The 111,537-nt window shown below is 71.4% G+C and carries 111 protein-coding genes and 1 pseudogene (2 of these 112 only partly in view); 49 read left to right on the forward strand and 63 right to left on the reverse strand.

The features are described 5' to 3' along the window. The 4 genes from tatA to ABD817_RS27305 all read left to right on the forward strand — a co-directional run. Positions 1 to 94 carry the 3' portion of a Sec-independent protein translocase subunit TatA gene (gene tatA, locus ABD817_RS27290; RefSeq protein ID WP_344921019.1) on the forward strand. 242 nt of this gene lie to the left of the window's left edge, so the window shows 94 of its 336 coding nt (coding positions 243–336); the start codon falls outside the window, past its left edge; it ends in the stop codon at positions 92 to 94. A gap of 58 nt (positions 95 to 152) precedes the next feature. Continuing rightward, entirely contained in the window at positions 153 to 1,091 is a 939-nt protein-coding gene (gene tatC, locus ABD817_RS27295; protein ID WP_344921020.1) for a twin-arginine translocase subunit TatC, read from the forward strand. Between the two features lie 17 nt (positions 1,092 to 1,108). Further along, positions 1,109 to 1,984, forward strand: a complete 876-nt coding sequence (locus ABD817_RS27300) for a diacylglycerol/lipid kinase family protein (RefSeq protein ID WP_344921021.1) — start codon at positions 1,109 to 1,111, stop codon at positions 1,982 to 1,984. Positions 1,985 to 2,088: 104 nt separating this feature from the next. Next, positions 2,089 to 4,818, forward strand: a complete 2,730-nt coding sequence (locus ABD817_RS27305) for a DEAD/DEAH box helicase (RefSeq protein ID WP_344921022.1) — start codon at positions 2,089 to 2,091, stop codon at positions 4,816 to 4,818. 56 nt (positions 4,819 to 4,874) lie between these two features. Here the strand turns inward: ABD817_RS27305 and ABD817_RS27310 are convergent, their stop codons facing one another. The 3 genes from ABD817_RS27310 to ABD817_RS27320 all read right to left on the reverse strand — a co-directional run bounded on the left by ABD817_RS27310 (position 4,875) and on the right by ABD817_RS27320 (position 8,507). Further along, positions 4,875 to 6,302: an RNB domain-containing ribonuclease gene (locus ABD817_RS27310; protein ID WP_344921023.1), complete on the reverse strand. Its 1,428-nt coding sequence runs from the start codon at positions 6,300 to 6,302 to the stop codon at positions 4,875 to 4,877. Positions 6,303 to 6,438: 136 nt separating this feature from the next. Next, on the reverse strand, positions 6,439 to 7,329 hold the full coding sequence (locus tag ABD817_RS27315; RefSeq protein WP_344921024.1) for a 5'-3' exonuclease: 891 nt from the start codon (positions 7,327 to 7,329) through the stop codon (positions 6,439 to 6,441). A 29-nt stretch (positions 7,330 to 7,358) separates the two neighbouring features. Next, positions 7,359 to 8,507, reverse strand: a complete 1,149-nt coding sequence (locus ABD817_RS27320; protein ID WP_344921025.1) for a PP2C family protein-serine/threonine phosphatase — start codon at positions 8,505 to 8,507, stop codon at positions 7,359 to 7,361. 323 nt (positions 8,508 to 8,830) lie between these two features. Between ABD817_RS27320 and ABD817_RS27325 the strand changes: the two genes are divergently transcribed. Then, positions 8,831 to 9,916: a M24 family metallopeptidase gene (locus ABD817_RS27325; RefSeq protein ID WP_344921026.1), complete on the forward strand. Its 1,086-nt coding sequence runs from the start codon at positions 8,831 to 8,833 to the stop codon at positions 9,914 to 9,916. A gap of 372 nt (positions 9,917 to 10,288) precedes the next feature. Further along, a complete protein-coding gene (locus ABD817_RS27330; protein WP_344921027.1) occupies positions 10,289 to 11,452 on the forward strand; it encodes an acyl-CoA dehydrogenase family protein in 1,164 nt (387 codons plus the stop codon). Between the two features lie 171 nt (positions 11,453 to 11,623). On the opposite strand, the gene ABD817_RS27335 is transcribed toward ABD817_RS27330, so the two are convergent. The 9 genes from ABD817_RS27335 to ABD817_RS27375 form a co-directional block, all read right to left on the reverse strand. Next, positions 11,624 to 13,033: a dihydrolipoyl dehydrogenase family protein gene (locus ABD817_RS27335; RefSeq protein ID WP_344921028.1), complete on the reverse strand. Its 1,410-nt coding sequence runs from the start codon at positions 13,031 to 13,033 to the stop codon at positions 11,624 to 11,626. A 232-nt stretch (positions 13,034 to 13,265) separates the two neighbouring features. Then, a complete protein-coding gene (locus tag ABD817_RS27340; RefSeq protein WP_344921029.1) occupies positions 13,266 to 14,036 on the reverse strand; it encodes a DUF427 domain-containing protein in 771 nt (256 codons plus the stop codon). A gap of 3 nt (positions 14,037 to 14,039) precedes the next feature. Then, positions 14,040 to 15,062 (reverse strand): 2-oxoglutarate and iron-dependent oxygenase domain-containing protein, encoded by a 1,023-nt coding sequence (locus tag ABD817_RS27345; protein WP_344921030.1) that lies wholly within the window; start codon positions 15,060 to 15,062, stop codon positions 14,040 to 14,042. Then, positions 15,059 to 15,943 (reverse strand): alpha/beta fold hydrolase, encoded by an 885-nt coding sequence (locus tag ABD817_RS27350; RefSeq protein ID WP_344921031.1) that lies wholly within the window; start codon positions 15,941 to 15,943, stop codon positions 15,059 to 15,061. The genes ABD817_RS27345 and ABD817_RS27350 overlap by 4 nt, the downstream gene beginning before the upstream one ends. Before the next feature lie 166 nt (positions 15,944 to 16,109). Then, positions 16,110 to 18,479, reverse strand: a complete 2,370-nt coding sequence (locus ABD817_RS27355) for a dipeptide ABC transporter ATP-binding protein (protein WP_344921032.1) — start codon at positions 18,477 to 18,479, stop codon at positions 16,110 to 16,112. Further along, the gene (locus ABD817_RS27360; protein WP_344921033.1) at positions 18,476 to 19,330 is read right to left on the reverse strand and encodes an ABC transporter permease; all 855 of its coding nucleotides are present in this window, start codon (positions 19,328 to 19,330) and stop codon (positions 18,476 to 18,478) included. Before ABD817_RS27360 ends, ABD817_RS27355 begins: the two co-directional genes overlap by 4 nt. A gap of 190 nt (positions 19,331 to 19,520) precedes the next feature. Then, positions 19,521 to 20,477, reverse strand: a complete 957-nt coding sequence (locus tag ABD817_RS27365; protein ID WP_344921034.1) for an ABC transporter permease — start codon at positions 20,475 to 20,477, stop codon at positions 19,521 to 19,523. Between the two features lie 6 nt (positions 20,478 to 20,483). Then, complete coding sequence (locus ABD817_RS27370) at positions 20,484 to 22,160, reverse strand: ABC transporter substrate-binding protein (RefSeq protein ID WP_344921035.1); 1,677 nt, start codon at positions 22,158 to 22,160, stop codon at positions 20,484 to 20,486. A gap of 238 nt (positions 22,161 to 22,398) precedes the next feature. Further along, on the reverse strand, positions 22,399 to 23,352 hold the full coding sequence (locus ABD817_RS27375; protein WP_344921036.1) for a pirin family protein: 954 nt from the start codon (positions 23,350 to 23,352) through the stop codon (positions 22,399 to 22,401). A gap of 161 nt (positions 23,353 to 23,513) precedes the next feature. On the opposite strand from ABD817_RS27375, the gene ABD817_RS27380 reads away from it, so the two are divergent. From ABD817_RS27380 to ABD817_RS27390, 3 genes are all read left to right on the forward strand, one after another. Beyond that, positions 23,514 to 25,103, forward strand: a complete 1,590-nt coding sequence (locus tag ABD817_RS27380; protein WP_344921037.1) for a sensor histidine kinase — start codon at positions 23,514 to 23,516, stop codon at positions 25,101 to 25,103. Between the two features lie 376 nt (positions 25,104 to 25,479). Further along, the gene (locus ABD817_RS27385) at positions 25,480 to 26,160 is read left to right on the forward strand and encodes a ribonuclease FAU-1 family protein (protein ID WP_344921038.1); all 681 of its coding nucleotides are present in this window, start codon (positions 25,480 to 25,482) and stop codon (positions 26,158 to 26,160) included. Then, the gene (locus tag ABD817_RS27390; RefSeq protein WP_344921039.1) at positions 26,157 to 26,867 is read left to right on the forward strand and encodes a PIG-L deacetylase family protein; all 711 of its coding nucleotides are present in this window, start codon (positions 26,157 to 26,159) and stop codon (positions 26,865 to 26,867) included. Before ABD817_RS27385 ends, ABD817_RS27390 begins: the two co-directional genes overlap by 4 nt. A 10-nt stretch (positions 26,868 to 26,877) precedes the next feature. Here ABD817_RS27390 and ABD817_RS27395 read toward each other — a convergent pair whose 3' ends face one another. From ABD817_RS27395 to ABD817_RS27420, 6 genes are all read right to left on the reverse strand, one after another. Continuing rightward, entirely contained in the window at positions 26,878 to 27,816 is a 939-nt protein-coding gene (locus tag ABD817_RS27395) for an NAD-dependent epimerase/dehydratase family protein (RefSeq protein WP_344921040.1), read from the reverse strand. Between the two features lie 41 nt (positions 27,817 to 27,857). Continuing rightward, positions 27,858 to 28,748: a formylglycine-generating enzyme family protein gene (locus ABD817_RS27400; RefSeq protein WP_344921041.1), complete on the reverse strand. Its 891-nt coding sequence runs from the start codon at positions 28,746 to 28,748 to the stop codon at positions 27,858 to 27,860. Positions 28,749 to 28,750: 2 nt separating this feature from the next. Further along, entirely contained in the window at positions 28,751 to 29,014 is a 264-nt protein-coding gene (locus tag ABD817_RS27405; protein ID WP_344921042.1) for a MoaD/ThiS family protein, read from the reverse strand. An 18-nt stretch (positions 29,015 to 29,032) separates the two neighbouring features. Further along, positions 29,033 to 29,968 (reverse strand): NAD-dependent epimerase/dehydratase family protein, encoded by a 936-nt coding sequence (locus tag ABD817_RS27410; protein WP_344921043.1) that lies wholly within the window; start codon positions 29,966 to 29,968, stop codon positions 29,033 to 29,035. Between the two features lie 29 nt (positions 29,969 to 29,997). Next, positions 29,998 to 30,258: a hypothetical protein gene (locus ABD817_RS27415; RefSeq protein WP_344921044.1), complete on the reverse strand. Its 261-nt coding sequence runs from the start codon at positions 30,256 to 30,258 to the stop codon at positions 29,998 to 30,000. A 169-nt stretch (positions 30,259 to 30,427) separates the two neighbouring features. Next, positions 30,428 to 30,811 carry a hypothetical protein gene (locus tag ABD817_RS27420; RefSeq protein ID WP_344921045.1) on the reverse strand — a complete coding sequence of 128 codons (384 nt, stop codon included), beginning with the start codon at positions 30,809 to 30,811 and terminating at the stop codon, positions 30,428 to 30,430. A 222-nt stretch (positions 30,812 to 31,033) separates the two neighbouring features. Here ABD817_RS27420 and ABD817_RS27425 point away from each other — a divergent pair, with 222 nt between their 5' ends. From ABD817_RS27425 to ABD817_RS27445, 5 genes and pseudogenes are all read left to right on the forward strand, one after another. Continuing rightward, on the forward strand, positions 31,034 to 32,356 hold the full coding sequence (locus tag ABD817_RS27425) for a helix-turn-helix domain-containing protein (protein ID WP_344921046.1): 1,323 nt from the start codon (positions 31,034 to 31,036) through the stop codon (positions 32,354 to 32,356). Then, entirely contained in the window at positions 32,353 to 32,889 is a 537-nt protein-coding gene (locus ABD817_RS27430; RefSeq protein WP_344921047.1) for a GNAT family N-acetyltransferase, read from the forward strand. Before ABD817_RS27425 ends, ABD817_RS27430 begins: the two co-directional genes overlap by 4 nt. A gap of 137 nt (positions 32,890 to 33,026) precedes the next feature. Beyond that, a pseudogene (locus tag ABD817_RS27435) lies at positions 33,027 to 33,272 on the forward strand (ATP-binding protein); the annotation flags it as partial. Positions 33,273 to 33,319: 47 nt separating this feature from the next. Then, positions 33,320 to 33,796: an Lrp/AsnC family transcriptional regulator gene (locus ABD817_RS27440; RefSeq protein WP_344921048.1), complete on the forward strand. Its 477-nt coding sequence runs from the start codon at positions 33,320 to 33,322 to the stop codon at positions 33,794 to 33,796. Between the two features lie 237 nt (positions 33,797 to 34,033). Continuing rightward, complete coding sequence (locus ABD817_RS27445) at positions 34,034 to 34,969, forward strand: nucleoside hydrolase (RefSeq protein WP_344921049.1); 936 nt, start codon at positions 34,034 to 34,036, stop codon at positions 34,967 to 34,969. Positions 34,970 to 34,994: 25 nt separating this feature from the next. Here ABD817_RS27445 and ABD817_RS27450 read toward each other — a convergent pair whose 3' ends face one another. Beyond that, the gene (locus ABD817_RS27450) at positions 34,995 to 36,053 is read right to left on the reverse strand and encodes an SDR family oxidoreductase (RefSeq protein WP_344921050.1); all 1,059 of its coding nucleotides are present in this window, start codon (positions 36,051 to 36,053) and stop codon (positions 34,995 to 34,997) included. Positions 36,054 to 36,264: 211 nt separating this feature from the next. Between ABD817_RS27450 and ABD817_RS27455 the strand changes: the two genes are divergently transcribed. Next, on the forward strand, positions 36,265 to 37,179 hold the full coding sequence (locus tag ABD817_RS27455; protein ID WP_344921051.1) for a LysR family transcriptional regulator: 915 nt from the start codon (positions 36,265 to 36,267) through the stop codon (positions 37,177 to 37,179). Positions 37,180 to 37,281: 102 nt separating this feature from the next. Here ABD817_RS27455 and ABD817_RS27460 read toward each other — a convergent pair whose 3' ends face one another. The 6 genes from ABD817_RS27460 to ABD817_RS27485 form a co-directional block, all read right to left on the reverse strand. Continuing rightward, positions 37,282 to 38,253, reverse strand: a complete 972-nt coding sequence (locus tag ABD817_RS27460) for an N-acetylglucosamine kinase (protein ID WP_344921052.1) — start codon at positions 38,251 to 38,253, stop codon at positions 37,282 to 37,284. Beyond that, positions 38,250 to 39,509, reverse strand: coding sequence for a 6-phospho-beta-glucosidase (locus ABD817_RS27465; protein WP_344921053.1), 1,260 nt, complete (start codon positions 39,507 to 39,509; stop codon positions 38,250 to 38,252). The genes ABD817_RS27460 and ABD817_RS27465 overlap by 4 nt, the downstream gene beginning before the upstream one ends. Then, positions 39,506 to 40,405 carry a carbohydrate ABC transporter permease gene (locus tag ABD817_RS27470; protein WP_344921054.1) on the reverse strand — a complete coding sequence of 300 codons (900 nt, stop codon included), beginning with the start codon at positions 40,403 to 40,405 and terminating at the stop codon, positions 39,506 to 39,508. Before ABD817_RS27470 ends, ABD817_RS27465 begins: the two co-directional genes overlap by 4 nt. Next, positions 40,402 to 41,343, reverse strand: a complete 942-nt coding sequence (locus tag ABD817_RS27475) for a carbohydrate ABC transporter permease (RefSeq protein WP_344921055.1) — start codon at positions 41,341 to 41,343, stop codon at positions 40,402 to 40,404. The genes ABD817_RS27470 and ABD817_RS27475 overlap by 4 nt, the downstream gene beginning before the upstream one ends. A 6-nt stretch (positions 41,344 to 41,349) precedes the next feature. Then, positions 41,350 to 42,693, reverse strand: coding sequence for an ABC transporter substrate-binding protein (locus ABD817_RS27480; RefSeq protein ID WP_344921056.1), 1,344 nt, complete (start codon positions 42,691 to 42,693; stop codon positions 41,350 to 41,352). Between the two features lie 78 nt (positions 42,694 to 42,771). Beyond that, positions 42,772 to 43,968: an ROK family transcriptional regulator gene (locus ABD817_RS27485; protein WP_344921057.1), complete on the reverse strand. Its 1,197-nt coding sequence runs from the start codon at positions 43,966 to 43,968 to the stop codon at positions 42,772 to 42,774. Between the two features lie 172 nt (positions 43,969 to 44,140). Here ABD817_RS27485 and ABD817_RS27490 point away from each other — a divergent pair, with 172 nt between their 5' ends. The 4 genes from ABD817_RS27490 (at position 44,141) to ABD817_RS27505 (ending at position 50,298) form a co-directional block, all read left to right on the forward strand. Further along, positions 44,141 to 46,489, forward strand: coding sequence for a HelD family protein (locus ABD817_RS27490; RefSeq protein WP_344921058.1), 2,349 nt, complete (start codon positions 44,141 to 44,143; stop codon positions 46,487 to 46,489). A gap of 602 nt (positions 46,490 to 47,091) precedes the next feature. After that, complete coding sequence (gene lnt / locus ABD817_RS27495; RefSeq protein WP_344921060.1) at positions 47,092 to 48,801, forward strand: apolipoprotein N-acyltransferase; 1,710 nt, start codon at positions 47,092 to 47,094, stop codon at positions 48,799 to 48,801. Continuing rightward, a complete protein-coding gene (locus ABD817_RS27500; protein WP_344921061.1) occupies positions 48,801 to 49,553 on the forward strand; it encodes a polyprenol monophosphomannose synthase in 753 nt (250 codons plus the stop codon). Before lnt ends, ABD817_RS27500 begins: the two co-directional genes overlap by 1 nt. 178 nt (positions 49,554 to 49,731) lie before the next feature. Continuing rightward, positions 49,732 to 50,298 (forward strand): FxsA family protein, encoded by a 567-nt coding sequence (locus ABD817_RS27505; protein WP_344921062.1) that lies wholly within the window; start codon positions 49,732 to 49,734, stop codon positions 50,296 to 50,298. Between the two features lie 93 nt (positions 50,299 to 50,391). Here the strand turns inward: ABD817_RS27505 and ABD817_RS27510 are convergent, their stop codons facing one another. Further along, complete coding sequence (locus ABD817_RS27510) at positions 50,392 to 50,835, reverse strand: SRPBCC family protein (RefSeq protein ID WP_344921063.1); 444 nt, start codon at positions 50,833 to 50,835, stop codon at positions 50,392 to 50,394. A 190-nt stretch (positions 50,836 to 51,025) separates the two neighbouring features. Between ABD817_RS27510 and ABD817_RS27515 the strand changes: the two genes are divergently transcribed. Then, a complete protein-coding gene (locus tag ABD817_RS27515; protein ID WP_344921064.1) occupies positions 51,026 to 51,517 on the forward strand; it encodes a GNAT family N-acetyltransferase in 492 nt (163 codons plus the stop codon). A 137-nt stretch (positions 51,518 to 51,654) separates the two neighbouring features. Here ABD817_RS27515 and ABD817_RS27520 read toward each other — a convergent pair whose 3' ends face one another. Together ABD817_RS27520 and ABD817_RS27525 are read right to left on the reverse strand one after the other, a co-directional pair. Continuing rightward, positions 51,655 to 52,227 carry a snapalysin family zinc-dependent metalloprotease gene (locus tag ABD817_RS27520; protein ID WP_344921065.1) on the reverse strand — a complete coding sequence of 191 codons (573 nt, stop codon included), beginning with the start codon at positions 52,225 to 52,227 and terminating at the stop codon, positions 51,655 to 51,657. A 64-nt stretch (positions 52,228 to 52,291) separates the two neighbouring features. Next, positions 52,292 to 53,413, reverse strand: coding sequence for a S1 family peptidase (locus tag ABD817_RS27525; protein ID WP_344921066.1), 1,122 nt, complete (start codon positions 53,411 to 53,413; stop codon positions 52,292 to 52,294). A gap of 514 nt (positions 53,414 to 53,927) precedes the next feature. Here ABD817_RS27525 and ABD817_RS27530 point away from each other — a divergent pair. Beyond that, on the forward strand, positions 53,928 to 54,113 hold the full coding sequence (locus ABD817_RS27530) for a hypothetical protein (protein WP_344921067.1): 186 nt from the start codon (positions 53,928 to 53,930) through the stop codon (positions 54,111 to 54,113). Between the two features lie 66 nt (positions 54,114 to 54,179). Here ABD817_RS27530 and ABD817_RS27535 read toward each other — a convergent pair whose 3' ends face one another. After that, positions 54,180 to 55,481: a phosphotransferase gene (locus ABD817_RS27535; protein ID WP_344921068.1), complete on the reverse strand. Its 1,302-nt coding sequence runs from the start codon at positions 55,479 to 55,481 to the stop codon at positions 54,180 to 54,182. Positions 55,482 to 55,801: 320 nt separating this feature from the next. On the opposite strand from ABD817_RS27535, the gene ABD817_RS27540 reads away from it, so the two are divergent. Continuing rightward, the gene (locus ABD817_RS27540) at positions 55,802 to 56,062 is read left to right on the forward strand and encodes a hypothetical protein (RefSeq protein WP_344921069.1); all 261 of its coding nucleotides are present in this window, start codon (positions 55,802 to 55,804) and stop codon (positions 56,060 to 56,062) included. A 217-nt stretch (positions 56,063 to 56,279) separates the two neighbouring features. Further along, entirely contained in the window at positions 56,280 to 57,482 is a 1,203-nt protein-coding gene (locus tag ABD817_RS27545; protein WP_344921070.1) for a PP2C family protein-serine/threonine phosphatase, read from the forward strand. A 23-nt stretch (positions 57,483 to 57,505) separates the two neighbouring features. Here the strand turns inward: ABD817_RS27545 and ABD817_RS27550 are convergent, their stop codons facing one another. From ABD817_RS27550 to ABD817_RS27565, 4 genes are all read right to left on the reverse strand, one after another. Continuing rightward, the gene (locus tag ABD817_RS27550) at positions 57,506 to 58,351 is read right to left on the reverse strand and encodes an isocitrate lyase/PEP mutase family protein (protein WP_344921072.1); all 846 of its coding nucleotides are present in this window, start codon (positions 58,349 to 58,351) and stop codon (positions 57,506 to 57,508) included. 194 nt (positions 58,352 to 58,545) lie between these two features. Beyond that, entirely contained in the window at positions 58,546 to 58,890 is a 345-nt protein-coding gene (locus ABD817_RS27555) for an RNA polymerase-binding protein RbpA (protein ID WP_089205581.1), read from the reverse strand. Between the two features lie 148 nt (positions 58,891 to 59,038). After that, positions 59,039 to 60,394: an MFS transporter gene (locus tag ABD817_RS27560; protein WP_344921073.1), complete on the reverse strand. Its 1,356-nt coding sequence runs from the start codon at positions 60,392 to 60,394 to the stop codon at positions 59,039 to 59,041. A 55-nt stretch (positions 60,395 to 60,449) separates the two neighbouring features. After that, a complete protein-coding gene (locus tag ABD817_RS27565; protein WP_344921075.1) occupies positions 60,450 to 61,247 on the reverse strand; it encodes a glycerophosphodiester phosphodiesterase family protein in 798 nt (265 codons plus the stop codon). A gap of 303 nt (positions 61,248 to 61,550) precedes the next feature. Between ABD817_RS27565 and qcrB the strand changes: the two genes are divergently transcribed. Next, a complete protein-coding gene (gene qcrB, locus ABD817_RS27570; RefSeq protein ID WP_344921076.1) occupies positions 61,551 to 63,221 on the forward strand; it encodes a cytochrome bc1 complex cytochrome b subunit in 1,671 nt (556 codons plus the stop codon). Between the two features lie 13 nt (positions 63,222 to 63,234). Here the strand turns inward: qcrB and ABD817_RS27575 are convergent, their stop codons facing one another. The 5 genes from ABD817_RS27575 to ABD817_RS27595 form a co-directional block, all read right to left on the reverse strand. Beyond that, positions 63,235 to 63,795 carry a TrmH family RNA methyltransferase gene (locus ABD817_RS27575; RefSeq protein ID WP_344921078.1) on the reverse strand — a complete coding sequence of 187 codons (561 nt, stop codon included), beginning with the start codon at positions 63,793 to 63,795 and terminating at the stop codon, positions 63,235 to 63,237. Positions 63,796 to 63,891: 96 nt separating this feature from the next. Next, positions 63,892 to 64,506 (reverse strand): class I SAM-dependent methyltransferase, encoded by a 615-nt coding sequence (locus ABD817_RS27580; RefSeq protein ID WP_344921079.1) that lies wholly within the window; start codon positions 64,504 to 64,506, stop codon positions 63,892 to 63,894. A gap of 32 nt (positions 64,507 to 64,538) precedes the next feature. Continuing rightward, positions 64,539 to 65,486, reverse strand: a complete 948-nt coding sequence (locus tag ABD817_RS27585) for a VWA domain-containing protein (RefSeq protein WP_344921081.1) — start codon at positions 65,484 to 65,486, stop codon at positions 64,539 to 64,541. After that, positions 65,483 to 66,463, reverse strand: a complete 981-nt coding sequence (locus ABD817_RS27590; RefSeq protein ID WP_344921083.1) for a DUF58 domain-containing protein — start codon at positions 66,461 to 66,463, stop codon at positions 65,483 to 65,485. The genes ABD817_RS27585 and ABD817_RS27590 overlap by 4 nt, the downstream gene beginning before the upstream one ends. Next, positions 66,460 to 67,464 (reverse strand): AAA family ATPase, encoded by a 1,005-nt coding sequence (locus ABD817_RS27595; protein ID WP_344921084.1) that lies wholly within the window; start codon positions 67,462 to 67,464, stop codon positions 66,460 to 66,462. The genes ABD817_RS27590 and ABD817_RS27595 overlap by 4 nt, the downstream gene beginning before the upstream one ends. Positions 67,465 to 67,747: 283 nt before the next feature. Here ABD817_RS27595 and ABD817_RS27600 point away from each other — a divergent pair, with 283 nt between their 5' ends. From ABD817_RS27600 to ABD817_RS27620, 5 genes are all read left to right on the forward strand, one after another. Further along, on the forward strand, positions 67,748 to 68,512 hold the full coding sequence (locus tag ABD817_RS27600; RefSeq protein WP_344921085.1) for a hypothetical protein: 765 nt from the start codon (positions 67,748 to 67,750) through the stop codon (positions 68,510 to 68,512). Positions 68,513 to 68,776: 264 nt separating this feature from the next. Next, complete coding sequence (locus tag ABD817_RS27605; protein ID WP_344921086.1) at positions 68,777 to 69,388, forward strand: PadR family transcriptional regulator; 612 nt, start codon at positions 68,777 to 68,779, stop codon at positions 69,386 to 69,388. Between the two features lies 1 nt (position 69,389). Then, positions 69,390 to 70,838: an FAD-dependent oxidoreductase gene (locus tag ABD817_RS27610; RefSeq protein WP_344921088.1), complete on the forward strand. Its 1,449-nt coding sequence runs from the start codon at positions 69,390 to 69,392 to the stop codon at positions 70,836 to 70,838. A 423-nt stretch (positions 70,839 to 71,261) separates the two neighbouring features. Continuing rightward, positions 71,262 to 72,920: a catalase gene (locus ABD817_RS27615; protein WP_344921089.1), complete on the forward strand. Its 1,659-nt coding sequence runs from the start codon at positions 71,262 to 71,264 to the stop codon at positions 72,918 to 72,920. Positions 72,921 to 73,196: 276 nt separating this feature from the next. Next, positions 73,197 to 73,469: a WhiB family transcriptional regulator gene (locus ABD817_RS27620; RefSeq protein ID WP_329079449.1), complete on the forward strand. Its 273-nt coding sequence runs from the start codon at positions 73,197 to 73,199 to the stop codon at positions 73,467 to 73,469. A 121-nt stretch (positions 73,470 to 73,590) separates the two neighbouring features. On the opposite strand, the gene ABD817_RS27625 is transcribed toward ABD817_RS27620, so the two are convergent. The 14 genes from ABD817_RS27625 to ABD817_RS27690 form a co-directional block, all read right to left on the reverse strand. Continuing rightward, complete coding sequence (locus ABD817_RS27625; protein ID WP_344921090.1) at positions 73,591 to 74,520, reverse strand: DUF72 domain-containing protein; 930 nt, start codon at positions 74,518 to 74,520, stop codon at positions 73,591 to 73,593. A gap of 381 nt (positions 74,521 to 74,901) precedes the next feature. Further along, entirely contained in the window at positions 74,902 to 75,708 is an 807-nt protein-coding gene (locus tag ABD817_RS27630) for a DUF3152 domain-containing protein (RefSeq protein WP_344921091.1), read from the reverse strand. Between the two features lie 321 nt (positions 75,709 to 76,029). After that, entirely contained in the window at positions 76,030 to 77,700 is a 1,671-nt protein-coding gene (gene ptsP / locus ABD817_RS27635) for a phosphoenolpyruvate--protein phosphotransferase (RefSeq protein ID WP_344921092.1), read from the reverse strand. Continuing rightward, positions 77,693 to 77,977 (reverse strand): HPr family phosphocarrier protein, encoded by a 285-nt coding sequence (locus tag ABD817_RS27640; RefSeq protein ID WP_344921093.1) that lies wholly within the window; start codon positions 77,975 to 77,977, stop codon positions 77,693 to 77,695. Before ABD817_RS27640 ends, ptsP begins: the two co-directional genes overlap by 8 nt. A 258-nt stretch (positions 77,978 to 78,235) precedes the next feature. After that, the gene (locus tag ABD817_RS27645; RefSeq protein WP_344921094.1) at positions 78,236 to 79,267 is read right to left on the reverse strand and encodes a zinc-dependent dehydrogenase; all 1,032 of its coding nucleotides are present in this window, start codon (positions 79,265 to 79,267) and stop codon (positions 78,236 to 78,238) included. Continuing rightward, a complete protein-coding gene (locus tag ABD817_RS27650; protein WP_344921095.1) occupies positions 79,264 to 79,722 on the reverse strand; it encodes a PTS mannitol transporter subunit IIA in 459 nt (152 codons plus the stop codon). Before ABD817_RS27650 ends, ABD817_RS27645 begins: the two co-directional genes overlap by 4 nt. Further along, positions 79,715 to 80,023, reverse strand: coding sequence for a PTS lactose transporter subunit IIB (locus ABD817_RS27655; RefSeq protein ID WP_344921096.1), 309 nt, complete (start codon positions 80,021 to 80,023; stop codon positions 79,715 to 79,717). Before ABD817_RS27655 ends, ABD817_RS27650 begins: the two co-directional genes overlap by 8 nt. Positions 80,024 to 80,026: 3 nt before the next feature. Beyond that, positions 80,027 to 81,154 carry a mannitol-specific PTS transporter subunit IIC gene (mtlA, locus tag ABD817_RS27660; protein WP_344921097.1) on the reverse strand — a complete coding sequence of 376 codons (1,128 nt, stop codon included), beginning with the start codon at positions 81,152 to 81,154 and terminating at the stop codon, positions 80,027 to 80,029. Between the two features lie 66 nt (positions 81,155 to 81,220). Then, positions 81,221 to 82,162, reverse strand: a complete 942-nt coding sequence (gene pfkB, locus ABD817_RS27665) for a 1-phosphofructokinase (RefSeq protein ID WP_344921098.1) — start codon at positions 82,160 to 82,162, stop codon at positions 81,221 to 81,223. A 55-nt stretch (positions 82,163 to 82,217) separates the two neighbouring features. After that, complete coding sequence (locus ABD817_RS27670) at positions 82,218 to 82,979, reverse strand: DeoR/GlpR family DNA-binding transcription regulator (RefSeq protein ID WP_344921099.1); 762 nt, start codon at positions 82,977 to 82,979, stop codon at positions 82,218 to 82,220. 470 nt (positions 82,980 to 83,449) lie between these two features. After that, a complete protein-coding gene (locus ABD817_RS27675; RefSeq protein WP_344921100.1) occupies positions 83,450 to 83,593 on the reverse strand; it encodes an RNA 2'-phosphotransferase family protein in 144 nt (47 codons plus the stop codon). 49 nt (positions 83,594 to 83,642) lie between these two features. Then, positions 83,643 to 84,083, reverse strand: a complete 441-nt coding sequence (locus ABD817_RS27680) for a type II toxin-antitoxin system PemK/MazF family toxin (RefSeq protein ID WP_344921102.1) — start codon at positions 84,081 to 84,083, stop codon at positions 83,643 to 83,645. Positions 84,084 to 84,349: 266 nt separating this feature from the next. Beyond that, positions 84,350 to 84,553: a DUF5302 domain-containing protein gene (locus tag ABD817_RS27685; RefSeq protein WP_344921103.1), complete on the reverse strand. Its 204-nt coding sequence runs from the start codon at positions 84,551 to 84,553 to the stop codon at positions 84,350 to 84,352. 141 nt (positions 84,554 to 84,694) lie between these two features. Beyond that, a complete protein-coding gene (locus tag ABD817_RS27690; protein ID WP_344921104.1) occupies positions 84,695 to 84,877 on the reverse strand; it encodes a hypothetical protein in 183 nt (60 codons plus the stop codon). A 90-nt stretch (positions 84,878 to 84,967) separates the two neighbouring features. Between ABD817_RS27690 and ABD817_RS27695 the strand changes: the two genes are divergently transcribed. Continuing rightward, entirely contained in the window at positions 84,968 to 85,405 is a 438-nt protein-coding gene (locus tag ABD817_RS27695; RefSeq protein WP_425583416.1) for a MarR family winged helix-turn-helix transcriptional regulator, read from the forward strand. Between the two features lie 37 nt (positions 85,406 to 85,442). Next, on the forward strand, positions 85,443 to 85,670 hold the full coding sequence (locus ABD817_RS27700; protein ID WP_329079483.1) for an HGxxPAAW family protein: 228 nt from the start codon (positions 85,443 to 85,445) through the stop codon (positions 85,668 to 85,670). On the opposite strand, the gene ABD817_RS27705 is transcribed toward ABD817_RS27700, so the two are convergent. From ABD817_RS27705 to ABD817_RS27715, 3 genes are all read right to left on the reverse strand, one after another. After that, entirely contained in the window at positions 85,671 to 86,012 is a 342-nt protein-coding gene (locus ABD817_RS27705) for an STAS domain-containing protein (protein ID WP_344921106.1), read from the reverse strand. Positions 86,013 to 86,093: 81 nt separating this feature from the next. After that, complete coding sequence (locus ABD817_RS27710; RefSeq protein ID WP_344921107.1) at positions 86,094 to 86,765, reverse strand: response regulator; 672 nt, start codon at positions 86,763 to 86,765, stop codon at positions 86,094 to 86,096. Then, a complete protein-coding gene (locus ABD817_RS27715) occupies positions 86,762 to 88,564 on the reverse strand; it encodes a sensor histidine kinase (RefSeq protein ID WP_344921109.1) in 1,803 nt (600 codons plus the stop codon). The genes ABD817_RS27710 and ABD817_RS27715 overlap by 4 nt, the downstream gene beginning before the upstream one ends. An 87-nt stretch (positions 88,565 to 88,651) precedes the next feature. Here ABD817_RS27715 and ABD817_RS27720 point away from each other — a divergent pair, with 87 nt between their 5' ends. After that, entirely contained in the window at positions 88,652 to 90,007 is a 1,356-nt protein-coding gene (locus ABD817_RS27720; protein ID WP_344921110.1) for a cation:dicarboxylate symporter family transporter, read from the forward strand. Positions 90,008 to 90,362: 355 nt separating this feature from the next. After that, positions 90,363 to 91,205 carry an amidohydrolase family protein gene (locus tag ABD817_RS27725; RefSeq protein ID WP_344921111.1) on the forward strand — a complete coding sequence of 281 codons (843 nt, stop codon included), beginning with the start codon at positions 90,363 to 90,365 and terminating at the stop codon, positions 91,203 to 91,205. A 27-nt stretch (positions 91,206 to 91,232) separates the two neighbouring features. Here the strand turns inward: ABD817_RS27725 and ABD817_RS27730 are convergent, their stop codons facing one another. Both ABD817_RS27730 and ABD817_RS27735 read right to left on the reverse strand, forming a co-directional pair. Further along, a complete protein-coding gene (locus ABD817_RS27730) occupies positions 91,233 to 91,784 on the reverse strand; it encodes a hypothetical protein (RefSeq protein WP_344921112.1) in 552 nt (183 codons plus the stop codon). 2 nt (positions 91,785 to 91,786) lie between these two features. Further along, positions 91,787 to 92,014 (reverse strand): helix-turn-helix domain-containing protein, encoded by a 228-nt coding sequence (locus ABD817_RS27735; protein WP_344921113.1) that lies wholly within the window; start codon positions 92,012 to 92,014, stop codon positions 91,787 to 91,789. Between the two features lie 98 nt (positions 92,015 to 92,112). On the opposite strand from ABD817_RS27735, the gene ABD817_RS27740 reads away from it, so the two are divergent. Then, the gene (locus tag ABD817_RS27740) at positions 92,113 to 92,475 is read left to right on the forward strand and encodes a DUF2203 domain-containing protein (RefSeq protein WP_344921114.1); all 363 of its coding nucleotides are present in this window, start codon (positions 92,113 to 92,115) and stop codon (positions 92,473 to 92,475) included. Between the two features lie 40 nt (positions 92,476 to 92,515). Here ABD817_RS27740 and ABD817_RS27745 read toward each other — a convergent pair whose 3' ends face one another. Beyond that, positions 92,516 to 92,926: an organic hydroperoxide resistance protein gene (locus tag ABD817_RS27745; protein WP_344921115.1), complete on the reverse strand. Its 411-nt coding sequence runs from the start codon at positions 92,924 to 92,926 to the stop codon at positions 92,516 to 92,518. Between the two features lie 79 nt (positions 92,927 to 93,005). Here ABD817_RS27745 and ABD817_RS27750 point away from each other — a divergent pair, with 79 nt between their 5' ends. Then, complete coding sequence (locus tag ABD817_RS27750) at positions 93,006 to 93,437, forward strand: MarR family winged helix-turn-helix transcriptional regulator (protein WP_344921116.1); 432 nt, start codon at positions 93,006 to 93,008, stop codon at positions 93,435 to 93,437. After that, complete coding sequence (locus ABD817_RS27755) at positions 93,434 to 93,796, forward strand: MmcQ/YjbR family DNA-binding protein (RefSeq protein WP_344921117.1); 363 nt, start codon at positions 93,434 to 93,436, stop codon at positions 93,794 to 93,796. The genes ABD817_RS27750 and ABD817_RS27755 overlap by 4 nt, the downstream gene beginning before the upstream one ends. Here the strand turns inward: ABD817_RS27755 and ABD817_RS27760 are convergent. Next, positions 93,780 to 94,787 (reverse strand): hypothetical protein, encoded by a 1,008-nt coding sequence (locus tag ABD817_RS27760; RefSeq protein ID WP_344921118.1) that lies wholly within the window; start codon positions 94,785 to 94,787, stop codon positions 93,780 to 93,782. The genes ABD817_RS27755 and ABD817_RS27760 overlap by 17 nt on opposite strands. Positions 94,788 to 94,887: 100 nt before the next feature. On the opposite strand from ABD817_RS27760, the gene ABD817_RS27765 reads away from it, so the two are divergent. From ABD817_RS27765 to ABD817_RS27795, 7 genes are all read left to right on the forward strand, one after another. Next, positions 94,888 to 96,096: an LLM class flavin-dependent oxidoreductase gene (locus ABD817_RS27765; RefSeq protein WP_344921119.1), complete on the forward strand. Its 1,209-nt coding sequence runs from the start codon at positions 94,888 to 94,890 to the stop codon at positions 96,094 to 96,096. Further along, positions 96,093 to 97,418: an NtaA/DmoA family FMN-dependent monooxygenase gene (locus tag ABD817_RS27770; RefSeq protein WP_344921120.1), complete on the forward strand. Its 1,326-nt coding sequence runs from the start codon at positions 96,093 to 96,095 to the stop codon at positions 97,416 to 97,418. Before ABD817_RS27765 ends, ABD817_RS27770 begins: the two co-directional genes overlap by 4 nt. Further along, positions 97,415 to 98,539: an LLM class flavin-dependent oxidoreductase gene (locus ABD817_RS27775; RefSeq protein ID WP_344921121.1), complete on the forward strand. Its 1,125-nt coding sequence runs from the start codon at positions 97,415 to 97,417 to the stop codon at positions 98,537 to 98,539. Before ABD817_RS27770 ends, ABD817_RS27775 begins: the two co-directional genes overlap by 4 nt. After that, positions 98,536 to 99,669 (forward strand): MsnO8 family LLM class oxidoreductase, encoded by a 1,134-nt coding sequence (locus ABD817_RS27780; protein ID WP_344921122.1) that lies wholly within the window; start codon positions 98,536 to 98,538, stop codon positions 99,667 to 99,669. Before ABD817_RS27775 ends, ABD817_RS27780 begins: the two co-directional genes overlap by 4 nt. A gap of 472 nt (positions 99,670 to 100,141) precedes the next feature. Next, positions 100,142 to 100,489 carry a hypothetical protein gene (locus ABD817_RS27785; protein WP_344921124.1) on the forward strand — a complete coding sequence of 116 codons (348 nt, stop codon included), beginning with the start codon at positions 100,142 to 100,144 and terminating at the stop codon, positions 100,487 to 100,489. 231 nt (positions 100,490 to 100,720) lie between these two features. Then, positions 100,721 to 101,092: a VOC family protein gene (locus ABD817_RS27790; RefSeq protein WP_344921125.1), complete on the forward strand. Its 372-nt coding sequence runs from the start codon at positions 100,721 to 100,723 to the stop codon at positions 101,090 to 101,092. 36 nt (positions 101,093 to 101,128) lie between these two features. After that, positions 101,129 to 101,500 (forward strand): VOC family protein, encoded by a 372-nt coding sequence (locus ABD817_RS27795; protein WP_344921126.1) that lies wholly within the window; start codon positions 101,129 to 101,131, stop codon positions 101,498 to 101,500. A gap of 56 nt (positions 101,501 to 101,556) precedes the next feature. Here ABD817_RS27795 and ABD817_RS27800 read toward each other — a convergent pair whose 3' ends face one another. Next, the gene (locus tag ABD817_RS27800) at positions 101,557 to 102,636 is read right to left on the reverse strand and encodes a cation:proton antiporter (protein ID WP_425583413.1); all 1,080 of its coding nucleotides are present in this window, start codon (positions 102,634 to 102,636) and stop codon (positions 101,557 to 101,559) included. Between the two features lie 86 nt (positions 102,637 to 102,722). Next, positions 102,723 to 103,205 (reverse strand): cation:proton antiporter regulatory subunit, encoded by a 483-nt coding sequence (locus ABD817_RS27805; protein ID WP_344921128.1) that lies wholly within the window; start codon positions 103,203 to 103,205, stop codon positions 102,723 to 102,725. A gap of 167 nt (positions 103,206 to 103,372) precedes the next feature. On the opposite strand from ABD817_RS27805, the gene ABD817_RS27810 reads away from it, so the two are divergent. The 4 genes from ABD817_RS27810 (at position 103,373) to ABD817_RS27825 (ending at position 107,244) form a co-directional block, all read left to right on the forward strand. Further along, a complete protein-coding gene (locus tag ABD817_RS27810; RefSeq protein ID WP_344921129.1) occupies positions 103,373 to 104,203 on the forward strand; it encodes an ABC transporter permease in 831 nt (276 codons plus the stop codon). A 194-nt stretch (positions 104,204 to 104,397) separates the two neighbouring features. Further along, positions 104,398 to 105,087, forward strand: a complete 690-nt coding sequence (locus tag ABD817_RS27815; RefSeq protein WP_344921130.1) for an ABC transporter ATP-binding protein — start codon at positions 104,398 to 104,400, stop codon at positions 105,085 to 105,087. Continuing rightward, positions 105,084 to 106,082 carry an ABC transporter substrate-binding protein gene (locus ABD817_RS27820; RefSeq protein WP_344921131.1) on the forward strand — a complete coding sequence of 333 codons (999 nt, stop codon included), beginning with the start codon at positions 105,084 to 105,086 and terminating at the stop codon, positions 106,080 to 106,082. Before ABD817_RS27815 ends, ABD817_RS27820 begins: the two co-directional genes overlap by 4 nt. A 52-nt stretch (positions 106,083 to 106,134) precedes the next feature. Next, on the forward strand, positions 106,135 to 107,244 hold the full coding sequence (locus ABD817_RS27825; RefSeq protein WP_344921132.1) for an LLM class flavin-dependent oxidoreductase: 1,110 nt from the start codon (positions 106,135 to 106,137) through the stop codon (positions 107,242 to 107,244). Between the two features lie 149 nt (positions 107,245 to 107,393). On the opposite strand, the gene ABD817_RS27830 is transcribed toward ABD817_RS27825, so the two are convergent. After that, positions 107,394 to 108,443: a TetR/AcrR family transcriptional regulator gene (locus ABD817_RS27830; RefSeq protein WP_344921133.1), complete on the reverse strand. Its 1,050-nt coding sequence runs from the start codon at positions 108,441 to 108,443 to the stop codon at positions 107,394 to 107,396. Between the two features lie 85 nt (positions 108,444 to 108,528). Here ABD817_RS27830 and ABD817_RS27835 point away from each other — a divergent pair, with 85 nt between their 5' ends. Together ABD817_RS27835 and ABD817_RS27840 are read left to right on the forward strand one after the other, a co-directional pair. Beyond that, complete coding sequence (locus ABD817_RS27835) at positions 108,529 to 110,241, forward strand: right-handed parallel beta-helix repeat-containing protein (RefSeq protein ID WP_344921135.1); 1,713 nt, start codon at positions 108,529 to 108,531, stop codon at positions 110,239 to 110,241. A 432-nt stretch (positions 110,242 to 110,673) separates the two neighbouring features. Further along, a complete protein-coding gene (locus ABD817_RS27840; protein ID WP_344921136.1) occupies positions 110,674 to 110,958 on the forward strand; it encodes a DUF1540 domain-containing protein in 285 nt (94 codons plus the stop codon). Between the two features lie 240 nt (positions 110,959 to 111,198). Here the strand turns inward: ABD817_RS27840 and ABD817_RS27845 are convergent, their stop codons facing one another. Further along, positions 111,199 to 111,537, reverse strand: partial view of an MFS transporter gene (locus ABD817_RS27845; protein ID WP_344921137.1) — the final stretch only. 1,113 nt of this gene lie beyond the right edge of the window; only the last 339 of its 1,452 coding nucleotides appear in the window; its start codon lies beyond the right edge, outside the window; the stop codon is at positions 111,199 to 111,201.

Below are 111,537 nucleotides of genomic sequence, written 5' to 3' on the forward strand. Positions count from 1 at the left end.
GGCCCCCGCGCCGAGTGCCGAGGAGGAGGCCCGCAGGCTGGAGGAGCAGGCCGCCCGGTTGCGCGCCCAGGCCGGAGCGCCCAAGTCGCAGTGATCGGCGGTAGCCTGAAGATCTACCCCGATCATCCGACTCGTCACCCCAGGATTCGCGAATGGCGCTGCTGAAGTGGCCCAAACCGGGCCGGAACGGGGCGGCATCGCCGCCCGCCGACTCGGCCGACGGCCGGATGCCGCTCATGGAGCACCTGCGCGAGCTGCGCAATCGGCTCGTCATCGCCCTGCTCGGTCTGATCGCCGGCACCATCGTTGGCTTCATCTTCTTCGCCCCGATCTGGGAGTTCGTGTCGGCGCCCTACTGCGGGCTCCCGCAGGCGCAGGAGCTGCGCTCCGGGCAGTGCACGATGCTGATCCTCGGCGTCTTCGACTCCTTCTTCGTGAACCTCAAGGTCGCGGCGATGTTCGGCCTCGTGGCCTCCTCGCCGATCTGGCTGTGGCAGATCTGGGGCTTCGTCACCCCGGGCCTGTACCGCAACGAGAAGCGCTACTCGATCCTGTTCATCATGCTGGCCGTCCCGCTGTTCGTCGCGGGCGCGGCGCTGGCCTACTTCGTGATGGACACGGGCCTGTCGATCCTGCTGGGCTTCGCCCCGCCGGGGACGGTGGTCGGCCTCACGATCGACGAGTACCTCAGCTACGCGCTGATCATGATCATCGTGTTCGGCATCTCCTTCGAGCTGCCGCTGCTCATGGTGTTCCTGAACATCATCGGGGTGCTGCCGCACGCGCTGGTGGCCAAGCACCGCCGCATGGTCATCTTCGTCATGTTCGTCTTCGGCGCGGTCGCCACCCCCGGCGGCGACCCGTTCACGATGATCGCGCTCGCCCTGCCGATGGTGGTGCTCTTCGCCCTGGCCGAGGCGTTCATGTACCTCAGGGAGAGAAGGCTTCCCAAGGGCGACGACTTCTCCCACCTGTCCGACGACGAGGCCTCCTCGCTCGACGACGACGCCTCGCCCCTGGGCGACGTGACCCCCGTCGGCGACGCGGCTCCTATCGATTCGAGAACGACCGACACCGATCCCAGCAGATAGGGGATAAGTTCCGGTCTGTGCCCGCAGAGATCGCAGTCCTCGTCAACCCCGCCGCCCGCGGCGGCCGTTCGCGGGGGCTGCTCTCCCCGGTGCTCGACCGCCTGCGGCAGGGCGGCCGCGAGGTCTCGGTGATCCTCGGAGACTCCGCCTCCGACGCCCTGGAACGCGCCTGCACGGCCGTCGCCGAGCAGCCGGAGGCGCTGGTCGCCTTCGGCGGCGACGGCCTGGTCCACCTGGCCCTCCAGGCGGTCGCGGGCAGCGGCGTGCCGCTGGGCGTCATCCCGGTGGGCACCGGCAACGACATCGCCGCCGCGCTCGGCATCCCTCTGAAGGCGCCGCTGGCCGCCGCCGACACCGTGCTGCGCGGGCGGGTGCGCACGGTCGACGCCGCCAAGGCGGGCCTGGACGAGTGGTTCGCCGGGGTGCTGGCCTGCGGTTTCGACTCCCGGGTCAACGAGCGGGCCAACACGATGACCTGGCCGCCCGGGATGGCCAGATACCTGGTCGCCCTCGCCGAGGAGCTGCGCTCCTTCCGGCCCATCCCCTTCAGGATCGACCTGGACGGTGAGATCGTCGAACGTGAGGCGATGCTGGTCGCGGTCGGCAACACCTCCTCCTACGGCGCCGGTATGCGCGTGTGCCCCGGTGCCGTCCCGGACGACGGCCTGCTGGACGTGACGATCCTCGGCGCCGTCCCCAGGGGGGAGTTCCTGCGTACCTTCCCCCGCGTCTACCGGGGCTCCCACGGCGTGCACCCCGCCGTCACCATGCGCCGCGCCCGCCGGGTGACCGTGGAGGCGCCGGGAGTGATCGCCTACGCCGACGGTGAGCGGGTCGGTCCAACCCCGCTGACGTGCGAGATCGTCCCCGGCGCGCTGGCGGTCCTTGTCTAGGTCCGCCGGGGCCGCCCGGCGAGCCTAGACGGGCTCGGGGCCGCCCGCGCGACCCGGGGAGAAGGGGGGACGGACCGGAATCCCGATATCGGTAGGCTGGACGCATGACGACCCCAGCGGAACGATACGCTGCCTTCCGTCAGAGCCAGGCTGAGAGTGGCCCAGCGCTGACCTCGTTCCGCGGTCTGTACGACTTCGAGCTGGACGACTTCCAGCTCGACGCCTGCCGGGCGTTGGAGGCGGGCGACGGGGTCCTCGTGGCGGCCCCCACCGGCTCGGGCAAGACCGTGGTGGGTGAGTTCGCGGTGCACGTGGCCCTGCGCGAGGGCCGCAAGTGCTTCTACACCACCCCGATCAAGGCGCTGTCCAACCAGAAGTACAACGACCTGGTCAAGCGGTACGGCACCGACAAGGTGGGCCTGCTCACCGGCGACAACAGCGTCAACGGCGAGGCCCCCATAGTCGTCATGACGACCGAGGTGCTGCGCAACATGCTCTACGCCGGGTCCTCCACCCTGGCGGGGCTCGGTTTCGTCGTGATGGACGAGGTCCACTACCTCGCCGACCGGTTCCGCGGCGCGGTCTGGGAAGAAGTGATCATCCACCTGCCCGAGTCGGTGCGCCTGGTCGCCCTGTCGGCCACGGTCAGCAACGCCGAGGAGTTCGGCGAGTGGATGGGCGAGGTCCGCGGCGACACCAGCGTCATCGTCGACGAGCACCGCCCGGTCCCGCTCTGGCAGCACATGCTCGTCGGCAGCCGCATCTACGACCTGTTCGTCACCGGCGACGAGGACCGGCGCCCGCAGATCAACCCCAATCTCCTGCGCATCGCCAGGGACGAGGAGCGCCAGGCGTACGGCAGGGGGCGCCGGGGTTACTCGCGGCCCCGCAGGAACGGCCCGCCGGACCGGGCGGCGGCCATCGAGCGCCTGGACGCCGACGCCCTGCTGCCCGCGATCACGTTCATCTTCTCCAGGGCCGGTTGCGACGCCGCCGTCATGCAGTGCCTGCACGACGGGATCCGGCTCACCACCGACGCCGAGCGGCACGAGATCCGGCAGATCGTCGACGAGCGCACCGCGCACCTGCCCGACGAGGACCTGGGCGTGCTCGGTTACCTGGAGTGGCGCGACGCCCTGGAGCGCGGCCTGGCCGCCCACCACGCGGGCATGCTCCCGACCTTCAAGGAGGTCGTCGAGGAGCTGTTCACCCGGGGCCTGGTCAAGGCCGTGTTCGCCACCGAGACCCTCGCGCTGGGCATCAACATGCCCGCCCGCTCCGTGGTGATCGAGAAGCTCGACAAGTGGAACGGCGAGACCCACGCCGACCTCACCCCCGGCGAGTACACCCAGCTCACCGGGCGGGCCGGACGCCGCGGCATCGACGTGGAGGGCCACGCGGTCGTCCAGTGGCAGCCCGGCACCGACCCGCTCCAGGTCGCCGGCCTGGCCAGCACCCGCACCTACCCGCTGCGCTCCAGCTTCCGCCCCTCGTACAACATGGCGGTCAACCTCGTCGGCCAGGTGGGCAGGGAGCGGGCCAGGACCCTCCTGGAGTCCTCGTTCGCGCAGTTCCAGGCCGACCGGGCCGTGGTGGGCATCGCCAAGCAGGTGCGCCGCGCGGAGGAGGCCCTGGAGGGCTACCGCCAGGCGATGACCTGCCACCTGGGCGACTTCGAGGAGTACGCCGCGATGCGCAGGGCCCTGTCCGACAGGGAGGCCGAGCTGTCGCGCCAGCGCGGCGCGGCCCGCAGGACGCAGGCGCTGCGCTCGCTGGAGGCGCTCAAGCCCGGCGACATCATCAGGGTTCCCGGCGGGCGCCGCGCCGGTCTGGCCGTCGTCCTCGACCCCGGCCTCAACTCCCGGGGAGAGGGGCCGTCCCCGCTGGTGCTCACCATCGGCAAGCAGGTCAAGAAGCTGTCACCGGCCGACTTCCCCGTCCCGGTGGAGCCGGTCGAGCGCCTGCGCATCCCGAAGAACTTCAACGCCCGATCGCCCAAGGAGCGGGCCAACCTGGTCTCCTCCGTGCACGCCAAGATCGGCGACCGTGACTTCGGCAAGCCCGTCAGGGCGCGCGACCACGCCGCGGAGGACGACGAGATCAACCGCCTGCGCCGGGAGATCCGCCAGCACCCCTGCCACGGGTGCGACGAGCGCGAGGACCACGCCCGCTGGGCCGAGCGCTACTACAAGCTGCTCCGCGAGACCGAGGGCCTGCGCCGCCGGGTCGAGGGCCGCTCCCACGTCATCGCCCGTACCTTCGACAAGGTCTGCGGCGTGCTCGACCAGCTCGGCTACCTCGACGGCGAGAGCGTCACCGCCGAGGGCCGCCGCCTGGCCCAGCTCTACACCGAGCTGGACCTGCTGACCGCCGAGTGCCTGCGCGCGGGGCTCTGGGACGGCCTGGACCCGGCCGAGCTGGCCGCGTGCGTGTCGTCACTGGTCTTCGAGTCGCGGCAGGCCGACGACGCCCGCCAGCCCAGGATCCCCGCGGGCGCGGCCCAGAAGACGCTGGCGGACATGGTGCGCCTCTGGGGTGAGCTGGAGTCGATCGAGGGCGACCACGGCCTGTCGTTCATCAGGGAGCCCGACTTCGGCTTCGCCTGGGCGGCCTTCCGCTGGGCCAAGGGCCACACCCTGGACGCCGTGCTCCGCGACGGTGTCGCCGGTGCGGAGCTGGCCGCCGGAGACTTCGTCCGCTGGACCAAGCAGCTGCTCGACCTCCTCGGCCAGATCTCCGACGCCGCCCCGTCGGGGAGCAAGGTCAAGCAGACCGCGGGCAAGTCGATGGACGCCCTGCGGCGCGGGGTGGTGGCCTACTCGTCCGTGACCTGAGCCTGCGTTCACCTGAGCCCTCGCAGGGGCTCGGACCGGTGCCGAGGCCTCAGGCTTCACGCCAGGCTGAAGCGGACCTCGCGGGTGGTCGGGTCGGCGCGCGTCAGCCGCACGCGTACGGTCTCCCCGAGCGGCAGCCCCTCGCCGTCGCAGCGGGCCACCACCGCCGGGTCGGTGACCTGCACCTGGCCCCACGGCCGGTCCTCGGCCACGTCGATCACCACGGCGTCGAACGTCTGGCCCACCCGCTCGCGCAGGACGAAGGCCTCCACCAGGTCCACGCACGCCCGCTCGACGCCGCCCGCCCGGCGGCCGGTGGCGTGCATGATCTCCGGCAGCTCGCCCATGGCCCGCTGGACGTCCTGGGGCACCGGCTCGCCCGCCGCGATGGCCAGGCAGATCTCCGTGGCGTAGCGATCGATGAGGCGGCGCAGCGGGGCGGTCACGTGCGCGTACGGCGCCCCGACGGCGGCGTGCTCCGCCTGCGCGGGCGGCTCGCCGTTGAAGGCGACGTATCCGGCGCCGCGCAGCAGCACGGTCGACTCCTGTAGGAACGCGGCCTGCTCGGGGATCTTCGGGTCGAGGGAGTGCACGACATCGCCGTACCCGGCGCTTTCGGGCCAGGGCACGCCGAGCGCGGCGGCCACCCGGCGGACCTGGGCGATCCTCTCGGCCGGGGCGGGCGGCAGCACCCGCAGCAGGCCGATCTCGGCGTCCAGCATCATGGCGGCGGCGGCCATGCCCGTCAGCAGCGAGATCTGCGCGTTCCACGCCTCGGCGTCCAGCGGGGCACGCAACTCCACCCGGTAGCCGTCACCGTCGGGGACGACCTCCTGGTCGGGGGTGGGCAGCGTCACGCCGCCCCTGGCCCGCTCCTGGGCGAGCCTGAGCCGGCCGATCTCGGCCAGCAGCCGCAGCGTGCCGTCGGCGGTGCCGGTGTCGATCGCGGCCTGCGCGTAGTCGTAGTCGAGCCGCTCGCGGCTGCGTACCAGCGCCCTGGTCACGTCGGCGCCCACGATCCGGCCCTCGGCGTCCAGGTCGACGCACCACAGCGCGGCGGGCCGGGTCACGCCGGGCAGCAGGCTCGCGGCGCCCTCGGACAGGACGGGCGGGTGCAGCGGCACGCGCCCGTCGGGCATGTAGACCGTCTCGCCGCGGACGCGGGCCTCGGCGTCGATCGCGCCGCCGGGCTTGACGAACGCCCCGACGTCGGCGATGGCGTACCAGACGCGGTAGCCGCCGGGCTGCTCCTCCAGGTGCACGGCCTGGTCGAGGTCCATCGCCCCCGGAGGGTCGATGGTGATCAGGGGCAGGTCGGTCCGGTCGAGCCGGGGCAGGGCGGGCACCTCGGCGACCCACTCGGCCTCGTCGACCACCGCCCGGGGGAATCCCTCGGGCAGTTTCATCTCATGGCGGATCCGCTGGAAACCGTCGTCGAGCCGCGGATGGGACTCTCCGGGCACCCGGATGCTCTTGTGAGGCACAGGGAGCAACCTACCGGCTCTCGGTGGCCCCCTCACCGGCCGGTCGAAGGGATGGTGACCGACGCGGCCGGGGAGCAGGTCGGAGCCCGGACACCGGGAGGCCGGACAGTGGAGTGGGTGGGGGCGGGTGGCGGGGTCAGAGCGCGGAGGTCAGGCGCTCCAGCGGGCCGGAGAGGCCGTAGCGCTCGCTCAGGGCCGCCAGGGCCTCCGGGTCGCGAGGCTTGGCGGGAAGCGCGATGCCGACCTCGGGAAGGGGGGCGTCGCGGGCGACCTGGACCACCCCGGGGGCCACCCGCAGGTAGTCGCGGGCCGCCGACAGCTTGGCGCGCTGCCCGGCGGTCAGGTCACCGCTTCCCCCACCCCCGTCGACGGCTCGCAGAAGTGCCTCCAGCGAGCCGAACCGGGTGATCAGTGCCGCCGCGGTCTTGTCGCCCACCCCCGGCACGCCCGGCAGCCCGTCACTGGGGTCGCCGCGCAGGGTGGCGAAGTCGGCGTAGGAGCGGCCGGGGACGCCGTACTTCTCGGTGACGGCGGCCTCGTCGACCAGCTGGAGGTTCTTGACCCCCCTGGCGGTGTAGAGGATCCGGACCGGCCGGGAGTCGTCGACCAGCTGGAACAGGTCGCGGTCGCCGGTGACGACGTCGACCTGGCCGCTCGCCCGCGCGGTGAACGTGCCCATCACGTCGTCGGCCTCGTAGCCGGGCACGCCGACGAGGGCGATGCCCACCGCGTCGAGCACCCGCTCGATCACCGGCACCTGCGGGGCGAGCGTGTCGGGGGTCTCCTCGGCGCCGCCCTCGGCGACCCGGTGGGTCTTGTACGTCGGGATGGCCGCCACCCGGAAGGCCGGGCGCCAGTCGGCGTCCATGCAGGCGACGAGCTCGGCGGGGGAGTGCCGCCGGACCAGCATGGCGATCATGTCGATGACGCCGCGCACCGCGTTGACGGGCATCCCGTCGGGCGCGGTCATCGACTCGGGGATGCCGTAGAAGGCGCGGTAGTACAGCGAGGGGGTGTCAAGAAGCATCAGGCCGGGCATGGCGACCATTTAACCAATCAGCCGAGCACCCCGATCGCCAGAACGCAGGTGTCGTCCTCGGGGTTGGGCCCGCCGATCACCTCGATGAGCCGGTCGAGCCCGTCGTTCAGATCCCCTTTCAGCAGGGCCGCGGCCTCCATGGTCAGCGCGAGGCCCTCGTCGATGTCGCGGGTGCGCCGCTCCACCAGCCCGTCGGTGAACAGCAGCAGGAGGTCGCCCTCCCGCAGCTCGACCCCGGCCAGCCCGTACGGTTCGTCGGGGGTGGCGCCCAGCAGCACCCCGGCGGGCGGGTCGAGCTGGGTGGCCGTCCCCTCGCGGACCAGGATCGGCGCCGGGTGCCCCGCCTGTCCCCAGGTGAACCTCCTCGTGGCCGGGTCGAGGTGGCCGACGACCGCGGTCGCCGTCGTCTCGGGCATCCGGTGCAGCACCAGGTCGTTGAGCCAGGCGAGCAGCCTGTCGGGGGACCGGCCCGTCATCGCGAGGCCGATCAGGGCGTGGCGCAGCTGGGCCATCTGCGAGATCGCGGGCATCCCGTGCCCGGACACGTCGCCGATGGCGAGCAGCACCCTGCCGTCGGCCAGGGGAACGGCGTCGTACCAGTCGCCGCCCAGGCCGGGCTTGACCCCCGCCGCCACGTAGCGGACCGCGATCCGCGCGTGCGGCAGGTCGATGGTGTCGCCCAGGCCCGGCATGATCGCCTCGCGCAGCGCCACGCTCATGTCGTGCTCCTCCGCGGCCTGCTCGCGGACCCGCATCAGCTTGCTGCGCGACTCCGACATGATCCGCTCGGCGCGGCGGCGGCAGGTGATGTCCTGGACGACGCCGTGCACGGTGAGATGCCCGCCGTCCGCGACGGGGTCGAGCGCGGCGCGCAGGTGGCGCAGCTCACCGTTACGGCGGATGCGGAACTCCGCCTCCCCGGCCTCGGCCCGGTGCACGACGGACCACAGCAGCCGGTCGAGGTCGGGCCGGTCGGCCGCCTCGGCGTGACCGGCCAGGTCGCGCAGCGGGATCGGGCCGTCGCCGGGGGCGCGGCCGAATATGGTGTACGCCTGGTCGGACCAGGTGGACTCTCCGGTCTGGAGATCCCACACGGTCCAGCCCATCTCGCCCAGGCGCTCCGCGTGCGCCAGGCGTGCGGTGAGGAGTTGTCGCTCCACGGCCATGTGCTCGTCCGGCTCACCGCGTGACCGCCGCGCCGTCCCAGCGGCGGTCGACGGGGCCGGATCGGTCACCTGGTCGTTTCGTGGGTGGAGGGGTGGCTGGTGGCCGCCCACTACGCCGACCATGTAGCTCGCTCTCGAAATGTATGGCTTTACGGATATTTTGCCAACAAAATGTGATCGTACTTCAACAGATTGTAGTGGCGGGGGTGCCTTCGTGCCTTCCTTTCCCTGACTTTCGGTTCCCGGGCCGGGCCGGACGCATCGTCTTTCCCACCGGGATTAGATTGGTCGGCGTGACGACGGAGTCCTCTGACCTTTATCCCGTGACCCGCCTGGCCGCCGCCCGCGAGGCGACCGCCGCCGCCGGGCTCGACGCGCTGCTGCTCACGCCCGGTCCCGACCTTCGCTACGTGACCGGGTACGAGGCGCTGCCGCTGGAGCGGCTCACCTGCCTGGTGCTCCCGGCCAGGGGCGAGGCGTTCCTGATGGTGCCCCGCCTGGAGCTGCCGGCGGCCGAGCGCTCACCGGCGGCGCGCCTCGGTGTCGAGTTCGTCCCCTGGGACGAGACCGACGACCCGTACGCGGTCGTCGGCAGGCGTCTAGGCGCGGTCCGCAAGGTCGGCCTCGCCGACCGGATGTGGGCGATGCAGTCGCTGCGCCTGCGCGACGCGATCCCCGGCGCGGAACAGGTGCTCGCCGGGACCGTCCTGCGCGGGCTGCGGATGCGCAAGAGCCCGGCGGAGGTGGCGGCGCTGCGCGAGGCGGGGGCCGCGATCGACGCCGTCCACGCCCAGGTGCCAGGCTTCCTGCGGGCCGGCAGGACCGAGCGCGAGATCGGCAGGGACATCGCCGAGGCGATCATCGCGGCCGGTCACGCCACCGTCGACTTCGTCATCGTCGGCTCCGGGCCCAACGGCGCCAGCCCGCACCACGAGCTGTCGGACCGCGTCGTCCAGGAGCGCGAGCCGATCGTGGTCGACATCGGCGGCCAGATGCCCGGCGGCTACTGCTCCGACTCCACGCGCGTCTACGCCATCGGCGAGCCTCCGGCGGGCTTCCTGAAGTACTACGAGGTGCTCAGGCGCGCCCAGCAGGCCGCCTGCGACGCCGTGCGCCCCGGGGTGCCGTGCGAGGCGGTCGACGCCGCCGCCCGGGACGTGATCGCGGCCGAGGGGTACGGCGACTACTTCATCCACCGCACCGGCCACGGCATCGGCCTGGAGACCCACGAGGAGCCCTACATCGTCGCGGGCAACGCCGAGCCGCTGGCGCCCGGCTTCGCCTTCTCCGTCGAACCCGGCATCTACCTGCCCGGGGCCCACGGCGCCCGCATCGAGGACATCCTCGTCTGCACCGACGAGGGCGGCGAGCGGGTCAACCACCGCCCTCGCGAGCTGGTGGTCGTCTGACGGCTCCCGGACGACCGCGCCCGGCCGTGGTCCGCCCCGTCGTGGTCCGCCCGGTCCCGGGGCGGATCGTATGGGCGCGGCCGGGTCGTACGGCCGGTTCTCGTACGGGCGCGTTCCTGCGGTCGTCGGCACGGGTGGGGGCACGGGTGGGGGCACGGGTGGGGGCACGGGTGGGGGCACGGGTGGGGGCACGGTCGCGTGGCCGCGCTCGTGCGGCGGGTGCCAGAATCGGGGTGGCCGGTGATCCCGGCCGCCCTCTCGTCGTCCGCGCCAGGGCTCCGCGCCGTGACTCCGTGCCGGGGACCTGGAGCACGCGGGCGCGCCCCCTCCCCGTGAACCCTGGGGCGGGGTCTCCACGTTGGAAGGACCCAGATGACCGTTGAGCGCGTTCTGCCGACCGGCGACGCCCATGACCTGCTGGACCTGGTCCGCGACCTGATCGGCAAGGAGGTCGCGCCCCGGGCCTCGGCCGACGAGTCCGCCGGGCGCTTCCCCCGGGAGGTGTTCACCACGCTCGGCCGCGCGGGGCTGCTCGGCCTGCCCTACCCCGAGGAGCACGGCGGGGCGGCGCAGCCGTACGAGGTCTACCTGCAAATGGTCGAGGAGCTCGCGGCCGGCTGGCTGGCCGTCGGTCTCGGCCTGTCGGTCCACACGCTGTCGTGCTTCCCGGTGGCCGCCTACGGCACCGCCGAACAGCGCGCCGCGCTGCTTCCCGAGATGCTGGGCGGCGAGTGGCTGGGCGCGTACTGCCTGTCGGAGCCGCAGTCGGGGTCCGACGCCGCCGCGCTGACGACCCGGGCGGTTCCCGGGGACGGCGGTTACACCGTCGACGGCGTGAAGGCCTGGATCACCCACGGCGGCGTCGCCGACTTCTACACGCTGATGGCCCGCACCTCGGCCGACGGCGCGCGCGGCATCTCCTGTTTCCACGTGCCCGCCGGTACGGAGGGGCTGTCGTTCGGCGCCCCCGAGCGGAAGATGGGGATGAGGTCCTCGCCGACCGCGCAGGTCCGCTTCGACGGGGTGCGGCTGGCGCCGGATGCCCTGCTGGGCTCGGAGGGGGAGGGCTTCCGGATCGCGATGGCCGCCCTGGACGGCGGCAGGCTCGGCATCGCCGCCTGCGCCGTGGGCGTGGCCCAGGCCGCCTTCGAGACCGCCACCGCGTACGCCGCCGAGCGCCACCAGTTCGGCTCGCGGATCATCGACTTCCAGGGCGTCGGCTTCATGCTCGCCGACATGGCCACCCAGATCGCCGCCGCCCGCGCCCTCTACCTGGACGCCGCCCGGCTGCGCGACGCGGGACGGCCGTACGGCACGCGGGCCGCGATGGCGAAGCTCTTCGCCACCGACATGTGCATGAAGGTCACCACCGACGCGGTCCAGGTCCTCGGCGGCTACGGGTACGTGGAGGACTTCCCGGTCGAGCGCCACATGCGGGAGGCCAAGGTCCTGCAGATCGTCGAGGGCACCAACCAGGTCCAGCGCCTGGTCATCGGCCGCGCCCTCGCCAAGGAGGCGGGGAAGGCCGGGCTGTGACGCCCACGGACGTCCACGGACCGCTCACAGACGCCCATGGGCATCCATGGACGCCTGTGGACGTCACCGGATATCCATGGACGTCCCTGGATATCCGGTGTCCATCCGCCCCGTGATCGTCGCGCGGTCCGGGCCGCGGGGACGCGTCGCCCCTCCGGCCCGGACGCCGTGTCAGAGCCCGTACGCCTCCAGCAGCCGCAGCCAGATCTCGCTGACCGTGGGGAAGGACGGCACGGCGTGCCAGAGCCGGTCGAGGGGCACCTCGGCGACGACCGCGATCGTCGCCGAGTGCAGCATCTCGCCCACCGCGGGACCGGCGAAGGTCACCCCCAGCAGCACGCGGCGCCGCTCGTCCACGACGGCCTTGGCCCTGCCCCGCCAGCCATCGCCCTGCAGATAGGCTCCCGTCACCCTGCCCAGGTCGTACTCGACCACGCGGACGTCGAACCCGTCGGCGCGCGCCTGCGCCTCGGTCCGGCCGACCGAGCACACCTGCGGGTCGGTGAAGACCACCTGCGGCGCGCCGTACGCGTCCGCCACGTCGCGCAGGCCCGGCAGGTCGTCGGCCTCGCCCTTGGCCCGTGCCGCGATGACGTCGCCGCACACCCGCGCCTGGTACTTGCCCATGTGGGTGAGCAGGGCGCGGCCGTTGGTGTCGCCCACCGCGTACAGCCAGTCGCCGGAGACGCCGGTCGCGCGCATGCTGTCGTCGACCTCCACCGTGCGCCCGGCCTCCAGGCCGACGGTCTCCAGACCGAGGTCGCCGGTCGCGGGACGCCTGCCGGTGGCCACCAGCAGCTCGTCGGCCTCGACAGGTGGGCCCTCGGACAGGTGGACCGTCACCGGACCCCCGGGCGCGGGCCGCTCGACCCGTGTCACCTGTACGCCCGTGCGCACCGTGATGCCCGCCTCGGCGAACGACTCGGCCACCAGCTCCGCGGCGAACGGCTCCATCCTGCCGAGCAGTCCGCCGCGCGCCAGCACGGTCGTCTCCCGGGCGCCGAGGCCGTGCATGGCCTGGGCCATCTCGCAGGCCACCACGCCGCCACCCAGCACGGCCAGCCGCGCGGGCACGCTCTTCGCCGCCGTCACCTCGTGGCTCGTCCACGGCGACGCCTCCGCCAGGCCGGGGATCGGCGGGACGGCCGCGTCGCTGCCGGTGGCCAGCACGACCGCCCGCCGGGCGGTCAGCGTGCGGACCGAACCGTCCTTCGCGGTCACCACGACCCGTTTGGGACCGTCCAGCCTTCCGTGCCCCCGGACGAACTCCGCGGGCACGCTGCCGATCCACTCGACCTGGCCGCCGTCGTCGAAGTGGGACACCGTCTCGTCGCGCCGGGCGAGCACGGCGGCGGTGTCGATCGGACCCACCGTCAGGCCGGGCACCCGGGAGACCTCGGCGGCCAGCTCCACCGGGCGTAGCAGCGCCTTGCTGGGGACGCAGGCCCAGTAGGCGCACTCGCCGCCCGCCAGGTTGCTCTCGACGATCGCGGCGGTCAGCCCGCCCCTGACCGCGCGGTCGGCGACGTTCTCGCCCGCGGGGCCCGCGCCCACAACCACCACGTCGAACTCGTCCGACACGACTTACCTCCCACAGAGAACCGGCCATCGGCCACGCGCCGCCCCCGGCGACGCCGGTCGTACCAGCTTCGCATCCTCCGGACGGAACCGGAGCCGCGCCCCGCCAGCGCGTGGGAAGCGCGGGCGGGGCCGGGAGGTGCGGTCGGGGGCCGGACCGGGTGCCGGTTCGGGCCCGGTCCCGGGTGGGGGAGGGAACGCGCGCGCCCGCACGTCCCCCGTCCCGCCGCACGCCTCACGCCTCCGACAGGCGCTCGCTGAAGAGCGTCACCGGCCTTTCGAGCCTCACGCCGTCCACGACGATGTCGACGACCTCGTTGTAGAAGGCGACGTGATCCCGGATCCTCTCGGCGGCCGGGATCGGGTCGGGGTAGGCCCACGCCACGTCGGCCGGGACCGACCCGCCCTCGCGGACGGACCAGTAGGAGGCGACCCCCTTGTACGGGCAGCGGGTGCTGCTCGTCGTCGGCTCGAACAACGTGAGGTTCACGTCCTCCGGGGGGATGTAGTAGCGGGTGGGCAGGCCCGTCTCGAACAGCAGCACCGGGCGCCGGGTCTCCGCGACGACCCTGCCGTCGATCTCGACCCTGACGTGCCGCGAGCTGGGCACCGGATCGACCCGCTTGTACGGGTCACGGGGATGGACGAAGATCTCCTCCTCCTCTTCGTACCAGTGTTCGAGGACCTCGCCGTCGTGCTGGAACCACTCGAACGCGATGTGATCGGGCAGGGCCGGATAGCGCCACGCGGCGTTCGCGACGGTCTTGCCGTCGATCACCAGGTCGTAGAGGACCGTGGCCCCCTCGTGGACGCCGGTCGCCGGGTCGGCGGCCGGGCGCAGCAGGTCGGAGCGGACCTCGCTCCCGGGGAACGCGTAGCGGGGCACCGGGTGCGAGGACTCCCAGACCAGCACCGGGTTACGGCTGTCGACGACGGTGACGTCGCCCCTGGTCCCGCGGACCCAGCGCTCGCTGGGCTCCCAGTTGAACGTTCCTGACGCGGGCACGGCCTACGCCTCCGCGAGTTCGGCGACGTACGGCCTGCGCTCACGCCAGGCCGCGATCTGGTCGGGCCGCCCGAAGACCCGCAGGTACTCCTCGACCTGTCCACCGGCCTGGTCCCACAGCAGCTCCGGCTCGAAGTCGCTGCCCTCGGGGCCGACGAACGGCTCCAGCGGTTCGATCACCGTGTCGAGGCTGGGGTGCCAGAAGACGCCCGTGGAGCGCCGGGTGACCGTGCCGCCCGCCACGACGCGGTGCCGTCCGGGGCGGAGCCGACCGTTCGTCCACTTGGTGAGGATGTGGCCGGAGAAGACCTGGAGGGCTCCGGGCACGATCGGCACCGGGATCCAGCTCCCGTCGGGCGCCTGCCCCTGCAGCCCCGCGTAGTCGCCACGCTGGTGCAGCACGGTCAGCGCCGAACCGTCGGCGTGCTCCAGCAGGAGCAGCTTGTCGTCGTCCGCCTCGGTGCCCTCGTGCGTCCAGGTCGGGTAGTCGTTGACGACGAAGCTCGTGTAGTACGGGCGCCCGGAGATCGGGAACGTCGACAGGGGCACGCCGAGTACCCGGCTGTAGAGGTCGAGCACCCGCTCGGCCACGCGGACCGAGGCGTCGTGGTAGAGCCTGGCCACCCCGGCGAGGCCCGGCTCCTGCGGCGGCCAGACGTTGGGGTGGGCGTACAGCTGCGCGTACTCCTCCGACAGCCCCGCGGCCCTCGCCTCCTCGACGGTGTCGAACTGGCCGATGTTGAAGCGCTCCAGCTCCAGCCGCCCGAAGTCGTCGGGCCACTGCCGCCAGCCCCGGTAGGGGTGCCCGGTCGGGCTGGCCAGCTTCGCCTTCTCCTGCCTGGGCAGGGCGAGGACACGGCCGATCCGGTCGTGGAAGTCGTCGATCAGCTCGGCGGAGACGCCGTGGTTGACGACCTGGATGATGCCCACCTGCTCGGCCGCCGCGCGTACCGAGGCGATCAGCTCCTCGGGGGCGTCGTCGCTCAGGGCCAGTTCGAGGTCGATGACGGGGATCTGGGCGGTCATGCGATTCTCCCTTGGATCGTGTCGAGCGTTTCGCGCAGCACCCCGGCCAGCTCGGCCGGGTCCTCCACCGTGACGAGCCGGGCCGACGGCACCCGGCGCGTGAGCTCACCCACGGCCGCCTCGCTCAGGCGGCCACCGGTGGCGGGACGGACGAGCAGGACGGGCACCTCGTACCCGGTGAGGACCTCCAGCTGCTCCCAGAGGGTCTCGTCGCCGAGGTGCGCCGCCGCCTCGGCGGGCAGGTTCCCCAGGTGGTGGCGCCAGGTCCAGGTCCCGTCGGACTCCTCGACGAGCTCGTAGCGGACGTCGGCGACCAGGTCCTCCTCGGCGGCGTCCGGCCTGGCCTCCCTGAGCCGGTCGAGCGCCTCCTCCCGGGAGGCGTGGCGGCCGGGCGCGGTGCCCGGCTCCCCCGAGGCGCCGGGAAGGGTGTCCACCAGTACCAGGGCCCGTACCAGGTCGGGGGAGCGGGCGGTGAGCGCGATCGCGGTCAGCGCGCCGAGACCGACCCCGGCCACGACCTTCGAGGTGGGGGCGAAGGACCGGATGGCCTCGCTCACCGCGGGGGCGAGCCTACGGGGGGAGTAGACGCCGTTCCCACGCCAGCCCGACCGGCCGTGGCCGGGCAGGTCCAGCGCCAGGGCCGGTCGGCCGAGTGCCAGCAGCACCCGGTCCCAGGAGCGGGCGCTGCGGCGCGCGTCGTGCAGCAGGACGATCTCGGCCGGGCCGGTGTCCCAGGTGACGCCGCTGACGTGGCCGCCGCTGACCACGGTGACCCAGCGGCGCTGGACGCGGTGCGGATCGGGGCCGGGCAGGCCGAGACTCTCGGCGAGCTCGGGCAGCAGGGCGAATTCCTGTTCGGGTACCGCGAGTTTCGATGACATCGGTGCCTCCATGAGGGCTGACGGGAAAAGGGGGGGCGTGTTCTGGAGTGATCCGTTCTCCTTGTCTCGGGTGTTTCGGATGTCTTGGGCGTCCCGGACGTCTTGGCGTCTTGGTTGTCTAGGGTGTTTCGGGCGTCCTGAGGGTGTCTCGGGTGTCCTGGACGTCTTAGGTGTCCGGGGCGTTTTGAATATCTCGGGCATTTCGGGCTTTCTGGGCTTTTTGGGTGTCTCTGGTGTCCGGTATGTCCCGGGCGACGGGAGCCGCCACCGGGACGGCGGCTCGCGGAAGGTCGCCCGCGTCGAGATGGCAGCGGACGGCGTGGCCGTCGCCGGTGTCCAGCACCGGCGGGTCCACCGCGTCGCAGAGCCCCTCGATCCGCAGCGGGCAACGGGCCGCGAACCCGCACCCGGTCTCGCCGCTCCGGTCGATCCGCCCGATCCGGCCCGCTCGCCCGGTCGCGCCGATCCACCCGCTCTCGCCGGTTCGCGCGGTCTCGCCGGTCCGCCCGGTTCCGTCGGCCTGCCTGGTCTTGTCGATGCGCCCGTTCCTGTCGATCTGCCCGCTCTCGCCGGTCCGCCCGCTCTCGCCGGTCCGCGTGGTTCCCGCCGGGCGGGCGCTCTCCGGGCCGTCCAGCCGGGCCCGCGACGCGGCGACCAGCGAGGCGGTGTACGGATGGTGGGGGCCGGAGAGTACCCGCCCGGCGGGCCCCTCCTCGACGATCCGGCCGCGGTACATGACCGCGATCCGATCGGCGAGGTAGCCGACGACCGCGAGGTCGTGCGAGATGAACAGGTACGACGTCCCGGTGAGCCGCTGCTGCTCCGACAGGAGTCGCAGCACGCCCGCCTGCACGCTCACGTCGAGCGCCGAGACCGGTTCGTCGCACACCACCAGCTCGGGATCTCCGGCGAAGGCGCGGGCGATCGCGGCCCGCTGCTTCTGGCCCCCGGAGAGCCGGTCGGGACGGGCGTCCAGCAGGTGGTCGTCCAGGTTGGCCCGCGCGGACAGTTCGGCGACGGTGAGGGAGCCGCCCAGCCCGCGGACCGCCCTGGTCAGGATCGCGCGGATCGTGTGGCTGGGGTTCAGCGACGTCTCGGGGTTCTGGAAGACCATCTGGACGCGGCGGCGGTCGCGCGCGTCACGCCGTCCCACGGTCGCGGCCAGCTCCCGCCCGTGCAGCGCGATCGTCCCCGTTCCCCGGGGGCCGAGCCCGGCGACGGCGCGGGCCACCGTCGTCTTGCCGCTGCCCGACTCGCCGACCAGGCCGAGGACCTCGGCGTGGCCGATGGTCAGGTCCACCCCGTCGACGACGGTGGCCCGGCCGTACTTCCTGGTCAGGCCGCGGACCTCCAGCAGCGGCACCCCGCGCGGGGCACCCGTCCCCCCGGCCGGGCCGGTGATCGCGTCAGGAGCGTCAGGCGCGTCAGGCACGTCGGGCGCCGCCGCGAGCAGCAGGCCGGTGTGGTGGCAGCGGGCCCGCCGCCCGCCGGGGGCGGTCTCCAGCACGGGCGTTCTCGCCCGGCAGAGGTCGTCGGCGAGGGCGCAGCGGGGCGCGAACGCGCACCCTCGGATCTCCTCACCGGGGACCGGGGGCCGGCCGGGGATGGCCGCGAGCTCCCGCGCGTGGCGGGAGACGCCCAGCCGGGGGACGCTCGCCAGCAGCGCCGAGGTGTAGGGGTGCCGCGCGCTCGCCATCACCTCCGCCGCGGGGCCCTCCTCGACCATGCGCCCCGCGTACAGGACGCCGACGCGTTCGCACAGGCGGCCGACCAGCGCCAGGTCGTGGCTGATCAGCACCACGGCCGCGTCCGTCTCCGCGCGCAGCGTCCAGAGGAGGTCGAGGATCTCGTGCTGTACCGTCGCGTCCAGGCCGGTCGTCGGCTCGTCGAGGACGAGCAGCCGGGGGCGGGTGGCGAGCGCGGCGGCGATCACGACGCGCTGCTGCTGGCCGCCGGAGAGCTGGTGGGGGTAGCGCCGCGCGATCGCGGCCGGGTCCGGCAGCCGCACCCTGGTCAGCAGCGAGACCGCCTCCCGCCGGGCCTCCGCCCGGCCGCGTCCCTGCAGCGCGAGGACCTCCGCGAGTTGCGCGCCGATCCGCATCGTCGGGTCGAGCGAACTGCCCGCCTCCTGGTGCACGACGGCGAGCGAGGTGGTCCGCCAGCGCCGCAGGTCCGCGGGGGAGAGGTCCAGCACCTCGACGCCGTCCACGGTCACCCCGCCACCGGTGATCGAACCGCCCGGTGGCAGGTGGCGGCCCAGCGCACGGCTCAGCGTGGTCTTGCCGCACCCCGACTCGCCCACGATCCCGTACGTCTCGCCCGGGGCGACGTCGAAGGAGACGTCCGTCACCGCCGGGGTCTCGCCGCGCCCCGTGCGGTAGGAGACCGACAGCCCCGCCACCCGCAGCCCCCGACCGGACCTGGGCTCAGGGCCGTGCGGTCGCGCGAGGTCGACGCCTCCGGTCGCGGGCTCCCGCGGGGCCGGAAGCCGAGATCCGCCGGTGCCCGCCGCCCCGATGTGCCCTCTCCCGGTCACGATGCCTCCCATCTGCCGCGCAGCGCGTCGGCGACGAGCGCGATCCCCACCACCAGCGAGGCGATGGCCAGCGCGGGGGCGAGTACGGTCCAGGGCGCGAGCTGGAGCCAGACACGGTTGTCCGAGACCGACGCGCCCCAGTCGGGGGAGCCCGGCGGCTGGCCGAGCCCCAGGAACGACAGCGTCGCGGCGGCGAAGATCGCGTCGCCGAACCGGGAGGTCGCCTCCACCAGCACGGTCGTGCCGACGTTGGGGAAGATCTCCCGCCGCATCAGCGACCAGGGGCGTTCCCCGCGCAGCCTGGCCGCCTCGACGTACGCCTTCTCCCGCTCGACCAGCGTCGCCGCGCGGACGCTGCGGGCCACGATGGGCACGAACGACCCCGCGACGACCAGCACCATGACGGTGACCGAACGGCCCGCCAGCGCCACGAACAGCACCGCGGCGATGATCGCGGGGAAGACCACGACCGCGTCGAGCAGCCGCATGACGATCTCGTCGACGAGGCCGCCGAACGTCCCCGCCACCAGGCCGACCGCGGTGCCCGCCACGACGGCGAGCGCGGTCGCGAGCGGCGCCACCTGCAGCACCGGGCGGGCTCCCGCGAGCATCCTGGAGAAGGTGTCGCGGCCGAACTGGTCGGTGCCCAGCCAGTGCTCGGGACCCGGGGGCAGGAAGCGGCTCAGGGGGTCGTGCTGCTGCGGGTCGTAGGGCACCAGCTGCGGCCAGAACGCGGCGACGACCGCCCAGGCCAGCACGAGCGCGCCGCCCGCGACGAGGGCCACCTGGAAGCCGCGCCCGGCCGCCCGCCGTACCCCACCCGCGCCGACGCCCGCTGTGACGGCGCTCATGTGGCCTCCCTCCCGCGCCCGGCGCCCGATGTCTCCCCGCGCCTTCCGGCCCGGCGTTCACCGCTCGGACGCTCATCGGCCCGGCGCCCATAGGCAAGGCGCCTCCCAGCCCGGTGTGCGCTCGCCCGGCGCCCATCGGCCCGGTGTCCGTCGGCCAGGTACTCACCGGCCGGGCGCCTCGCACGCCCGTTCACGCGGCGGCCCCGCCGAGCCGGATCCGTGGGTCGAGCAGGCGGTACGCCAGGTCGGCCACCAGGATGATCAGCATGTAGAGGATGCCGAGCACCATCGCGGTGGCCTGGAGGGTCGGCAGGTCCTTGTCGATCGCCGACCGCAGCAGCAGGGCACCGATGCCGGGGTAGTTGAACAGCAGCTCGACGGCGACCAGCCCGCCGAGCAGGAACTGCAGCTGCACGCCCAGCGCGCTGGTGGCCGGCACCGTGGAGTTGCGCAGCACGTGCCGCCGCACCACCCGGGCCCGGCCGAGACCGCGCAGCTCCGCGGCCCTGACGTACGGGCTCTCCACGGCCGCCACGGTGCCGGCGCGCACGTGGCGTGCGACGTAGCCGGTGCACAGCAGGACGAGGGAGATCACCGGCAGCGCCAGGTGGCCGAGCCGGGTCGCGATCGTCGCGCCGTCCGGCGCCTGGGCCGAGGCGGGGAACCAGCGCAGCCGCACCGCGAAGACGACCAGCAGCACCACCCCCGTCACGAACTCGGGGATGGCGCCCAGGGCCAGCCCGGTGACGCTGATGACCCGGTCGGCGGCGCGGTCGTGGTGGACCCCCGCGACCAGCCCGAGCGTCACGGCGACCGGGACCAGCAGGGCGAACGCCAGCCCGCCCAGGATCAGCGAGTCGGCGAGACGTCCGAGCACGAGATCGCGGACCGGCACCCCGAGGGTGTGGGAGTCGCCCCACCCGCCGGTGAAGAACCCCGACAGCCAGTCGGCGTAGCGGTCGGCGAGCGGCCGGTCGAGCCCCAGCTGCTCGCGGAGCCGCGCCACGGCCTCCTCGCCCGCCTCGCGGCCCAGGATCGTGCGGGCCACGTCGCCGGGGACCAGCTCGGTGGCGACGAAGACGAGCAGGGACACGGCGAGCAGGGTGAGCGGGATCGCCGCCAGCCGCCGGAGCAGGAATCGCCTCATGCCGCCCTACAGCCGCGAGACCGAGCTGAAGTCGACATAGCTCGATGGATGGGCCGACACGCCGGTGAAGCGCTTGGCGTCGTAGGCCCGGACGGTGCCGCTCCAGACCGCGATGATCACCGGGACGTCCTCGTGCAGCGCCTTGGCGATGATCGCCGCCTGGGCCCCGCGCTCCTCGTCGGTCGTCGCCGAGTCGTAGGCGTCGGTGGCGGCGTCCAGCGCGGGGTTGGCGTACTTCGAGCCGTTCCACACGCCGCCGCTCTTGACCATCGGGATGATGAACTGGCTGGGCACCGCGCGCCCGGCCCAGCCCACCAGGTTGGCCGGGGTGAACAGCCAGGGGGTGTCCTTCTCCTGGTCGCCGCCGTAGAAGTCGCCGGAGGTGCGCTGGTCGAGCTCCACCTCGATGCCGACCTGCTTGAGCTGGTCCTGCACGGTGAGGGCGTAGTCCTTGCTCGGCGGGTCGTACGTCAGCGCGAAGGAGAGCCTGTCCACCCCGGCCGCGGCGAGCAGCGACGCGACCTTCGCCGGGTCCTTGGCCCGCTGCGGCACGTCCGGCGGCGCGGCCGGGAACAGCGCGGCGAACAGGTGGTCGTTGCCCAGCGCGCCGATGCCGTCGTAGACGCCCGCGTTCACCCCCGGCCGGTCCAGGGCGTACGCGACCGCCTGACGCACCTCCTTTTTGTCGAAGGGCGGCTGGTCCACGCGCAGGGTGAAGGCGGTCAGGCCGGTGCCCTGAACCTGGTCGACGGTGATGCCGCCGACCCCGTCGAGCGGCCCGGCCAGCGCGGGGCGGCTGAGGATCTGGGCGTCGATCTCGCCGCTCTGCAGTGCGAGCAGGTCCGCCTGGTCGTCGGCGTAGAAGGTGATCCGCACGCCGTCCAGGTACGGCTTTCCGGGCTCCCAGTACTTCGGGTTGCGGGTGAACACCGCCCCGCTGGAGGCGTCGTACGACTCCAGCAGGAACGGGCCGGTGCCGACGGGCTTGCCGGTGAAGTCGCCCGCGTAGTCCCTCTTGAGGATCACCGCGTTGTAGTTTCCTGCCGAGACCAGGTACGGGAAGTCGGAGAAGGGCCGTTCCAGGGTGAAGACGACCGTCGAGTCCCCCCGGACGCCGATGCCGCCCTCGGCCAGGACCGAGTCGAAGGCCGCCGCGGCGGCGGACTTGCTCTTCGGATCGAGCAGCCGGTCGAAGGTGGCCTTGACCGTCTTCGCGTCCAGCGGCGTGCCGTCGGAGAAGGTGACGCCCTCGCGAAGGGAGAAGACCCAGCGCTTGCCGCCCTCCTCGGACTCCCACTTCTCGGCCAGGCGGGGCACCAGCTTGAAGTCCCTGTCCAGCCAGACCAGATAGTCGGCCACCAGCTGGACGATCGCGATCGCGGAGCCGTCGTACATGGTGACGGGGTCGACCGCGGTCGGCGGCGGGGGAGAACCGGCGCGCAGGACGCCGCCGGTCTTCGGCGTGCCCGGCGCGGAGGCGGGAACCGTCCGGGAGCCGCTCGCCCCCGCCGGGTCGCCCGCGCCGCCCGCGCAGGCGGCGAGCAGCCCGGTCAGCGCGGCGCCCCCGGCCGCGCCGAGGAAGAGGCGTCGTGACAGGCCGGGGAGGCGGGACAGCACCTCACTGCCGGGACTGCCGGGCCCCCCGGAGGTATTCGGAAGGTCACTGTGGGGGGATTCCTGCATCGGAGGGTCTCCTCGCGGTCGCGGCTGGTGAGGATCCGCGCAGCTCGGCGATGTCCTGCGGCGGCTCGAATATATCCACACTATTCAGGTAGGAATAATGGGCTGTCAAGAGCACGCGGCCGATCGGGACCGGATGGCGTGACCTTTCACTCCGTTCACGTCCTTTACCGGACAGAAACGCCTCAGGGCGCCCTCCCCGTGACAGAGAGGGCGCCCTGAGGTGCGGGACCGCCGGCCGCTAGCGGCGGCGCCCGCGTGCCTTGAGGGGGGTGAGGGGCAACTCGGGCGCGGGCAGCGGGGCGGCTCCCGCGCCGGGCACCGTGCCGAACCCGTCCCCTTCCATCCACTCCCGCCGGAACCGGACGATCTCCTCGTGGTCGCGGCCGACGAAGTTCCACCACATGACGATCCGTTCCTCGAACGGTTCGCCGCCCAGGAGCAGCAGTCGTCCGGCCCCCTCGGCCTCCAGGGTCAGCTCCGAGCGTCCGCCGCCCAGGTAGAGCAGCGGGCCGGGGGAGAGGTCCGTACCGCCGACCCGTACGGTGCCGGACAGGGCCAGCGCGGCGTACTCGAAGCCGGGACGGAGCGGGACCGAGGTCCCGGCGCCCGCCTCCAGCGTCACCTCGGCCCCGACCAGCGGGGTGTGGACCGTCGCCGGGGAGGTGACACCGCCCAGCTCGCCCATGATGACGGTCACCGTCACCCCCGGAGAGGTCAGCGTGGGCAGCGCCGGGTGGTGCTCGAAGGCCGGGGCGCTCTCCCGGGCGGCGGAGGGGAGCGCCACCCACAGCTGGACCCCGTGCAGCACGGCCTCGGCCGGTGACTCCTCCGCGTGGGAGATGGCCCGCCCGGCGGTCATCAGGTTGAGCTGACCCGGCCTGATCAGCTGCTCGCTGCCGACGCTGTCGCGGTGCAGGACCTCGCCCTCCACGAGCCAGCTCACGGTCTGCAGGCCGGTGTGCGGGTGCGGGGGGACGTGCATCGTCGCCCGCTCGGGGCCGTAGTGGTCGACGAAGCACCACGCGCCGACCATCCTGACGTCCCGGTTCGGCAGGGTCCTGGTGACCCTCATCGCCCGGGGACCGCCCAGCACCACGTCCCGGCCGGTCAGCAGCTCGTTCACCGGTTCGGCGGCCACGTCCGCGAGGCCGCCGCACGCCGACTCCCGCGGATCCGTCTCCAGGTTGCTCATCACGCGACTGTACGGCGCGCTTTGGACTTCCCGGGCACCGGGGCGCCGCTCCCCCGGACGGGGATCACGTGCGTGGCCGGCGGCTCCTTCCGGTATCTTTCGTCCACCCCGCCGGGCACCCGCCGACCGCGCGGGACGACACCGTGTGAAGTGAGAGGCCGATGACCACCGAGACACCTTCCCGCGGATCTCGGAAGAGCCGCTGGAGCGCGCAGACGTGGTTCAACGTCGTGTTGCTCGCCATGACCCTCCTGCTCGGGGTGTCGGCGATCGTCGGCGCCACGGTCCTGCAGAACGCGGCGTCCGCCTCCAACAGGCTGATCGACCACATCTCGGTGGGCAGGATCCAGGCGGCGCGCCTGCAGGCGACCCTGCTGAACCAGGAGACCGGGGTGCGGGGCTTCGTCATCACCGACAAGGAGGAGTTCCTGCAGCCGTACGTGGAGGGGCGGCGCGACGAGCTCGCCGTGTCGTCACAGATCGAGCGGCTGGTGCCGGGCCCGGAGCCGCTGCTGGCACTCCGGGAGGTGGAGCGGCGGGCCGCCGACTGGCGGACCCGCTACGCGGAGCCGATGATCGCCAGCGTCAGGGAGAAGGGCCCGGAGAGCGTGAGCGCCGGGCAGGCCGAGGAGAGCAAGCGCTCCTTCGACGCCGTCAGGAAGGCGCTCGACGTCCAGAACGTCGCCTGGAACCGCGCGAGGGAGCTGGCCCGTGCCGACCTGGAGGTCGCCCGCACCATCAGGGACGCCACCTTCTTCGGGATCCTGGCCGCCTTCCTGATCACCATCGTCACGGTGGCGGTACTGCTGAGGATCGCGGTGTTCGGCCCCCTGACCCGTCTCCGGGAGGCCTCCCGCCGGGTCACCCGGGGAGACTTCGCGTACCACGTCGACACCGGCGGCCCCGCCGACCTCGCGGAGCTGGCCGACGACATGGAGGCGATGCGCGGGCGCATCGTCACCGAGCTGGAGGAGGCCCGCGGCGCCCGGCTGCGGATCGCCGCCCAGGCCGAGGAGCTGAAGCGCTCCAACGCGGAGCTGGAGCAGTTCGCCTACGTGGCCTCGCACGACCTGCAGGAGCCGCTGCGGAAGATCGCCTCCTTCTGCCAGATGCTCCAGCAGCGGTACGCCTCCCAGCTCGACGACAGGGCCAACACCTACATCGACTTCGCCGTGGACGGCGCCAAGCGCATGCAGGTCCTCATCAACGAGCTGCTCACCTTCTCCCGGGTGGGCCGCGTCGCCAGGGAACCCGTCGAGATGGACCTGAACGACGTGGTCGGCAGGGCCCTGGCCAACCTTTCGGCGGCGGTGGAGGACTCCGGGGCCGAGATCGAGGTCGGTGACCTGCCCGTCGTCGTCGGGGACCGGACCCAGTTCGTGATGCTCTGGCAGAACCTGATCGGCAACTCCCTGAAGTTCCGTGACCCCGGCCGCGCGCCCCGGGTCACGATCGAGTCCGAGCGGCTCGACGAGGGGGTGCGGATGACCGTGACCGACAACGGCATCGGCATCTCGCCCAACTTCGCGGACAAGATCTTCATTATTTTCCAGCGGCTGCACCAGCGCGACGCCTACGAGGGCACCGGGATCGGCCTGGCGCTCTGCCGGAAGATCGTGGAGCAGCACGGCGGCACGATCCGGCTGGACACCGAGCACACCGGGGGCGCCCGCTTCGTCATCACGCTGCCCGCCGAGATGATCCAAAGTGAAGATTATCGGACGACGGTCGAATCGCCCGATGATTTTTGATGGAGTTCAGTTTTGCCCTGGTTCTGCCCGGCTGCGAGCTGAGGTCGATGCATGCGCCCGTCGATTGCCTCGCGTGCCCGCTCATGGGGTTGTCTGCGTGTGGACGTAGACACGGAGAATGAACGCCGGGTCGGAGTGGCCGAGATACTCGGGGTTGATGCGCGGATCAGCGTGGCTCTGGCCGACATCGGCCGGGATCCGCGTTCCTGCGCTGTGATCACGGCAGGTAACGACCGGCCACCGTTGGCCGCCAGTGGGTCATTCGCTGATTCCTGAGCCTCATTCATGACATCACCGCAGGTCAAAGAGTTTACTAAGCCCCAAAGGGGCGCGTTCTTCAGGTCCGGTAGCGCCTGTGGCATGGCACCATGCGCTCATGACGCTTCCCGTGGCAGCACGGTTCCCCGAAGGGGGCACAGTGATCCGGCGCGACATCTTCGACGGTCGGGTGTGGACGGCTTCTCCGCACCGAGTCGTCCACGACACCGGCCATGAGCTCGCCCTGGCCTACTGGCCCGGTATCCGAAGTCTCGCCCCGACCACGTGGATCAGCTGGTTGCGGAACGAAGACGCCGTAGCGCGTGATGCGGCGATCACAAATCTCGCCGCCCGGCAATGGGAACTGGGCCACTGGACGTGGCGCGAAAGTGTCTGGCTCAGCATCATCGGTGAGCACGCCTTCTTCAGTGTCAACCTGTTCTTCACCCCCGATCACCGGCTGAACCGCTGGTATGTCAACTTCCAACGCCCCTACCGGCGCACCGCCACCGGAATCGACACCTTCGACCTGTTCCTCGATCTGGTCGTAACGCCGGACCTGGCGCGGTGGGCCTGGAAAGACGAAGACGAGTACCGCCACGCCAGACGGATGGGCATCGTCACCGACGACGAACACCAGGAGGTGCGGGAAGCCCGTGACGAAGTGCTGGCGATGATTCAAGACCGTCGCGGAGCGTTCGGCGCCGACTGGCCGAACTGGCGCGCCAACCCCTCCTGGCCGGTCCCCGTCCTGTCTCCAGAGGTGTTGATGGCAGAAGGAGTCGTGAGCACGATATGACGATCAACTGGGCCGACCAACGGGCGCTCATCATCGCCCCGCACCCCGACGACGAGGTCATCGGCTGCGGCGGTCTCATCTCCCGGATCAGCGAGGCGGGCGGGGAGGTGCACGTCATGTATGTCACCATCGGTGCGGACGTGCAGCAGGCGGCGGCGGGGTTCTCCACCGAGGTGGAGAACCGGGAGGAGATCGAGAAGGTCGCCGCCCACCTCGGCATCACGTCCTGGCACGTCGCCCTGCCGAAGGCGGCTCAACTGACCCTCGACCAGGTACCGCGCCTGGAGTTGTCGCGGGTGATCGAGGACACCACACCGATCTCGCTGACCACCCTGAAGCCCACGCTGATCGCGTTCCCGCACCCGACCAGCTACAACCAGGACCACCAGGCGGTCGCCGAGGCCGCCATCACCGCGCTGCGCCCCAGCGACCGCCGCAGGCGACACCACCCGCCGGTGGTGCTGGCCTACGAGCAGGCCGCCGATCAGTGGCGCATGACGCCCACCGCGCCGCCGAACTTCTACGTGACGCTGGAGCCCCGGCACGTGAACGCGAAGATCACCGCGATGGACCTGTACGCCAGCCAGCGCCGGGAGTACCCGCACACGCGCTCGGACGAGACGCTACGCGGCCTGGCCACCCTGCGCGGCATGCAGTGCGGCGCGGAGGCGGCCGAGGCGTACGAGTGCATGCGGCTGATGGCGTAGCCGACGCGGCCTACAGGCCGCCCTGCTCAGGCTGGCCGTCTCGCACCCACGTATATACGCGGGCGATCCCCTCCTCGATGGGCGTGGCGGCCGTCCAGCCCAGATCCCGCCGGGCGGCGCCCGCGTCCAGGGCGCTGCGCTGCAGCTCCCCGGGCCGGGCCGCGGCGAAGACCGGATCCACCGCCCGGCCTGCGGCCTGGCCGACGTGCTGGATCAGCTCCAGGACACTGGTTTCCCGGCCGGTGCCGATGTTCCAGATCCCGCCGCGCTCGGTGGCCGCCGCGGCGATGAACGCGGCGACGACATCGCCGACATAGACATAGTCGCGGGTCTGTGCGCCGTCACCGAAGATCGTGGGCTGCTGCCCTCGGTGGGCACACCCGGCGAAGATCGCCACCACCCCGGCTTCGCCGCTCGGGTCCTGACGGGGCCCGTAGACGTTTCCCAGCCGCAGCGCGGTGTGCCCGGTGCCGTGCAGGCGGTTGAACAGGCCGAGGTACTGCTCGGCGCCGTACTTCGCGGTGCCGTACGGTGCCTCCGGAGCGGGCAGGACCCTCTCGTCTGAAGGGATGGGCGCCCGCACGCCGTACAGGGCGCCGCCGGTGGAGGCGAAGACAAGCTTCGCCCCCACCGCGAGTGCCGCCTGGAGCAGGTTGATGGTGCCGCCGATGTTGATGGCCGCGTCCCGAGCCGGGTCCTCGACCGAGGCCCTCACGTCGATCTGGGCGGCCAGGTGAAAAATGACCTGTGGCCGCACCTCTTCGGCCACGGCCGTGACCGCGTCGGTATCGGTGATGTCCACCTTCCGCAGGTCAACGCCGACGGGCAACCGGCTGGTGCGCCCGGTCGACAGGTTGTCGATCACGGTGACGGCGGTCCCCCGGGACAGAAGGGCATCGGTGAGGTGGGAGCCGATGAACCCGGCCCCGCCGGTGACGAGTGCGTGCATGGTAGGCAGCCTAGGGGGGCTCATCGTGGTGGACGGGGGGATTAAGAGAGTCCGGAGGGGAGGGGCGCTGCGCACCGGAACCCTGACGCCCAGGTGCTGTAGGCCGGATCGCAGGCGATGCGCTCGGTGGTGCGCGTCTGCCAGCGCAGGTTCATCCAGCCGCCGCCGCGCAGCACGCCGTAGCGTCCCTGGGCCTGTCGCAGGATCGGATCGCACTCCACCTGTTCGGCGTATAGCCGGTAGGTGGTGGCGGTCCATTCGCCGACGTTGCCCGCCATGTCGGCGATGCCGAACACCGAGTCGCCGTACGGGGAGAACGCGCCGACCGGTGTGGTCGCCGGGAGGTCGCCACGTCGGCCGCGCTGCCGGGCCCACCAGCGGCGCCAGCCGGTCAGGCCGTCCACCAGCCGGCCCGCCCAGTGGTCGGCGCAGTTGACGAGCTCAGGATCGAACTCCTCTCCCCAGGGCCACGGGTGCCAGGTCGGGCCGTGCGCGGCGTACTCCCATTCCTCTTCGGTGGGCAGGCGGCGTCCTGCCCAGACGCAGTAGGCGTCGGCGTCGGCGCGGGAGATGTGCACCACCGGGTGCTGGAGGCGCCCTGACAGATCACTGCCGGGGCCGTTGGGATGCCTCCAGCAGGCGCCGGGACGCTCCTCCCAGAAGGTCTCGCCGTACACCAGGCCGAAGCCGCGCCGCTCGGCCGCCGTCCGGTAGCCGCTGTCCTGGACGAAGACGGCGAAGGCGGCGTTGGTGACCGGGTGGCGAGCCAGGAGGAACGGCGACACCCGGCGGTGGTGTTGCGGTGTTTCGTCGGCGAACCAGGACCGAGGGTAGGGCTGAGCGTTACTGACCTGGTCCAGGTGGCGGCCGGGCGCACCGATCGCTACCTGCCCGCCCGGGATGAACACCATCTCGCTGTTCTCATCGCCCATGATCAGCCTCCGGCCAGCGCGGGCAGCACGACGATCTCGCTCTCGGGCGGCACAGTGGTGTTCAGGCCGTCCAGGTCGCGAATGTCGTCCGCACCGAGGTAGAGGCTGACCCAGCTGACCAGCCGGCCCGGCTCGGCCAGAACCCGCGGCTCCAGTTCGGGGTGGGCCGTGACCAGCCACTCAACGGCGTCACCGACCGTTTCCGCGGCGCACTCCAGTTTCCCGTGGGGGATCCCCGCGGCGGTGCGCCACGCTGCGGGGATCACGATGACGGCCATAGCGGGTCAAGCGGCCTGCTGGGCACGGACCTGGGCCACGGTGCGCTCGATGCCCGCGCGCAACGGCACCGTCGGTGCCCAGCTGAGCAGCCTGCGTGCGCGGCTGATGTCCGGACAGCGCACGTGGGAGTCCTGCTGGCGGCCCGGAACGGTTTCGACAGCGCCGGAGCCAACCACCTCGACGACCAGATCGGCCAGGGTACGGATGGTGACCTCCTCGTCCGATCCGAGGTTGATGGGGCCTGTTTCGTCGCTGTCGAGCATGGCCATCAGGCCAGTGACGAAGTCCTCGACGTAGCACAGCGACCGGGTCTGGGAGCCGTCGCCGTGCAGCGTCAGCGTCTGGCCCGCCATCGCCTGCCGGATGAACGCCGGGACCACCCGCCGGTCGTCGGGGGACATGCCAGGCCCGTAGACATTGAACGGCCGCACCACCCCGATGTTGAGACCGTGCTCGCGCAGATAGGAGAACGTGAGGGCCTCGGAGAACCGCTTGGCCTCGTCGTAGCACGACAGCGGCGCCGTGGGATCGACGTTGCCGGTGTAGTCCTCGCCCTGTGGATGCACGAGAGGGGCGCCGTAGATTTCGGAGGTGGAGGCGAGCACGAACCGCGCGCCGTACTTCCTGGCCACCTCCAGCGCGTTGAACGTGCCGGTCGATCCGGCGAGCATCGTGTCGATCGGGCGGCGCAGCACGACCTCGGGCCCGACCGGGATGGCCATGTGCATGACCGCGTCCACCTCGCCGCAGTCGATCGGCTCGGCGATGTCCTGCTCCAGCAGGGTGAAGTTCTTGTCGTTGAGCAGGTCATCCAAGGCGGGCAGGCGCCCGGCCGAGAGGTTGTCCAGCGCGGTGACCCGGTTGCCCCGGTTGAGCAGGGCGAAGCACAGGTGGGAGCCGATGAATCCGGCTCCGCCGGTCACCAGGATGTGACGTGACATCGTTCTCCTCTTTCTCTGGGATTTCAGACTTACGAGCAGATCGTCAGCGGCGGGGACACGTTGGCGAGTTCGCTGGTGCTCGGTGCGTCTCGTCTCTCCGACCACGTCGTGATCAGCGCAGGCGGCAGCAGACCGACGCCGACCGCGTCCCACAGAGCGCGCTGGGGTTGCACTCCGGCCGCGAGCTGCTCAGTCTGCTCGGCCAGCTTGTGCCAGCGCAGCAGCGCGTTCATGCTGTGGCGCAGCACTTCGGGGCTGGCGGCCTGCGCTAGGCGAAGCGTGTCGAACAAGACCAGGGGTTTGATGTCCGGGCAGTGCCGCGCCAGGAGCTTCCAGGTGCGGTCAGCGTCATGGCAGATATCGCAGGGCTGTGCGACCTCCCTCGACGTGGGACTCAGGCGCACGGGTGGTGCGGCGCGGTGACCAGGAGTTCCGGCACTCCCTGCCGCCGCGCCGGTCTCATGACTTCCAGGCGTCTTCCGGGAGGGAGGCACGACCGAGGGCCTCGGCGATCAGCCGGGCGGCCTCGTCCACATCGCTCACCGGAACGGTCGTGGCGGCGTCCTGCGCGGCGACGCTCAAGCCCGGCTTGATCGTCCAGGTGAAGGCCAAGACGCCGCCGGTCGCACCGACGCGCACCGTCACGTCGTTGGCCACGTGCAGCTTCGCCCCTCCGGTGTAGCCGATGGCCGGATGAAGACCGTAGGAGTGCAGACCGTGACGCAGGCGCTGAAGAGCGTACGTAACTTCGACCAACAAACTACTCAGGGCTCCGTTCAGGAGTTTGTCTCCGGGGGTTCCTGTCGGGGGAAGATCTTTGCGATAAACCGTCTGTTCGGTCATCGGCTGTGGAGGGGACGAGGAGCAGGGTCTAGTGGGCATCATTCGCTCCTTTCATCAACGATAGGGCGTAATACCTAAAAAGGACATATATCGCTAATTTGGGTAACTAATTCGTGTTCAGTGAGGTCTCACGTGCCATATTGGAGGCATGCACGGAGTTCATCTAGAGTTCTGATCTGGCTTATGCGACAAGCCAATTGGACCCAAAAGGCAGGGGCCGCCATGTCTCGCAATCCTGATGCGGTTGATCCCTCGGAGTCGCCACGTCACCTGCTTGGCGCGTCGCTGAGACAGTGGAGGCTGCGGCGTGGCCGCAGCCTCGAAGACGTCGGCGTCGAGCTCCATCTTGATTTGTCATGGCTCGCCCGATGCGAACGGGGAAAGGGTTCTCCATCGGCTGATGTGGTGAAACGTCTTGACGCGACGTACGGTGCCGATGGCACCCTGATCGCCCTGCACGCTCTCATCGAGACAGCCAAACCTAAGTCAGGAGTAGTGGCGGGAAGCGCGAACGTGCTTGATCCTGGCGATATGAACGAAGCGCGAAGGCAACTCCTCCTGGGTGCTACGGGAGTGGGCGTCTCTGCCCTGCTCCCAGGGCTGGAGCAGCTGCGCACCATCGTGGACAAGCAGCTCGGCGGACCTGACCTGGACACGTGGGAAGAAATCGCATGGGGGCACGCTCACGGAATCTTCGCGCGTCCGTTGGCTCAGGTGATCAGAGATCTGTCAATGGATCTCCTGACCCTCCAGCGGACTCTGCCGGCCGTGCCGGGTCGCGAAGTATCAGGTTGGCTACGAGTGAACGCCCGGTTGACGCTGTTCCTGGCCTATGCGCTCGGTTCTGCCGGACATGCTCGTGAATCGATGCACTGGTGGATTTCTGCGCGCAGGACAGCAACTCAGACCGGTGATCCTGAGTTCGTCGCCGCCGCGCACGCGTTGGAGGCGATTCAGGCTTTGTACGAGCGCCGACCTCTGACCGTGGTGCTGTCACGTGTGAAAACGGCTCTGGACTTGACCGCTGATCAGCCGGGTCGTGCCGCGGTGAGCGCCTTGGGTTCCCGCGCCCATGCCTTGGCACTCATGGGCGATCACGCTGGTGCGCGTAGCAGCTTGGCCGAACAGGCAGAGGCTTTCATGAAGCTTCCCGACAGTGTTACCGGCAACAGCAGGTCCGTCGAGGGGTGGCCGGTGCTCAGGTTGCTACACTCCCGCTCTCTCGTTCTTACCTTGATGGATGACTTGTCTGCCCCTGCCGCGCAGCAAGAAGCGCTCGACGCCTACCCCCGGGGGCACGAGCGACAGGTAGCTCAGATTCGCCTGCATCAGGCAGCGTCGGCGGTGCGGAAGGGAGACGTCGACGATGGGCTGCAACATGCTGTCACGATCATGGAAAGCCTCGACTCTGGCCGTATGACGCAGTTCGTGATGCATATCGCTCATGTCGTGGCTGACGCTGCGCCAACAGGGCAGAAGGCGCAACGAGCTGTCAACGATTACCGTGCACATCTTGCACTTTCGGCGTCAAAAGAGGGCGAATGAGCATTAATCTTCAACACCTGACCGGCCCGGCGGCCAGAGCGGTACTCGATGAAGAGCACGTCGATTTATACCTGCAGACCCGCGCCGAGCCCCCCTACCTTTCAGGACCGCTTTACAGTCGGGAGCGATTCACTGAGCGTACGGGCCAGCAGTTGAAGCGTGATGGCTTTTCTTTGGTCTCGGCAAGGTCTGAGGCGGAACTCGTAGGGTTCGCCTTCGGTCTCGCACTTGAAAAGGGCTGGTGGTGGGGCGGAGAATCTACTCCTGCTCCCGCCGAAGTAGCCGACTTGCCTAAATTCGCGATCATCGAACTGAACGTCCGTCAGAGCTTCCGGGGCCGCGGCATCGGCAGGCATCTCCTCGACGAACTGCTGGCCAAGCAGGACGCACCGTGTGCAACGCTGCTGGCCAATCCGAAGGCTCTGGCGCACGCCATGTACCAGCGGTGGGGATGGCAGGTAGTGGGCACCGTACGACCAGCGCCCGACGCGATGACCTCTGACGCCCTGATTCTGGATCTCTCCAAACGGTAGGGGCACCCTGCTACACGGGCGCTCTCAGTGGAAGGCCTTCTTCGAGAAGCCGAACTCGCAGCGGGTTCGCGACGCGCCTCTGGAGCGACTTGGGGGTAACGGGGAAGATGGCGGCGAAGTCACAGGCCGGAAAGTCCGCGGACAAGATCTTCGTGATCTTCCAGCGGTTGCACCAGCGCGACGCCTACGAGGGCACCGGGATCGGCCTGGCGCTCTGCCGGAAGATCGTGGAGCAGCACGGCGGCATGATCCGGCTGGACACCGAGCACACCGGGGGCGCCCGCTTCGTCATCACGCTGCCCGCGGGGGCCATCGCGCCGGAGCGGGAGGACGGGACCGGACAGGAGGGGCCCCCGGAGATCGCGGTTGGGACCGTGCCGTGACACGCGGACGGTACGTGCGGGATCCGAATGCCGTTACCGTTTACCGGATGGAGGAGATCGACCGCCGTATCGTCACATTGCTGGCCAAGGATGGCCGGATGAGCTTCACCGATCTCGCCAGGGAGACCGGGCTTTCGGTGTCGGCGGTGCACCAGCGGGTGCGCCGGCTGGAGAAGCGCGGGGTGCTGCGCGGGTACGCCGCGCTGGTCGACTACGACGCCATCGGGCTCTCGCTCACCGCGTTCGTCTCCATCAAGCCGATCGATCCGGCCGCCGCCGACGACGCGCCGGAGCGGCTGGCCCATCTGAGCGCCGTCGAGGCCTGCCACAGCGTGGCCGGGGACGAGAGCTACATCCTCAAGGTCCGGGTGGCCTCGCCGATCGCGCTTGAGGAGCTGCTGAACCAGATCCGCACCGCCGCCAACGTCTCCACCCGCACGACGGTCGTGCTCAGCACGCCGTACGAGCACCGCACCCCGGAGCCGGCGGGCCAGGAGAACGGGAGGCCCGAGGAGCGCGCCTGACCCCCGGTGCGGGTCCGCCAGTGCCTCCCCGGGCGCGGTGATCGGCCGCGTGCGGTGAGGGCCGTCGGCGTCTTCCCGGAGGTCGGCTTTTTCCCGAAGGCGGTGATCGGCTCGCCTCCCGTTTCGGGGAGCGCGTGCGAAGGATCGTTTCCCCGAAGGCGACAACCAGCCCGTTCTCCGCTTATCGGGATTTTTTCTGACTTGCCGGGGATGAGGTGACTGATCCAAGCTGGACGGGTGCCTCCCAGAAAGATCATCATTGACTGCGACCCCGGGATCGACGACGCACTGGCGCTCGTCCTCGCCCACGGGAGTCCCGAGCTGGAGATCCTGGGGATCACCACGGTCGGCGGCAACGTCGAGCTGGCCAGGACCACCGACAACGCGCTGCGGCTCCGCGAGTTCCTGGGGTTCGGCGGGGTGCCGGTCGTCGCGGGCAGCGCGGGCGCCCTTCTGCGCCCCCGGGTGGACGCGGCCGGGATACACGGGGGTTCGGGCCTGGGGGACGCGCTGCTGCCCCCCGCGTCGCTCCCGCCGGCCGCCGGGCACGCGGTCGACTTCATCGTCGAGACGCTCCGGGCCCACCCGGGCGAGGTGACCCTGGTCGCCATCGGCCCACTGACCAACGTGGCGCTCGCCGTGCTCAGGGAGCCCGCGATCGTGAACTGGGCGCGGGGCCTCACGATCCTCGGCGGGTCCTACACGCGGGGCAACTTCTCTCCCGCGGCCGAGTTCAACATCGCCGCCGACCCGGAGGCCGCCGCGGTCGTCTTCGGCGCGGGCTGGACGGTGACCATGATCGGTCTCGACGTGAGCCGCGGCGCCGTGACCACCGAGGCGGTGGCGGAGCGCATGGCGGCCATGGGCAGGCTCGGCGCCGACCTGCTCCTGCCGTGCGTGCGGTTCTACGGCGTGATCACCGCCGAGGGCGGGCCCGCGATCCACGACGCCTGCGCGATCGCCCACCTGATCGACCCGTCGCTGATCACCCTCGAACCCGCCGTCGTGGACGTCGAGACGGCGGGCCGCTTCACCGCCGGGATGACCGTGACCGACTTCGCCCTCCGGGGCCGTGTCCCCAACGCCCTGGTCGGCACCTCCCTCGACGTGGGCCGCTTCTGGGACCTCCTGCTGACCGTCTACGCCCGGGTCGCGGAGTCGATCGAGCCCTGAGGCCGCTTTCGCGGGAACGGGCCTTTCAGGGGATGATCCTGCGGCGGCGGAGGTCGCCAAGGATGCCCAGGAACATCGCCTCGGTGTCGACGTACTCGTGGAAGCCGAAGCGCCGGGCCTTGGAACCGTCGGCGAAGAAGTCGTAGTCCCAGGAGAACACGGCGTCGCCGAAGGCCCAGGAGGACACCTCCTCGTACGGGTGCGGCTCCAGCCCGTACCTCTCGGTCATGGCCTCCCAGAGCGGTCCCTTGTCGGCCATGACGACGTCGAGCGACATCGGCAGGGGAGGGGCCACCTCCAGGTCGAAGAACCCGGCGATCCTCGGCCACATGTCGTTCCAGCGGAAGAGGTCGCCGTTGTTGACGTTGAACGCCTGGTTGGCGCAGCGCTCGTCGGTCGCGGCCCAGACGGTCGCCCTGGCCAGCAGTCCCGCGTCGGTCATCTCCAGCAGCGTGTCGTAGGCCCCCGGCCGGCCGGGGAAGCGCAGCGGCAGGCCCAGTTCCTTCGAGATCGCGCCGTACACCGCGATCACCATGGCCAGGTTCATCGGGTTGCCGAGGGCGAAGCCGCACACCACGGACGGGCGGATCGCCGTCCATGTCCACCCCGAGCCCCTCTGACGCTCCTCCAGGAAGTTCTGCTGGTCGACGTTGAACTCCGGCGGCATGTGGTGCGGGTCGCTCTCACGGGCCGGGGTCTTGAAGGGACCCAGGTGCGCGCCGTAGACCTTGTATCCCTGCATGAGGCTGACGTGCCGCAGGCCCGGCGCCACCGGCTCGACCGCGTCGACGACGTTGACGAGCATGGCGAGGTTGGGCGGAACGAGCTCGGTCCAGGTCGGCCGGTCCTGGTAGGCGGCGTAGAAGACGTGGGTCACGCCGGTGAGCTCGCCGAGCTTCTTGGCGCAGTCGTCCCGGTCGAGCAGGTCGACCCGTACGTGGCGGACCCGCCCCGCGCTCTCCCCGCCTCGGCGCGACAGGCCGATCACGTCCCAGTCGCCGAGCGCCGCGAGGTGGTCGACCAGGTTGCGGCCGATCACCCCCTGGGCGCCGACGACGAGGGCGACCTTGGGCTGGGTGCTCATCGTTCTTCTCCCGATCGGTGCGGATGGGCCGGCGCGCGGTCACGCTCCCGCCCCGGTGCCGTGCGGTCCGATTCTGCGCGGCCGCTCTCCGATGAGTCCAAGGCTTGTTTCTTGTCGCGGCCATGAACGTCGTTTATGGCGGGCGTCGTGGGTGCCCGAAGCTTTGGATGATCAAAAGTTATGCTTCACGAGGCTCTGATAATTTTTGCGCATGCTGAGCCTGCGACAGCTCGAATACCTGGTGACCATCGTCGACCAGGGCTCCTTCACGCGGGCCGCCGAGATCCTCCACGTCACGCAACCGGCCCTGTCGCACCAGATCCGGGCGCTGGAGCGGTCGGTCGGCGCCTCCCTGCTCGAACGGCTGCCCAGGGCCGTCCACCTCACGGCGGCCGGGCGCGCGATGCTGCCCCACGCGCGGGCCGCCCTGGCCGACGCGGCCCGCGCCCTGTCGGCCGTACGTCAGACGACCGGGCTGGCCGGGGGAGAGCTGCGGCTGGCGACGGTCTACTCGGTGAGCCTGGGCGTGCTGCCCGCCGCGCTGCGCGCCTGGAGCGGTCTCCATCCCGGGGTCGACGTCAGGCTCTTCGAGCACCGCCACGCCGACGAACTGGCGGAGGCGATGGCGAGCGGGCAGGCCGACCTCGCGATCGGTCCCCGGCCCGCGTCCTGGGCGGGGCCGGTGCGCACGCTCGGTACCGAGGAGTTCGTGGTGGCCGTCTCCCCCGGCGACCCCCTCGCGTCCGGCGGGGCGTCCTCGGTGGACCTGGGCGACCTGCGTGACCGCCGCTGGGTCCACTACGCCCCCGGCAACGGCCTGGCCGACATCCTGGACCGCGCCTGCGCGGAGGCCGGGTTCCAGCCCAGGATCGCGGTACGCACCGAGCAGACGGCGTCGGCCCCGGCCCTCGCGGCCGCCGGTATGGGACCCGCGCTCATCCCCGCCAACATCGTGCCCGGAGGGTACGCGGGCCACATCCTCCGGCCGAGGCCCGTCGTGACCCGCGTCCTCACCGCCTACGCGCGCACCGGGTTCGACGCCCTCGGCAGGGCCTTCCTCACCCTGCTCGCCGAGAGCGCGGCGGCCACGCTCCTTCCCCCGCCGGAGGACCATCCGGCCTCCTGAGCATTCGGGCCCTCCGCACGCCGCGGCCCGCGCCGTGGGACGCGGGCCGTGCGGCGCGATGTCACCCCGTCATGTCGAGGAAGTGTCATGTCGAGGGGCGTGTCACGTCAGGGCGTGGAAGTGGCCCCGCAGACGGGCCCTGGCCCCCTCGGTGGCGCCGAGGGCGTCCAGGCCCAGGAGGGCGGCGCCCATGATGGGCGCGACGTCGGCGACGATCAGCTTGGCCTGCGGGGCGCTCTCGGCGAAGCCCCGCTCCAGCAGCTCGCTCATCAGCGGATCGCGGGCGGTGAGCACCCCTCCGCCCAGGACCACCTCCATCGGGACGGAGAGCAGGTCCAGGCGGCGCATCGCGACCACCGCGAGCACGACGACCTCCTCGGCCATCCGCGTCACCAGCGAGCGGGCCACCCCGTCCCCCCGGTTCGCGACCGCCATCAGCACCGGGACCAGCTCGTTCAGCCTGCCGTAGGGCAGCTCGCCGAAGTGGACGGCGAGGGACACCTCCTCGACGGTGCGGGTGCCGAAGTGCTCGCTGACCGCGGGGACCAGCGCGCTGGCCGGTCCCCGGCCGTCCTCGGCGCGTACGGCGTGCCAGAGCGTCTCCTCGCCGAGACCGAGACCGCCGCCCCAGTCGCCGGTGAGCCGTCCCAGCGCGGGGTATCTCGCCACCTCCCCCGAGGGGGCGACCGCCACCGCGTTGATCCCCGCGCCGCACACCACGGCCACCCCCGTGGGGCCGGACGCCCCGGCGCGCAGCAGCGCGAAGGTGTCGTTGCCGACGGTCGCCTCCCTGCCGTACCCCCGGGAGAGGATCTCCGCGCGGAGAGCCTCCTCCTCCACCGGCAGGTCCGCGCCCGCCACGTACGCGGCCACGTGGTCGGCGTACGGCGTGGCCGCGCCGGCGCCGAGCATGGAGCGCACGGTGTCGCCGATCGCGTCGATCGCGACGCCCACCCCCGCGCTCTGCGGCTGGAAGGCGCCGCCGCGCCCGGTGGCGAGGACCGAGCCGTCCTCGGCGACGAGCGCGATGTCGGTCTTGCTGTTGCCGCCGTCGACCGCCAGGACCGTTCTCACGCGGTCGCCCAGGACAGGTGCCCGCGGTTGGCCTCGACCAGGCGCCTGGCCAGGTCGCCGGAGAGCCTGGCCTGGCCGATCAGCGGGTGGGCCAGCAGCGCGTCGGCGACCCGCTCCTCACCGCCGCGCAGCGCGGCGTCGAGCGCGAGCGTCTCGTACGCCGTGACGTGGGCGACGAGCCCGGCGAAGAGGGGTTCCACCGGGGCGACGGGCAGCGCGGTCGCGCCCGCCGAGGTGATCGTGGCCGGGACCTCGATGACCGCCTCGTCGGGCAGGAACGGCAGCGTGCCGTCGTTGCGCAGGTTCACCACCTGGGTGTCGCCGCGGTCGCCGGCCAGCGAGGCGATCAGCGCCACCGCGGCCTCGGAGTAGAAGGCGCCGCCGCGCCTGCCCAGCAGTTCGGGCTTGGTGTCCACCGACGGGTCGGCGTACAGATCAAGGAGGGTCTTCTCCATCGCCGCGACCTCGGCCGCGCGCGACGGCTTGGTCCGCTGCTCCTCCACCACCAGGTCGTGCTCGTAGAAGTAACGAAGGTAGTAGGAGGGCACCACGCCCAGGCGGCGGATGAGCGCGGCGGGCAGGCCGACGTCCTGGCCGATCTCCTCGGCGTGGCTCTCCAGCAGCTTCGGCAACACGTCCACCCCGTCCAGGTGGACGGCCCGCTCCCAGGTGAGGTGGTTCAGGCCGACGTGCCCCAGTGAGATCCGCTCGGGGGCGACGCCCAGGTTCGCGGCGAAGCGGCGCTGGAAGCCGATGGCCACGTTGCACAGGCCGATGGCCCGGTGCCCGGCCTCCAGCAGCGCCCTGGTGACAATGCCGACCGGGTTGGTGAAGTCGACGATCCAGGCGCCGGGCGCGTGCCTCCTGACCTTCTCCGCGATGTCCAGCACCACCGGCACCGTGCGCAGCGCCTTGGCCAGCCCGCCCGCGCCGGTCGTCTCCTGGCCGACGCAGCCGCACTCCAGCGGCAGCGTCTCGTCCACGTCGCGCGCCGCCTGGCCGCCGACGCGCAGCTGCAGCAGGACCGCGTTCGCCCCGGCGACGCCCTCCTCGACCGAGGTGGTCGCGACGACCGCGGCCGGATGCCCGGCCCGCGCCAGCATCCGGCGCGCCATGCCGGACACCGGCTCCAGCCGGTGGACGTCCGGGTCGACCAGCGCGATCTCGGTCAGCGGCAGCTCGTCGCGCAATCGCGCGAACCCGTCGATCAGCTCCGGCGTGTACGTCGAGCCGCCCCCGACAACGGCGAGTTTCACCCTTTTACTCCTGTCAGCGTGACGCCCTCGATGAAAACCCTCTGGGCGAAGAAGAACACGACGATCACCGGGGCCATGACGAGCAGGGTCGCCGCCATGGTGAGGTTCCACTGCACGCTGTGCAGTGCCCGGAAGGACGCCAGCCCGAGGGAGAGCGTCCAGTTGGCCTCGTTTGTGTGGGCGTAGAGCAGCGGACCATAGTAATCGTTCCAGCAGTAGAAGAACTGGAACAGACCCACCGCCGCTATCGCCGGCCGCGCCATCGGCAGGATCACCCTGACGAGGGTCCGGAAGTCCGAGCAGCCGTCCACCCTGGCGGCCTCGGTGTACTCCCGGGGAATGGTGATCAGGAACTGCCTGAGCAGGAAGATGGAGAAGGCGTCGCCGAACAGCATCGGCAGGATCAGCGGCCACAGCGTGCCGGTGAGGTCCAGGCGCGCCCAGATGAGATAGACGGGCACCGCGACGACCTGGGGCGGCAGCATCATCATCGTGATGACCGCGAAAAAGGCCAGCCTGCGCCCCCGGAAGCGGAAACGCGCCATCGCGTACGCCACCGGGATCGACGACAGCAGCATGAACGCGGTGCCGAGCCCGGCGTACAGGAACGTGTTGCCCAGCCAGGCCAGCAGCCGCGACCTGGCGAACACGTCGGCGAAGTTGGACCAGTTCCAGGTGCGGGGCCACAGGTCGCCGGTGAGCGCCTGGTCGTTGCTCATGACGGCGGTCAGCGCCACGAACACCAGCGGGCCGAGGAACATCAGCGACAGCGCGACGGCGAGGGCGTGGGTGGCGATCCAGTACAGGATCGCGCGGACGTGCGGGCCGCGCGGGCCGCGCACGGCGGCCCCGGCGGGCCGCCTGGTCAGGGGGGCCGGGGTGGTGAGGGCGGTCACCGGTCTCCTCCTTCGTCGAACGCGCGGAACCTGCGGAGCAGGATGAGGGTGAAGATCGTGGAGAACGCGAACAGCAGCAGGGCCAGCACACAGGCGTACCCCATGCTGAAGTCGCGGAAGCCCACGTGGAACAGCCACTGGGCCAGCGTCAGCGTCGACAACTCGGGGTATCCGGGCACGAAGGTGGTGCCGGGGGAGTCGGTGACCCCCGCCGCGACCCGGGAGGCGATCATCGCCTGGGTGAAGTACTGCAGGGCGTAGATGACGCCGGTGACCGTCGAGAACATCAGCACCGGCGAGATCGTCGGCAGCGTGATGCTCCTGAACTGCCGCCACGCGCCCGCCCCGTCGATGGCCGCGGCCTCGTACAGGTGTTTGGGCACGTCCAGCAGCGCGGCCAGGAAGATCATCATGGTGTTGCCGATGCCCCACATGGCCAGCATGGTCAGGCCGGGCTTGGACCAGTCCTTGTCGCCGAACCAGTCGGGCGCGGCGATCCCGAAGAGCTCGATGAACTGGTTGAGCGGCCCCGAGGGGTTCAGCAGGAACACAAAGGAGACCGTCCCGGCCACCACCGGGATCAGCGACGGCAGGTAGAACACCGTGCGGAAGAAGCCGACGCCCGCCTTGAGCCGGGTGAGCAGCCACGCCACGCCAAGCCCGAAGAGCACCTGCGCGGGGACCATGAGGACCACCAGCCACAACGTGTTCCTGATGGCCACCCAGGCCCGGTCGTCCACCAGGAGGTAGCGGTAGTTGTCCAGGCCGACGAACTCCAGCGTGAACAGGTCGTAGCGGTGGAAGGAGAAGTAGACCGTCGCCGCGAGGGGGTAGGCGAAGAACACCGCGAACCCCACCAGCCAGGGCGACATCCAAAGGAGGGCCTTGAGGCCCTCGCCGCGCCGCCACCTGGGCGGCGCGGCGTGGACGATGCTCATCGAGGATCAGCCCCCGGAGAGCTTCATCTTGTCGTCCAGACGCTTGTCGACCGCGGCCAGCCCGGCGTCGAGGTCGGTGGCCGAGCCTTTCTCCCACTTGACCAGGAACTCCTGCAGCGAGTCCTGGTTGAAGGTGCTGTTGACGTTGGCCGGGACCGTGCTCGTCTTGGGGTGGGCGAAGATGTCGAGGAAGGTCTGGAAGTTCGCGTCCTTCTTCAGGTCGGGCGACTCCAGCGACGCCTTGGTGGTCGGCACGTTGCGCAGCGCGTTGGAGAGCGTGACCAGCGCCGAGGTGTCGGTGGTCAGATACTTGACCAGCTCCCAGGCGGCCTGCGGGTTCTTCGCGCCCTTGGGCACGCCGATCACGGTGCCCGCGGTGAAGCCGCTGCCGTACAGGTCGGGCTTGGCGTCGGAGACCGGGAGCGGGGCGGTGCCGTAGTCGACGTCCTTCGCCTCATTGGCGATCATGGCGTTGCGCCACTCGCCGTCCAGGACCATGGCGATCTTGCCCTTGTAGAAGGGGTGGTCGGCCGACCACTCCTGGCCCAGGCTCTTGCGGAACTTCTCCAGCTTGTCGTAGCCGTACCAGTCGACGAGCTCCTTCTGCCAGCGCAGCAGCTCCTTCCACGCCGGGTCGGAGCCGACCGCCGAGGTGCCGTCCGGCTTGTACCAGGTCGCGCCGGTCATCGGGGCCATGTGCGAGGCGGAGTTCTCGTAGTACTGGAAGCTCGGGACGAACCCGGCGACCTTGATGTTCCCGTCGGCGTCGCGGACGGTGAGCTTCTTGGTCAGCTCCGTCAGCTCCGAGAGCGTCCTGGGCGGCTGCTCGCCCTTCATCAGGGCTTTGTTGTAGTAGAGCCCGTACGCGTCGGCGAGCAGCGGCATCACGCACCGCCTGCCCTCGTACTCGGTGTAGGAGCGCGAGACCTCCGGCAGCACGGACAGGTCGATGCCGTCCTGCTTGATCACCGGGGTGAGGTCCTGGAACGTTCCGCTGCGGCACCACTGGGCCACGTTGTCGGTGGTGAACGAGGAGGCGACGTCCGGTGCCTTCCCGCCGCGCACCGCCTGGGTGATCTGATCGTCCTGCACGCCCTTGACCAGCTTGACGGTGATCTGGGGGAACTTCGTGCGGAATCCCGCGATGGCGTCCTCGAACGCCTTGACCTCGGCGGGCGCGGAGAACCCGTGCCACAGCTCGATGGTGGAGGCCGGCAGCGCGGCGGAGGCGGAGCCCGAGGGTTTGGGCTGGGAGCCCAGCGCGGGCGCGCTCTCCGTGCCCGCGGTGCAGGCGGTCAGGGTGGTGGCCGTCAGGGTGGCCAGGGCGAAGGTGAGAAAGCGTCGGTGCACGACGGCTGCCTCCAGGGGACGATGGATCTGGCGGGGTTCCGTACGGTTTGAAAACGCTTGCGTGATGGGCGGCGGGGGTCAGGAGAGAACGGTGGAGCCGAAGACCTCGTCGCGGGCGGTCGCGAGGGCGAGGTCGAGCGCGCCGGCGAGGACGGGGTTGCCCTCGACGGTCGACAGCAGCAGCGGGGGCCGGGGGATGGTCAGGGCGTGGAGCTCGTGCTCGACGAGCTCGCGCAGGGTGTCGCCACCGGCGAGGAGGGTGCCGCCGGTCAGCACGATGATCTCGGGGTCGACGACGGAGGTGATCGCGGCCAGCCCGACGGCGAGCCGGGAGGCGATGTCGCGCAGCCCGGCGCGGGCGTCGTCGGCGCGCCTTCCGGTGGAGGTGGAGGCCTGCACGGCGTTCAGCACCGCCTGGGTGGGCCCGGTGCCGCGCACGCCGTACGACCTGAGGATCTTGAGCACCGCCGGGCCGCCGGTGAGGGCCTGGTAGCCGTGGTTGGCGTAGCGGCCGGTGTCCCTGGCGGTCGGCGCGCCGGGGGTGGGCATGTAGCCGACCTCCCCGGCGCCGCCGGTGGCGCCCCGGTACAGCCGGCCGCCGAGGACCAGCGCGGCGCCGAGGCCCTCGTCGGCCCAGAGCAGCACGAAGTCACGGTGGCCTCGGCCCACGCCGTGCGCCTGCTCGGCCTGGGCGACGAGGTTGACGTTGTTCTCCACGGCGACCGGCACGCCCAGCCCGTCGCCGAGGGTGCGGACCAGGTCCGGGATGTGCCAGCCGGGCATGTCCTTGCTGGTGGCGTACGCCATCTTCCCGGTGCCGGGGTCGATCGTGCCCTGCACGCCGATGACCACGCGCCGCAGCGCGGGAGGGGCGCCCGCGCCCTCCAGCGCGGCCCGGACCCGCTCCAGCGCGTCGCCGCCGGAGCGGCCGGGGCTGGGCAGGTGGTGCTCGCCGACCACGGCGCCGGTGATGTCGGCGACCCTGACGTCGATGCCCGCGCGCGTGACGTCCAGCGCGGCGACGTGCGCGGCGGCGGGGTTGAGCCGGTAGACCTCGGCGGTGCGGCCGGGCAGCCCCTCGCGGATGCCGTCGAGCACGACCAGGCCCGCCTCCTGGAGGCGGATGAGAAGCTGTGAGGCGGTGGGCTTGGACAGGCCGGTGAGGGCGCCGATCTCCGGGCGGGTGAGCGGGCCACGCTCCAGCAGCGCCTGCAGGGCGGCGCGGTCGTTGATCGCGCGCAACAGGCTGGGGGTGCCGGGCGTCGGCTGGGTCACTGGTCCTCCGAATGCGTCCTTGCGTCCACCGATGAAGCAGAGTTAGGAAACTTTCCTAACTTCGAGTGAATGTAAGGAACCCGGCGGATTCTCGTCAAGCAGGCAGGGAGCGCCGCAATCAAGCTGTGATGACGAACGGGCGGGTAAACTTCTCGACGGACCTGCTAGGGTGATGGTTTGTCATAACAACCAGTGCAATGGTCCGGAGTATCCCATTACTAGCAACGATAATGGAGCGACGGCAACCCGTCAAATCGAGCTGGCCAGGGAGCAGGAGTATGTTTCCTCCCTTTATGCCCGGCTTGATCTGCTGCGCGAACGCACCCAGCGACAGCTGGACGGCGTCCTCGCGCAGGGCGGAAGTGGCGGCACGCATCAGAACCGCTCCGAGCGCGACACCTTCGCGGGGATGTACGCCGAACGCCTGGGCCGCCTGTGGTCGGTCGAGAACGGCCTGTGCTTCGGCCGGCTCGACAACGCCGACGACACCTCGCTCTACATAGGTCGCATCGGCATGGCCGACGACGACCAGCGCCGGATGCTGATCGACTGGCGGGCACCGGTGGCACAGCCCTTCTACGGCGCCACCCCCGCGGCCTCGATGGGCGTCACCCGGCGCCGGCACCTGCAGACCAAGGGCCGCACGGTGATCGGGATCGACGACGACCTCCTGGACATCGACAGCCTCACCGAGGAGGACGTGGCCACCCTCAACGGGGAGGCCGCGCTGCTGGCCTCCCTGGGGGCCAGGCGCACCGGCCGGATGCGCGACATCGTGGCCACCATCCAGTCGGAGCAGGACCGCATCATCCGCTCCGACCTGGGCGGGGTGCTGGTCGTGCAGGGCGGTCCCGGCACCGGCAAGACCGTGGTCGCGCTGCACCGCGCCGCCTACCTCCTCTACACCCACCGGGAGAAACTGGCCCGCAGGGGCGTGCTCATCCTCGGGCCCAACCTGACCTTCCTGCGCTACATCGAGCAGGTGCTGCCCTCCCTGGGCGAGACCGACGTGCTGCTGTCGACCGTCTCCGAGCTGTACCCGGGGGTCGTCCCGGGGCGCAGGGAGCGTCCCGAGGTGGCCGCGGCCAAGGGCGACGCCCGGATGGCCCAGGTCGTCGCGCGGGCCGTGCGCGAGCGGCAGCGGGTGCCGCGCAAGCCGATCGAGATCAAGCTCGACCGCTACACCCTCAGGCTGGAGGGAAACGTCCTGGAGGCCGCCCGCAACCGGGCGGCCCGCTCCAAGAGGGCGCACAACGAGGCCCGCGCGGTCTTCGTCCGTCACCTGCTCAACGCGCTCGCCCGGCAGGCCGCCCGGCAGCTCGGCAAGGGGATGATCGACGACGACGAGCTGGCCGACATCCGCGAGGACCTCCGCACCGAGCGGCCCGTCAAGGCGGCCCTGAACCGGCTGTGGCCCTACGTCACCCCGCAGCAGCTCCTGATCGGGCTGTTCACCTCCCGCGAGCGCCTCGACCACGCCGCCGCCGAGTTCGGCGCGGCCGAACGCGAGCTGATGCTGCGCGAGCCGCCCCGCCAGGGGGAGAACTGGTGGGCCGAGTCCGACGTGCCGCTCCTGGACGAGGCCGCCGAGCTGCTCGGCGACATCGACCCCGCGGTGCTGCGGGCCGGGGCGTGGATGGCCGAGGAGGAGCAGGCGGCCCAGCGCGCCGCCGCGCTCGACGAGCGGCAGCACCAGCTCGCCTACGCCAAGGAGGTCCTGGAGCTGACCGGCCTGTCCGACATCATGGACGCCGAGAGGTTCGCCGCCCGCCACCTCGGCGACGACGTCTTCCTGACCACCGCCGAGCGCGCGGCGGCCGACCGCACCTGGGCCTTCGGCCACGTCATCGTCGACGAGGCTCAGGAGCTGTCGCCGATGGACTGGCGGATGCTGATGCGCCGCTGCCCGACGCGGTCGATGACGATCGTCGGCGACCTGGCCCAGACCGGTTCGTCGGCCGGGGCGCGCTCCTGGGGCCGGGTCCTCGACCCGTACGTGGCGGGGCGCTGGCGCGAGGAGACCCTCAGCGTCAACTACCGCACCCCGGCCGAGCTGATGGCCGTGGCCGCCGACGTGCTCACCCTGGTCGACCCGGCGCTGACCGCCCCGGCCTCGGTCAGGGAGACGGGGGCGCGCCCGTGGGCGGCCTCCCCGACGGCCTCCCTCGGCGAGGTGGTCAAGGCCGAGATCGTCGAGGGCGGGCGGCTCGTCGTGATCGTCCCCGAGTCGCGCGCCGAGGAGTTCGGGGAGGTCGTGGTCGGCTCCGTCGACGGCGCGGTGGCCGGGCCCGGGACGGCGGCCCTGGACGCCCAGGTGGCGGTGCTGACCGTCGCCGAGGCCAAGGGCCTGGAGTTCGACGCGGTCGTCGTGGTCGAACCGGAGCTGATCCTGGGCGAGTCCCCGCGCGGGGCGAGCGACCTTTACGTGGCGTTGACCCGCGCCACCCAGCGGCTTGGCGTCGTGCACGACGGCCCGCTTCCCGACGCCCTCGTTCGACTTGAGAGACATCGGATCACATGAGACCATTGACGGCTCTCGTCGATCATGTCCCAGCTGCGAAAACTTGATGTTTCCGCTGTTAGTGACACGGTTGACATCTGCGCTGGGCTCGGTAGTTTGCTGCCCAGTCCAGCACGGGACTGGCCGGTCGGCCGCCTTTCGACATCGCCGTCTCCTGCGCCCGTGACGGGGTATCCCCCCGTCCGTACAGCCAGGCGCAGGACCGGCAGTCCGTCGAGGCGGGGCACTCCTTCCGGGCGGGGGGTTGGACCCAGGAGGGGTCCGGGCACCCAGTAGACAACGGCAATCCGCGCTCGCCGCCGACGGGACGGAACCGGTCCGAAGGGTCGTCCGGGCCCTCTTCCCGCTCCCGTGCGAGCGCCGCAAGCGTCGGGGCGGTCCGGGTGTCATTGGACACCCGGACCGCCCCGTTGCCGCGTCTGGGGGTTGTTCAGGGTGGTTTGAAGTGTTTTGTTGTTGTTTCTGGTTAATGTGTGGTGGGACTTTTGGGGGCGTGCCCGCTGGGCGGTAGCGTTCCGGCTAGGAGGACCGGCCAGGAAGACCAGGCGGCGTCACCCGCCCGCACGACATCGCCCCGCACGACATCGCAAGGAGCCCCGCCCGTGGTGCAGGACAAGACGGCCGCCCCGGTATCGGGGAGGTCCGCGGCGGGCGATCCCGTCACCGGCCCGGCACCCGGTTCGCCGAAGGGGCCGCCGATCGGTCCCGAGGACGGCCCGCCCGGCGCGGGGGCCCCGCTCCCCGGCTCGCGCCTGGCGCTGCCCGCCCGCGTCGCGGGCGCGGCGGCCGGTGGCCTGCTGCTGTTCCTCGCCTTCCCGCCGCTCGGGCTCTGGTTCCTCGCGCCGCTCGGCATGGCCTCGGCGGTCCTGGCGGTGCGCGGCACCCGCCCGCGCCGGGGCACGTGGCTCGGCCTCCTCGTCGGGCTCGCCCTGCTGCTGCCCGGACTGCGCTGGGTGAGCCCGATCGGCACCGACGCCTGGCTGGGCCTGGTCGCCATGGAGAGCGCCTTCTACGCCGCCTGGGGGACGGGCGTCGCCCTGGTGACCCGGTTGCGCCTGTGGCCCTTGTGGGGCGCCGCGCTCTGGGTGGCGGTCGAGTGGGCGCGGGGGGTGTTCCCCTTCGGCGGATTCCCCTGGGCGCGGGTGGCCTTCAGCCAGGGGGAGTCGCTCTTCACCCCGTACGCGGCGCTCGGCGGGGCGCCGCTGGTGAGCTTCGCGGTCGCCCTGTGCGGCGGGCTGCTCGCCCTGGCGGTGTCGCGCCTCCTCGCGCCCGCGCTCCCGTCCTCCGGCTCCCGCCGGGGGCGGGCGCTCGCCCTGCCGCTCGCCGGGGCGCTGGCCGTGCCGGCCGCGGCCCTCGCCGTTCCCCGGTACGGCGACGAGGGCCGGAACGTGACCGTCGGCGTCATCCAGGGCAACGTCCCCGGCCGGGGCATGCACCCGCTGGGCGACGAGCCCGCCGTGGTCCTCGGCAACCACACCCGGATGCTCCACCAGATGGCACGGGACGTCCGGGAGGGCAGGACGCCCCGCCCCGACCTGGTCGTGCTGCCGGAGAACTCCACCGACATCGACCCGCTGCGCAACGCGTTCGCCCGAAGCGAGATCGACGCGGCGGTCAAGGACGTCGGGGTGCCCGTCCTGGTCGGCGCGGTGGTCGGGATCGGGGAGAACAACCGGGCGACCCGCAGCATCGTCTGGGACCCGGTGACCGGCCCCGGCGCCCACTACGACAAGCAGAAGCTGGTCCCCTTCGGGGAGTTCACCCCGCTCCAGGGCCTCGTGCAGGCCCTGTTCGAGCGGGCCTCCCTGGTCGGCAAGCAGTCGGTGGCGGGCACCCGCGACGGTGACCTCCGGCTGGGCCCGGTGACCGTCGGCGCGATCAACTGCTACGAGGTGGCCTTCGACGGCGTCGTGGGCGACACCGCCAGGACGGGTGCCACGCCGCTGGTGGTGCAGACCAACAACGCCACCTACGCCCTGACCAACCTGCCGCCGCAGCAGCTGGCCATGTCCCAATTGCGGGCCGTGGAGCACAATCGGGCAGTGATCACTTCCGCAATAACCGGCATATCGGCATATGTGACTCCGAGTGGCTCGATCGCCTGGCGTACCGGCGAGCTGGTGCCCGCCATGAACGTGCTGACCGTTCCGGTCAGGACCGCGCGAACCATCGCCACACGCGTGGGCGCGCTGCCCGAATGGGCCTTGATACTTGTGGGTGCGGGGGCGGTGGCCGCCGCCTGGCGGCGCCGGACGCCCCGCGCGGAGCACCCCGTGAACCGGGAGGACGATCAGCAGGTGGGAGACGCGTGATGGAGCGGATGCTTGGCCGGGTGCTCGTCATCGTCCCGACGTACAACGAGCGGGAGAACCTGCCGCTGATCACCCGGCGACTGCGCGAGGCCGTGCCCGACGCCCACCTGCTGATCGCGGACGACGACAGCCCCGACGGCACGGGGGCGATCGCCGACAAGCTGGCGGCCGACGACGACCACGTCCACGTGCTGCACCGGCCGGGCGGCAAGCAGGGCCTGGGCGCCGCCTACATCGCGGGCTTCCGCTGGGGCCTGGACAGGGGCTTCGGCGTCCTGGTGGAGATAGACGCCGACGGCTCCCACCAGCCGGAGGAGCTGCCCAAGCTGCTGGACGCGCTGGCCAAGGGGGCCGACCTGGCGATCGGCTCCCGCTGGGTGCCCGGCGGCAAGGTCGTCAACTGGCCGGCCTCGCGGGAGTTCCTGTCGCGCGGCGCCAACGTCTACACCCGGCTCGCGCTCGGCCTTCCGGTCCGCGACGCCACCGCGGGCTTCCGCGCCTACCGCGCCTCCGCCCTGGAGAGGATCAGCCTGGACGACGTCGTGTCGCGGGGATACTGCTTCCAGGTGGACCTGACCCTGCGTACGGCCCTCGGCGGGATGCGCGTCAAGGAGGTGCCCATCACCTTCGTGGAGCGCACCGTCGGAGCGAGCAAGATGAGCCGAGGCATCGTGGCCGAGGCCCTGTGGCGGGTCACCGTCTGGGGCGTCACCGGCCTGCCCGCCCGCCTGCGCCGCCGCCGAGGTCGCTGACCCCGCGACCTCGCGGACGCGCCGTCCGGCCCCTCGGGGGCCGTCCGCGCGCTCCCTCCCCGGGGGTGCGATCCTGAGAGTCCGCTGAGGACGCCGTCCACGCTGAGCGAACACGGAACGCGCCGTCGCCCCGGGACGTTGTCCCTGTCGTACGGCTGCCGCATGAGTTGAGGCGAAAATGCGCATTCTGCTGTTCCTGACCTTCCTCGTGGTGCCGGTCCTCGAGATATGGGTGCTCATCCAGGTCGGTCAGGTCATCGGCGGGTGGCCCACGGTGGCCCTCCTGCTCGCCGACAGCCTGCTCGGTGCCTGGATCGTGCGCCGCGAGGGCCGCCGGGCCTGGCGTAACCTCCAGGGCGCGCTGCAGAGCGGCCGGATGCCCGACCGCGAGCTCGCCGACGGCGCGCTGATCCTCGTGGGCGGCACGCTGCTGCTCACCCCGGGCTTCCTCACCGACGTCCTGGGCTTCCTGTGCCTGGTGCCGTTCACCCGGCCGATGGTCCGCAGGCTCGGAACCTGGTTCTTCGCCCGCCGCGTCCGCACCCTCGTCGCCAGGAGCGCGGCGGGCGGCGGGCTCGGCGCGCCGTTCGGCGGCGCGGGCTCGCCCTTCGACGTGCTGCGCGACGCCGGGAGGCCCCCGGGCTCCGGGCCGGTCGTCCACGGCGAGGTCGTCCGCGACGAGCCGGGGGGCGCCGGAGCACCGAGAGGCGCCGGAGACTCCGGCCGGGGCCTCAGCGACCGCTGAGCGCGGCCAGGCTGTGCGGCGGGGGCGGAGCGTCGTGGGCTCGGCTGTCGCCGAGCGTGGCCGGGCCGTGTGGCGGGCCGGGGCGCCGGAGTCTCAGCGGTCGCTGAGCGCGGCCAGGCGGCGTAGCGAGAGCCGGAACAGGGACGCGTTCAGCGGCCTGATCAGCCGCCAGCCAAGCAGCCCGGCCGCGCCGAACGGCACGTCGAGCTCCTCCTCCCAGACGATCGTGCTGCCGCCGCCCTCGCGGGGCAGCACGCGGAAGACACCGGTGCCGCGCACCAGCCGCCCGGTGTGCCGGACCCCCACGCTCCTCGGCGGGTCCCACTCGGTGATCTCCATGGTGTCGAGGAACCCGGCCGGTCCCACCCCGGTGAAGGCCTCCAGGCGGCTTCCGGCGCTGTGGCCGTCCCCGGCGGTGACGCGCGCCCGGGTCAGGACCATCCACTCGTCGTGCCTCGGCCAGTCGGTCAGGACCGAGAACACCTGCTCGGGCCGGGCGTGCGCGTCCACCGAGACGCTGATGCGGGAACGGGTCATCCTTTGATCCTTCCCATTGGCCGGTGGCCGACCCCCGGGGCCCGTCGCGCCCGTGAGATCCTGCCGTGCACGTTGACAGAAAAATCCTATTTTTCTACCTTTTAAGTCGGGATTTTGTGGGAGTCGAAACCGTCCGGGGCGCCCCGGACGGTCCGTGACCGCGGGAACGGGGAGAGGGGCGGGTCCGCAGATGACCGCGTTCGCACAGGGAGCCGGCCTGATCGAGGTCAGGTCGGTCGGCTGGGACGACACGGCGGCCGTGGCCCTGCGAGGGGCGATGACGGAGGAGATGGACGCCCGCTACGCCGACATGCTCGCCGTCGTCGGCCTCGTGCCCAGTGGCATGAACGTCGAGCCGGAGACCGTCGCCTACACCGGGGTCGCCTACGCGGCGGAGGGCGTCGCGGTCGGGCACGTGGCGCTGCGCAGGCTCGGTGAGGACCTGGAGCTCAAGCGGATGTTCGTGGCCCCCTCCCACCGGGGCACCCGGGTGGCGCGGGCCCTGCTGGCCGCGGCCGAGGACGCGGCCCGCGCGCTGGGAGCGTCCCGGGTCATCCTGCAGACCGGTCCCCGCCAGCCGGACGCGGTGAGGATGTACGAGAGGGAGGGCTACACGCCCGTTCCCGTCTTCCCTCCCTACGACGGGCTCCCCGGCTCCCTCTGCTTCGAGAAGCCTCTCTGACGTCTCACGGCGAAGGACGGGTCTCCCGGTTCCCGAGGGCCCGGCCGCACCGGGTCACACCGGCCGGTCCCCGGACACGGGTTCGCCGGCCCGGCCGAGGGGACGGCCGGACCGGCGAGATGCTCGCGGGCGTCTGTCTAGGACGGGGACGCCGCGTGCTCCGGGCTGTCGACGTAGATCCGACCGAAGTCGATCGCCGGGGAGAATCCGGCGAAGTTACGCTGGACCTCGGCTTTCTCCGCCGCGTTCGGGTTCGCGTTGGTGCAACTCGTGCCCGCGCTCGCGCCGGACATCAGGTCCGTGCACCGGCCGGTACGCCGGTCGGGCAGGCCCAGGATGTGGCCGATCTCGTGGGCGGCGATCCGCAGCGGGTTGTGGCCCTCCGCGGTCGCCTGTCGTCCCATCCACACGGTCCCGCGACCCAGGCTGGTGGGCTGAGCGCGGGGCCAGCCGTTGTCGGCGATCACCACGAAGTCCGCGGGACTGCCGGCCACCAGCCGTACGTTCGAGACGCTGGAGTTCCAGATCTGGGCCGCCTGGTCCACGGCGGATCGGAACTCCGCGGCCCTGCTCGCGTCATACCTGAGCACGCGAACCGCTGCCGTACGGGCGTCCGCCGCGTGGGCGGGCGCGGCCTGGGCGGGGGTGACCGTCACCAGGAAGGCCAGCCCCAGGATGAGGGCGACGCCGAAGCGAATGATCCTTGACATCTCTAGCGGGCCTCCTCGGCCATCGGGGGGTTGCTCACGGGGAGCAGCTGGTGAGGAGGCGAGATCAGCCGGTGACGAGCGTCAGCCCGTACGCCGAGAGGATCTCGTTGACCGGCTGGTGGTACGTCGTGCCGCCGACGCTGCAGTTGCCCGAGCCGCCGGAGGTGACACCCTGGGCCTGGCTGCCGGAGATGAACGAGCCGCCGGAGTCGCCGGGCTCGGCGCACGCGCTGGTGCGGGTCAGGCCGCTCACCGATCCCTGCGAGTAGTTCACGGTGGCGCCGTGCTGCTGGATGGTGCCGCAGCGCCAGCCGGTGGTGGAGCCGGAGCGGCAGATCGAGGAGCCGACCGAGGCCTGCGTGGAGCCGCGGACGGTGACGTTGGCGCCGCCGGAGCCGCGGACGTAGGGGGTCATGGTGTGGCCGGGGGTGGAGACCCAGGCGTAGTCGTTGCCGGGGAACGACGAGCCGTAGAAGGAGCCGGACGGGTTGCTGGTGGTGGCACCGGCCCGGCCGCAGTGACCGGCGGTCACGAAGCCGGGGGCACTGCCACGGCGCGCGGAGAAGCCGATGCTGCAGCGGCTGCCACCGATGTAGAAGGCGTTGCCGCCGATGATGTTGATGAAGGCCTGGGGCTTCTCGGTGGAGAGCGCCACCTTCACGGCGCTTCTGTCGGCGCCCGCGGCGGCGGCGAGAGCCTCACCCGCGGCCTGGTCGGCGGCGAGGACCACGACGCTGTTGGTCGTGACGTCGACGTACCAGAGGGACGCGCCGGCCTTCGCCTCCGCCGACGCCCCGTCGAGCTTGGCCTTGACGGCGTCGAGGGCGGCGAGGGAACGACCGACGATCACGGGCTGCGCGCCCTTGGCCCTGATGGCGCCCGCGTCGGTGGCGTCGGTGGTCGCCACGGAGAGCTGGGAGGCGTCGCCGTTGAGCCAGGCACCGGCGTACTCGGCGCCGAGCTCCTTGGTCAGGGCGGCCTCGGAGGCGGCCGCGCGGTGCTCGTTGGCCAGGCGCTGGACGGCCTGCTCGGCGGTGAGGCCGAGGTCGCGCTGGAGGGCCTCGAGCATGGCTGCCTGAGGCTGGGGGGCAGGGGGGGCGGATGCTGCGACGGCGGGCGCCACGGTGGCGACCAGGTACAGGGCCACGGTGGTGGCGCCGGCCAGGAGGGTACCTCGACGTAACATGAACACTCCTTGTGAGGGGTGATGTCAAGGTATGGGGGAGGGGCCCGCGGAGGGATCTCCCAAAAAATCCCTATCGCGATGTTATGGGGGCTTGATTGACTTTTCGGGCCTGCGGCAGGCCGGGGCGCGGTGACCGCGGACGCCTTCCTCCCGGGGCGGTGTGATGTGACCGAAACGGCCGGGAAAGGTAGCCGAAACGGCGGCGGAGCGATGGACGATCATGTGTCTCCCCTACTCGCGCGGCCGGGGGGAACTCTGGAAGACTGATCACCGCGCCTTCGGCGCACAGGTGCCGATTCCTGACCGCGATCAAACGGAGCAGCGTCGATGACTTGTTCTGGACATCCGGAACTCGCGAGGATGGATCGCCGCACCGCACCCGCGGCCGATCGGTGGGGAGGCGTCCGCGCGACGTCCGTTCCGCGTTCTCCCCGGACGCGCTCCGCGCGGGCCGTCGTCCAGGCCGCTCACCGTCCGGCCGTCACGACCCGGATGTCACAGAAGGACACGCACCATGACTGACGAAGCCGCTGTCGCCGACGACGGAGGCGAGGAGACGGCGACGCTGCCGCGCCGCAGTGACGCGCTCCGGTGCCCGCACACCGAGGACGGTGAGCGCCGCTGCGTCCTGCCTCCCGGCCACGAGCTGGACCACGTCTACCCGCACCAGAAGGCTCCCGCCCTGTGCGCGGGTGAGTGACGGGCGGACGACCGGTCCGACCGTACGAAGAGGCTCCCTCGCGGGATGGCCCCCTCAACGGCCTCCTCAGAGGACGCCGATCGCCTCGGCGGCGGCCACGGCGGCGCGGACGGCCTGCGCCGGGTCGCCCTCGTGGTAGCGCCGCTCGCTGGATTCGATGTTGTCGAGGAACTCCTGGTAGCGGACGGCGTACGAGAGGTGCTGCAGCGGCTCCGCCAGGATCAGCGCGCGGGCCGGGTCGCCACCGGGGACGGCCGCCGCCCACGTCTCGCACCAGGCCGCCGCGGCCGCCTCCCAGCGCCCGGCGGGCAGGAAGTCGCGGGGCCGCAGCCCGTCGAGGGCGGGGTGGCCGTAGTGGCTGTCGGCGAGGTCCAGCACGACGGGGCCGCGCGGCCCCGACACCCAGTTGCCCGGGTGGAAGTCGCCGTGCACCAGCGTGCACGGCAGGCCGCATGACTCCAGCGCGGCGACCAGCGAGGGCAGGCGGTCGGCGAGCCGGTGGGCCAGGAGCAACTCCCCGGCGTCCAGGTCGCCGGCCGCCTCGCCGTCGAGCAGCCCGCCCACCGAGGCCGCCAGCGCCGAGGGCGTACGGTCGGGAAGCCCGTCGGGCAGCCCGCCACCCCCGTGCTTGGCGAGGGCCGCCTGTGCCCTCGCCAGGCGGCTCACCGCCTCGGCGACGATCTCCCGCGGCGCCCCGTGACAGTCGCCGCCGGGCACGTGCTCCAGGAGGATCCGCCGGTTCGGGGTGTCGGCCGCCACGACGGCGGGAACCAGGCCGGGATCCTCCGCCGCGAGCATCCCGATCGCGTGGGCCTCGTCGGCGGCGAAACCGGGAGTGATCTTCAGCCAGACCGGCCCCGGGCGGGTGGGGATGCGGAACAGCCCCGCCAGGTTCCAGGTCCTCACCTGCCGCGCGGGCCCCTCGGCGGGCCTGCCCGCCTCGCGCAGCGCGGCCTCGGCCCAGCCCAGTGCCTCGCGCACCCCCGACGCCGTCGCCCACTCCGCCCGGTGCGCCACCGCGCCCGCCATCTCTCCCAGCGCTCCAGCCTCTCCCGGGCCTTCGAGGGCGGACGGCCCGCCGGTCGCGTCCGGGGCGCCGGGACGGAGAAGGACGAGGCCGGACGTGGGGCGGCTCAGGGCCTCGACGTGGTAGGTCGTGTGGCCGTCGCGGGGGCCGTGGCCGCCGTCCTCGGCGTCGACCAGGCGCAGCACCACCACGGGCGCACCGAGCACGCCCTCCAGGTGGGTCACGACCGATCCGACCTCGGCCCACCAGGGATCGGCCACCGGGAAGGGGCCGACCGTCCCCAGCCACTCGGCGCCCGCCGTCACGAGGGCGCTCACCGTACGGCCCGCTGCTTCGCTCACGGGGGCAGTGTGCCGTCAGGGAGGCCACCGGTGCCACGGGTTTTCACCGGACCCGATGCGGACCCGATGCGGGCCCGATGCGGGCCCGAGAGGGACGGCGGGGCGGCGCCGGGGGCCGTGGCCTTCGAACGGCGGGCGGGGGCGATCGTGGGATGGCCCGTGCCGCGACTGGCTGACCGGCCAATCACGACAAAGGGCCCTCACCTTACGGTTCTCAAGTTCCGAATGGCCATAATGGGGTGATTGAGAATGCTCAAAACGGTCACGCGATGACTGTTCCGCTCACTTGACGTGAACACCCCAGGAGAGGAGGCGGGCCGATGATCAGGCTCGCCGGTCGAGGACGGCAGACGCCACCGCCTCCGATATGGCCCGAGGATCGCTACGAGGTCGTCTGTGAGCGTGACGAGCCACACGGGAACACCCGCGACCGCTACCACTTCCCGAGGTACGCGGTGCGGTTGGCCCGTGACCTGGAGACGACCGGGCTCGCCAGGAGGGTGCGCGTGGTCAGGCTGTCCGACGGGACGGTGATCTACGACCGGGTCGGCGGCGTCGACCTGCCCGCCGACGAGTGGTGACCCGCCGATCGCCGGGACGGGGACCGGGTCAACCCCCCGGACGGGGGTAGGAGCCTCTGGAAGGGCGCCGGATGCGCCGCTCGTGTTCGCCGCCCGATGGAGCCGGAACTGTCGAGGAGTGGCCGTGGACGGATCCATGCCATCTGTGCCGCGAACGAGTGGGAATCGCGAGGACGGCGGGAGCGCCGGAGGGAGATTCCGCGAGGGACGCGCGAGAATGCTCGCGGGACTGGCCGAGGCGAGCCATCTGAGCGCGGTGGAGGATCTCCCGGCCCTCGTCGAGGAGCACGCCGCCCACGTCGGCCTGTACGACGCGTTGATCCACCTGGCCGACCTGCAGCAGGACGTGCTGCGCCCGCTGGCCGGCCACGGCGCCGACGAGGAGACGGAGCGGGAGAAGAGCGAGCTGCGGATCGACGGGACGCTGGCGGGACGGGCCTTCCAGGAGGTGCGCGTCCTGTTCAGGTCCCCCTCTGGAGACGAACCGGGCCGCTGGTGGGTGCCGCTGCTCGACGGCACCGAACGCCTCGGGGTGCTGCGCCTCAGCGTCCGGCCGGAGGCCGACGTGGAACGGGCCCAGGAGGACATGAGGCATCTCGCGTCCATGATGGCGCTGCTGCTGGTGAGCAAGCGCTCCCAGAGCGACTCCTACGCCCGGTTGGTGCGGACCCGGCCGATGAACGTCGCCGCCGAGATGCAGTGGAACCTGCTGCCGTCGCTCACCTTCGCCAACGCGGAGGTGGTGATCGGCGCCGCGCTCGAACCGGCCTACGAACTCGGCGGCGACGCCTTCGACTACGCGCTGTCCGGCGAGTCCGTCCACCTGGCCGTCTTCGACGCGATGGGGCACGACGCGTCCGCGGGGCTGACCGCGAACCTCGCGGTGGCCGCCTGCCGCAACCGCCGCCGCCGGAACGAGGACCTGGTCGTGGTCAGTGAGGGGATCGAGGAGGTGCTGATCAAGGAGTTCGGGGTGGGCAACCGCTTCGCCACGGCCGTCCTGGCCAACCTGGACATGCGTACCGGCGTGTTCACCTGGGTCAACCGCGGCCACCACCCCCCGGTGGTGATCAGGGGAGGGCGCTGGGTCACCACCCTGCGGTGCCCGCCCGCCCACCCGATGGGGCTCGGCCTCGGGTTGCCCGTGTTTCTGTGCAGGGAGCAGCTGGAGCCCGGAGACCGCGTGCTCCTCTACACCGACGGCATGACCGAGGCCCGTAACCGGGTGGGCGAGGAGTTCGGCCTGGAGCGCCTCGTCGACTTCATCATCCGCCGAGGCGCCGACGGCCTTCCCGTACCGGAGACCCTGCGCCGCCTGATCCGCAGCGTGCTGGAGTATCACGACGGGAGGCTGCAGGACGACGCGACCGTCCTGCTGGTGGAGTGGCGCGGGGGCGGCCAGCGGGAGCTGTGCCTCTGAGCCGGGGCCGGGCGCCTACCGGGTCAGGGGGCGGGAAGCCCGGGAGGATAGGGGCTCTCGCCGTCCCGGATCGCCGCGAGCATCCGGGCCGCGTACGCCCGCACGGCCTCGTGCAGGCCGTGGCCGAAACTCACGCGGGCCACCCCGAGGGCCGCCAGTTCGCCGAGTGACGGAGCGCCGGGGCGGAACAGGATGTTGACCGGCCCCTCGATACCCTCGATCAGCGCGCGGACGGCCCCCGCCTCGGCCGCGAAGATCGGATAGATACAGTCGGCGCCCGCCTCCAGATAGCGGCGCCCCCGCCGCACCGATTCGGCCAGCCGCTCCCCGGCGTCCCCCGTGCCGTGGATGTAGGTGTCGACCCGGGCGTTGATCACCAGGTCCACGCCCGCGCCGGTCGCGGCGGCCCTGACGGCGCCGAGGAAGGCGGCCTGCTCGTCGGTGTCGGCCATCGCGCCCGTACGGGGGTCGGAGTCCTCCAGGTTGCAGCCGGAGGCCCCCGCCGCGACGAGCCGCTCGACCAGCTCCGCGGGCTCCAGCCCGTAGCCGCGCTCCATGTCGGCGGTGACGGGCAGGCCGACCGAGCGGCTGATCCTGGCGATCGCGGCCAGCATCTCCTCGACCGGTGTCCTCTCGCCGTCGTCGTAGCCGAGCACCGGGGCGATCGCGGCGCTGCCGGTGGCGATCACCGGGAAGCCCGCCGCCTCGACGGCGCGGGCCGACGCGGCGTCCCAGACGTTGGGCACCACCAGCGGGCGGCCGGGTACGTGCAGCGCCCGCAGCGCCGAGGCTCTTTCGCGGGCCGCCGCCGGCGCGGTGCCGCCGGAGCCCGCGCTGGTCGAAGGGGTCGAAGGGGTCGAAGTGGTCATGGGAGCGACCCTAGGCGGGAAGCGGACCGACCTTAAGGGCCAATTCCGTGCCAATCAATTGAGCCACTTCCCTCCCGGCCGCCGGGGAGGAGCCGGATGATCCTCCAAAACCGGAGACGATCCTCCGAAACCGGAGGGGAAAACGGAGACCCCCGGCCCTCGCGGGGCCGGGGGTCTCCATCTCCTCGAATCGATCAGGCGCTCTTGCGGCGCTGGGCGCGTAGAATCGCCAGGCGCTCGTTGAGCACCTCCTCCAGGTCCTCGATCGTGCGGCGCTCCAGCAGCATGTCCCAGTGCGTTCGCGGGGGCTTGGCCTTCTTGGCCTCCGGCAGCTCACCGTCGACCCGGAGGGCGGTCGCGCCGCACATGCGGCACTCCCAGGTCGCCGGGATCTCGGCTTCGGCGGCGAGCGGAACGTCGAATCGATGGCCCTTCGGGCAGGTGTAGGACACCTCCTGGCGCGGGGCCAGATCGGTGTTGCGGTCGTTCTCGTAGCTGGTCGCCCCGAGTCTGGTGCCGCGTAGCGCACGCTCGCCCATGTCTGAATGCCTCCTGAGGGCCCCGTCGTGAGGGGTTCGTCTCCCACGGCGTACAACGCTTGGTACCGTGTGTGGATTCCCACAGACAGGGTGATCCAATCGCACGTTCTTGACCCGGTCTGTGGAGGACCCTTTTTTCGAGGCGCGCTCAGATGCGTTCCGGCACCTCGTTCCCGGCCGCCCTGATGGCCTTGGGCAGGTCGATGAGGGCGAGCAGCACGAAACCGAGCACGAAGAAGATCACCAAAGAGATGATTCCCAGGCGATAGCTGTCGGTCAGCTGGAGCGCCAGGCCGAGGGTGAACGAGCCGAGGAACGTCGAGCCCTTGTCGCTGATCTCGTACAGGCTGTAGTACTCCGCCTCCTTGCCCTTCGGGATCACGTGGGAGAACAGCGACCGCGACAGGGCCTGCGTCCCGCCCATCACGATCGCGATCGCGAACGCCAGCGCGAAGAACGGCAGTTTCGCGCCCGTGGGCAGGAAGTAGGCCACGGCCACCACCGCGATCCAGGCGATCAGCGCGACCATCACGACCCGCTTGGCCCCGTACGAGGCGGCGAGCCGGCCGAGCAGCAGGGCGCCGAAGAAGGCCACGAACTGCACCATCAGGATCGCCTGGATCCGCACGTCCTGGTCCAGCCCGAGCTCCTTGTCGGCGTAGGTCGCCGAGAAGGAGATGACGGTCTGCACGCCGTCGTTGTAGATGAGATAGGCGACCAGGAAGCCCAGGGTGAGCGGATAGCGGCGCAGCTCCCTGATCGTGCGGCCCAGCTGGCGGAAGCTGCCCGTCACGGCCTGGCCCGTGCTCTGCGCACCCGAGGGGATCGCCCGCCGGTTGCGCAGCCGCAGCAGCGGGATGATCGTGAACCCGCCCCACCACAGGCCCGCGGACGCCAGGGCGATGCGCACGGCCTCGCCCTCGGTGACGCCGAAGGACTCGTGGTAGAGGAAGAGCACCAGATGGAGGGCGAGCAGCAGGCCGCCGCCGAGATAGCCGAAGCCCCACCCCCTGGCGGAGACCTTGTCACGCTCGTCCGCGGTGGCGATCTCCGGCAGGAACGAGTTGTAGACCACGAACGCGGCGGCGAAGGCGACGTTGGCCGCCAGGAACAGCACGCCGCCCAGCAGGTAGCGCCCGTCGGCGACGAACCAGAAGCAGACCGTGGCCCCGGCGCCGAGGTAGGCGAAGAGGCCGAGAAGCTCCTTCTTGCGCCCGGTGTGGTCGGCCAGCGCGCCCACCATGGGCATCAGGATGATCTGCAGGATGGCCGCGCAGCCCACCACGAAGGAGTAGTAGGCGCTGGGCCGCACGTCGAACCCGATCACGTCCACGTACGGGCGTCCCTGGGCGGCGGTCTCCGCGATCGTCGTCAGGTACGGGCCGAGGAAGACCGTCAGGATGGTGGTCGGGAAGGCGGAGTTCGCCCAGTCGTAGAAGTACCAGCCGCGCTGCTCGCGGCGTCGGGACTGGGGGGAGTCCTCGACGACCTGTTCGGAGGTCATGGGCGGTCCTCGGTGTGTCGGGGGGCGGGGGTGAGGGGACGGGGGCGGGCGTGGTTCACGCGGCGAGGCGGCCCGGATACCACTGGCCACGGGACTCCAGCACGCCGCGCAGCCCCGAGATGTTGTCGGTCATCAGGCCGTCCACGCCGAGGTCGAGCAGGCGTCCCATCACCCCGGTGTCGTTGACGGTCCACACGTGGATCTGCATGCCGAGCGCGTGCGCCGTGCGGACCAGGGCGGGCGTGGTGACCCGCAGGCCGCGGAAGCCGACCGGCACCTGCGCGCACGGCACCCCGGCGCGGACCAGGCGGGCGAGCAGGCGGCCGTACCCGGAGGTGGTGGCGGCGGCGCGCAGGGTCGCCACGCCGCGCGGGCCGAGCGAGGAGCACACCTCGCGGCCGATCGCGGCGCGCGCCCTGGCGAGCCGCTCCTCGGAGAAGGAGGTGAGGCAGATCCGGTCGTGGGAGGCGGTCCGCCTGATCGTCTCGGCGAGCGGCGCGATGGCCGCCGACTCCTTGACGTCGATGTTGAAGCGCGCCTCGGGCCACGAGCCCAGCAGGTCCTCCATCAGCGGGATCTCGTCCACGCCGCCGATCCGCGCCTCGCGCACCAGCCGGTACGGCAGCTCGGCGATCCGGCCCCTGCGGTCGGTCACCCGGTCCAGGGTGTGGTCGTGGAAGGCGAGCAGCACCCCGTCGGCGGTGGCGTGCGCGTCGGTCTCCAGGTACGTGTAACCAAGCTCGACGGCCCGCTCGAAGGCGGGGAAGGTGTTCTCCCTGCCTTCGGCCGCGCCACCCCGGTGCGCGAAGGGCAGGGGGCCGGGGTGGTCGAGGAAGGCGTAACGGCGTTGCACGTGCAGGAGTATGCCCCCTGCGGGCCGGGCGCGTCATCGCGGGCAGGTGAACGTTTGGATCACAAGGCCCTGGCACGGGGATAGGACGCGGCGGTGTGCGGACGGTATCCACGGGGTCGTCGGCGGCGGACCCGGCGCCAACGGATCTAGGGCGGAACTTTGCCCTGGTTTGTCCGTTGTCGTGGATGATGGAAGATACCTGGTTGTCCATGGCGGGCCCCGCCGTTCCGCCCGGTTTCCGGTTCCGGTTTCCGAGGGGGGAGGTGACGTCGAGGTCGGGGTCCGTGAGAACGGAGGCCGCGCATGAGCACGGGACGCACTCCCGGACGCCTGGAGAACACGGGCGTCTTCCTCGACGAGCGCCTCGGCGCGGCGAAGTTCCTCAAACGGAACATGCGGAAGATCTTTCCTGACCACTGGACGTTCCTGCTGGGCGAGATCCCCCTTTACTCGTTCGTCATCCTGTTGCTGACCGGCACGTTCCTGACCTTCTTCTTCAACCCCAGCATGGAGGAGGTCCCCTACAACGGCGCCTACGCGCCGCTCAGGGGCGTCCTGATGTCCGAGGCGTACGCCTCCTCGCTGGACATCAACTTCGACGTGCGCGGCGGCCTGCTGATGCGGCAGATGCACCACTGGGCCGCCCTGCTGTTCATCGGCGGCATGATGGTCCACATGCTCCGGGTGTTCTTCAACGGCGCCTACCGCAAGCCCCGCGAGCTGAACTGGGTGATCGGCGTGCTGCTGCTGGCCCTCGCCCTGTTCGAGGGCCTGACCGGCTACTCCCTCCCCGACGACCTGCTCTCCGGCGCCGGGCTGCGGATCACCGCGAGCGTGTTGCTCTCGCTGCCGCTGGTCGGCACCTGGCTCTCCTTCCTCCTGGTCGGCGGCGAGTATCCGGGCGAGGACATCATCCCGAGGTTCTACTCGATGCACATCCTGCTCATCCCGGGCATCCTGGTGGCGCTCATCACCGCCCACCTGATCCTGACGTGGGTGCTGAAGCACACGCAGATGCCCGGCAAGGGCCGCACCAACGACAACGTGGTGGGCGCGCCGACCTATCCCTCCTTCATGGCCAAGTCGGGCTCCTACTTCATGTTCACCTTCGGCCTCGTCGCGCTACTGGGGACCTTCGCCCAGATGAACCCGATCTGGCTGTACGGCCCCTACACGCCGTCCGACATCTCGGCGGGCACCCAGCCCGACTTCTACCTGGCGTTCCTGGACGGCTCGCTACGCCTGATGCCCTCCTGGGAGATCAACGTCCTGGGCCACACACTGCCGATGAGCGTGCTGGTCCCGGCGCTGGTCCCGATAGGAATCATCCTGGTGGGCCTGATCCTGTATCCGTTCGCCGAGCGGTGGATCACCGGGGACCGCCGCGAGCACAACGTCGTCGACCGCCCCCGCAACAACCCGCACCGCACCGCGATCGGCGTGTCGGCGATCACGTTCTACGGCGTCCTGTGGCTGATGGCCTCCAACGACCTGATCGCCGCGTTCTTCCACCTCTCGATAAACGTGATGATCATAACCGGCCGGTTCCTGATCTTCCTCGGCCCGGCCCTGGCGTACTTCGTCACCTACCGGATCTGCCTGGGCCTGCAGCGCCGCGACGCCGAAGCCCTCGACCACGGCGTGGAGACCGGTGTGATCAAGCGCCGGCCCACCGGGGAGTACATCGAGGTCCACGTCCCGCCCCTGGAGTCCATCGAGGCCCAGGTGCGGGGCAAGGAGCCGATCCCGGTCATCGAGGGGAGGGCCGAGGACGGCATTCCGTCGCACGACGAGGGGCACCACCCGCTCCGCAGGCTCCGCGCCATGATGAGCAGGGCGTACGGCGGCGAGAAGGTCCCGCTCGACGGCGGCCGGGATCACGACGGCCACGACGGCCACGGCGAGCGCGAGGAGCGTGACCGGGCCGGGCGCGCGGCCGTCGGCCCGGGAACGGACGAGAACAGGGGGCCGTGACCGGCCGGGGCCGTCACTCCCCGGGCGGCAGCACCTTGCCCGACCACTCCTGGCGGCGGGCCTCCGCCACCGCGATCGCCGCCGCCACCGCGACGTTGAAGGAGCCGACCCGGCCGACCTGCGGGATGTAGCAGACGCCGTCGGCGGCCTCCAGCAGCGCGGGGGAGCACCCGTGGTCCTCGCTGCCCACCACCAGGCACACGTCCCCGCCCAGCTTGGCCTCGGACAGCGGCACCGCGTCGCCGGTGAGTTCCACCGCGACCACCGCGAACCCGTCCTCCTTGGCAGCCCGTACGGCCTCCAGGACGGGGACCGGCCCCTCCCAGGCCACCAGCCTGTCGGTGCCCAGCGCGGTCTTCTGCGCCTTGGGATTGGTCGGCGGGGTGGCGTTGCCCGCCAGCCAGATCCGCTCCACGCCGAAGGCGGCGGCCGTGCGGAAGACGGAACCGATGTTGAAGGGGCCGGTCACCGACTCCAGGATCAGGGCCAGCCGCCCCTCGGTGTTCCTCCGCCAGGTGCGGTTGAGGCGTTTGACATCGGTCGGGCGCAGCTGCCTGCGCGGGTTCGCCGTCATCGGTCGTTCACCGTTCCTCGTCGTCCTTCGCTCGTTCCGCGTTCGTTCCGCGCTCTTCTCACGGTGACCGTGCCTCGCCCACAGCGCCCACAGCGCTCACGGCGCGGGGTCCGCCTCCGGGCGCGCCCCCACCCGCAGGACCCGGTACGAGGAGCGGGAGGCCGCGCGCTCGGCGGGCCAGCCCCGCTCGTTCAGCCAGCGCTGCAGGGAGTCGGAGCCGAGATGCTTCTGGACCACCAGGTGGGCGACGCCGTCCGGGGTGAGGCGCGACAGCCAGCGGGTCAGCATCTCGTGCATCGCGGCCTTGCCGATGCGGATCGCCGGATTGGACCAGATGGCGGAGAAGCGCACCTCTGGCGGGACCTCGTCGACATGCATCGACCTTACTTTGTCAAGGGAGGCGGCCCTGGCGTTTCTCGCACACAGCTCGACCGACCTGCGGTTGACGTCCACCGCCCAGACCGTCGCCTCCGGGGCGCGCGAGGCCATCGTGAGCGCGATCGGCCCGTAGCCGCAGCCCAGGTCGAGCAGGTCGCCGCCCCGAGGCGGAGGGGGAACGCTCTCCAGCAGGATGCGGGTGCCCTGGTCGACGCGCTCGGCGGAGAACACCCCGCTGTCGGTCTCCAGCCTCAGATGGAGGTCGGGGAGCACGAGCGTGACCGAGCCGGGACGGCCCGCGGTCTCCGGGCGCTCCTCGAAGTAATGTGCCACGTCGTAGAACGTTACCAACGGCCGGGACCGGTTCAGGGCAGCCGCGACCCCAGCAGCAGGGCCGCCCCGGCGGTCACCAGCCCGGCCAGGACCGCCGCCACCACGAACCACTGGGTGATCTCCTGGTTGACCGTCCGGTAGCCCAGCGAGGTGCCGATCTGCTCGTACACCTCCCGCAGCTGGCTGCCCGACTCCGCCTCGTAGGCGCGGCCGCCCGTCCCGTCCGACAGGGTCTGCAGGGTGGCCTTGTTCACCGGCACGTTCACGTCGCGGCCGTCGATCGAGACCGTTCCCTCCTGGGTGCCGTAGGCGATCGTGGAGACCGGCACCCGCGCGTTCATCGCCGTCTCGATCGCCTCCGCCACCGAGCGGCCCGAGGTGTTGTCGCCGTCGGACAGCAGCACGATCGCGGCCGGGGGCGGGTCGGTCACCGCCTGCTGGTCGAAGGAGCGCAGCGACTCCAGGGAGCTGAAGACCGCCTCGCCGATCGCGGTGCCCGCCCGGGTGCTGAGGTTGCCGAGGGAGGTGCCGACCGCCTGGTGGTCGGTGGTGGGCGAGATCACGACCGAGGCGGAACGGGCGAAGGCGACCAGTCCCACGTTGAAGCGTTCCGGCAGGTCCGCGACGAACTTCTGGGCGGCCTCCTTGGCCGCGGTGATCCGGTTCGGCTGGACGTCGTCGGCCTCCATCGAGAGCGAGACGTCCAGCGCGATGATGATCGTCGCGCGGTCGCGGGGGACGCGGACCGAGTCGGCGGGACGGGCCGCGCCCACGATCAGCAGGCTCATCATGACGAGGAACAGCAGCGGGGCCACGTGCCGCCGCCAGCCGGGCCCGGAGGGGGCCACCAGCGTCAGCAGGGGCAGGTTGGTGAAGCGCAGCGCGTAGCGGCGCCGGGCGAACTGGGCGGCCACGTAGCCCGCCACGAGCAGCGCCAGCGCGGCGAACAGCCACAGCCAGGCCGGAGAGAGGAAGGTCACCGTGTCGCTCCCGACCTCGGGTGCCGATGGGTCAGGTGTGCCATGCGACGCTGCCGCAGCACGAACTGGGCGATGTCGAACACCCAGTCGCGGTCGGTGCGCAACACCAGGTGGGCCACCCCGCAGCGACGCAGCGCCACCTGGTTGGTCAGCCGCTGCGTGGCGGCGGCCTCCGCGTACGCCTGGCGGACCCTGGGGGTGAGCTGGACCTCGCGGCTCCGCCCCGTCTCGGGGTCGGTCATGCTGACCAGCCCCACCGGCGGCAGCTCCAGCTCGCGAGGGTCGATCACCTCGACGGCCAGCACCTGGTGGTGGGCGGCCAGCCGGCGGATCGGCCGCTCCCAGGGCAGCTCCAGGCCGGGATCGAGGGTGGGCTCGGGGTCGAGGAAGTCGGAGACGATCACTCGCAGGCCGCGCCGCCGCCGGGCCGAGGCCAGGATCTCGATCGCCTCGGCCAGGTCGGGGGCACCGGCGACGGCACGGCCCCTGGGGGCGTCCATCAGCGAGTGCAGCAGGCCGTACAGGGCCGGGCGGCCACCCCTGGCGGGCATCCGGTGGACGTACTCGTCGTGCAGGACGTACGTGCCGAAGCGGTTGCCGATCCGGCCCGACAGGAAGCCGATCGCCCCGACGGCGGCCACGACCAGATCCCGCTTCTCCATGCCGGCGGTGCCGAAGTCCATGCTGGGCGACAGGTCCGCCAGGGCCCAGGTCTCCAGCTCCCGGTCGGCGATCAGGTCGCGCACGTGCGGGACGGTCGTGCGGGCGGTCACCGCCCAGTCCATCCGCCGGATGTCGTCCTCGCCGGGCACGTAGACCCGGCTGTCGCCGAACTCGCTTCCGGGGCCGGGAAGGAGCCCCTGGTGCGCGCCCTGCAGCAGCCCGTCCAGGCGCCGGACGATCGTGAGCTCCAGCCGCCGCAACGCCTGCTCGGCCGTGCCCAGGTCAAGATCGCCGGTGCCCTTGAGACCGGTCACCGGGGGCCCTGGTTCCAGACGACCAGCGGCGGCGGCACCGCGGCGAGGATCTGGCGGATCACGTCCTCGGGGTCGATCCCGTCGGCCAGGGCGTCGAAGGTGAGCATCAGCCGGTGGGACATCACGTCCACCGCCACGTCGCGCACGTCGTCGGGGAGCAGGTAGTCGCGGCCGCGCAGCAGCGCCAGGCCGCGTCCCGCGGCGACCAGGCCGAGGGTGGCCCGGGGGCTGACGCCGATCTCGATGTTCTCCTGCAACTCGGCCAGGCCGTACTCGGCGGGGGAGCGGGTGGCCATCACGAGCCTGACCACGTAGTCGGCGACGAGCTGGTGGACCGAGACCTGATCGGCCATGACCTGCAGCGCTGCCAGCCGCGCGGGGTCGAGCACCGGCCTGGGGGTCGGCGGGGTCACGCTCATCCGGTGCAGGATCTCCAGCTCCTCGTGGGCGCTGGGATGGGTGACGCGGACCTTGAACAGGAACCGGTCGCGCTGGACCTCGGGGAGGGGGTAGACGCCCTCCGACTCGATCGGGTTCTGGGTGGCCAGCACGATGAACGGCCTCGGCAGCGGGTGGGTCTCCCCTGCCAGGGTCACCTGCCGCTCGGCCATCACCTCCAGCAGCGCCGACTGCACCTTGGCCGGGGCCCGGTTGATCTCGTCGGCGAGCAGGAAGTTGACGAACACCGGGCCGAGCTCGACGTCGAAGGCCTCGCGGGAGGGGTGGTACACCCGGGTCCCCACGATGTCGCTCGGAACCAGGTCGGGCGTGAACTGGATGCGGGCGAACTCCCCGCCGACCACCGTGGCCAGGGTCGAGGCGGCCAGGGTCTTGGCCACCCCCGGCACGCCCTCCAGCAGGCAGTGGCCCCGGGCGAGGAGCGCCACGAGCAACCGCTCCACCATGTGCTCCTGCCCGACGATGACCCGCCGGACTTCGGCCAGGGCGTCGCGCAGCAATCCGGTGTCGGTCTCGCTCGGCAGTTCTTCGGCGACGGTCATGTCGATATTCCATCAAATGAAATGGCGGCTCGCACGGCGGGCCCACTCCGTATTTCCTGACAGTGCCGGTCGCGGGCCGGTCGCGGGCCGGTCACGAGCCTGTGGCGGGCCGGTCGCGGGCCCGTGGTGAGCCTGTGGCGAGTGGGTCACGAGCCTGTGCTGGGGCGCGTGGCGAACCCCCGCGTACCGGCGGCGGGCCCGGACATCCCGCGCGCCGAGGGCCCGCCGGGCACCCGATCCCGGCCACCCGCGGGGCGTGGTGTGATCGGCCGGGTGTGCTTTCATGTCAGACGTGGCCACTCCACTCCAGTACGGTGACCCGCCCCAGCTGGGGCCCTTCGTCGTGCAGGCCCGCCTGCGCGTGGGACCCGCCGGGCTGGTCTACCTCGGGCTGGCGCCCGACGGCCGGGCCGTCTCGGTCGCGGTGCTGACCAAGGGGGCCGCGCTCGACCCGGCGGCCCGCGACCGCTTCGTCACCGGGGTCCGCGACGCGACGGCCAGCCGTTCCGGCGTACGGGGCTGGGTGGCCAGGGCGACGCGCGCGCGCACCGCCGTGGCCGACACGGTCCCGCAGGTGCTGGCCATGGACGGCGGGAGCGCCCCCTGGGTGGCCACGCCGTACGAGCCCGACAGGGCGGGGGCGGAGCGGTTCCTCGAACCGGTGCTGGTCAGCGGCACGCTGATCGGCGAGCAGCACGGCCCCGACTTCGCGCCGCACTGGGTGGGCGACCGCTCGCCCGCGCTGCCCGCGCCGCCCAAGGGCGCCCCGCCGCCGACCGAGACCCGCCGGTCCGTGATCATCGCCGGGGTCGTGCTGACCGTGCTGCTCGTGCTGCTGGCCGTGATGGTCTGGCTTCTGCTGCGCAGGGAGGACGACTTCGAGCCGTTGCCGAGGCCGCTACCGCCCACGGTGTTCGTCCCGACCCCGCCGCCGGTCCCGACGACACCCGAGCCCGGCCAGCCCACCCCGTCGCCGTCGCCGAGCCAGAGCGGGACGGGCACGCCGGGTCCGCAGGAGGGCGACGAGAACGAGGGCGAGCCCATCTAGGAACGCCCACTGCCCGGGGATGCCGGCCCGGGAACGTCCTGGCGTACGCGGGCCGATACGCCTGTCGAGCTCGAAGTGAGCGCGGTGGTCGTCCAGGCGGGGAGATCGCGTGAATCCCTCCTGCAGGGGACGCCCGTCCGGGTGAGGCGGCCCGTCGGGTCGAAGCGAGCCGCTGGGCGGGCTCCCAGGGTCTTTCCTGTTCGACTACTCGTTTGCGAGTACTCATTCTTGACTACCTTCATCTACTCGTGTTTGAGTAGTCGTATGAGCAGTACGCGATTGTTCATCCTGGGGGCGCTGGCTCGCCGGGGACCGATGCACGGTCATCAGATCCGGCAGAGCGCGCAGACGGACCGGACCGAGCTGTGGACCGACATCAAGGTCGGCTCCCTGTACGGGGCGTTGCACCGCATGGAGGCCGAGGGCGTGATCGAGACGGTGCGCACCGAGCAGCAGGGCAACCTCCCGGCGCGGACCGTTTACGCGATCACCGAGGACGGCGGGCTGGAGCTGGAGTCGCTGCGCGAGGCGGCCCTGCGCGACACCCGCCTGCGGCCCGATCCCGTGGACCTCGCCCTTCAGCTCAGCTCCGACATGGGCGAGCGGGAGCTGCGGGCCGTCATCGAGGACCGGCACCGCAAGCTCACCGCCGAGCTGCGGACCTGGCAGCGGCTGAGAGAGGTGGCCGCCCCCCACCTCCGCGGCCTCGAACCGCTCGGCTTCGACCACACCCTCGTCCGCCTGCGGGCGGAGGTCGCCTGGCACGAAACGCTGCTGGAGGAACTGCCTCGGCTCCTCGGATCCCCCGGGATGCCCCCCGGCGACAGTGACGACAACGACAACGACAACGACAACGGCGACGGCGAAGGAGCCTGACATGCCCGTGAAACCGCTCGACGTCCTCGTCGTCGGGGGCGGCATCGGGGGCCTGGCACTGGCCCAGGCACTGCTGCCCTCCGGAGTGAACGTCCAGGTCTACGAGCGCGAGCGCGACGCCGCCGACTGGGTGCGCGGCTACCGGATCCACCTGAACCAGATCGGCAGCCGGGCGTTGCACCGGTGCCTGCCGCGCCCGCTGTGGGAGGCGTTCCTCGCCACCTCCGGCCACCCCGGCCCCGGCTTCGGCTTCCACACCCACCGGCTGCGCGAGCTCGTGTTCGTGGAGGAGAGCGTGATGACCGGCGGGGCCACCGACCCCTCCGGCGGCCAGTACGCGGTCAGCCGCACCACCCTGCGCAGGCTCCTCATGGCCGGGCTGGAGGGCGTCGTCCACCACGGCAAGACGTTCCTGCGCTACGAGGTGGGGCCGGACGGCAGGATCGTCGCCTTCTTCGCCGACGGCACCTCGGCCACCGGGGACGTGCTGGTCGGAGCGGACGGCGCCGGCTCGCGCGTACGCGGGCAGTATCTGCCGCGGGCCCGCCGCGTCGACACCGGCGCGCTCGCGATCGGCGCCCGGCTGCCGCTGGACGATCGGGTTCGCGAATGGCTGCCCCGGAACCTCTCCGACGGGCTCAATCTCGTCCTGCCGCCGAGCGGGAGCGCCATGTTCACCGCGGCCTTCAACGGCAGGCGCAGGGCGGAGAGCCTTCTCGCCCGGGAGAGCCGGGAGAGCGGTCCCGATCGGTCAGCGGGGGGACCGGGCCTCACCGCGCGGGACGGAGATCTCACCGGTCCGGGGGCCGGACTCGCCGGGTTCGGGCTCGACCTGAGGTCCCTGGCCGACGATCTCCAGGACTACGTGCTGTGGGCCTTCGTCGCCCCCCGCGGGACCTACCCGGCCGGGGCCGCGGACCTCGACGGCGACGGGCTCAAGGATCTGGCCGGGACGATGACCTCGGGCTGGCACCCCGCCCTGCGCCGCCTGGTCGCCGAGGCCGACCCGGCCAGTGTCCAGTTGATGCCGTTCAGGACCTCGGTACCCGTCGGCTGGTGGCCCGCGACGCCGGTGACGCTGCTCGGGGACGCCATCCACAGCATGACGCCCGCGATGGGCTTCGGCGCCAACACGGCGCTGCGCGACGCCGCCCTGCTGGCGAGCAGGCTGGCGGCGTTCCAGCGGGGCCTGGGCACCCTGACGGAGGCCGTCGGCGGCTACGAGAGCCGGATGCGCGAGTACGGCTTCGGCGCTGTCCGCACTTCCAATAGGTTCACGGATTTCATGATCTCCGGCAATCCTCTCGTCCGGCGCGGCGCGAAGGCATGGTTCCGCCTGTGCGACACCCTGCCGCCGCTCAAGCGGATGAGCTTCGGTCACCTGTGGACCGACGGCGCGGCGGGGGAAGGGGAGACAGGACCGCTCGGGAAGGCGGTGGCGCGCCGCTGAGAAAGCGGCCTGCCGTCGGCGGGCAGCTTCGGGTTGATCGTATGCACGAACCTGGCTCGAATCCCCCGCACCTTCAGCGGCCGCTGCACGACAGCCAAAGCGCTGTCCTGCTTTCTGCCGTCGCGTCGGTCACCTCACCGTTCTCACGCCCCTCACTGCGGGTCTCTGTCGCTGTCTGACCGATTGCCATGTCTCGAGCGGTACGACCGCCGGGGTGAGGCGAAGGGATCTGGCCGATGAGCGCCGGATGTCCCGCCCGGGAGCGCGTTCCCGGGCGGGTGCCGTCACAGGTAAATCGCCGTCTCTTTTTGCGGAGATTCTTTCCCTTATCGCGATAAAGCACCTTATGTCGGATAAGGGGTTCGTGTGTCGATATATATATCGGCGCCGGAAGCGACCGCGGGAGGGAAAGGAAGCGTCGCCATGACGGATGTGTCGAGCACGGGTCCCCAGCCGGGCGATGACCGCCCGATCCTGACCAATCGGCAGGGGCACCAGGTCTACGACAACCAGAACCAGCGCACGGTCGGCGCGAGGGGTCCGGCCACGCTGGAGAACTACCAGTTCCTGGAGAAGATCAGCCACTTCGACCGCGAACGCATCCCCGAGCGGGTGGTCCACGCCCGAGGGGTGACCACCTACGGCTACTTCGAGGCCTACGGCAAGCTCGGCGACGAGCCGATCAGCCGTTACACGCGGGCGAAGCTCTTCCAGGAGGCCGGGAAGCGGACCGACGTCGCCGTGCGGTTCTCCACGGTGATCGGCGGCAGGGACTCCTCGGAAGCCGCTCGCGACCCGCGCGGGTTCGCGGTGAAGTTCTACACCGAGGACGGCAACTGGGACCTCGTCGGCAACGACCTGGCGGTCTTCTTCATCAGGGACGCCATCAAGTTCCCCGACGTGATCCACTCGCTCAAGCCGGACCCGGTGACGTTCAGGCAGGAGCCCGGCCGGATCTTCGACTTCATGTCGCAGACGCCGGAGAGCATGCACATGATCGTCAACCTGTTCAGCCCGCGCGGCATCCCCGCCGACTACCGGCATATGCAAGGATTCGGCGTCAACGCCTACAAGTGGGTGAACGCGCAGGGGGAGACCCACCTGGTCAAGTACCACTGGATGCCCAAGCAGGGCGTGCGCAGCATGACGGCCGAGGACGCCGCCGCCGTACAGGGGCAGGAGCTCGGGCACGCCACCAAGGACCTGCACGAGGCGATCGACCGCGGCGACTTCCCCGAGTGGGAACTGCTGGTGCAGATCATGAGCGACGACGAGCACCCCGAGCTGGACTTCGACCCGCTGGACGACACCAAGGTCTGGCCGGAGAACGTGTTCCCGCCCATGCCGGTCGGCAGGATGGTCCTGAACCGCAACGTGGCCAACAACTTCGCCGAGAACGAGCAGATCTCCTTCGGCACCGGCGTCCTGGTCGACGGTCTCGACTTCTCCGACGACAAGATGCTGGTGGGCCGTACGTTCTCCTACAGCGACACCCAGCGCCACCGGGTGGGGCCCAACTACCTGCAGTTGCCGGTCAACCAGGCCAAGCACGCCGAGGTGCGCACCAACCAGCGTGACGGCCTGATGACCTACCACGTCGACGGGGAGGGCGAGAGCCCGCACGTCAACTACGAACCGTCCATCACCGGAGGGCTCAGGGAGGGGCGGTACCCCACCCACGACGAGCAGGGCCCGGTCGTCTCGGGGCGGTTGACCCGCAGGCGCATCCCGCGGACCAACGACTACACGCAGGCGGGCCAGCGCTACCTGCTGATGGAGGAGTGGGAGCGCGACGATCTCGTGCTGAACTTCGTCGACATGCTCTCCCAGGCCGCGCGTCCGGTCCAGGAGCGGATGGTCTGGCACTTCCTGATGGTCGAGGACGATCTCGGCCTCAGGGTCGGGGAGGGACTCGGGATCAGGCCCGACGACGTCTCCCACCTGGAGCCGCTGGCAGGACAGGACCTGAGCGAGGAGGACCTGGGGCGGATGTCCGGACTGGGGAAGAACGGACCCCGCGACGTGACCGGCCTGAAGATGACCCACTGCGTGCCCGACGAGCGGGCGCGGGTGGAGCGATAGAGCCGCCGCCGGGCTGGAGCGAGCCGTGCTCCGGCCCGGCGGGGTGGGAAGGCGTGAGCGGGGGAGCACCGCGCCGAGACGGCGTCCCGGCGGTGCGGAGAGATGATCCACTCGCCTCGGACACCCTCTGACCAGGGTCTTTGGAGAAGGACGAGATCTTCGGTCAAGGTCGCCCGATTTTTCCGCTTAAAAGGTATGAATGCCATTACAGCGGGCACGCGATTCTCAACCTGAGCCGCCATGACCTGAGCCGTTCCCACTCCCAATTGGATCGCCATGCCTGTTAAGAGCAACGTCATTCCGATCATCCACTGGTCCCGCCGCTCGTCCTGCCTCAGCGAGGACCCGGAGCTGTTCTTCCCCGTGTCCTACGAGGGACCGGGCCGTGAGCAGTACGAGCGTGCCAGGGCGGTGTGCCGCCGCTGCCCGGTACGCGGGCGCTGCCTTGAGTACGCGTTGAACACCCAGCAGATGTACGGCGTGTGGGGAGGCACCACTCCTGAGGAGCGCAGGGCCACCATGACCAGGGCGAGACAGCAGGTCAGATAGCGGCTTCCCGCGTCATCCGGCCTTCCGGCCCTTCGGCCCTCGCCGGGCCCGCCCGCTCCGCCCCGCCCGCCGGTTCCGCCGCGCCCGCCCGGCGCGCGGTCCGGCCCGCCCGGCCGCTCGATCAGTTTGGCCCTCCGGGCCCTCCGCGCTCATCGGATCCACCGGGCTCCCCGGGATCGCCGAGGAGGGCGCGGAACCGGGTGGCGTTGCGCTGGGAGTTGTCCGCGCAGCAGTTGTTGAAGAGCACATGGGTGATCTCGGTGCCCTCCGCGAGCTCCCTGACCCTGGCCGCCCACCGCGCGAGCTCCGCCTCCGAGTACAGGTACGCGAAGCGCTCGTCGACGTTCTTGCTGGTCCACCTGTCGGAGTGCCCGTGCATCCGCACCACGGCGAGGTCGGAGGTCGCGGCCAGGACCGGCGGGACCGACGAGGTGTGCCCCTGGGGCATGTCGACCCCCACGTACGTGAGATCGTGCCCGGCGAGGAAGGCCAGGGTGTCCTCGCGGTTCTCCTCGCTCATCCAGGTGTGGTTGCGAAACTCGACGCTGACGCGCATCGGAGCGCAGCGCCGGGCGCACTCCAGGATGTAGCGCCTGTTGCCCTCCCCGATCGGGAACCACGGCGGGAACTGGAAGAGCACCGCCCCCAGCTTGCCCGCCCCGTGCAGCGGCTCCAGCGCGTCGAGGAACCGCCGCCAGACCTCGTCGGCGATCTCCGGCGGCACGTCCTTCGGGTAGAGGTTGCGCTGCGGCGGGGCGCCGAGGCTCTCCCGTACGTCCTTGTGGAGCGCGGCGGGCCGGGTGGGGTGTCCGGTCAGCAGGGAGAAGGCCTTGATGTCGAAGGTGAACCCCTCGGGGGTGCGGTCGCGCCACGCCTCCGCGGTGCTTCGCGACGGCGGGTGGTAGTAGGTGGCGTCCACCTCCGCTATCGGGAACCTCGTCGCGTAGTAGGCCAGGCGTTTCGCCGGGGTGGAGGCGTCCTCGGGATACCAGCCCGACTCCAGCAGCGACCGGTGGGTCCACGAGGCCGTACCGACAAGGATCCTGCCCATACTCACGCCCTTCCTGGCATGTCCGACGTCCTCTCGCCTTCTCCGTTCGATGACGGCCCCCTCCGGGGGCGGCGCCGGGCCGCCGGTGGCGACGTCCACGGCCGACCAGGTCGCCACGGCGACGGAGCGGCTGCCCGCGGGCCGGACCGATCGGCCGCGAGGGCGGACACCACGCTCGTGCCCACGTCTCCCGTCGCGCCGACGGCTGCCACCCGCATGCCTACCGGGTGCCCCGGGAAGGGCCGGTGAACCCCCCTCCCGGTGACGCTTCGCCGCACGGGTTTCGGTGTCCGCGTCACGGCGCCGGCTCGCGGGGCGATCCGCTCCGGACGTGCCGTTTTTGTGCGCGTGCGAAACATCGGGGAGCCCGGCGGCCCGGGGTCAGCGCCGGGGGGACGGCCAGGGGTTGGGGCGGCAGCCGTAGAGGGACTTGGTCTGCTGGAGCATCACCGGCGCCCGTCGGCCGTGTCCCGGGCAGGGCACGTGGCCGTGGCCGAGACCGTGGCCGACCTCGTGGCTGATGACGTATTCGCGGTAGGAGGCCACGTCGCGGCCGTAGCCCGCCGCCCCGCCGTTCCAGCGGGCCGCGTTGATGACCGCGCGCCCGCCGTTCCAGCAGGAGAGGATGCCGTTGGTCCGCATCGGCAGGCACCGCCTGTCGGCCGTCTCGGGGCTGGTCAGCGAGACCCTGATCGTCACCGGGCCGCGGGCCACCCGCTTGAACCGGTACCCCCAGCCGCGCGGGTCGTTGAGGATCCGGTGCACCTCGGCGGCGAACTCCTTCACCTCGAACGGCAGGCCGCGCTCGACCTCCACCATGTACCGGATCACCTTGCCCTTCCTCCCCCTCGGAGGTCCGGCCTCGCCGGGGGCGACGGCGTAGCGGCCCTTGGCCGACCGGGGCACCGTCACCTTCAGCGGCTGCTGCCGGCCGTTGGCGAGCAGGAGCGGCTTCTTGGCCGGTGGCGGGGTCGCGGGGCTCGTGGGCGCGGCCGTGTCCTGCGGCTGCGGCGGCGGGGTCGGCGTCCCGGGCACCGTGGGTATCCCGGGCGGGGCGGCGTCGGGAGGTGCGGGCCTGTCGGGAACGGGGTCGAGATGGCCGCTCAGCACCGTGGCTCCGCCGACCGTGAACGTGACCACGATGCTCAGCGCGAGAAGCCACAGAACGGTCTTAGGGTCACGTCTCATTTCGTTCCTGGACATAGACCGTAAACCTTATTGCCCCTTGGCGGTAACTAATCAAACCAGGAGAAAATCCATCATATGACGGCAGCGCAGGGGCACTTTGGGGGGGTATGCCGACGGCGGCCGCAGACTGCGACCGCCGTCGGATCGGGGGTTTCGCGGGCCTAACAGGACTTCTGCTGGCTTAACAGATGGTTTGCGGTGATATGTCGCTGGGAACCGCATGCGGCGTCTGGAGAAGGGCCGGGGTGGAGCGGTGGAGCGGAAAGGGGGCCGGGCCAGAGAGGGAGGTTCTGGCCCGGCCGTGAGTGGGGCCGGAGGGGGTCACCGGCCCGGGACGATCGCCTTCCTGGCCTCCGCCGGATCGTCGGCGGCCAGGGCGAGCCGGGCGTTGTCACGGCACCGCTCCAGGGAGTGGGCGGCGAGGCTCTCCCGTACCGCGGGGATCCCGGGCGCGGACATCGACAGGCTGGTGACGCCCAGCCCGACCAGGACGGTCGCCAGGAGCGGGTCGGCCGCCGCCTCGCCGCACACGCCGACGGGTTTGCCCGCCGCCTTTCCGGCCGCCGCGCAGTCGGCGATCAGCTGGAGCAGCGCGGCCTGCCAGGGGTCGAGCAGGTCGGCGAGTTCCCCGTGCTGCCGGTCGGAGGCGAAGGTGTACTGGCTCAGGTCGTTGGTCCCGATGCTCAGGAAGTCGAGCTCCTTCAGCAGGCGCCCGGCACGCAGCGCCGCGGCGGGCACCTCCACCATCGCCCCGACGCGCGCGATCCCCCGGGCACGGGCCCGTCCGGCGAAGTCGGCGGCCTCGCCCACCGTCGTCACCATGGGCGCCATCACCCACGGTTCGGCCCCGGTCGCGCGGGCCGCCTCGGCGATGGCGTCGAGCTGGGTGTCGAGCACCTCGGACCTGACCCGGGAGACCCGCAACCCCCGTACGCCCAGTGCCGGGTTGGTCTCCTCGGCCAGCCCGAGGAACGGCAGCGGCTTGTCCGTGCCCGCGTCGAGGGTGCGGACCACGACGTGCCCGCCGGGCGCGGCGCGGAAGACCGCGGCGTAGGCGGCCACCTGCTCCTCGTAGCCCGGCTCCTCGCGCCGGTCCAGGAAGAGGAACTCGGTGCGGAACAGCCCCACCCCCTCGGCGTCCACCCCCTCCGCGGAGGGAGCCCGGTCCCGCGGTGCGAGGTCGGCCGCCGAACCGATGTTGAGCAGCAGCTTGACCGGGTGGCCGTCGGAGGTCCGGCCGGGACCCCGGACGGTGCGCGTCCGGCGGCGGTCGTCGTCGGCCCGGCGCTGGATCTCGGCGGCGGCCTCCTCGCCGATACCGACCTCCACCTCGCCCCGCAGGCCGTCGACCGACACCCACGTCCCCTCGCCGATGTCACCGGCCCCCCGGCAGGCGACCACGGCGGGCAGGCCGCGGGCGCGGGCCAGGATGGCCGTGTGGCTGGTCGGGCCGCCCTTCTCGGTGACGAGGGCGAGGACGGATCCGGGGTCCAGGTTCACCGTGTCGGCGGGGGAGAGGTCCCCGGCGACCAGGACGAACGGGTGCCCGGGGTCGGGCACCCCGGGGACGGGCAGGCCCAGCGCCGCCGCCACGGCCCGGTTGCGGATGTCGTCGAGGTCCGCGGCGCGTTCGGCGAAGTAGCCGCCCGCCGCCAGCAGCGCGCGCCGGTGATGGGCGCAGGCCTCGTCGATGGCGTGCGCGGCGCTCTTGCCCGACCTGACGCTCGTCTCCACGGACTCGTGCAGGCTGGGGTCGTCGGCGATGAGGGACTGCGCCTCCAGGATCGCCTTCGCGTCGGCGTCGGGGGCCTTCTCCGCCCGCGCCGCCAGCTCGGAGACCGTGGCCCGCAGCGCCTCCATCGCCCGGTTGAGCTCGGCGCCGGCGTCGGTGACGGGGGAGGGTGCGGGCAGCTCCGGTGGACCGGCCATCCGGCAGACCCGTCCGGCGGCCCGGCCCGAGCTCACGCCCAGGCCCTTGAGCGTCTCAGCCACGGGAGGTCTCTTCGGCGTCGAGGTCGCGGGCGAGCAGCTCGGCGAGGACGTCGAGCGCCTCGTCGGCCCCCGGCCCCTCCGCCTCGATCGTGACCTCCGTGCCGTGCGTGGCACCCAGCGCCAGTACGGCGAGCATGCTGTTGGCCGGTACGGGCTTGCCGTCCCCGACGCGGATGCGGACGGGAATACCCTGCTTGGCCGCGGCCTGCACGAAGATCTTCGCGGGCCGGGCGTGAAGGCCCGTGCTTGAGGCGACGACCACTGTCCTCTCCGGCATCTCCGGTTCTCCTTCTGCGCGTTCTGCGAGTGGTGCGAGCTTGGCGGTCCTGTGCGGTTCTGTGCCGACCCTGTGCGGGTCCGCAGCGGGCTCTACAGCGGTCCTGCCGGGTCCGTATGCGGGGATCCTGTGCCGGGTCCATGCGGGACCCTGCGCCGGTCCTATGCGCGTACTGTGCGGTCCTGTGTGGCTCTGTGCGGTCCTTCGCCGGGCCCTCCCGCCGGGTTCGGCGGGAGGAGGCCGGAGCGGGTGGGCCGGTCAGGGTTCGATGGTCACCTTGATGGCCTCGCCCCTGCTCACGATGTCGATGCCCTCCAGGACCTCCGCGAGCGGCAACCGGTGCGTGATCAGGTCGGCGACAGGTACCGAGCCGTCGGCGATCAGCCCCAGGGCGCGGGCGTTGTGCGCCGGGCTGGACCCGTTGGCGCCGACGATGGTCAGCTCCCGGTAGTGGACCAGGTTGGAGTCGCACCGGATGATCGGGTTGTCCTTGGGCAGGCCGCCGAAGAAGCTGATCCGTCCCTGGCGGGCCGCCATTTGCAGCGCCTGCTCCTGGGCGGCTCCGGAGGCGGCGGCGGTGATGACGACGTCGGCCCCCCTGCCGTCGGTCAGCTTGAGCACCTGCTCGACGACGTCCTCGCCGTGGACGGCCGCGTCCGGGTGGACCAGCCCGGCGGCCATCTCCAGCCGCCCGGCGTTGATGTCGACGAGGAAGACCCGCGCCGCGCCCCGCGCCCGCGCCAGCCGCACGTGCAGGCAGCCGATCGGGCCCGAACCCATGATCACCACGTCGTCGCCCTCGCCCACGCGGGCCAGCTCCTGGCCGTTGAGCACACAGGCCAGCGGCTCGGCCACCGACGCCTCGGCGAAGCCGATCCCGTCCGGGACGCGGTTGACGCCGTCGACCGCGAGGACCTTCGCCGGGATGGTCATGTACTCGGCGAAACCGCCGTCGTAGTGGTAGCCCATCGACTCCTGGTTCGGGCAGACGGTCATCCGGCCCCGGCGGCACTCCCCGCACGTCCCGCAGGGGATCGCGGCGATCACCTGCACCCGGTCGCCCGGCGCCCACTCGCCCGCGTCGACGGCCTCGACCACCTCACCGGCGATCTCGTGCCCCATCACCCTGGGCGGCTTGATGTGGTGGTGGCCGTGCTTCTGGATCTTCGCGTCGGTGCCGCAGGTCGAGCAGTTGCGCACGCGTATCTTGATCTCGCCTGGTCCGGTGACGGGTTCCGGCGCCTCCTCGACGCGGATGTCGCCAGGGGCGTAGAAACGGGCGACCTTCACTGTGCTTCGTCCTCTTCGTTGGGTTGCAGCAGCCGGACCACTTCGGCGATCTCCGTCGCCTCGCGAAGGGCCCTGGCCTGGTCGGGATCCATCAGGATCTGGGCGAGTTCGGCGAGCAGCCGTACGTGGCCGTCGCCCTTGGCGGCGATGCCGACGCACACCGTCACCCGGTCGCCGTCCCAGTCGACGCCGCCGGGAAAGCGCACGACGCTGACGGCGTCGTGCCGGACGGCGTCCTTGGCGGCCAGGGTGCCGTGCGGGATGGCGACCCCCTCACCGACGTAGGTGGAGACCGAGCGCTCCCGTTCGAGCATGGTGTCGATGTAGGCGCTGTCCACCGCGCCGACGGCGAGCAGGGCCTCCCCGCACTGCCGGATCGCGTCGTCGCGGTCGGTGGCCGAGGCCGCCAGCCGGATGGCGCGCGGGTCCAGCGGCAGTGGCGCCGTCTCAGGCATCGACGGTGCCGCCGCTCTTGATCGTGCTGATCAGCTTGGTCACCGAGGGGTCTCCGATGAAGACCTGGAACGAGATCAGCACCTTGTCCGGAGCTCCGGCCCTGGCCCGGTTCGCCAGGCCGGCGTGGCAGAGCACCACGTCGGCGTCGGCGGGGATCGTGTTGACCGGGGTGTGCTCCACCTGGATGTTCTGGGCCTTCAACTGCTTGCGGAGCTGGCTGGCGAGCATGACGCTGCTGCCCATGCCCGCGTCGCAGGCGACGACGATCTTGTGGATGTCCTTGCTCTCGATGCTGGGCATCGGTCAGGCCTCCTTCACGGTGGGTGCGGTCGGCGATTTCTCGGCGGTCTCCTCGGGAGCCTCCTCGGGGGTCTCCTCGGTCTCGTCCTTGCCCCGCCCGAAGCCGAGGAGCGCCGACGCGACGGCGAAGGAGACGACGGTCGCGGCGAGGACGCCGGCGAGGGTGCCGAACCATCCGCCCCTGGGGGTCACCGCGAGGAAGGCGAAGATGCTGCCGGGCGACGGCGTGGCCACCAGCCCGGCCCCGGTCACGAGGAAGACCAGGACGCCCGTGGCGCCACCGGCGATGACCGCGAGGATCAGCCGGGGCTTCATGAGCACGTACGGGAAGTAGATCTCGTGGATGCCGCCGAAGAACTGGATGATGATCGCGGCGGGGGTGCTGGGGCGCAGCGCGCGGGGGCCGAAGAACATGAAGGCCAGGAGCAGGCCGAGGCCGGGACCGGGGTTCGACTCCAGCATGAACAGGATCGACTTGCCCGTCTCGGCCGCCTGCGCCACGCCCAGCGGGCCCATCACGCCGTGGTTGATGGCGTTGTTGAGGAACAACACCTTGGCGGGCTCGATCACGACCGAGGCCAGCGGCAGCAGGTTGTTACCGATCAGCCAGGCGACCGCGTCGCTCGCCACGTCGGTGATCGCGGCGACGACGGGGCCGATGGCCTTGAGTCCCACCAGGGCCATGGCGCCGCCGATGATGCCGGCGCTGAAGTTGTCGACCAGCATCTCGAAGCCGGCCTTGACACGGTCGGCGACGAGCCCGTCGAACAGCTTCAGGAGGTACGCGGTGAGCGGACCTATGATCATCGCGCCGAGGAACATCGGGCTCTCGGCGCCGGCGACGACGCCCATGGTGGCGACGGCGCCGACCACGGCGCCGCGCTGGCCGTGGACCATCCGCCCGCCGGTGTAGCCGATCAGGACGGGCAGCAGCACCTTGACGATCGGGTCGACCAGGACGGCGAACTCCTTGTTGGGGAGCCAGCCGGTGGGGATGAACAGAGCGGTGATCAGCCCCCAGGCGATGAACGCGCCGATGTTCGGCATGATCATCCCAGCGAGGTATCCGCCGAAACGCTGGATGCTCGCTCTCGCCCCGGTTCCTGTGACAGTCGGGGTGTATTCGCTCATGTGATTCTGCTCCTTCCGGGGTGGCCGGCTGGGCCGCCGGGCCTGGGGGGTGGATCTGTGCCGCTGTCAGCCCCCGGACCGCAGCGGCAGGGCGGGATCGGCTCCGGTGACGCGCACGTCGTCACGGTTGATGTGATGTGGGGAGGGCATCCGGCTTCCCGGCAGCCCGACCGCGGCGGTCGCCCAGGCCAGCGCCTCGACCAGCGCGCTCTCGCCGCGCGCCCCGCCCGCGAGGAATCCGGCGAGCATGGCGTCACCGGCTCCGACGGTGCTGCGCGGCTCGGCCACCGGGCACTGGCCGTGCCAGATCCGGTCGTCCTGCAGGAGGATCGCGCCGTCGGCGCCCAGGCTGGCCAGGACGGTGCCCGCGCCTCGCGCCCGCAGCTTCTCCGCGGCCTTGATGGCGTCGCCCAGGGACGAGATGACGATCCCGGTGGCCTCGCCCAGCTCCTCCCGGTTGGGCTTGACCAGGGCGGGGGCCTCGGAGAGCGCCGCGACGAGCGCGGGGCCGCTGGTGTCGACCGCGACGTTGATGCCCGCCTCGCTGAACCGCTCGCACAGGCGGGCGTAGACGTCGGCGGGCACCTCGGGCGGCAGGCTGCCCGAGGCGACCACCCAGTCCGCGGAGCTGGCCGCGCCGAGTACGGCCTCGGCGATGGTGTCGAGCTCGGCCGGCGACAGGGCCGTTCCCGGCTCGTTGACCTTGGTGACCGTGCCGTCGGGCTCGGCCAGCGCGACGTTCGACCGGGTGGTCCCGGCGACCGGAACCGTGATCATCTCGATGCCCTCGGACGAGAGCAGGCTCACCAGCTGCCGTCCCTCGTCGCCGCCGAAGGGGACGACCGCGCACGAGCGGACCCGGTTGGCCAGCAGCGCCCGCGAGACGTTGACGCCCTTGCCGCCGGGGTCGAGGTGGGCGGCGGCGGCCCGGATGACGGCCCCGCGGGTCAGTGACCCGACCTCGATCGTACGGTCCAGGCTGGGGTTGAGGGTGAGGGTGACGATCACGCCCGGATCACCTCGATCGCGGGTTCCGGGTGGGGGGTGGGGGAGAGGGGGATGGTCACGCCCGGACCACCTCCGGCCCGGCGGCGGCCATCTCGGCCGCGACCCCGGTGTCGAGCCCGGTGTCGCTGATCACCACGTCGATCTCCTGGATCGAGGCGAAGCGCGCCAGGTAGTTGTTGGCGAACTTGGTGTGGTCGGCGAGCAGCACGCACCGCTGCGCCGCGCCGATCATCGCCCGCTTGATGGCGGCCTCGGCCGGGTAGGGTGTCGTCAGCCCCTTGGCCACCGAGCACCCGTTGGCCGCCATGAACGCCACGTCCACGTGCAGGTCGGCGAGAGGGCGCAGCGCCCAGTCGTCGACGGTGGCCAGGGTCCGCCCGCGCACCCGCCCGCCCAGCATGATCACCGTCAGGTTGAGACGGGTGGCCATCGCCGTCGCCAGCGGCGGGGAGTTCACGATCACGGTCAGCTCCCGGTCGGCCGGGAGCGCCTGCACCAGCCTGCCGGTCGTCGAACCGGCGTCGATGATGATCGCGCCGTCCTCGGGGAGCTCGGCGAGTGCCGCCTTGGCGATGCGCTCCTTCTCCGCGATCAGCACCTCGTCGCGGGCGGCCAGCTCGGGCTCGAACCCCAGCCGCTCGACCGGGATCGCGCCACCGTGCACGCGCCGCAGCATCCCGGAGCGCTCCAGCGCGGTCAGATCGCGGCGGATGGTCTCGGTGGTGACGGCGAACTCCTCCGCCAGCGTCACCACGTCCACCCGGCCGATGGTCCGCGCCCGGCGCAGAATCTCCTGTTGCCGCTCCTCGGCGTACATGCTGTTGATTCACCACCGTTTCAGTGTTGTTTCAGCTTTATTTACACCCGAATGTGTTGGAAGGTCAATGGGTTGACTTCCTATCAAACCGGCATGAACATGAAAAAACCCCAGGTACCTGCCTGGAGGGTGAGGGTTCGGACGGGAGCGGGGGCGCGGTTGGCCCAGATTTTGGAATGCGTTGGAATTCCCGTGACCCTCGGCCCGGGGTGAGGCGGCGATCCGGCGTTCTCCCGGCGCGAGGGGGAACCCGAGGCTCTCCGGCGGGGACGGCGGGCGGTTCGCGCTTCCTCGGGGGAGGGGTTCCGGGGGAGTGCTACGGGACTCCCTTGATGCCGATCTTGGTGCCGATGGCTCCCCGGGTGCGGAGTCCCCTTGGTGCGGAGGACTCTCCTGGTAGGGAGGGTTCCCTGGTACGGAGGGTTTTCCCTGTCACCGGGGGTTCCCTCTGTCGCAGAGGAGTGGTCCCCTCAGCCGGGGAACGAGATGTGGGCGGGCGGCACGTGGGCGGCCGGCCAGACACCGTTGGCACTCACCCGGAACTCGTGACCCGCCCGGTGCATCTCCCCCGAGCGGACGACCAGCACGACCGGCCTGCCCCGGCGCGCGCCCACGCGTCCTCGCGACTCCCGGACGGTCGTCCGGGACCGGTGCGGGACGGGCTCAGCCGTCGGCGGCCCAGCCGTGGGTGCGCTTGAGGACGGCGGCCACGCGGGCGAAGCGCGCCCCGTCGAGGACGGAGCCTTCGCGCCGGATGTCGCCCTCACCGAGGGCGAAGACCCGGTCCAGGCGCAGGTAGGAGACCCGGTTCTCCCGGTCCCACTGGCCGGGGCCGATCTCCAGCCAGTCACCGGGATCGCCGCCGGCCCGGCTGGACAGCATCAGCGCGAGCAGCTTGCGCCCGTGGCGGCCGACGACCAGCAGCGGCCGGTCCTTGCCCCGGTCCGGATCCTCCTCGTAGGGGACCCAGGCCCAGACGATCTCGCCGGGGTCGGCGAGCCCGTCGAGGTCGGGGGAGTAGCTCAGGGTCGCGGTTCGGTCGACGCGGTAGACCTCGCTGACCGCGCCTCGGGCCGGTCGGGGGTCCTCGCCAAGATCACGCACGCGCACAGCCTATTTGCAGGGCCCGGCGGCCCTCCAAGGGGGACGGCCGAAGCGCGGCCCTTCGGAGGGCCGTCCGGGGAGGCGCGGGTGATCCGGCGTGGAAAAGCGGAAAGGCGGAAAGGTGTGACGCGGGAACGGCACAGAGGGCACGGAGAGGGCCGCTGAGGAGCGGTGGAGGAGGTGCGCCGCCCGCTGGCCGGGTGCCAGCAGGGCGGCCGAGGTCCGGGTGGGCGGATGCCCTGTCCGGAACCTGGTTCGGAGACGGCTCAGCCGCCGCTCTTACGGCGGAAGGAGCGCTTGGCCGCAGCCGGGCCGTGAGCACCGTGGATCTTCGAGGAGTTCTTCCCCTTGCCCCCGGCGCCCGCGTCCGCCTGGGCGAGCCTCTTACGCTCCAGCGCCTCGCGGAACTTGCGCTTCAGCTCGTCGTCGGAACTTTCGGAGCCTTCGGGCTCCGGCGTGGCGTCAGACATTACAGACCTCCTGATCTATCGGGCGGTCCAACCCCGACCAACAGGATCATCATCCTCTCATCCGGAACCTTCCGGCGTGCAGGCCCCCGGTTTCGGCTGTCAGAGAAAGGGGGAAGGGGACGAGCCTCGCCGGCGCACGTGTCAGTGCATGCCCAGGGCCATCATCAGCAGCAGGCCGGCCAGGTGGCCGACGACCACGAAGACGATCACGAAGACGAAGACGAACTTCGCCGGGCCGTGCTCGAAGTGCCGGCCCTCCTTGAGGATGGCACGCCTGGCCTGGCGCTCGGCGATCCGCTCCTCGATCGGCTTGCTGTGAAACATGGGGATCCTTTGCTCGCCGATGATTGGGGCGATAATAGTTTGTACACTAATTATCGTACTATGTCGGTTGGAGGCGTGCACGTGAGTGACATGGTCGACCCCCTGAGCCTGGACCGTCAGGTGTGCTTCGCCCTGGCGATCGCCGCGCGCAACGTCGTCGGCCTCTACCGGCCCCTGCTGGAGCCGATGGGGCTCACCCACCCCCAGTATCTGGTCATGCTCGCCCTCTGGGAGCGGGCACCGCTGTCGGTCAAGGAGCTGAGCAAGCTACTGAGACTCGACCCCGGTACGCTGTCCCCGCTGCTGAAGCGTCTTGAGGCCGTCGGCTACATCCGGAGGCGGCGTGACAGCCAGGACCAGCGTGTCCTGGCCGTCTCGCTCACACCGGAGGGCCTCGCGCTGCGGGACGAGGCGGAGAAGGTTCCGCCGGCGATCGTCAAGCGTCTGGGCATGAACCTGGAGGAGCTCCAGGAGCTTCACCGGTCGCTGACGCGGGTGATCGCCGCGGCGGACGGCACGCATCACTGATTCGCGGAGAATCAGAGGACAGGGAGAGGAAAGGCTCATGGCTGGAAGTCACGGGGGAAGCCCCAAGTCTTGGCTCGCGGTGATCGTCATCCTGCTGGGGTTCACCGTGGGGGGCGTCGCCCTGTGCCTCGGCCCCAACTGGACGTTCTTCTGGGTGGGGGCCGGGATCGTCGCGATCGGCGGCGTGATCGCCCTCGCGGTCGACATCTTCTCGGACGTCATCATCGACGCGCCCCGCGTGCCGATGGACCAGGGCAACAGCTGATCAGACCTCCTGCAGCGCCTCATCGACGGAGCCGAAGACCTCGAAGGAGGGGCGTAGGCCGGTGATGGTGAGGATCCGCTCCAGGGTGCCGTGCACGCCGACGAGGGCGAGCCGGATGCCCAGGGCGCGGCTCCGCCGGAGCGCCAGGATCAGCTCAGCGACCCCGGTGGAGTCGCAGAAGGTGAGGCCCGTGACGTCGGCCACGACCACGGAGGGCGCGTCGGCCCACGCCTTGTCCATCTCCGCGCGAAGGGCGGGGGAGTGCTGATAGTCGAGCTCTCCGAGCGCCCGGACGACGAACACCGTCCCGAGCAGGCTCGATGAGACCGTGAAAAAGGCCATGCTGCGCTCCTTTGCCCGCGGGTGGCAGGGCGGGCTGCCTTTTTACTACCAGTTCCGAGGCCGCCGCGCCCCGACGGGACCTCAAATGATCCGGTAGAGCAGCTCGGGCCGTCCGAGTCCACCGTACTGGGGCACCCGGTGTGTGATCCCGCTCTCCGTCAGATGCTCCAGGTATCGGCGGGCGGTCACCCGGGAGACGCCGATCGCCGCCCCGGCGGTCTGGGCCGACAGGCCGCCGGGTGCCCTGCGCAGCTCAGCCAGTACGGCGTCGAGGGTGGCCTGCGTCATCCCCTTCGGCAGGAGGCTCTGCGCCGGGCCCCGCAGTGCCGCCAGCGCGCGGTCCACCTCGCCCTGGCCGCTCGCCTCTCCCACACCCTCCACCGACGACCGGAACTCGGCGTAGCGGGTGAGCTTCTCGTTCAGCGAGGCGAAGGTGAACGGCTTGAGCAGATACTGGGCCACGCCGACGGAGACCGCCGACCTGACCACCGACAGGTCCCGCGCCGAGGTGACCGCGATGACGTCCGACATCACGCCCGCAGCCCGCAGCGCCCGGCACACCTCCAGCCCGTGCATGTCCGGCAGGTAGAGGTCGAGCAGGATCAGGTCGACGGGGTGCCGCCGCAGGAAGCGCAGCGCGTCGCCGCCCGACCTGACCACCCCCGCCACCCTGAAGCCGGGCACCCGCTCCACGAAGACCCGGTTCGCCTCGGCGGTGATCTCCTCGTCCTCGACGACCAGTACCGAGATCATGAGGTGCCCCTCCCGCGCAGTGGCAGCCGTACGGTGAACACCGCGCCCGTCCCGCTCTCGGCCGGCCGTTCGGTGTCTTCCCCGCCCGCGTCCGCGCGAGCGGCCCCCGAGGCCGGGCCCGGTACGGGCAGACCCGGCTCAAGCGTCCGCGCCACCCCGGCCCGGCCCGCTTCCCGGGCCCGGCCCACTCCGACCGGCTGATCAACCTCGGCCGGGTCCGGTTCCGCGATCCGGCCCCTCTCTGCCACCTGATCCGGCTCGATCGCCCCGCCGACCTCGATCGTCCCGCCCATGCGGCGGACCGCCTGGCCGACCATGGCCAGGCCGAGGCCGCGGCCGTCGCCCTTGGTGGTCCATCCGCGCCGGAAGGCCTCGCCCGCCGTCGCCGGGTCGAGGCCCTGGCCGCTGTCCGCCACGCTGATCACGAAGGTCGTCTCGTCGGCGCGCAGCCGCACCTCCACCCGCGCGGGCCGGGTGCCCGACATGGCCGCGTCCGCCGCGTTGTCTATCAGGTTGCCGACGATCGTCACCAGGTCGCGGGTGTCCAGGCCGAGGTCGTCCAGCTCGCTGTCCGGGGTGATCGCCAGCTCCACCCCCCGCTCCCCGGCCTCGGCGCTCTTGCCCAGCAGCAGCGCGGCGAGCACGGGTTCGCGGACGGCGCCCACCACCCGGTCGGTGAGCTGCTGCGCGGCCTTGATCTCCTCGGTCGCGAACGCCACCGCCTGCTCGGCGCGGCCCAGCTCGACGAGGGTGATGACCGTGTGCAGCCGGTTGGCCGACTCGTGCGCGGCGGCCCGCAGGGAGTCGGCGAAGCCGCGCTCCGCGTTGAGCTGCCCGGTCAGGGACTGCAACTCCGTGTGGTCGCGAAGGGTGACCACGATGCCGAGCGAGCGGCTGCCGGAACGGACCACCGCCACGTTCACCACCAGCGTCCGCTCCCCGGTCATGTGGATCTCGTCGGTACGGTTCTCGCCCGCCGAGAGCCGTTCGCTCAGCGAGGAGGGGAGGCCCAGGCGGCTCACGTGCCTGCCGTTCACCTCGCCCGACAGGCCCAGGAGCTCCCTGGCGCCGTCGTTGCAGAGCGTCACCGTACCCGCGTCGTCGACGAGCAGCAGCCCCTCGCGTACGGCGTGCAGGATCGCGTCGTGGTACTCGTACATCCGGCTCAGCTCGGCGGGGCCCATCCCGTGCGTCTGGCGGCGCAGCCGGGTCCCGACCAGGTAGGTGCCCACCCCGCCGACGGACAGGCCGAGCAGGCCGATCAGCATGGCGCCGGTGATCTGGCCGCGGAGCCTGACGCTGATCTTGCTGATGGTGATGCCCGCGCTGACCAGGGCCTTCACCTCGCCGCGGACATCGCGGACCGGGGCGACGGCGCGGACCGAGGGGCCGAGCGTGCCGGTGTAGGTCTCGGTGAAGATCTGCCCCGACAGGGCGGGCGCGGTGTTGCCGAGGAACCGGCGGCCGATCTGAGCGGGGTTGGGATGCGTGTAGCGCACGCCGTCGAGGCTCATGATCGTGACGAAGTCGACCCCGGTCTCCCGCCGCACCCGTTCCGCGTACGGCTGCAGGACCGCGGAGTCGCCCAGCGAGGCGAGGACGGAGGGGGAGTCGGCCACGCTGACGGTCACCGCCCTGGCGGTGCCGACGGCCTCCTCGATGAGCAGGTCACGCATCTGCAGGAACGCCAGCAGGGCGCCACCGGTCACGGTGACGCCGACGACGACGATCTGGAGTGCCAGCATCTGCCTGGCGAGACTCCAGTCGCGGATACGTCTGGGAAGTTTCCGCAAGTTCACGAACGAAATGTACGCAATGGTGACTTAGATCACAGGGCCGGGCCATAGTCGCTCGACCGGATTCTTCTTCTAGCGCGTGGAGCACGCATGAGCGCGGCCCGAGACAAAACACATTACCTGTACATAGCCGTCATCGCTGCCGTGGTCCTCGGTATCGCGATCGGGTTCGCGGCCCCCGACGTCGGTATAGCGCTGAAGCCGCTCGGCACCGCCTTCGTCGCCCTGATCAAGATGATGATCAGCCCCATCATCTTCTGCACCATCGTGCTCGGCGTCGGATCGGTCACCAAGGCCGCCAAGGTCGGCCGGGTCGGCGGCCTCGCGCTCGGCTACTTCATCGCCATGTCGACCGTCGCGCTGGGCATCGGCCTGCTGGTGGGCAACCTGGTCGACCCCGGACAGGGCCTGCAGCTCACCGACGAGCTCCGCAAGGCCGCCGAGGCCGAGGCGGCCAAGGGAGGTGAGACCGACACGGTGACGTTCCTGCTCGGGATCATCCCCACCACGCTGGTGTCGGCGTTCACCGAGGGCCAGGTACTGCAGACCCTCCTGGTCGCGCTGCTCACCGGGTTCGCCCTCCAGGCGATGGGCGAGCGCGCCAAGCCCATCCTGAACGGCATCACGCACATCCAGCGGCTCGTCTTCCGGATCCTCGCCATGATCATGTGGGCCGCCCCGGTCGGCGCCTTCGGCGCGATAGCCGCGGTCGTCGGCGCCACCGGCATGGACGCGCTCAGGAGCCTCGGCGTCATCATGCTCGCCTTCTACCTGACCTGCGTGCTCTTCGTGTTCGTCATCCTCGGCCCGATGCTCTGGCTGGTGGCGCGGGTCGGCCTGTTCTCGCTGTTCCGCTACCTGGGCAGGGAGTTCCTGCTGATCCTGTCGACCTCGTCGTCGGAGTCGGCCCTGCCCCGCCTGATCGCCAAGATGGAGCACCTCGGCGTGAGCAAGCCCGTCGTCGGCATCACCGTGCCGACCGGGTACTCCTTCAACCTGGACGGCACGGCCATCTACCTCACCATGGCCACGCTGTTCGTCGCGAGCGCCACCGGCGCCCCGCTCGCCTTCGGCGAACAGATCTCCCTGCTGGTCTTCATGATGATCGCGTCGAAGGGCGCCGCCGGGGTCACCGGAGCGGGCCTGGCCACCCTCGCGGGCGGCCTGCAGTCCCACCGCCCCGACCTGGTCGACGGCGTCGGCCTCATCGTCGGCATCGACCGCTTCATGTCCGAGGCGCGCGCGCTGACCAACTTCGCGGGCAACGCGATCGCCACCGTCCTGATCGGTACCTGGACGGGCGAGTTCGACAGGGAACGCGCGACCGAGGTGCTGACGGGTAAGGCGCCGTTCGACGAGACGACCCTCCTCGACGAGGACAAGGACGGCGACGACACCCCGCCGCCCGCCACGCGGTCGGACGACCCGGCCATGTCCCCGGTGTAGCCGGGGTAGCGACGGCTGCCCTCCAACGGGCGTACGGGCCGGTGGTGAACGCTCTTCTCGGGGGGCGTCCACCACCGGCCCGTAGGCGTGGGGGCGGTCTCATGAGAACGCCCGTCACCGGCCCGTAGGCGTGAGGGCGGGTCCGCGGGAGTGTCCCGCCGGGCCTGTATGAGAGCGCTCGCCATCGGCCTTGTCCGCGTGAGGGAGCGCCCTCCGGGTCCGCGCGGGTGGGGGCGGGCCCGCGGGCCGTACGGTCACCGGCTTCCCGCAGGCCGACGGCGTTGACACCTCTGGTGCGGCGCCCTAGTTTGTGCAGGCTCAGACGATTGATCGAGGAATCGAAGGGGAGCGGTGGATGGCCGTCATCGATGCCCACCAGCACTTCTGGAACCTGGAGACGGGCTCCTACTCCTGGCTGACGCCGGAGGCGGGGCCGCTCTACCGCACCTTCACTCCCGAGGAGCTCCTCCCGCAGCTCGCCGCCGCCGGGGTGGAGCGGACCGTGCTGGTCCAGGCCGCCGACACCTACGCCGACACCGACGCGATGCTCGCGCAGGCGGACGCCCACGACGTCATCGCCGCGGTGGTGGGATGGGTGCCGCTGAACCGGCCCGACGAGGCGGCCGAGGCGCTGGAGCGCTACCGCAGGCATCCGAGGTTCGCCGGGATCAGGCACCTCATCCACGACGATCCCGACCCCGACTGGGTCGTCCAGGGCACGGTGGTCGAGAGCCTGGGCCTGCTCGCCGCGGCGGGGCTGCCGTTCGACGTGGTCGCGGTGCTGCCCAGGCACCTGGAGCACGTGCCGTTCCTCGCCGAGCGCGTCCCCGGGCTGCGGCTGGTCATCGACCACCTGGCCAAGCCGCCGATCAGGGAGAAGGGGTGGGAGCCGTGGGCGTCGCTGATCGCCCGCGCCGCCGAGCACCCCAACGTGTACGGCAAGGTGTCCGGCCTCAACACCGCCGCCGACCCCGAGACCTGGACCGCCGAGGACCTGCGCCCCTACGTCGACCACGCGCTTGAGGTGTTCGGCCCCGAGCGGCTGATGTTCGGCAGCGACTGGCCCGTGGCCGTCCTCGCGGGCGACTACGCCAAGGTCTGGGAGGAGACCGGGGTGCTGCTGTCGGGTCTCGACGCCGCCGGAAGGGACGCCGTCCTCGGCGGCACCGCCGCGCGCTTCTACGGCATCGAGACCTGACCGGCTGACCAGGGCCGACCCGCGTCCTCAGGCCGATTCGCGCAGGAAGCCGATGCCCGCCGCGAGGCCGCGGATGTCGACGCCGAGGCCGCGCAGGATGGCGACCGAGGCGTTCGAGCCGTCGGCCAGCAGGCCCTTCAGCAACCCCTCGCCGGTCACCTTCGAGCCGGTGCCGGAGGTGTGCAGGGCGACCTCGACGACCTTCCGCGCCCTGGCGGTGAGGAGCAGGTCACCGGCCGGGCCGCTGAGCGTCACGTTCAGCGGCCGAAGCCGGGAGCGCGTCAGCCGCCACGCCAGGGGGTCTTCCCGCCGGGTCGGCAGGCGTCGTCTGACCTCGTCCAGGTCGACGCCGATGGAGGCGAGCAGCTCGCGGTCGCCCGCCCGGCCCGTCGCGGCCTCGCGGTTCCCGATCTCCGTGCCGACCGCCTCCGGGGTGACCGCGAAATCCGCCACCGGCCACGACTCGGCCAGGGCGAGCAGGAACATGTCCTCGTCGAGTGTGGCGCGGCCGTGGTCGAGCGCCAGCAGTCCGGCGCGGACCGTGGTCCGCCGGGCTTCGGGGGTGAATCTCGTGAACATCGTCAGCTCCCGCCCTCGGTGATCCGGTGTGCGTGCTTGCGGTGTGCCGTCTGCCGCCTGACGCCGAGCGCCGCGGCGATGACCTCCCAGGACGAGCCCCGGTTCCTGGCCTCGATGACGTGCGCGGCCTCGAGCTCCTCCAGGAGCCTGCGCAGCGCCGCCACGGCCGCCAGCGCCACCACCGGATCCTCGCCGTCGACGGCCTCGGCGAGCTTGTTCAGCGATCCCATGCCGTCAGCATAGGCTGACAGACGCATTTTGTCAGCACTTGCTGACAACATTCCGGTGCCTCGCCGCGTTCCGGGCGGAGACACGCTAGCGTGCGGGGGTGGACAAGACCTTCACCGTCGAGGAGGCGCGGGCGCTCATGCCCGTGCTGCTGGAGCGGGCCGCCGCGTTCGTGGCGATGCGGGGTGAGCTGGCCGAGCTCGCGTACGAGCTCCGCAGCACCGGGACCTCCGAGGCCGGTGGGCTGGCCGAGGCGAAGGCCTACGAGGCCAGGCTGGAGGAGATCCTCGGCTGGTTCGAGGAGCGGGGCATCGAGGTCAAGGGCGTCGCGCCCCTGCTGGTCGACTTCCCCTCGGTGCTCGACGGGGTGCGGGTGCGGTTGTGCTGGCTCGAAGGGGACCGCGAGCTGGTGTGGTACCACCGAGACGAGCTCGGCTTCGCCGGTCGCAGGCCCCTTCCCTGACCGCGTTCCCCGGGGTTCCCCGGGGTTGCCGGGAGCCCGGCTACTCGATCACCAGGTTGACCGGGATGTTGCCCCGGGTGGCGTTGGAGTAGGGGCAGACCTGGTGGGCGGCCTCCACGAGGGCGGTTCCGGCCTCCCCGTGCAGCTCGTCGGGCAGCTCGACGCGCAGCGTCACGGTGAGCGCGAAGCCCTTGCCCTCCGGGACGAGGCTCACCTCGGCGGTCACCGACGCCTCGGAGACGTCGGCCTTCCGCTTCCGGCCGACCAGCTGGAGCGCGCTGGCGAAGCAGGCGGCGTATCCGGCCGCGAACAGCTGCTCGGGATTGGTGCCCTCGCCGGAGCCGCCCATCTCCTTCGGCGGCGTGAGGGCCACGTCGAGGCGCTTGTCGGACGAGACCGCCCGTCCTTCCCGGCCGCTGGCGGTGGCGATGGCGGTGTAGAGCGTGCTCATCGGGATCCTCTCTCGATTTTGGACAACTCAATTGTGTACAATTTAGTTGATGACAGTCAAGGTCGGTACAATCGATGACGTGAAGATCTCCGTCGACAATCTGGTCTGCTTCGACGTGCACGCGGCGTCCCGCGCGCTGGACGCCGTCTACCGCAGGGTGCTGAGCGAGCTCGGCCTGACCTACCCGCAGTACCTGGTCATGATGGTGCTCTGGGAGCGCGAGCCGGTCACGGTCAAGGAGCTCGGCGTCAGGCTGCGGCTCGACTCGGGCACCCTGTCCCCGCTGCTGAAGCGGCTGGAGGCGGCGAGCCTGGTCCGCCGCGAGCGTAGCGCCGACGACGAGCGGTCCGTGCTGGTACGGCTCACCTCCAAGGGCGTCCAGCTGGGGGATCGGGCCTGCGACGTCCCCGCCCAGATCTTCGAGGCGGCCGGTCTCGCCCCCGCCGAGGTCCACGACCTGCAACACACCCTGCGCCGCGTCATCGCCTCCCTCGACGAGTCGGCGCGATGACCACGGCCGACGACGTACGCCGCGTCGCGATGGCGCTGCCCAGGACCGAGGAGAGGCTCGTCAGGGACCGGGTGACGTTCCGGGTGGGACGGATCGTCTACGCCGCGATCTCGCCGGACGAGACCTCGATGGGCTTCGGCTTCCCCAGGGAGGAGCGGGCCGCGCTGGTCGCGGCCGAGCCGGAGAAGTTCCACATGCCCCGGCCCTCCGACGAGCGCTACCACTGGGTCCGGGTGTGGCTCGCGGCGATCGACGAGGCCGAGATGCGCGAGCTCGTCGAGGAGGCGTGGCGGATGGCCGCGCCCAAGAGGCTCGCGGCCGCCCATCTCGGAGAGCGGGTGATCAGGAGGTTCCGCTGAGATGGACCTCCCGGGCCAGCTTCGTCGTCTGGGCGGTGGAGCGCTGCCAGGTGGTCCCCGCGGGGTGGGCGGTGAGCAGGACCATGATCCAGCGCTCCTTGGGGCCGACGAGCCCGGTGGTGTGCAGGACCGGGCGCCCCAGGTCGGGCACCGGCCCGGCGTGGGCGGGTGCGGCCTGTGCGGCGAGCGTGGAGCCGGTGGCGGACGCGGGACGCGCGGTGAGCGGGACGTCGCCCCCGGACGCGGGCCCGGCGGCGGTCGCGGACGCGGTCGCGGTGGAGGACGCGGAGGAGGCCGAGGTCGTCGAGGTCGTCGAGGTCGCGGGCCGGGTGGTGGACGAGGGGGAGGTCGCGGGGCGGCAGCGGACCGGGGGCGTGGAGCCGTACCCCGACCAGCCCTGCTTGACCGCCCACGGCCCGCGCACCGCGCGGGGGATGCCGAAGTACTGGTCGAAGCCGTCGGAGCCGCACTGGCCCGACCTGCGCAGGTGGCCCAGGATCAGGCCGCTGACCGTGGGGTCGGCCTGGTCGAGCAGGTAGCGGTAGGTCTTGACGACGTCCATCGCGCTGAGTGAGGTGTAGCCCCAGAAGCCCGGCTTGTCGGCCGGTGGGGGAGCGGTGTCGGTGAGCCGCAGCTTGCGCGCCATCCGCTGGATGATCCTGCCCTGGCCGCCCCGGGTCCAGAAGGACGTCGCGGCGCCGTCGTCGCTGACCCGCAGCATGACCTTGAGCAGCGCCAGGTCTCCCTTGGGAACGCTCTTGCGCGACTCCAGATAGTCGATCGCGATGAGGATCTTCACCACCGACGCCGACCGGAACCTCCGGTGCGCGTCGCGGTACTCGGTCACCTTCGCGGCCTGCCGGTCGAAGACCACGTACCCGGCCGTCACCCCCGCCGGGACGTGTGGCTTGCCGGGGGCGGTGGCCGAGGCCGGAGCCGGAGCCGCGATAAGCGGGAGGACTGTCGCGAGAGCTACCAGAAAACGCGTCACGGGATGAATGCCTATCAGATCCCGGTACCGGCGAGCCAACCTCCGCGATATAACCGACTAAACATGTAGAGATTAAGGGTTTTGGTGTTATTGTCGTCGTATGTCGGCAGTTCCCTTGCATCTCGCCGTCGCGCTCGACGGCGCCGGATGGCATCCCGCGGCCTGGCGTGACCCCGCCGCCTCCCCGAAAGACCTGTTCACCGCCGCCTACTGGGCCGCCCTGGTGGCCGAGGCCGAGCACGGCCTCCTCGACTTCGTCACCATCGAGGACTCCCTCGCCCTGCAGACCACGCGCCTGGACGGCCACGACGGCCGTACCGACCAGGTGCGCGGGCGTCTGGACGCCGTCCTCGTCGCCTCCAGGATCGCCCCGCTGACGAGCAGGGTCGGGCTGGTGCCCACGGTCACCACCACGCACACCGAGCCCTTCCACGTCGCCAGTTCCATCGCCACCCTCGACTACGTCAGCTCCGGACGGGCCGGATGGCGCGCCCAGATCTCCGGGCGCCACACCGAGACCGCCCACTTCGGCCGCCGGGAGGTTCCCGAGCTGACGCCGGAGAGCCTCGGCGACATCGACGGGTCTCCCCTGGTGCGGGAGCTGTTCGGCGACGCCGCCGACGCCGTGGAGGCGGTGCGGCGCCTCTGGGACAGCTGGGAGGACGACGCGGTCATCCGCGACGTGGCCACCGGCAGGTTCGTCGACCGCGACAGGCTCCACTACGTCGACTTCGAGGGCGAGCACTTCACCGTCAAGGGGCCCTCCATCGTGCCGAGGCCACCCCAGGGGCAGCCGCTGGTCACCGCGCTGGCCCACTCCCGGCAGCCGTACGAGTTCGCCGCGCGCGGCGCCGACGTCGTCTACGTCACGCCGCACGACACCGAGCGGGTACGGGCCGTCGTGACGGAGGTACGCGAGATCGCCGGAGAGGTGCGCGACCCGGGCGCCGACGAGCTGAAGATCTTCGCCGACCTCGTCGTGTTCCTGGGAGAGGACGGGGACGAGGCCCGCGAGCGCAGGGCCCGGCTCGACGAACTCGACGGCGCCGCGTACACCTCCGACGCCGCGATCTTCACGGGCACGCCCGGCGAGCTCGCCGACCTGCTCCTGGAGTGGCGCGCGGCCGGTCTGCAGGGCTTCAGGCTCCGGCCCGCCGTGCTGCCGACCGACCTGAACGCGATCACGCGCGGCCTGGTGCCCGAGCTCCAGGGACGCGACGCCTTCCGCCGCGCGTACGAGGCCGACACGCTGCGCGGCCACCTCCGCCTGCCCCGACCCGCCAGCCGCTACGCAGGGAGCCGACGATGAAGCAGGTCATCCTCGCCGCCCACTTCCCGGGCGTGAACAACCACACGGTCTGGAGCGATCCCGCCTCGGGCAGCCAGATCGACTTCGCCTCGTTCACCCACCTGGCGCGGACCGCCGAGCGGGGGAGGTTCGACTTCTTCTTCCTCGCCGACGGGCAGCGGCTGCGCGAGCAGCGCGGCAGGATCCACGACCTCGACGTGGTCGGCCGCCCCGACTCGCTCACCGTGCTCTCCGGCCTGGCCGCGGTCACCGACCACCTGGGCCTGGCCGGGACGATCAACGCCACCTTCAACGAGCCGTACGAGCTCGCCCGCAAGCTCGCCACCCTCGACCACCTGTCCGGCGGACGGGCCGGGTGGAACGTCGTCACCTCCTCCGACGCGTTCACCGGGGAGAACTTCCGCCGGGGCGGTTTCCTGGAGCACGCGCGGCGCTACGAGCGGGCCGAGGAGTTCGTGCGGACCGTCAACGAGCTCTGGGACTCGTGGGCCGCCGAGGACCTCGTCGCGGACCCGTCGGCGGGCACGTTCGCCAGGGCGGAGGCGGGGGAGTTCGCCCACCGGGGCGCCCAGTTCGACATCGGCGGCCACTTCACCGTGCCGCGCAGCCCGCAGGGCCGCCCGCTCACCATCCAGGCCGGGGACTCCGAGGGGGGCAGGGCCTTCGCGGCGGCCACCGCCGACGCCATCTTCTCCCGGCACAGCAGGCTCCAGGAGGGGCAGGCCTTCTACCGGGACGTCAAGTCGAGGCTGGCCGCGCACGGCCGGTCGCCCGACTCCCTGAAGATCCTGCCCGGTGTCACGTTCGCGCTCGGCGACACCGACGCCGAGGCCCAGGAGAACGCCGACCACATCCGCCGCCAGCAGGTCAGCCCGCAGACCGCGATCCTGCTGCTGGAGCAGCTGTGGAACCGCGACCTGTCGGCCTACGACCCCGAGGGCCCGCTGCCCGAGATCGACCCGGACGTCTCGGACGACTCGATCATCAAGGGCCGGACCCGGATGTCCCGCGACCCGCTCAAGACGGCGGCGGAGTGGCGGGCCCTGGCCGAGTCCAAGAAGCTCGGCATCCGCGACCTGATCATCGAGGTGACCGGCAGGCAGTCCTTCATCGGCTCGCCCTCGCGCGTCGCCGAGGAGATCAACGAGTTCGTGCAGAGCGACGCCTCCGACGGCTTCATCCTGGTGCCGCACCTCACCCCCGGTGGCCTGGACGCCTTCGTCGACACGGTCGTACCGCTGCTGCAGGAGCGCGGGGTCCTCCGCGCCGAGTACGAGACCACCACGCTGCGGGGCCACCTCGGCCTGGAGAACGAACGATGAAATTTCTGGCCATCACCCTGATCGTTCACGGTCCCGATCCCATCACCGGTGAGCTCAAGTCGACCAACGCGCGCCTGCGCGAGGTGGTCGAGAACGCCGTACTGGCCGAGGAGCTCGGTTTTGACGGCTTCGGCGTCGGGGAGCGGCACGAGCGCCCGTTCATCTCCTCGTCCCCGCCGGTCGTGCTCAGCCACATCGCGGCCAGGACGTCGGCGATCAGATTGTTCACCGCGGTCACCACGCTGAGCCTGCTGGACCCCGTACGGGCCTACGAGGACTACGCCACCCTCGACCACCTCTCCGGTGGCCGTCTGGAACTCATCATCGGCAAGGGCAACGGCGCCGCGCAGGCCCAGCTGTTCCACGTGACCGGTGAGGACCAGTGGGACCGCAACCGGGAGGGCTACGAGCTGTTCCGCCGCCTGTGGCGGGAGGACAGGGTGACCTGGTCGGGGAGGTTCCGGCCGTCCCTGACCGACGCGGAGACCTGGCCGCGCCCGCTGCAGCGGCCCGTCCGCGTCTGGCACGGCAGCGCCACCAGCGAGGAGTCGGTGGAGCTCGCCGCCCTGTACGGGGACCCGCTCTTCTCCGCCAACGTCAGCAACCCGGTCGAGCCGTACGCCGAGCTGGTCCGCCACTACCGGGAACGCTGGGAGTTCCACGGCCACGACCCCGCCGACGCGCTGGTGGGCGCGGGCACCGCCGGATACTACGCGACCAAGAACTCCCAGGACGCGATCGAGACCTACCGGCCGATCTTCAACGCCAGGCTGGAGCTGTTCAAGAAGGTCGGGGTGACCCCGGTCTTCCACACCCTGGAGGACGCGATCGAGCGCAGCTCGATCCTGGTCGGCAGCCCGCAGCAGATCATCGACAAGGTCCACCGCTACCACGAGCGGCTCGGGCACGAGGTGATGCACCTGCACGCCGACGCGGACGGCCTCACCGACAAACAGCACCGGACGGCCCTGGAGCTCTTCCAGAGTGACATCGCCCCCGTGCTGCGCGCGGAGATCCCCAGCAGGCCGTTCCCCCGGCACGAGGACTCCGAGCGGTCCGAGCGGTCCGAGCCGCTCGGGAGCCGGAGCCCCGGGAGCTCGCGGGACGAGAGGCGGCCATGACCTCCCTGTCGATCCTCGACCTGTCCCCCATCCCCTCCGGCGGCACCGCCGGCGACGCGCTGCGCAACACCCTGGACCTGGCCCGGCGGGCCGAGGGGTTCGGCTACCGCCGCTACTGGGTCGCCGAGCACCACCTCGCGCCCGGCGTCGCCGGCGCCGCCCCCGCCGTGCTCATCGGCCTGGTGGCCGCCGCGACCAGCACGATCAGGGTCGGCTCGGGAGCCGTCCAGGTCGGCCACCAGACCGCGCTGTCCGTGGTCGAGCAGTTCGGTCTCGTCGACGCGCTCCACCCGGGCCGCGTCGATCTCGGCCTGGGCCGGTCGGGCCAGCGCACGGCCGAGATCGCCGAGCTGGCGAAGAAGGCGCCGCCCCCGCCGAAACCCGCCAGGGTCGTGGACGGGCTGCTCATCCCGGAGGCGTTCTCCTTCGCCGCGCTCGCGAAGTCGCCGCTGTTCTCCCTGTACGGCGCGCTGCTGCAGCAGCCGGGCGCGGAGAGCCCCGACTTCGCCGACCAGGTGGACGACATCGCGGCACTGCTGGCCGGGACCTACCGTTCCCCCGAGGGGGTGGCCGCGCACGCCACGCCGGGCGAGGGCGCGGACCTCCAGGTGTGGATCCTGGGCAGCAGCGGCGGGCAGAGCGCGCAGGTGGCGGGGGAGCGGGGACTGCCGTTCGCGGCGAACTACCACGTCAGCCCGTCCGGGGTGCTGGAGGCCGCGGAGGCGTACCGGGAGGCGTTCAAGCCCTCGGAGGTCCTCGCCGAGCCCTATCTGGTCGTCTCTGCCGACGTCGTCGTGGCGGAGGACGACGAGACGGCCCGGGAGCTCGCCTCCCCGTACGGGCTCTGGGTCCGCAGCATCCGCACCGGCGCCGGGGCGATGCCGTTCCCGACACCGGCCGAGGCCGCGGCCCACGAGTGGACGAAGGAGGACCGCGCGCTGGTCGCCGACCGGCTGGCCACCCAGTTCGTCGGCTCCCCGCGGACCGTCGCGGAGAGGCTGCGCGTGCTGCGCGACGTCACCGGCGCCGACGAACTGCTCGTCACCACCATGACCCACGACCACGCCGACCGGGTCCGCTCCTACGAGCTGCTCGCCGAGGAATGGGAGGGGTCCGCCGCAGGACACTGAGCCCCGGCCGCGCTCCGGGCCCGCGCTTCGCGGCCCCGGGGCGCGACCTGTGCCGGAGCGGGGTCTCCGCGAGGCCCCGCTGTGGGGCCGCCCGTAGGGCCCGCCGCAGGGGCGCCGTGGGGGCCGCCGTGGGGCTCGCCGCAGGGCCCGCCGTGAGGCCGTCGAGAACGGGTCGCCGGACCGCCGGGTCACTTCCGGCCGGTCCGGAAACGGGCCTCCGGCGCGTGCGGACGGGACATCGCGCGGAACCGGACCGCGAGGGATTGCATAGGAAACTTTCCTATTGAATACTGCGATGGGCAGGCCAGTCCCCCCCGATCTCACCCCTCGCGTCCTCGGTACACCGCCCGGTGAGCCGCCGCCCCCCGGACCGGGCGCCCACCCGGTGACCTCCCGTCCCGGCCGGGCCGCCGCGAGGAGGGCTTCCGCACCGAGACATGCCACGGCCATTCTCCGCCCCAAGGAGGTCCCCATGCTCCGAAGCGTCCTCGCGACGGCCGCCTGCGCCGTGCTCGCCGGTGCCGCCGTGCTCACCCTCGGCTCCCCGGCGCGGGCCGCGGCCGGTCCCGCCCGGAGCGCCGCGTCGCTCGCCACGGTCGACCTGGTCTTCAGCCCGCTGTACGTCGGCGACTACTGCAGGGCCAAGGTGAACTCGGCGGCCTACATCGGCTTCTACCGGAACAACGGCATCAGCTGCCACGGGTCGGGGTATCTCGGGCAGGGAGACCCGTACCTGGCGTGCAAGTACCTGACCACCGACGTGGTGATGAGCGCCCTGCCCGGCCCGTACGAGGCACTGCTCTGCCGCGTGATCCGCTGAGTCTCCAACCCTCGGCACCCGGCGGCGGCTACGGTCGCCACCGCCGGGTGCCGGAAATTTTTTCCCGGAAGATCCGGTGGGATGTCGAGAACCCGTCGCGGGCTCCGACGTCCCGGGTGAGACGCCCCGCGCCGGGGCGTCCGCGCGATCCGTCACCGGAGGAGAGCCGGTGGAGACCGGTGAGAACCGGAGGAGAACGGCTCTTCGCCGGGTGCGGGAAAGGACGACCCTGTGAAAACCTCTGCTCTCGGGAGCATCCTGCTTGGCAGCGCCGACCCGGCCAGGCTCCGCGCCTGGTATCTCGCGGCGCTGGAACCCGAGCACTTCGGAGACAACTTCATCGACTTCGGCGGTGTCCGGGTGCTCTTCGAGAACCGGGCCGACGTCGCCCCGGCGACCGCCGAGCCCGGACGGGTGATCTTCAATTTCCACGTGGAGGACGCCCACGCCACGGCCGGGCATCTCGACGGCCTGGGGGTGACCTGGCTGGTCGAGATCGAGCGGCGGGAGGTCGGGCTGTTCGGCACGCTGGTCGACCCGGACGGCAACTACATCCAGATCATCGAGCTCACCGAGGAGTATCTCGCCACCATGAGGCGATGACCTGTCCGGGAAACGACGGGAAGAGAAGGAGAAGGCATGTTCCGGCAGAGCAAGGCGTTCAGTGGGTTCGCGGTGGACGACGTCGACACGGCGAGGAGGTTCTACACCGAGACCCTCGGACTGGAGGTGTCCGAGGAGAACGGCATACTGACCCTGCACCTCGCCGGGGGCGGGAACGTGCTGGTCTACCCGAAGCCCGGCCACGTCCCGGCCTCGTACACCATCCTCAACTTCCCGGTGGACGACATCGACGCCGCCGTGGACGGGCTGGTCGGGCGCGGGGTGGTCTTCGAGCGGTACGACGACTTCCCGCAGGACGACAGGGGCGTCGTGCGAGAGGGAGGCCCCTACATCGCGTGGTTCAAGGACCCCGCGGGCAACATCCTGTCCGTGCTCCAGGAGAGATGACCGGCTGAGTGCCGGAGACCCCGCCCGGCCCGCCGCTCCGGCGGGCCGGGCGGGACTCAGGCGCGCTTGGCGATGGCGGTGATGAAGGGCTGGACGAGCCGCGCGGCCAGCGGGCCGAACGCGGCGAGGATGAGGACGTACGCGGCGGCCAGCGGTCCCAGGTCGGGATGGACCCCGGCGGCCACCGCGAGCCCGGCGATCACGATGTTGAACTCGCCCCGGGGGATGAGCGCGATACCGGCCCGCGCCCGCCCGGCCTTGGCGATGCCCGCCCGGCGGGCGGCGTAGGCGCCGGTGAGCAGCTTCGTGATCATGCTGACCAGGGCGAGCAGCGCGGCCAGCCCGGCGACCGGCAGGATCTTGCCCGGGTCGGTCTGCAGGCCGAAGAAGACGAAGAACACCGCGGCGAACAGGTCGCGGATCGGGGTGAGCAGCGCCTGCGCGTCCTCGGCCAGCTCGCCCGAGAGCGCGATGCCGACCAGGAAGGCGCCGACCGCGGCCGAGACCTGCAACTGCTGCGCCACCCCGGCGACCAGCAGCGCGAGGCCGACGACCTTCAGCAACAGCACCTCGGAGTTGGGGCTGGAGACGAAGGCCTCGATGAACCTGCCGTAGCGGAGCGCGACCAGCAGCACGACGCTGACCGTGGCCAGCGCGATCGCCACGGTGACCGCGCCACCGGCGAAGCTCACCCCGGCCAGCACCGCGGTGAGGATCGGCAGGTAGACGGCCATCGTCAGGTCCTCGAAGACCAGCAGCGACAGCACCACCGGCGTCTCGCGGTTACCGATCCACCCCAGGTCGGACAGGACCTTCGCGGTGATGCCCGAGGAGGTCGCGTACGTGACACCGGCCATCGCGATGGCGGCCACCGGACCCCAGCCCAGCAGCAGCGCGGCGATCGCGCCCGGCGCCGCGTTGAGCACCAGGTCGACGACGCCCGCGCGCGCGTTGCCCTTCAGGCTCGTCACGAGCTCGTCGGCGTTGTACTCCAGGCCGAGGGTGAGCAACAGCAGGATCACGCCGAGCTCGGCGCCGACCGCGATGAACTCCTCGCTGGTGGCGAGGGGCAGGATGCCGCCGGTGCCGAAGGCCAGACCGGCGATGAGGTAGAGGGGGATGGGCGAGATGCCCACCTTCAGGGCGAGTGCTCCAAGTATGCCGAGCCCAAGAAGGACAGCACCGAGCTCAAGGAAAAGAATCGCAGTGTGCACCCGGTGCCCTACCCGCCGGAAAGGATGTCGGAGACGGCGGATGTGCTCTCCGGGCTGCCCACCACGACCACCACGTCACCCTCGGACAGGGGGAAGTCGGGGGCGGGGCTGGCGAACACCTGACCCTCGCGCACCACGGCCACGATGGAGGCGCCGGTGCGGGTGCGGACGCGCGCGTCACCCATCGGCCGGCCGGAGTACGGGGAGCCGGGCACGATCGGCAGCTGCAGGCTGACCAGACCCTCGACCTCGCGGTGCAGGGCGTTGAGGCGCTGCACGATGCGCGGGGCGCCGAGCAGCTCGGCGAGCGCGTCGGCCTCCTCGTCGTTCAGCTTGACGGTCTCGCACGCGCGGTCGGGATCATCGGGGTCGTATATCACCAGGTCACGGCGGCCGGTGCGGTGAGAGACGATCCCGATGCGCCTGCCCGACCGCGTGGTGAACTCGTGTCGCAGTCCTATACCGGGCAGTGCCGTCTGCTCGACCTCCACCGTGCCAGCTCCTCCGCGTACGCGTGCGTTATGTCCTTTACGGAAAACCTACCAATCGGGGCGCAGGGACGCGTCATCGGCAATTACCCGTATTACCGATTGACTTTGTGGGTTATTTGCCGGACGATTGGCGGGAACCCAGCCCCCCGCCGTGAATGAGGTCTTCCGTGTCCGCTCCCGCCGTCGACGCGGGGATGCGACAACGGGCCGTGCGAACACGGTCACGCGTCCCCCTGCTCTCCGCCACCGCCTGGCAGCGCCTCGCCAGTCCCCTGGTCATCGTCGTCGTATGGCAGGTCGCCAGCACCACAGGACTCCTGCCGGAGCGGCTCCTCGCCTCGCCCCTCAAGATCCTCACCACCGCCGCCGGGCTCGTCCAGGAAGGCGTTCTGCCCGAGGCGATCGCCGTCTCGCTGCAGCGGGCCGTGATCGGCTTCACCCTCGGCGCGGTCGCCGGGATCGGCCTCGCCCTGGTCGCCGGGCTCAGCCGGGTGGGGGAGAACGCCGTCGACCCGCCGCTGCAGATGCTGCGGGCGCTCCCGCTGTTCGGCCTGATCCCGCTGTTCATCCTCTGGTTCGGCATCGGGGAGACCCCCAAGGTGGCCCTGGTCGCCCTCGGTGTGGTCTTCCCGCTCTATCTCAACACCTTCTCCGGGATCCGCGGCGTCGACGGCAGGCTCGCCGAGGTGGCCCGGGTGCTGCGGCTGAGCCGTACGGAGACGGTCACCCACATCGTCCTGCCGGGCGCGCTGGCCCAGACCCTCGTCGGCCTGCGGCAGAGCCTGGGCGTGGCCTGGCTGGCGCTGATCGTGGCCGAGCAGATCAACGCGGACGCCGGACTGGGATACATGATCAACAATGCCCGGGAGTTCCTGCGCACCGACGTGATCGTCGTCGGCCTGATCGTCTACGCGATCCTCGGCCTGCTGACGGACGCGCTGGTGCGCCTGCTGGAGAGGAGGGCCCTGTCATGGCGGCAGAATTTCCTGTCACGCTGACCTCGTCCCGTACGGAGGCGCCCGCGCGCGCCGACTCCCGGTCCGCCGCGGAGGCCCCGCCCCGCACGGACCCCCGTCCTTCTGCGGAGGCTCCGTCCCGCACGGAGCCCCGTCCCTCTGCGGAGGCTCCGTCCCACACGGACCCCCGTCCTTCTGCGGAGACCCCGTCCCGCACGGCGGTCCCGGTGGCGGCCGTGCGGAGGCTCACCCGGGACTTCGGGGAACGGCGGGTCCTCGACGGGGTCGACCTGGAGATCGCCCGGGGCGAGTTCGTCGCCCTGCTCGGCCGCAGCGGCTCGGGCAAGTCCACCCTCCTGCGGGTGCTCGCGGGGCTCGACCCCGGTGCCGAGGGCGAGGTCGAGGTCGGCGGCACCGTCGCCGTGGCCTTCCAGGAACCCCGGCTCGTGCCGTGGAAGCGGGTCCTGGCCAACGTCGCCCTCGGCCTGCGCGCCCCCGACCCGAGCGCCGCCGCGCTGGCCGCGCTGGAGGAGGTCGGCCTCGGCGGGTTGCGCGACGCCTGGCCACTCACCCTGTCGGGCGGCGAGGCCCAGCGGGCCTCCCTGGCCAGGGCGCTGGTCCGCGAACCCGGGCTGCTCCTGCTGGACGAGCCGTTCAGTGCCCTGGACGCGCTGACCCGCATCACCATCCACCGGCTCGTCCTCGACCTGTGGGCGAGGCACCGCCCCGGCATCCTGCTCGTCACCCACGACGTGGACGAGGCGATGCTGCTCGCCGACCGCGTCCTGGTGCTCGACGGGGGCGCCATCGCCCACGAGTCCAGGATCGAGCTGCCCCGGCCCCGCCACCGCGACCACCCCGATCTCATCGCACTGCGCTCCACCCTGCTCGACCGGCTGGGCGTCACCCCGGAAGGAACCGCATGAAACGTCGTGTCACCGCCCTGATCGCCGCGGCACTGCTCCTCACCGTCACCGCCGCCTGCGGGGCGGGGGAGGAACAAAGCGTCCGCGCCGACGGCTCGGTCGACCTGTCCCAGGTGACGCTGCGCGTCGGCGACCAGAAGGGCACGGGTCTGCAGGCGCTGCTGACGGCGGCCGGTCAGCTCGACGACGTCAAGTACAAGGTCACCTGGTCCCAGTTCACCTCGGGGCCGCCGATCCTGGAGGCGATCAACGCCGGTTCCCTGGACTTCGGCGCGGTGGGCAACGCCCCGCCGGTCTTCGCCGCCGCCGCCGGGGCGAAGATCTCCGTCGTCGCGGTCGCGGAGAAGGGCGTCGGCGGCCAGGCCGTCGTCGTCCCGGCCGACTCGCCCATCAAGGCCCCGGCAGACCTGCGCGGCAAGCGCGTCGCCGTGGCCAAGGGCAGCTCCGCGAACTTCCACCTGCTGGCCGTGCTGAAGAAGGAGGGGCTGAGCTTCGACGACATCCAGCCGCAGTACCTCCAGCCGCCGGACGCCCTCGCCGCGCTCTCCTCCGGAAAGATCGACGCCTGGGCCATCTGGGACCCCTACACCGCCCAGGCCGAGGCCCAGACCAAGGCGCGCATCCTGGTCGACGGCGAGGGCTACGCCAACGGCTTCGAGTTCCAGATCGCGGGCAAGGACACTCTCGCCGACCCGGCCCGTACGGCGGCACTGGGCGACTGGGTGACGCGGATCCGCAAGGCGCACCAGTGGGCCAACGACCACCAGGACGAGTGGGCCAAGATCTTCTCCGAGCTCACCGGGCTTGAGCAGGGGATCGTCAGCACGGCGATCAAGCGCAGTTCGTTCAAGGACCTCAAGCTCGCCGGGGACGTCGTCGAGCGCGAGCAGCTCGTGGCCGACGCCTTCAGCGAGGCCAAGCTCATCCCGGTACCCGTCACGTTCGCCGACGTCGTCGACACCCGGTTCGACGCCACCCTGGAGAACCCCTCGTGACGCCGCTCGCGTCGTTCTTTTCGAGGTCCTTTTCGAGGTCCGGAGGCACCCGATGAAGTTCCACTGGTTCCTGCCCACCGCCGGTGACAGCCGGGTCCTCACCGGGGGCGGCCACGGCCTCGCCAGAGGGCACGGCCGCTCCGAGGCGGCGGCGTTCCGCGCGCCGGACATCGAGTATCTCGCGCAGGTCGCCCGCTCCGCCGAGCAGCTCGGCTTCGAGGCGGTCCTCACCCCGACCGGCACCTGGTGCGAGGACGCCTGGCTGGTCACCGCCGCGCTGACCCGCGAGACCGAGCGGCTGAGGTTTCTCGTCGCGTTCCGGCCGGGCTTCATGTCCCCGACCCTGGCCGCGCAGATGGCCGCCACCTACCAGCGGCTCTCGCGCGGCAGGCTCCTGCTCAACGTGGTGACCGGCGGGGAGACCGTCGAACAGGCCAGGTTCGGCGACCACCTGTCCAAGGACGAACGCTACGAGCGCACCGACGAGTTCCTGTCGATCGTGCGCGGCGCGTGGAGCGGCACCCCGTACGACTTCGACGGCACGCACTACCGCGTCGACGGCGCGATGGTGTCCGAGACGCCCGACCCCGTCCCGGAGATCTACTTCGGTGGCTCCTCACCGGCGGCGGGACCGGTCGCGGCCAGGCACGTGGACGTCTACCTCACCTGGGGCGAGCCCCCGGAGCAGGTGGCGAGGAAGATCGAGTGGATCCGAGGGCTGGCCGAGGAACAGGGCCGCAAACTCCGCTTCGGCATCCGGCTGCACGTGATCACCCGCGACACCGAGCGCGACGCCTGGGCGGAGGCGGAACGGCTGCTGGCCGCCATCGACCCGGCCGACATCATCTCGGCCAGGAAACTGCTGGGCCGCAGCGAGTCGGTCGGCCAGAAACGCATGCTGGAACTGCACGAGGGCTTCGCCGGTGGCACCGCCCGCGACCTGGAGATCCACCCGAACCTCTGGGCCGGGGTCGGTCTCGTCAGGGGCGGCGCCGGAACCGCCCTGGTCGGCAGCCACTCCCAGGTCGCCGAGCGGATCGAGGAGTACGCCTCGCTCGGCATCGAGGAGTTCGTCCTGTCCGGCTACCCCCACCTGGAGGAGTCGTACTGGTTCGGCGAGAACGTACTTCCCCGCTTCGCCGCCGCGCCCGTCTCACGGTAGGGGCGGGCGCGTCCCGCGACCGAAGCCGAAACGGGTTCCGCGACCGGGACCACGGCGGAGCCCGCTTCGCCGGTTTCCGGCCGGGCGGAACTCACCGGGCCCGAACGTGACCGGTTGGCATCCGCCCCGCCGGAACCCGTTCGGCCGGGTCACGCCCCGCCCCGGGGGTCGCTCGGCCGTGGTGTGGACGGTGTGGACCGATGGCGCCTGCGGTAGGCGCGTTGCTGGCAGGCCCGCGAGCAGTAGGCGCGGGGGCGGCCCGCCTCCGCCTGGTCCATGCTCGTTCCACACATCACGCATGAAGCAGTTTCGTCACGCTTTACATCACGCTCACGGACCAGTGCCTCGACGCCGTCCAGGACGCGCCGCAGACCGAACTCGAAGGAGTCTTCCGGCTCGTCGTAGCCGCCCGCCTCCCAGATGTGGGTCAGCGTGGGGTAAAGGTGGAGCTTCTCGTACAGGGAGCTCCTGGCGCCCCACCACTCCTCCTCGGAGACTCCGGTGTGCCGCTCGACCCTGGAGATCTCCGCGGCCCTCGCCGCCTCGCTGTCCACGAACCGGCCGACGAGGCCCACCACGGCGATCATCTCGGAGGGTCTCAGGCCGATCCCCGCCACGGTGCTGAGCGCGTACTCGAAGTGGGCGATGGAGTTCGGGCCGGGAACGTGCCGGGTGCCGCGCGCCCCGGCCAGCCAGGGATGGCGGCGGCACAGGGCCCAGCCGCGCCGCGCCCACCCCTCGACCGCCTCGCGCCACCCGTGCGGCGCGCCCGCCTCGTCTCTCATCACGCCCGACGAGGTGCCGCCACCCCTCTCCTTCCTCGCCGCGTCCGCTGAGGCGTCATCACCCACCTCTTTCGTCGCCGCGTCCTTCGAGGCGTCGTCGCCCGTCTCCTTCGTCACCGCGTAGGCCACCCAGCCGCCCGGTACGGCGTCTGCCGCGACGTCGCCCATCACCGCGTCGCACATCAGGTCGACGAGCTGGGCCTTGCCCGGTACGTGCCGGTACAGCGACATGCTGGTGAAACCGAGCCGTTCGCCGACCCGGCGCATGGACAACCCCTCGATCCCGTCGACGTCGGCGATCTCGACGGCCGCGCGCACGATCGCGTCGAGGCTCAGTCCCTGTCTCGGGGTGGCCTCCCGTGGCTCCCGCCACAGCAACTCGACCGTCCGGTCCGGATCCTCCTCGACGGCCATCCGTCCTCCTCCTTGGGTTTGACGCCCGACCCTAATATATGTTTATGCTGTATAGCTCTGTTTACATTATAAACGAGGAGTGTCTTTGAAAGAGCTCTACGTCTCTCCCTCCGGTGACGACACCTGGCCCGGCACCCGCGAACGGCCCCTCGCGACCCTCACCCACGCCCGTGACCTGGCCCGTGGCACGGGCGCCGTGGTCAACCTGCTGACGGGCACCCACCGGCTCGCCGAAACGTTCCAGCTCACCGAGGCCGACTCCGGCGTGACCTACCGGGCCGAGGGCGAGGCCGTCGTCAGCGGCGGCCGGAGGATCACCGGCTGGCGCGAGCGGGACGGCGTCTGGCTGGCCGAGGTCGGCGACCTCGACACCCGCCGGCTCTACATCGACGGCCGCAGGGCCGAGCGGTCCGCGATCGACACCGTTCCCGGGAACGCCACCAGAACCGACACGGGTTACGTCACCGACAGCACGGCCCCGCAGAGCTGGGGCAACCCCGGCGACGTCGAGTTCGTCCTGCGCGGCGTCTACCCGTGGACGGAGGCCCGCCTCGGCGTCGCCGCCGTCGAGGGTGACGAGCACTCCACCACCGTCACCATGGCCCAGCCCGCCTTCGGCTGGGCGATCGAGCTCTACAACTCGGTCGTCCCGTGGGAGGGCGGCGGCGAGTCCTACGGCCCCGGTCTGCCGACCCGGGTGGAGAACGGCGTGGGCTTCCTGACCGAACCGGGCACCTTCGCCCTCGACAGGTCCCGCCCCGGCCGCCACGTCCTGCACTACCGGCCGCGTCCCGGCGAGGATCCCGGGCGGACGGAGGTCGTCGCGCCCGTACTGGAGGAGCTGGTCAAGGTCACCGGCGCCGGCGACGTCGCCTTCCTGGGCATCACCTTCGCCGACGCCACCTGGATGCGGCCGAGCAGTCCCGAGGGTTTCCTGCACTACCACGGCGCCGGTTACTACGACGGCGGTCCCATCGAGAAGATCTCCTTCGCCGAGGGGGCGTGGGTGACGGTGCCGGGGGAGTCGCTGACGATCCCCGCGAACGTCGTGTTCGAGGGCACCGAGCGCGTCACGGTCGAAGGCTGCCGCTTCACCAGGCTGGGCGCCACGGCCCTGCGTCTCTCCGGCGGCACCGGGATCCTAGTGCGGGGCAACGTGTTCGAGGACGTCTGCGGCGGCGGCGTCTCGATCGGTGAGAGCCGTGGCGCCAGGATCGAGAACAACTGGGTCCACGACATCGGCGTGGAGTACTCCGGCTCGCCCGGCATCGCGGTGTCCGCGAGCGAGGACTCCACGCTCGCGCACAACCAGGTGAACGACGTCCCGCACTGCGGCATCGTGCTCGGCCCCGGCAAGAGCACCCGGGTCATGCGCAACCTCACCTTCAACACGCTGAAGGTGCTGGCCGACGGCGGCGGCGTCTACCTGTCGGGCCCGCAGGGCGACTCCCACGACAACGGCGCGGTGATCCGAGGCAACGTCGTGCGCGACACCCTCACGCCGTACAACTTCGCGCTCTACACCGACTACGGCGCCGCCTGGGTCACCGTCGAGGGCAACGCCGTCCAGCGCGCCGACAACACCGCCACCCTGCAGGTCTGGCCGCCACTGGAGAACGTCGTCTTCCGCGGCAACGTCTGGGACGCCGACCCCGTGGGCCTGGGCGACCCGCCGGAGGGCGTCACCCTGGAGGACAACGTGACACTGGCCGACGAGAAGGACTTCGAGGCCCGTACGGCGGACATCGTCGCGCGAGCGGGCCTGGAACCGGGCTACGCCCACCTGCTCGGCCGGTGACCGACGGCGCCCGTACGACGCCTCCGCCGGTGACCCCGGCGTCCGTACGGGCGCCCCGGCCGGTGATCTCCGCGCTCGTACGGTGGCCGGGGCGGTCGCGGCCCGCCCCGGCGTTTCCCGGTTCTCCGAGGGCTCCCGGCCGTACGGGAGGTCCCTCTTGGGGAAGCCTTGGGGGCGGCGTGAGCGTGAAGGCGATCCGGGCGCGGTATGAGACGGGTAGTCCTGGGCCCGCGTGCGGGCACGGGTCACGCCCGTCCGATCGCGAATCGAAGATCGTGATCGGGACACGGTGCGTAAGCAGCTCGACGACCAGAGCGCCGGCCGGACGTGCCGGCGCTGCCAAGCGGTGACAACCAGACAAACCAATGGGTGATGGCCCCGGCGATGGCTCGTCGAGCCCGGGACCGGCCCGAGCCCTAGGAGAGTTCAGCCATGGAGATGCCCGCGGTCAACGAGTGCCAGGTCGAGGCGTGCGCGTACAACACGGAACACGTCTGCCACGCCCTGGCCATCACGGTCGGCAACAGCAGCCACGCGGAGTGCGAGACCTTCTTCAAGGTCCCGTCGAAGGGCGGCGACCCGGCCGCCACCGGCCGCGTCGGCGCCTGCAAGATGGCCAACTGCCAGCACAACGTCCAGTACGAGTGCCAGGCATCCGGCATCGTCGTCGGCTACGCGCAGCAGGACATCGACTGCCTCACGTACGCGCCCGCCTAGCGCCGGGCGGCCCGGTCAGGACGACGGACGCCACGCCCTCGGGAAGACGACGTCGTCCGGACGCCGCTCCTGTTGGCGGCCTTCGCCATAGGCCGGTTGTCCTGTACGAAGCCCTCGACAGGCTCGCCACCGGCCGGAAACACCGAAGCCGCCACGGCGATCGATCACCCTGACGGCTTCCTGGATTCCAGGAGCGGACGAGTGTTCCGCCGGGTGCGGGCCGGGAGGCCGGGCGGGCGCTCAGGGCCGGGCGGCCCGGCGGGAGGTGATCACGTCGATGACGGCCACGGCCAGCGCGACCAGCACGAAGGCGATGGTGACCAGCAGCGAGTGCCGGAACGCCGTCGCGTAGTCGCCGTGCGAGGAGGCGACCTCGGAGAAGAACACCGAGCCGATCGCCGCGATGCCGACGGCGGCGCCGATGCGCTGTCCCGTCTGGAGCACGCCCCCCGCGGCGCCCGCCCTGGGGATCGGCACCTCGGACAGGGTCAGCGTCTGGTTCGGGGAGATCACCAGGCCGCTGCCCAGCCCGGCGAGGAGCAGCGGCAGCGCGGTGGCCCAGGCCACGTGCGTGCCGGG

Source organism: Streptosporangium oxazolinicum (genome assembly GCF_039537505.1).
GTDB classification, from domain to species: domain Bacteria; phylum Actinomycetota; class Actinomycetes; order Streptosporangiales; family Streptosporangiaceae; genus Streptosporangium; species Streptosporangium oxazolinicum.

Bases quoted from the DNA above. Each gene is read 5' to 3' on its own strand.
- tatC (WP_344921020.1), top strand. From the start codon at position 153: ATGGCGCTGCTGAAGTGGCCCAAACCGGGCCGGAACGGGGCGGCATCG.
- ABD817_RS27305 (WP_344921022.1), top strand. From the start codon at position 2,089: ATGACGACCCCAGCGGAACGATACGCTGCCTTCCGTCAGAGCCAGGCT.
- ABD817_RS27315 (WP_344921024.1), bottom strand. From the start codon at position 7,329: ATGCTTCTTGACACCCCCTCGCTGTACTACCGCGCCTTCTACGGCATC.
- ABD817_RS27320 (WP_344921025.1), bottom strand. From the start codon at position 8,507: ATGGCCGTGGAGCGACAACTCCTCACCGCACGCCTGGCGCACGCGGAG.
- ABD817_RS27330 (WP_344921027.1), top strand. From the start codon at position 10,289: ATGACCGTTGAGCGCGTTCTGCCGACCGGCGACGCCCATGACCTGCTG.
- ABD817_RS27345 (WP_344921030.1), bottom strand. From the start codon at position 15,062: ATGACCGCCCAGATCCCCGTCATCGACCTCGAACTGGCCCTGAGCGAC.
- ABD817_RS27350 (WP_344921031.1), bottom strand. From the start codon at position 15,943: ATGTCATCGAAACTCGCGGTACCCGAACAGGAATTCGCCCTGCTGCCC.
- ABD817_RS27360 (WP_344921033.1), bottom strand. From the start codon at position 19,330: ATGAGCGCCGTCACAGCGGGCGTCGGCGCGGGTGGGGTACGGCGGGCG.
- ABD817_RS27365 (WP_344921034.1), bottom strand. From the start codon at position 20,477: ATGAGGCGATTCCTGCTCCGGCGGCTGGCGGCGATCCCGCTCACCCTG.
- ABD817_RS27370 (WP_344921035.1), bottom strand. From the start codon at position 22,160: ATGCAGGAATCCCCCCACAGTGACCTTCCGAATACCTCCGGGGGGCCC.
- ABD817_RS27375 (WP_344921036.1), bottom strand. From the start codon at position 23,352: ATGAGCAACCTGGAGACGGATCCGCGGGAGTCGGCGTGCGGCGGCCTC.
- ABD817_RS27380 (WP_344921037.1), top strand. From the start codon at position 23,514: ATGACCACCGAGACACCTTCCCGCGGATCTCGGAAGAGCCGCTGGAGC.
- ABD817_RS27385 (WP_344921038.1), top strand. From the start codon at position 25,480: ATGACGCTTCCCGTGGCAGCACGGTTCCCCGAAGGGGGCACAGTGATC.
- ABD817_RS27390 (WP_344921039.1), top strand. From the start codon at position 26,157: ATGACGATCAACTGGGCCGACCAACGGGCGCTCATCATCGCCCCGCAC.
- ABD817_RS27395 (WP_344921040.1), bottom strand. From the start codon at position 27,816: ATGCACGCACTCGTCACCGGCGGGGCCGGGTTCATCGGCTCCCACCTC.
- ABD817_RS27400 (WP_344921041.1), bottom strand. From the start codon at position 28,748: ATGGGCGATGAGAACAGCGAGATGGTGTTCATCCCGGGCGGGCAGGTA.
- ABD817_RS27410 (WP_344921043.1), bottom strand. From the start codon at position 29,968: ATGTCACGTCACATCCTGGTGACCGGCGGAGCCGGATTCATCGGCTCC.
- ABD817_RS27420 (WP_344921045.1), bottom strand. From the start codon at position 30,811: ATGACCGAACAGACGGTTTATCGCAAAGATCTTCCCCCGACAGGAACC.
- ABD817_RS27425 (WP_344921046.1), top strand. From the start codon at position 31,034: ATGTCTCGCAATCCTGATGCGGTTGATCCCTCGGAGTCGCCACGTCAC.
- ABD817_RS27430 (WP_344921047.1), top strand. From the start codon at position 32,353: ATGAGCATTAATCTTCAACACCTGACCGGCCCGGCGGCCAGAGCGGTA.
- ABD817_RS27440 (WP_344921048.1), top strand. From the start codon at position 33,320: ATGGAGGAGATCGACCGCCGTATCGTCACATTGCTGGCCAAGGATGGC.
- ABD817_RS27450 (WP_344921050.1), bottom strand. From the start codon at position 36,053: ATGAGCACCCAGCCCAAGGTCGCCCTCGTCGTCGGCGCCCAGGGGGTG.
- ABD817_RS27455 (WP_344921051.1), top strand. From the start codon at position 36,265: ATGCTGAGCCTGCGACAGCTCGAATACCTGGTGACCATCGTCGACCAG.
- ABD817_RS27475 (WP_344921055.1), bottom strand. From the start codon at position 41,343: ATGAGCATCGTCCACGCCGCGCCGCCCAGGTGGCGGCGCGGCGAGGGC.
- ABD817_RS27490 (WP_344921058.1), top strand. From the start codon at position 44,141: ATGGTTTGTCATAACAACCAGTGCAATGGTCCGGAGTATCCCATTACT.
- ABD817_RS27500 (WP_344921061.1), top strand. From the start codon at position 48,801: ATGGAGCGGATGCTTGGCCGGGTGCTCGTCATCGTCCCGACGTACAAC.
- ABD817_RS27505 (WP_344921062.1), top strand. From the start codon at position 49,732: ATGCGCATTCTGCTGTTCCTGACCTTCCTCGTGGTGCCGGTCCTCGAG.
- ABD817_RS27510 (WP_344921063.1), bottom strand. From the start codon at position 50,835: ATGACCCGTTCCCGCATCAGCGTCTCGGTGGACGCGCACGCCCGGCCC.
- ABD817_RS27515 (WP_344921064.1), top strand. From the start codon at position 51,026: ATGACCGCGTTCGCACAGGGAGCCGGCCTGATCGAGGTCAGGTCGGTC.
- ABD817_RS27520 (WP_344921065.1), bottom strand. From the start codon at position 52,227: ATGTCAAGGATCATTCGCTTCGGCGTCGCCCTCATCCTGGGGCTGGCC.
- ABD817_RS27525 (WP_344921066.1), bottom strand. From the start codon at position 53,413: ATGTTACGTCGAGGTACCCTCCTGGCCGGCGCCACCACCGTGGCCCTG.
- ABD817_RS27530 (WP_344921067.1), top strand. From the start codon at position 53,928: ATGACTGACGAAGCCGCTGTCGCCGACGACGGAGGCGAGGAGACGGCG.
- ABD817_RS27540 (WP_344921069.1), top strand. From the start codon at position 55,802: ATGATCAGGCTCGCCGGTCGAGGACGGCAGACGCCACCGCCTCCGATA.
- ABD817_RS27545 (WP_344921070.1), top strand. From the start codon at position 56,280: ATGCTCGCGGGACTGGCCGAGGCGAGCCATCTGAGCGCGGTGGAGGAT.
- ABD817_RS27550 (WP_344921072.1), bottom strand. From the start codon at position 58,351: ATGACCACTTCGACCCCTTCGACCCCTTCGACCAGCGCGGGCTCCGGC.
- ABD817_RS27555 (WP_089205581.1), bottom strand. From the start codon at position 58,890: ATGGGCGAGCGTGCGCTACGCGGCACCAGACTCGGGGCGACCAGCTAC.
- ABD817_RS27560 (WP_344921073.1), bottom strand. From the start codon at position 60,394: ATGACCTCCGAACAGGTCGTCGAGGACTCCCCCCAGTCCCGACGCCGC.
- qcrB (WP_344921076.1), top strand. From the start codon at position 61,551: ATGAGCACGGGACGCACTCCCGGACGCCTGGAGAACACGGGCGTCTTC.
- ABD817_RS27575 (WP_344921078.1), bottom strand. From the start codon at position 63,795: ATGACGGCGAACCCGCGCAGGCAGCTGCGCCCGACCGATGTCAAACGC.
- ABD817_RS27595 (WP_344921084.1), bottom strand. From the start codon at position 67,464: ATGACCGTCGCCGAAGAACTGCCGAGCGAGACCGACACCGGATTGCTG.
- ABD817_RS27600 (WP_344921085.1), top strand. From the start codon at position 67,748: ATGTCAGACGTGGCCACTCCACTCCAGTACGGTGACCCGCCCCAGCTG.
- ABD817_RS27605 (WP_344921086.1), top strand. From the start codon at position 68,777: ATGAGCAGTACGCGATTGTTCATCCTGGGGGCGCTGGCTCGCCGGGGA.
- ABD817_RS27610 (WP_344921088.1), top strand. From the start codon at position 69,390: ATGCCCGTGAAACCGCTCGACGTCCTCGTCGTCGGGGGCGGCATCGGG.
- ABD817_RS27615 (WP_344921089.1), top strand. From the start codon at position 71,262: ATGACGGATGTGTCGAGCACGGGTCCCCAGCCGGGCGATGACCGCCCG.
- ABD817_RS27620 (WP_329079449.1), top strand. From the start codon at position 73,197: ATGCCTGTTAAGAGCAACGTCATTCCGATCATCCACTGGTCCCGCCGC.
- ABD817_RS27625 (WP_344921090.1), bottom strand. From the start codon at position 74,520: ATGGGCAGGATCCTTGTCGGTACGGCCTCGTGGACCCACCGGTCGCTG.
- ABD817_RS27630 (WP_344921091.1), bottom strand. From the start codon at position 75,708: ATGAGACGTGACCCTAAGACCGTTCTGTGGCTTCTCGCGCTGAGCATC.
- ABD817_RS27640 (WP_344921093.1), bottom strand. From the start codon at position 77,977: ATGCCGGAGAGGACAGTGGTCGTCGCCTCAAGCACGGGCCTTCACGCC.
- ABD817_RS27650 (WP_344921095.1), bottom strand. From the start codon at position 79,722: ATGCCTGAGACGGCGCCACTGCCGCTGGACCCGCGCGCCATCCGGCTG.
- ABD817_RS27655 (WP_344921096.1), bottom strand. From the start codon at position 80,023: ATGCCCAGCATCGAGAGCAAGGACATCCACAAGATCGTCGTCGCCTGC.
- mtlA (WP_344921097.1), bottom strand. From the start codon at position 81,154: ATGAGCGAATACACCCCGACTGTCACAGGAACCGGGGCGAGAGCGAGC.
- ABD817_RS27670 (WP_344921099.1), bottom strand. From the start codon at position 82,979: ATGTACGCCGAGGAGCGGCAACAGGAGATTCTGCGCCGGGCGCGGACC.
- ABD817_RS27685 (WP_344921103.1), bottom strand. From the start codon at position 84,553: ATGTCTGACGCCACGCCGGAGCCCGAAGGCTCCGAAAGTTCCGACGAC.
- ABD817_RS27690 (WP_344921104.1), bottom strand. From the start codon at position 84,877: ATGTTTCACAGCAAGCCGATCGAGGAGCGGATCGCCGAGCGCCAGGCC.
- ABD817_RS27695 (WP_425583416.1), top strand. From the start codon at position 84,968: ATGGTCGACCCCCTGAGCCTGGACCGTCAGGTGTGCTTCGCCCTGGCG.
- ABD817_RS27700 (WP_329079483.1), top strand. From the start codon at position 85,443: ATGGCTGGAAGTCACGGGGGAAGCCCCAAGTCTTGGCTCGCGGTGATC.
- ABD817_RS27705 (WP_344921106.1), bottom strand. From the start codon at position 86,012: ATGGCCTTTTTCACGGTCTCATCGAGCCTGCTCGGGACGGTGTTCGTC.
- ABD817_RS27710 (WP_344921107.1), bottom strand. From the start codon at position 86,765: ATGATCTCGGTACTGGTCGTCGAGGACGAGGAGATCACCGCCGAGGCG.
- ABD817_RS27720 (WP_344921110.1), top strand. From the start codon at position 88,652: ATGAGCGCGGCCCGAGACAAAACACATTACCTGTACATAGCCGTCATC.
- ABD817_RS27725 (WP_344921111.1), top strand. From the start codon at position 90,363: ATGGCCGTCATCGATGCCCACCAGCACTTCTGGAACCTGGAGACGGGC.
- ABD817_RS27730 (WP_344921112.1), bottom strand. From the start codon at position 91,784: ATGTTCACGAGATTCACCCCCGAAGCCCGGCGGACCACGGTCCGCGCC.
- ABD817_RS27735 (WP_344921113.1), bottom strand. From the start codon at position 92,014: ATGGGATCGCTGAACAAGCTCGCCGAGGCCGTCGACGGCGAGGATCCG.
- ABD817_RS27745 (WP_344921115.1), bottom strand. From the start codon at position 92,926: ATGAGCACGCTCTACACCGCCATCGCCACCGCCAGCGGCCGGGAAGGA.
- ABD817_RS27755 (WP_344921117.1), top strand. From the start codon at position 93,434: ATGACCACGGCCGACGACGTACGCCGCGTCGCGATGGCGCTGCCCAGG.
- ABD817_RS27765 (WP_344921119.1), top strand. From the start codon at position 94,888: ATGTCGGCAGTTCCCTTGCATCTCGCCGTCGCGCTCGACGGCGCCGGA.
- ABD817_RS27770 (WP_344921120.1), top strand. From the start codon at position 96,093: ATGAAGCAGGTCATCCTCGCCGCCCACTTCCCGGGCGTGAACAACCAC.
- ABD817_RS27775 (WP_344921121.1), top strand. From the start codon at position 97,415: ATGAAATTTCTGGCCATCACCCTGATCGTTCACGGTCCCGATCCCATC.
- ABD817_RS27780 (WP_344921122.1), top strand. From the start codon at position 98,536: ATGACCTCCCTGTCGATCCTCGACCTGTCCCCCATCCCCTCCGGCGGC.
- ABD817_RS27785 (WP_344921124.1), top strand. From the start codon at position 100,142: ATGCTCCGAAGCGTCCTCGCGACGGCCGCCTGCGCCGTGCTCGCCGGT.
- ABD817_RS27795 (WP_344921126.1), top strand. From the start codon at position 101,129: ATGTTCCGGCAGAGCAAGGCGTTCAGTGGGTTCGCGGTGGACGACGTC.
- ABD817_RS27820 (WP_344921131.1), top strand. From the start codon at position 105,084: ATGAAACGTCGTGTCACCGCCCTGATCGCCGCGGCACTGCTCCTCACC.
- ABD817_RS27825 (WP_344921132.1), top strand. From the start codon at position 106,135: ATGAAGTTCCACTGGTTCCTGCCCACCGCCGGTGACAGCCGGGTCCTC.
- ABD817_RS27830 (WP_344921133.1), bottom strand. From the start codon at position 108,443: ATGGCCGTCGAGGAGGATCCGGACCGGACGGTCGAGTTGCTGTGGCGG.
- ABD817_RS27840 (WP_344921136.1), top strand. From the start codon at position 110,674: ATGGAGATGCCCGCGGTCAACGAGTGCCAGGTCGAGGCGTGCGCGTAC.